The organism is Streptomyces sp. NPDC102462 (assembly GCF_044765425.1).
In the GTDB taxonomy this organism is placed as follows: Bacteria; Actinomycetota; Actinomycetes; order Streptomycetales; family Streptomycetaceae; genus Streptomyces.
The window spans coordinates 1-114,045 of sequence record NZ_JBIWKB010000010.1 but is presented as its reverse complement, the minus strand read 5'-3'; the positions used below and the strand labels follow the sequence as shown (position 1 = coordinate 114,045).

Here is a 114,045-nt window from a genome sequence, read left to right as displayed (position 1 = left end):
GTTTTCCGTGCTCCAGGCGCAGCCGGACGCCCCAGTGCCCCCGGTAACGCAGCGAGAACCCGTACGACGACAGCTGCGGCAGCGGCACCGGATCGAGCCACAGCGCCCCCTGCCGGGTCTCCAGTCCGGTCAGTCCGCGCTGGACGAGGTCCAGGGTGCCGGCCATGGCACCCAGGTGGATGCCCTCACCGGTGGTGCCGCCCTGGAGGTCGGCGATGTCACCGCGCAGGGCTTCCTGGCAGAACATCCAGGCGTCCGCGCGCCTGGCCCGGGCCAGGATCCAGCCGTGGACCAGACCGCTGAGGGTGGAACCGTGGCTGGTGCGGCGCAGGTAGTACTCCACGGTGCGCCGCCATGTCTCCTCGTCCAGCCGATGCCCCAACCGCTCGAACAGGGAGCACAGTTCGGCGGGTGAGAAGAGATAGCCGAGCATCAGCACGTCGGCCTGCTTGGACGCCTTGTAGCGGTTGACGGTGTCGCCCTCGGCCTCCAGGATCCGGTCCAGGCGCCGGATGTCGTCGTAGCTCTTGCGGTAGTAGTCCCAGTCGAGTTCGGCGAGGTCGCCGTACCCCTCGAACTGGCTGATCACCCCGTCGTGGAAGGGCACATGGAGGGTGTGGGACACCTCCTCCCAGCGTTCGGGCTCGTCGTCGGCGAGGCCGATGCCCTCGACCAGTTCGCGGCGCCGCGTCTCGGGCAGGGTGCGCAGCAGGTCCACGGCGCGGGCCAGCACCCAGGCGGCCACCACATTGGTGTACGCGTTGTCGTCCAGGCCCGGGCGCGGCGCGTCGGGATAGGCGTCGTGGTACTCGTCGGGGCCGACCACGCCGAGGATGCGGTGCCCGCCCCGGTGGGCGTCGTGGCGGGCGCAGTCCGCCCAGAAACGGGCGATCTGCAGCACCATCTCGGCGCCCTCGGAGTGCAGGAACTCCGTGTCGCCGGTCGCCTCGCAGTACTGCCACACGTTGTACGCGATCGCCGAGCCGACGTGCCACTGGAGGTGGGAGTGGTCCGGCAGCCAGTGCCCGGAGCGCGGGTTGAGGTGCAGCCGCTGCGTCTCCTCGCGGCCGTCGCTGCCGCTCTGCCACGGGTACAGCGCGCCCCGCAGGCCGATCGCGCGGGCCGCCGCGCGGGCCTGGCCGAGGCGCCGGCGGCGGTAGCGCAGCAGGGCCCGGGAGACCTCCGGGAAATGCAGGTTGAGGTAGGGCAGCACGAACAGTTCGTCCCAGAAGACATGGCCGCGGTACGCCTCCCCGTGCAGCCCGCGGGCCGGCACGCCCACGTCCAGGTCGGCGGTGTGCGGCGAGAGCGTCTGGAGCACATGGAACAGGTGCAGCCGCAGGATGTGACCCGCCCGGCCGGGAACGTCGAGGCCGGTACGGGTCCACAGCCGGTCCCAGGCCGTACGGTGCCCGGCGAGCAGTTCGTCGAAGCCGCCCGCGGCGCCGACCCGGTCGGTGGCGGCGCGCAGCGGGTCGCTGATCGCGAGGTCGCGGGAGGTGTGCAGGGCGACGGTCTTGTCGACGCGGACGGTGCGGCCGGGGGTGAGGCTCAGGCACAGCCGCTGCACGGCCCGCTGGTGTTCGTGCGCGACGGTCACCGGCACGTCCGCGCTCAGACGCGCGGCCAGGCCGATCCGGATGTCCGAGGTGCGGGTGCGGCAGTGCAGCCAGACCGTGCCGGGGGCGGCGGCACCGGTGAGCACATGGGTGAGATGGCGGCCGTCCAGATCGCGGTAGCGGGCCACGCCCGAGTTGCCGACCCGGCCGTCGAGTGCGGCTTCGACGTCGAGTTCGCCGGCGAAGCCCTCGGCGGTGAACTCGGTGCGCAGCGCGGCCAGATGGGGGTCGGCCATGTGGACGAGGCGCAACTGCCGCACGAACAGCACCCGGCCGTCGCCGAGCCCGTAGCGGGTGTGCCGCTCCAGCAGGCCGGAGTCCAGGTGCAGGACCTTGCGGTGGCCGAGCACCGTCGCGGTGTCGGGGGTCAGCCAGTCGTGCCCCGCGGGGCGAAAGCGCAGCGGCAGCCAGTTCGGCAGGTTGACCATGTCCTCGTTCTCGATCTGCCGGCCCTCGACCTCGGAGGTGAGCCGGTCGTAGCAGCCCGCCGCGTACGTGCCGGGGTAGTGCACGTCGTCGGCCACGCACTCGGGCAGCGCGCCACGCGTGGCGAAGTAGCCGTTGCCGAGGGTGCACAGCGACTCCCTGAGGCGTTCGTCAGCGGGGTCGTAGCCGTCGTACTCCCAGGTCCAGCCGGTCACTGCGGCCCCCTTCGTCGCGCCTTGCGGGCCCGTCCGGTCCTTCCTCTCCCCCACTGTCCGGGCAGCGGGCACGGTGCGCCACCGGCGCGGGCGGGCGGAGCGGGGCGGCGGGTCACCGGCGGCATCGGCGGTGCGGTGGATCACCGGCGGTGCGGCACGACCGCCACGGGACAGGCCGCGTGGTGCAGCAGGACGTGCCCCGCGTGGCCGAACCCGCCTGCGAAGGGGCCGGTGGAGCGGCAGGCCCCGATGACCACGAGGTCGGCGGCGGCCGAGCGGTGGAGCAGGACCCTGCGCGCGGAACCCCGTACGGCGGCGCGCCGCACCCGGACCCGCGGGTGCTCGGCGGTGGCGTCCCCGAGCAGCGCGTCCAGGGTGGCGGCGGCCTGCCGCTGGTGCGCACGGGAGGGGTCCTCGGCCGGCGCGGGGAACTCGGCGCTCTCGTACACGGAACAGTGCCAGGCGCGGACCACGTCGAGGGTGCACCGGCGCGCCTCGGCCTCACGGAACGCGAAGCGCACGGCGTCGGCTGCGGTGCCCGGCTCACCGGCGCCGAGCAGGATCCGCGCGTGCGTGCCGGCCAGGCCCGCCCGGTCCCCGCGTACGACGATCACCGGGCCGTCGGCGTGGTCGGCGACGGTGCGGCCCACCGAGCCGAGCAGCGCTCCGGTGAGCGCGCCGTGACCACAGGTGCCCGTCACCACCGCGAAGGCGTGGCCGGCCTCGCGCAGCAGGGCGTCGACCGCCTCCTCGGGGACGACGTCCGTGCCGATCTCCACGCCCGGCGCCCGGCGTCCGGCGCGTTCGGCGGCGGCTGCCACGATGTGCTCCGCCGGCCGGCGCTCGGCCGGCGGCTCGCGCTCGCCGGCGGCGCCGGCCTCGTGGAGCTCCCAGGGGGAGGCGTACACGAGGCGCAGCGGCAGACCGTGCCGGGCGGCCTCGTCCGCCGCCCAGTCGACGGCGCGCAGACTCCCGTCGGAACCGTCCACGCCCACGACCAGGGGCCACGTCATCGTCGCCACCGCCTCTCCTCGGGCCGCCGGTGGTGCGGCGCGGGGACGCCCCTCGTCTCACCCTCGCACCGGTGGGCGGACGGTGCGAGGCGGTTCGTCCGTCACCGGGGGCCGAACGACCCGGGGTGCGGTCCGTGCGGCCCGTGGCGTCCGGCCGGGCGCGCGGACACGCTTGCACAAAGAGCCCCACGGCGCCGGGCGCCGCCCCGCCGCGGCAGCGAACGAAAGGAGCCGGTGCGATGACCTCCACCACCACCCTGAACGCGGCCCTCGCGGCCGAGCACCGCGAACGACTGATGCGGATCGCCCGCGAGGTCTCCTTCGAAGCCGGCACCCGGCTGTTCGAGGAGGGCCGGCGGGCCGACCGGCTGTGGATCGTGCGCACCGGTACCGTCGCCCTCGACCTGCATGTGCCGGGCCGGCGTGCGGCCGTCGTCGAGTCGCTCGGTCCGGGCGAACTGGTGGGCTGGTCCTGGCACTTCCCGCCGTATCTGTGGCAGCTGGGGGCCGAGGCGGCGAGCCCGGTGCGGGCGTACGAGTTCGATGCGGGGACCGTGCGGTCGCTGTGCGCGCAGGATGCGGAGTTCGGGCGGGCCGTTGCGGTGTGGGTGGGGCGGGTGGTTGCGCAGCGGTTGCATGCGTCGCGTATCCGTTTGCTCGATTTGTACGCGCCGTATGGCAGTGGGCTTCGGCCCTGACCCGGGGTGTGGCGGGGCGCCTAGTGGCTCGGGGGGTTACGGGAGTTCGGCGGGTGCGGGGGCGATCTGGTTGGTCGCGCAGTTCCCCGCGCCCCTTTCGGGGCGCCTGACAGCTCGGGGCTATCGGGAGATCAGCGGGTGCGGGCGTGTTGTGGTTGAGCGCGCCGTTCCCCGCGCCCATTTCGGGGCGCCTATCTCTTAGGTGGGGAGGGGGGCTTGCCAGGTCAGGGTGGTGCCGCCTGTGGGGGGTTTGGTGAGGTTCAGGCGGCCGCCCAGTTGTTCGGCCCGTTCCGCCAGGTTTCTCAGGCCGCTGCGCCGGCCCCCGGGCGGGATGCCCACGCCGTCGTCGGCGACCGTGAGCCGCACCTCACGGCCGTCCGTGGTCAGCACCACCTCGGCCCGGTCGGCGTGCGCGTGCCGGGCGACGTTCGTCAGGGCCTCGGAGAGCACGGCCACGACATGGTCGGCGACGTCCCGCGGCACATCGGTGTCGACCAGGCCCTCCATGCGCACACTGGGCGCGAACCCGAGCACCGGCGCGGCCTCCCCGGCCACCCGTACCACGCGGGCCCGCAGCCCCCCGCCGTCGGCCCCGCCCTCGCGGGCGCGCAGCCCGAAGATGGTCGACCTGATGATCTTGATGGTCTCGTCCAGGTCGTCCACGGCCCGCAGCACCCGTTCGGACGCCTCCGCGTGCTCGATGAACCGGCCGGCGCTCTGCAACGTCATCCCGGTGGCGAACAGCCGCTGGATCGCCAGGTCGTGCAGATCGCGGGCGATCCGGTCGCGGTCCTTGAGCACCGCGATCTCCTGGGCGTCCTGGCGGCGCTCGGCCAGTTCCAGGGCGATCGCGGCCTGGGCGGCGAAGCCCTGCAGGGTCTCGGTCTCCTGCGCCGAGAACAGCGCCTGCCCGAGTTCGCGCACCAGCAGGACCACGCCCCGCACGCCGCCGCCCGTGCCGATGGGGACGGCCACGGCGGGCCCGAGCCCGTGGAACCGCGGGGGCTGCTGGGAGACCCGGTCGTCGTCGGAGACGTCCGCGCTGGTGACCGGCGCGGCGGCGGAGAAGGCGAGCCCCATCAGGCTCTCGTCCATGGGCAGCACCAGACCCCGGTGCGCGTCGGAGTCCGTCCCGACGGCGATCTCCACGGTGAGCGACCCGGTGTCCTCCATCGGCAGCGCCACCGCCGCCAGGGCCGAGCCGGTGATCTCCCTGGCCCGGTCGGCGATCAGACCGAGGGCCTGGGCGCGCTCGCTGCCCGCCATCAGACTGTGGGTGATCTGCGCGTTGGCCTCCAGCCACCGCTCGCGCAGCCGGGACTCCTCGTACAGGCGAGCGTTGTCGATCGCCACGCCCGCCGCCACGGCGAGCGTGGACAGCACCGACTCGTCCTCCTCGTCGAACTCGGCCCCGCCGCGTTTCTCGGTCAGGTACAGGTTGCCGAAGACCTGGTCGCGTACCCGGATCGGGACGCCGAGGAAGGTGTTCATCGGCGGGTGGTTCGGCGGGAAGCCGTAGGACGCCGGGTGCTGGGAGATCTTCGCCAGCCGGAGCGGTTCGGGGCGACGGATCAACTCGCCCAGGATGCCGTGCCCTTCGGGGAACGGGCCGATCTCGGCGATCTGCTCCTCGGTGACGCCGACCGTGTGGAAGGCCGACAGCCGCCGCCCGTCCGGTCCGATCACGCCGAGGGCGCCGTACTCGGCGTCGACCAGCACCAAGGCGGCCTCCACGATGGAGTGCAGGGCCTGTTCGAGATCCAGTTCCCGGCCGACCGAGAGCACCGCCTCCAGCAGGCTGTGCACACGGTCACGCGTGCCGCGTGCCGCGTCGATACGGGCCTGCAGTTCCTCCAGCAGCTCGTCCAGCTTCAGCTGCGGCAGCCGGACGCGGGCCTCCTGGAACTCGTCTGAGCTTCCCACCTGCGTTCCTCCAGCTGCCCTCGTGGGCACCGTCCGGCCCGTCATGTGCCACGGTAATGGTCCACGGCCCCGTGCGGTACGGGTACGGGATTCCCGGCGGGGCCGCACGGCGCACCGGGCAGGGCCGGTCGGCCCTGGTGACGGGCGCCCGGCAGCGGCGACAGTGGGGTCAGGAGCGGCACCGATCCCCCGCGGTGTCGCTCCGTCCGTACTCGGTGCCCCGGCGCGGCCCAAGCCCGGTTGCCGCGGCGCCGCCGCTCCCCGCCCGACCGTCCGGGCCGCGGCCGGCCGACGGGGCCCGGACGGTCGGGCGAAGGTCGTTTCCTGGGCCGAAAGACCCTAGCGAAACGGCCCGCGGCGCGGTTCGAATGATCTGTCCGATCCGTTCACGGCCGCTCGCGATGTCACCGCGGCACCGCGCAGCGCGCCGCGCACCCGTACGGAAAGCCGCGATGACCAGCAACGACGACCGACCGCGCCGGAGCGTGGAACTCGACCGGGCCGAGGCCCTGCGGCTGCTCGGCAGCGTGCCGCTGGGCAGGATCGTCTTCACCCGGCACGCGCTGCCCACGATCCGCCCGGTCAATCACGTCCTGGACGGCGGCGACATCGTCATCCGCACCCACGAGGGCGCGGAGCTGACCTCGCACGCCCGGTGGGCCGACGGCTCGGGCGTGGTCGTCGCCTACGAGGCCGACGCCATCGACCCGGACACGCGTCTCGGCTGGAGCGTGGTGGTCACCGGCTACGCCCGGCTGGTCACCGACGCGGAGGAACTGGCCCGCTACCAGCGGCTGCTGCACCCGTGGGTGGCGCGCACCATGGACCACGCGGTCCGTATCCGGCCGGACCTGGTCTCCGGGATCCGTCTCACCGCGGACGGCGCGCCGCCGTCCCGGCCCGTGCCCGGGTGAGGTGGTTCACGGGGCGAGGTCCAGCCCGTAGAGGGTGCGGCCGCCGACCAGTTCCCGCCCGGTGACCAGTTCCGGCGCGATGCGTACGAAGACCTCGTGCGGCGAGGGCGCCCAGGAGCGCGGGCCGGTGCGCACCAGCCGTTCGTGTTCGGCGGCGTCGGTGACCACGGTGGCCGCGCCGGTGACGACGACGCTCCAGCCGGACTGCCGGTCCGGGTCGACCTGGTCGGCCTCGAAGGCGACCACCGATCCGTGGATCGCGCGCACGAGTTCCGAGGCCGCGGAGGTGCGCAGCAGCACGGTGCCGTCGGCGGCCAGGGAGAAGTTCACGGGAAGCACCGCCGGCAGCGCCTGACGCGTGTGCACGATGCGGCCGACGGGCGCCTTCGCCAGCAGCCGCAGGCACTCCTGCCGGTCCAGCTCGCGGAATCCGTCGTTCGCGTACATCTGCGTCCCGCCTCTCACCTGGGTACGGCCGTGGTGGCCCGTCCATCCTGCGCGCAGATCCGCACCGGGCACGAGGGCCGTCGGTCCCGGCGGCCCCGGCGAAGGACCCGGGATCGGACCGGTCCGGACCCTGACCCGGTCCCGGCTCAGACGGTGATCCGGCGCCCGGTCAGGGTGTACGGGTCGATGCGCACCCACAGGTTCCGGCGGCCACCCGCCCACGGCGTGCTGTAGGCCCGGGCCACGAGCCGGCGTTCCTCCTCCGGGTCCGTGACGGCCCGGGCGTGTCCGCGCGCCAGGACGCTCCAGCCCCGGCTGAACGCGTCGTCGATGCGGTCGACCTCGAAGGCGACCTGGCAGCCGGCCGCCAGCGCCGGTGTGGTGCCCTGCGCGGTCCGAAAGACGATCGTGTCGTCGACGACGCTGTAGTTGACGGGCACGATCACCGGGCCGGAGACCGTGGGCACGCCAAGCCTGCCCACGCCGTGCGAGGCCAGCAGGGAGCGGCACTCGTCCGCGCTCAGCTCCGTGAACTCGGGGGCGCGGGCGGCCCGTCCGGGGCCCGGCGGCAGGTTCACCGTGCCGCCCGTGAGGTCGTTCACCGTGGTCTCAAGGACCTCGGCGAGCCGCATGAGGGTACCGCTGCCGGGTGCCGCGCCGGGGTGTTCCTCCAGGTAGCGCAGGTAGCTGGGCGCCATGCCGGCCCGCGCGGCCGTCTGTCGCCGCGACAGGCCGAGCTGGGTGCGCCGGTTCGCCAGCCGCCGGCCCAGGTCGCCCAGGGGCGTGCCCTCCGCCACGTTCGTCAGGGAGTGTTCGGCCATGGCCGTCACATCCTCTCGTCAGGCGTCCCGAACGGCCACGTCGCGCGGTTCCGCACCGAGCGCCGCTTTGAGCGGACGCTCTGGGCGGTCCGCGCCGGCCGGCTGATCCGGAGCCGGGACCACCCCCCGGATTCAGCTTGTGCGCGGTCCGGGGGGCGCGCTTGGGCCGGTCGGGCCCCGTTGCCCGGCCGACGGGGCCCAGCCGTCCGCGGGCCCGCCGGGACCGATGGACCCTGCGGGCCCCTCGTCGGGTACCGACCGGCCCTTCCGCACGGCCGGTGCCACGGGCTTCCCTCATTCCATGACGCAGAACCGGACCGGTTCCGGCCCGTCGCCCACGGCGCGGGTCGTCGACGGGGCGACGGTCGTGACGCTGCACGGTGAGATCGATCTGCTGGTCGCCTCCCACCTGTCCGCACGGCTCGACGCGCTGACCGCCGGGCCCCGCCCCGACCTGGTGCTCGACCTGCGCACGGTGGACTTCATCGACTGCGCCGGGCTCGGCGTGCTGTGCCGGACCCGCAACCGGGTGCACGACCGGGCCGGCCGGCTGCGCCTGGTGACCGACAGCGCCGCCTTCCGGCGGCTGCTGAAGGCCACGGGTCTGATGGACGTCTTCGAGGTGTACCCGCGGCTCCCGGTCTTCGGCGACGACTGACCGACGCGGCCGGGACACGGCAGGCCCGGCCGGGGCGCTCCCCGGGAGCGGGGCGGTGGTCCGCGGGGCGGGCAAGGAGGTGCCGCATGCGATTCGAGGACCGCACCGACGCCGGACGCCGCCTGGCCCGGCGGCTGGAGCCGCTGCGCGGCACGGACGTGATCGTGCTCGGGCTGCCCCGTGGCGGCGTGCCGGTCGCGTACGAGGTGGCCCGGGAACTGGCCGCGCCCCTGGACGTGCTGGTGGTGCGCAAGCTCGGCGTGCCCTGGCAGCCCGAACTGGGATTCGGCGCGATCGGTGAAGGGGACGTGCGGGTGCTCAACGACGACGTCGTCGCGGACACCGGCCTCGGACCGGGCGAGCTGACCGCCGTCGAGGAGTCGGAACGGGCGGAACTGGAACGCCGGCTGCACCGGTACCGGGCCGGCCGCGACCCGGTACCGGTGCCCGGGCGGACGGTGGTGATCGTGGACGACGGCGTGGCCACCGGTGCCACCGCGGAGGCCGCCTGCCGGGTCGTGCGGCACGCGGGCGCGGCCCGGATCGTGCTCGCCGTCCCGGTCGGCGCGCAGCACACGCTCGACCGGCTGCGGGGCGTGGCCGACCAGGTCGTGTGCCTGGAGACGCCGCGCCATCTGGGCGCTGTCGGCGCCTGGTACCACGACTTCACGCAGACCGGTGACGACGAGGTCGCCACGCTGCTCGGGCGGGCCGCCGGGCCCGCACCCGCCGCCGGGCCGCACCCGCCGAACCGGGAGGTCGAGGTGCCGGCCGGGAAGGTGCGGCTGGCCGCCCGGTTCGTGCTGCCCGACCGGGCCCCGGCCGTGGTGGCGTTCGCGCACGGCAGCGGCAGCGGCCGACACAGCCCGCGCAACCGGTATGTGGCCGCCGTCCTCAACCGGGCCGGTCTCGGCACGCTGCTGCTCGACCTGCTCACCGAGGACGAGGAACGCGACCGGCACAACGTGTTCGACATCGTGCTGCTGGCCCGCCGGTTGCAGGGCGCGTCCGCCTGGCTGCGCCGGGAGACCGGGCTGCCGGTCGGCTACTTCGGCGCGAGCACCGGTGCGGGGGCGGCGCTGGAGGCCGCCGCCGACGACCCCGGCGTCGGCGCCGTGGTCTGCCGCGGTGGCCGTCCCGACCTCGCCTCCCCCGCCGCGCTGGCCCGGGTCCGGGCGCCGACGCTGCTGATCGTCGGCAGCCGCGACACCCGGGTGCTGAGCCTGAACCGGCTGGCCGCGGACTGGCTGCGCTGCGAGCACCGGCTGGCGGTCGTGCCGGGCGCGAGCCACCTGTTCGCCGAGCCCGGCACCCTCGCCACGGCCGCGGCCCTGGCCCGCGACTGGTTCAGCACCCACCTCGGCCACCCGGGGGCAACGCGTCCCGGACCAGGGAAGCCCGAGGCGGAGGCGCCGGGAACGGAGCGCAGCTAGGAGCGGAGAGGGCGGGAGCAGAGAGGTCAGGAGCGCAAGGGCCGGGAGCCGAGTCGTCCGGCGTCCACTCCGCCCGCTTCATCCGCCCGGTCCGCTCTATCAGATCTATCCGGTATATCCGGTTTGCCGGGTGGCGCCGGACAATGGACGTACCGCGGGAGTGCTCCGCGGGGCGGCGCCGTCCGGCCCTTTCTGCCGGGCGGGCGGTGGCTCGGGGACCGGGAGCCGGAGGGCGAGGCGAGAGGTTCGTGAAGGAGACGCTGTCCCTCGGCCGGATCGCCGGCGTGCGCGTCGGGCTGCACTGGAGCGTGCTGGTCATCGTCGTACTGGTGACGCTCGTCCTGGCCCGTGGCCGCTTCCCCGCGGCCCATCCGGGCCACTCCGCCACGGTCTACTGGGCGCTGGCGCTGCTGACCGCGGTGGTCTTCCTCGCCTCCCTGCTGGTCCACGAGCTCGCGCACGCGGTGGTCGCGCGGCGCAACGGCGTCCAGGTCGACGGCATCACCCTGTGGATGCTCGGCGGCGCGGCCCGGCTGCGCGGCGAGGCACCGTCGCCGGCCGCGGAGCTGCGTATCGCGGGTGTGGGGCCGCTGACCAGTGCCGTGGCCGGCGGTGTGTTCGTCGGCCTCGCGGAGTGGCTGGCGGCGCTGCGGGTCTCCGGGCTGCTGGTGGAGGCCGTCGCCTGGCTGGCCGCGATCAACCTCGTGCTGGCCGTGTTCAACGCGCTGCCCGCCGCCCCGCTGGACGGCGGACGGCTGCTGCGGGCGTTCCTGTGGCACCGCACCGGCGACCGGCTGCGGGCCACCCGGGGCGCCTCGGCCGCGGGGCGGGGGCTCGGCTGGTTCCTGGTGGCGGCCGGTTTCGCGGCCGTTCTGTTCGCCGGGAACCTCTCGGGCCTGTGGTCGGCGCTGATCGGCTGGTTCCTGATCGCGGCGGCGACCGCGGAGGTGCGGCAGGCCGAGATGCAGGGCGCGCTGAAGGGCGTGCCGGTCGGCCGGGTCATGACCGCGGATCCGGTCACGGTTCCGTCCTGGACGACGATCGCCGGCTTCCTCGCCGAGGGGCCCTTCGGCCCTTATCGGCACTCCGCCTTCCCTGTGGTCGCGCCGGACGGCTCGGTGGCCGGGCTGTTCACCATGACCATGGCCGACCGGACCCCGGAGCGGGCCAGGTACCGGACGACGGTGGGCGACGTGATGCGCCGCCTGCCGGACGTCCTGACCGTCGCCCCCGGCGAGCCGGTCGTGGACCTGCTGCCCCGGTTGCAGGGCAGCGGCGTCCGTCGGGCTCTGGTGCTCGACGGCGACCGGCTGGTCGGCATCGTCACCCTCGCCGACATCACCCGCGCCCTGACCTGGCCCGCCCCGGCACCCCGCCAACCACTCTGACCCAGCCCCGCCACCCCCCGCTCACCGCTCCCGCCGCTTCGTCGGAGCAGGGGGTCCGCGCCGCCGCAGGGCCGTGCTCCGGTCGATGGCGGGTGTGCGGCGGGGCGTCGTCAGGCGGTCCAGCTCCAGTCCGCGACCTCCGGCAGATCCGCACCGTGCTCACGGATCCAGGCGTGATGACGGGTACGCGCGTCCACCATCGCCTGACGCACCCCGGCGGCCCGCACGGCGAGCCCCGGGACCCGGTCGATGACGTCCATGACCAGCCGGAAGCGGTCGAGGTCGTTGCGGACCACCATGTCGAACGGGGTGGTCGTGGTGCCGGACTCCTTGTAGCCCCGTACGTGCAGATGCCCGTGGCCGTGGCGGCGGTAGGCGAGCCGGTGGATCAGCCACGGGTAGCCGTGGTAGGCGAAGATCACCGGCTTGTCGGCGGTGAACAGGCCGTCGTACTCGAAGTCGGTCATGCCGTGCGGGTGCTCCTCGTGGGGCAGCAGCCGGGTCATGTCGACGACGTTGACGACGCGCACGGCGAGCTGGGGCAGATGCCGGCGCAGCAACTGCGCGGCGGCCAGCACCTCCTGGGTGGGCACATCACCCGCGCAGGCGAGCACCACGTCGGGTTCGTCGCCGTTCTCGGTGCCGGCCCACTCCCAGACGCCGGCGCCGCGCGCGCAGTGGACGCGGGCCTGGTCCATGGACAGCCAGTCGTAGCACGGCTGTTTGCCGGCCACGATGACGTTGACGTAGTCGCGGCTGCGCAGGGCGTGGTCCGCGACGGACAGCAGCGTGTTGGCGTCCGGCGGCAGATAGACGCGGACGACCTCGGGGCTCTTGTTGAGTACGTGGTCGACGAAGCCGGGGTCCTGGTGGGAGAAGCCGTTGTGGTCCTGCCGCCACACATGGGAGGTCAGCAGGTAGTTGAGGGAGGCGACCGGCGCCCGCCAGGGCAGTTCGCGGGACGTCTTGAGCCACTTGATGTGCTGGTTGACCATCGAGTCGACGATGTGCACGAACGCCTCGTAGCAGGAGAACAGCCCGTGCCGGCCGGTCAGCAGATAGCCCTCGAGCCAGCCCTGGCACACATGCTCGGAGAGGATCTCCATCACCCGGCCGTGCCGGTCGAGGTGTTCGTCCACCGGAAGGGTCCGTTCCTGCCAGGCCTTTCCGCTGGCCCCGAAGACGGCCTCCAGCCGGTTGGAGGCGGTCTCGTCCGGGCCGACCAGTCGGAAGTCCCGGCGGTCCCGGGTGTCCGCCATGATCTGTTCGAGGAGGCCGCCGAGGACCCGGGTCGGTTCGTGCAGGCCCCCGCCCGGCTTGTCCACGGGTACGGCGAAGTCGTCCAGGGAGCGGATGGGCAGCTCGCGGACGAGCAGTCCGCCGTTGGCGTACGGGGTGGCGCCGAGCCGCGCCCGGCCGGGCGGGACGCAGGCGAGGACGTCGGCGACCGGCCGGCCGTCGGCGTCGAACAACTCCTCGGGCCGGTAGGAGCGCAGCCACGCCTCCAGTTGCCGCAGATGCCCGGGGTTCTCCCGGACGCCGGGCAGCGGAACCTGGTGGGCGCGCCAGGTGCCCTCGACCGGTACGCCGTCGACCTCGGCGGGCCCGGTCCAGCCCTTGGGGGTGCGCAGCACGATCACCGGCCAGTGCACGCGCTCGGTGCTGCCCTGCTCGCGGGCGGCATGCTGGGCCCGTGCGATGCGGTCCAGGGCGTCGTCGAAGGCGGCGGCCAGGGCGCGGTGCACCTGTGCCGGGTCGTCGCCGGACACATGGATCGGTTCGTGTCCGTAGCCGCGCAGCAGCGCGTCCAGTTCGGGCTCGGGCAGCCGGGCGAGCACGGTCGGGTTGGCGATCTTGTAGCCGTTGAGGTGGAGGATCGGCAGGACGGCGCCGTCGTGCACCGGGTCGAGGAACTTGTCGGAGTGCCAGGAGGCGGCCAGCGGGCCGGTCTCCGCCTCGCCGTCACCGATGACGCAGGCGACCAGCAGACCGGGGTGGTCGAACGCGGCCCCGTAGGCGTGGGCGAGGGAGTAGCCCAGTTCGCCGCCCTCGTGGATCGAGCCGGGTGTCTCCGGGGCGACATGGCTCGGCACGCCGCCGGGGAAGGAGAACTGCCGGAACAGCCGCGCCATCCCGGCGGCGTCCCGCGGCACGTCCGGATAGGTCTCGCTGTAGCTGCCCTCGAGCCAGGAGTTGGCCACGACGGACGGCCCGCCGTGCCCGGGGCCCCACACGCACAGGGCGTCGAGACCACGCGCCTTGATCACCCGGTTGAGGTGGGTGTACACGAGGTTGAGGCCGGGTGAGGTGCCCCAGTGGCCGAGCAGCCGCGGTTTGATGTGCTCGGGGCGCAGCGGCTCGGTCAGCAGCGGGTTCGCGAGCAGGTAGATCTGCCCGGCCGCGAGGTAGTTGGCGGCCCTCCAGTGGGCGTCCAGGGTGCGCAGTTCCGCGTCGGAAAGTACGGTGGCGTCCTGGTGTTCGACAGGGGACATGAGGGCTCCGGAAGTCATCGGCACGGGTCATCGGGGTGGAGGCGGCATGGCCGGCAAGCAGGCGGAAAGGCTGCCGCGCAAGACGTACGAGAAGGAACTGCTGCGGCTGCAGACGGAGTTGGTCAAGCTCCAGGAGTGGGTGCGCATGCGGGGCGCGCGCCTCGTCGTCATCTTCGAGGGGCGGGACGCGGCGGGCAAGGGGAGCACCGTCAAGCGGGTCACGGAGCACCTGAACCCGCGGGTGGCGCGGATCGCGGCGCTGCCCAGGCCGACCGAGCGCGAACGCACCCAGTGGTACTTCCAGCGGTACGTGGCGCATCTGCCGGCCGCCGGGGAGATCGTGCTGTTCGACCGGTCCTGGTACAACCGGGCCGGTGTCGAGCAGGTGATGGGTTTTTGCACCCAGGAGGAGTACCGGCTTTTCCTGCGGCAATGCCCGGTCTTCGAGCGGATGCTGGTGGAGGACGGGATCCTGCTGCGCAAGTACTGGTTCTCGGTGAGCGACACGGTGCAGCAGGAGCGGTTCAGGCGGCGGCTCGAGGATCCCGTGCGGCGCTGGAAGCTGTCGCCGATGGACCTGGAGTCGATCATCCGCTGGGAGGCGTACTCCCGGGCGAAGGACGAGATGCTGGTGCACACGGACATCTCCGAGGCGCCGTGGTACGTCGTCGAGAGCAACGACAAGCGCCGGGCGCGGCTGAACATGATCGCCCATCTGCTGGACACGGTGCCGTACCACGAGGTACCACCGCCGGTCCTTGAGCTGCCGCGCCGGCCGCCGTCGACGGGTTACGAACGCCCGCCGCGCGATCTGCAGACCTACGTACCGGACCATGCGGCGAGCCTGTGAGCCGCTCATCCCGGCTGCGGGACGACGGCGACCGGGCAGGCGGCGTGGTGCAGCACTCCGTGGGCGACCCGGCCGAGCCTGAGACCGAAGTGACCGTCGCGCTGTCGGGCCCCGACGACCAGCAGGTCGGCGCCGCCGGAGAACTCGGCCAGCACCCGGCGGGCCGGCCCCTCGACGGTGTGCCGGTGCACCCGCACGTCGGCCGGTGCCTGCCGCAGTGCCTCGTCAAGCGCCTCGGCGGCCAGTTGGGCGTACAGCCGGTCGGGTTCGTCGGCGAACAGCGGGCTGTCGGCGCTCGCGAACGCGGGGGTGCGCCAGGCCCGTACGACGTCCAGCGGCACCCCGCGCAGCCGTGCCTCGTCCAGGGCGAAGCGCACGGCCGCCGAGTCGGCGGGCTTCTCGCCGACGCCCACCACGACCCGGCCGCGCGCTTCGGAGCCGGCTCGGTCGCCGGGGCCGCCGCGCACCACGATCACCGGGCCGTGCGCGCGGCCGGCGACCGTCGTCGCGACCGAGCCGAGCAGGGCCTCGGCCAGGCCGCCGCGCCCGCGGGAGCCCACGACCACCGCGGCGGCCAGGCGGCTCTCCCGGATCAGCGCGTACTCCGCTTCCTCCGGCACCGATTCGGCGGTCACCCGCAGCCCGTCCTGGCGGCGCCGGGCGCGCAGCACAGCGCTCGCGAGGACGTGTTCGCCGGTGACCTGACCGGACGGCCTGCCGAGGTCGTGGGCGAGCGCGGCGCCCTCGTACCGCTCCCACAGGGAGCCGTACACCACTTTGAGCGGCACCCGGCGCAGCGCGGCCTCGTCGGCGGCCAGGTCGACCGCTCGCAGGCTGTGCTCGGAGCCGTCGACGCCGGCGACGATCGGCCGGTCCATCGCGCTCACCGTCCTGCGCTCGAGTAGAGGCCGGTCCCGGCGGGTGCGCCGGGGGTGCGCCGGCCGATGACGCGGGCCATGTTCGTCCACCTCCGCGGTGGGGGGATGGGGGGATGCTGTATGCGGTTCGGTGCCAGCCTGGTGGTCGCGCCCCGCCGCGCGGCAGGGGCCGCTGGTCCCGCGGCGGGTCCGCCCGGCCCGTGCGGCGGCCGGGGCGAGGGGGCCGGTCGGCCCTATCGCCGACGGGCCGGACGGGTGATGATCCTTGTCGTGGGCAGCCGGCCGTCTGCCCTCCATCCGGGAACGAGGGACGCATGACCGAGACACGCACCTTCACGGAGCAGGACCCCATCCGCGTGTTCCTGCTGGACGACCACGAGGTCGTACGACGCGGGCTGGCCGATCTGCTCGACTCCGAGCCCGACATCACGGTGGTCGGCGACGCGGACTCGGCGGAGCACGCGCTCGTCCGCGGTCCTGCGCTGCGCCCGGACGTCGCCGTGCTCGACGTGCGTCTCCCGGACGGCGACGGCATCACGGTCTGCCGCGAACTGCGCGACCGCATGCCGGACCTGGCCTGTCTGATGCTGACGTCGTTCGACGACGAGGACGCGCTGCTCGACGCCATCATGGCCGGTGCCTCGGGCTATGTCCTCAAGCAGATCAGGGGCTCCGACCTGGTCTCGGCGGTGCGGACCGTCGCCTCGGGCCAGTCGATGCTGGACCCGGCGACGACGGCCCGGCTGATGCGTTCCCTGCGCGCCGATCCCGCGGAGACTCCCGCCGTGCCGTCCGAACTGGCGAGTCTTTCGCCGCGCGAGCGGGACATCCTCGCCCTGATCGGCGACGGTCTGACCAACCGGGAGATCGGCAGGAGGCTCTATCTGTCGGAGAAGACCGTCAAGAACCACATCTCGCGGCTGCTGGCCAAGCTGGGTGTGCAGCGGCGGGTGCAGGCCGCGGTGCTCGCCTCCCATCTGGACCAGCCGGAGCCCGGCGGACGCCCGGCCAGGTGACGGCCCCAAACCCGAGGCGTCCCCGCGGGACCGCGGGGGCCCGCGGGGCGGCGGGTCAGGCGCCGTGGTGGATCTCGACGTGCCGGGCCTCGGCCTTCTCGCTGCCCATCCCCACGCTGACGGTGAGGATCCCGTCGGTGTAGTCGGCCCTGACGTCGTCCTCGTCGGCGCCGGGCGGCAGGGTGACGCTGCGGCTCATGGTGCCGTAGCGGATCTCGCTGCGGTTCTTCTCCACGTCCCGTTCGCTGCGTTCGGCCTTGACGGTCAGCATGCCGTCGCCGATGACCACGTCGATGTCCTCCGGGGACAGTCCGGGCAGTTCCGCCCGCAGGACGTAGCGGCCCTGCTCCATGTAGTCCTCGACGCGGACCGTGTACAGGTCGCCCATGGTCGGCATCGCGAACCGCGCGGGGAAGGTCTCGAACCAGTCGGGGATCTCCGGGAAGGAAAACCTCTGCCTGCGTGTCAGTGACGTCATCGCCGTACCTCCTCGGCCGTGGTTGCGGCTGCTGGCACTTCCAGTGCACCGCGCCGCCCGTCGGCCCGCTGAGGCCGAACAGCCCATGCCCGGGGCCCCAAGGTCCCTTTGCGGTCCAAAACGCGAGTCACGGCCGGTCGGGGCGCACGATCACGACGGGACAGCGCGCGTGCTGGGCGATGTGCTGGCTGACGGAGCCCAGCAGGGCGCGGGCGAAGCCGCGCCGCCCGTGGCTGCCGACGACCAGCGCCTGAGCGCCCTCCGCCGCCCGCAGCAGCACGTCCACCGGGTGGCCGCGCACCAGCAGTGCCCTGACCGAGCCCGCCGGCTCGGCGCCCAGGGCCTCGCGCAACTGCTCGGCGAGCCGTCGCCGGGCGTTGTCCTCGTCGAAGTCGCTGTCGACGGGTGGAGCCGACCAGGTCTCGATCCCGGGCATCTCCCATGCGGCCACCGCGTCCACACGGCCGCCGACGAGTCCGGCGTAGCGTACGGCCCAGCGCACCGCCGCGTGCGAGGACGGCGAACCGTCGACGCCCACCACGATCCGGGGCTGCGCGGCCTGAGTGTCCATCCGTCCCACCTCTCCCGCGGCCCGCTGCCCGCGCGTCGCCCTTCCTCCACTTCCTCCACGCTGCGCCGGTCCCGGCCGCACCGCCACGGAAGAGCCGCCGGGAGCGCAGCTTCCGGGTGGCACGGCGCGCGGGGTCAGCCGGCCCGGGCCGCCGGCCGCGACCAGGTGACGGCCAGCCGCTCGCCCTCGTCGACGACGTCGGTGCCCAGTTCGGCGCAGGCGCGCCCGAGCCGATCGGCGATCCAGGCGTACTCCGCCCGGTCGGCGAGCCGGGTGTGGCAGTGGTCCAGGGCGAGGGGTACCGCCTCGGTGCGCAGCGGGCCGTGCCCGTCGAGGGTGACCAGCCAGAGCAGGCCGAGGTCGTTGCGGAGCGCGGGGTGGACGGCGTAGTCGTCGATGAAGTCGCCCAGATCGAACAGGACGTGCCGGGTGAAACCGTGGAAGACGTGGGCCGAGTGCCCGGCGACCAGGCCGGCCCCGGCCCCGGTGAGCACGGGCGCGGCCCGCAGGACGTGCGGGACCGGGCGTGCGGTCATGTTCGGCCCCCAGTGCGCGCTGACCAGCACCAGGTCCGTCTCCTCGGCCAGGGCGCCGATCGTTTCGGTGAGCCAGGCGGGTACGTCCTTGCGCCACAGGTCGGCGTAGGCCACGCCGGGGCGGTCGGTGTCCGCGGCGAACTCGGGGGGATGGTCGGTGACGGCGACGATGCCGATGCGCAGTCCGCCGACGTCCAGGCGCAGCGGTGCGCGGGCCGCGGTGCGGGTCGGGCCGGCGCCGACGCTGCGGATGCCCGCCCGGGCCAGCCGGGTCCGGGTGTCCAGGAGTGCGTCGGGGCCGTAGTCGAGGGCGTGGTTGTTGGCCAGGACGGCTACGTCGACGCCCAGTGCGGCCAGTACGTCGGCGGCCCTCGGCGGGGCCCGGAAGAAGAAGGTCTTTCCGGGCAGGTCCGCCGGGCGCCCGCGGTCGGAGACGCAGCATTCGAGGTTGAGCAGGAACAGGTCGGCGTCCCGTACGGCGTGGTGCACGGCCGGGGTGAACAGGGGGCGGGGCGTCTTGTGGGCGAGGGCCTGGGCGACGTCACGGCCCAGCATGGCGTCGCCCGCCAGGGCGAGGGTGACGGCCATGACACGCACCTCCGCTCGCTCGCCCGGTGCCGCCCGCCCCGCGCGCCGCGGACGGGGCGGCGGTGCCGGTCCACGGGGTCGGGCTCCGTCCGCGTGCCGGGGCGGGAGCCGGGCCCGCGCGGCCGTCCGGGGTTACGCGACGACGGACACCGCCGTCCTCGCGTTCCCGCGCGCGGGCCCGCCCCGCCCGCGATCACCGCCGCTCCGCGCCGTCTCGCTGCACGGGCGGGGCGAGGTGCCGAGGAGGCAAGGGGCACCCGACGGACGGGTGCCCGCACCGCGGATCTCCCGGGCCTGTGGCCAGCCTGGCACCCGGTGCGTCGCCCCCGCAGGGGCCGAACGGCCCCACCCCGGGGCCGATCCGCCCCCTGCGTGCCGCATGCATCCCGCCGGCCCCCGCCGTGGCGTGCCGGTCAGTGTCCGGCAGGTCCCGGGGCGGCGCCCGCTCCGCCCCCGGTGCCGGCTCCCGTGCCTGCGCCGTGTCCTGTCAGCACGAGTTCCTTGGCGCGGCGGAACTCGTCGTCCGAGATGTCGCCGCGGGTGCGCAGCTCGGAGAGCTTGGTGAGTTCGTCGGCGCTGCTGGGCTGCGGCGCGCCCGCGGCGGTACGGCGGACGTAGCTGTCGAACGCCTCCTGCTGCGCATGCGCCTGCGCCAGCTCGCGGCGCCCCATGTCCTTGCCGCGGACGATGAGGTAGACGAAGACGCCGAGGAAGGGCAGCACGATGACGAAGATCAGCCAGCCCGTCTTGGCCCAGCCGTTCAGGGCGTCGTCGCGGAAGAGGTCCAGGACGACCCGGAACAGCAGGACGAACCACATGATCCACAGGAAGAACCAGAGCATCGTCCAGAACGCGCTCAGCAGCGGATAGTCGTACGCGAGGTACGTCTGCGCGGTCATTGCCGTCCTCCGTCCCGGGCAGCCGCCCACCGGGTACCGCTTCGTCGTGTACCGCTTCGTGGCCAGCGTGCACGGGGCGAAGGCGGGACGGCCTCACCCGGGACGGGTGAGCGTACGCGCCGGTAACGGGCGCCCGGAGCCGGATGAGGGCGGGCGTGCGGTGCGGGCGCGGGGCCCGGTCACCACGCGCTCGACTCGACCGCGACCACCGGCACCAGGTCGTTGCGCAGGGTTTCCAGGAAGGTGACGGTCTCGGCCGCCACCGAGCGGTGCTGCACATCGTTCAGGACGTCGTGGTGGGCCCCGCGGACCACGGCGAGGCGGGCGCGGGGAAGGGACTTGGCGAGGTGGGCGACGGCGTCGCGGTCCGCCAGCGGGTCGGCGCCGCCGATCAGGAGCAGGGCCGGGAGGGCGATGCCGGCGCCGTACGCCGCCGTGAGCAGCGCCTGCGGCACCGGGTCGGCGAGCCGGCCGCGCCGCACCAGGGGGTCGTGGGTGAGGGTGTCCCGGTGCACGGGGCAGGAGGTCCGTACGTCCAGCTCGTCCTCCCAGTCGCCGCCCGACGCGGCGGTACGGCCCGGCAGCCCGGCGAGGACTACGGCCCGCGGCAGCCGCGCCGCGGCGAGGTCCGTCCGGCCGAGCAGCGCGGCGACCGCGGCGGCGCCGGTGTCGGCGGCGACCAGGACGACGGGCTGGACCACGCCGTCGCCGGACGCGGTGGCCGCGACGGCGTCGGCGAGCCGGGCGCCGAAGCGGGCCAGCGACCCGGACAGATCGTCCGGGTCGATGTCGGGCGCGCCGACGACGCGGACGCGGTAGGCGTCGGCGGCGAGCCGCCTGCCCAGCCGGGCGTAGGTCGCCGGGCTCTCGCCCCTGCCGGGCACCACGACGACGGTGCCGCGGGTGCGGACGCCGTCGGGGGCGTGGTGGTCGGCGTGGCCGGCGCTGTCGCCCGGCTGCTCGGTGTTCTCGGTCATCTGGCGCTCACTCTCCTGGGTGCTCGGGCTCGGTCGCGGGCCGCCGGGGCGACGCCATGTCGGGCACGCGGCGTTCCGGGACGCGGATCGCGGCGTGGTGGTTGGGGACGGCGGGGGGTGACTGGTCGGGCGACGGCGCGGGCCCGCTCCCGCGGCAGCGGCCTCCTCCCGGCCGCCGTGCGAACAGCGGCGCCTCCGGGACAGGCGCCGCACCGGACCGTGCGGCACACGTCGCGGCCGGGCAGCCGCAACGCCGTGCGCCGGGCCCCGGCCGGAACCACCGAACGGCGGCCGGGCCGGGCCGGGCACGGCGACCACCGGACGGCCGGGGACGCGTCGGTGTCGGAGGCGCCGGCGGTGCCAACCTCGCGGTGCCCGCCTGGAAACACCGCACGGCACGGCCGGGCCCGGGCACGGCGACCACCGGACGGCCGGGTACGCGTCCGCCCACGGGCGCCGCACCTCGTCAGCGGACACGCCGAAGCCGTTCACCGCGCGGCCAGCCCGCGAGTTCAGGCAGCACCCGGAGGCCCCGGCGGCGCCGACCGCGCCTGGAAACACCGCACGCGGCACGGCCGGGCCCGGGCACGGCGACCGCCGGACGGCCGGGTACAGGTCCGCCCACGGGCGCCGTATCTCGTCGGCGGACGCGCCGAACCCGCATGCCGCGCGGCCGGCCACCGGGATCGAGCCGCGCCCGGTGGTGTCGGGCTTGCGGTGTCGGGGCTGGTCTGTGAAGTCGTCGGCGGCTACGCGAGGGTGCCGCGGCTCGGTCGGTGGTGTGGCTCTCATGGCTGGGCGAGGCGGCTGTGGCGGTTGGCGGGGACCGGCAGACCGAGGTTGCCGCGCAGCGTGTCGGCGGTGTACTCGGTGCGGAACAGCCCGCGCTTCTGCAGCAGCGGGACCACTCCGTCCACGAAGAGGGCGAGGTCGTCGTCGGTGCGGAAGGCGAGGTTGATGCCGTCGAAGGTGCCGGCGGCGAACCAGCGCTCGATGGTGTCGGCGACGGTCTCGGGCGCCCCGACGAACGGCGACCGGCGGAACTCGCTCACCGACTCGGCCACCTGACGCAACGTCAGCTTCTCCGACCGGGCCCGCTCGATGAGCTTCGCGGCGCCGGTCCGGCCGCCCTTCTCGGCGAGGTGCGCCACGTCCGGGAACGGCGCGTCCAGGTCATGTGCGCTGAAGTCGTAGGCGCCGAAGGAGCGGCCGAGGAGCGCGAGGTTGCGGTCGAAGTCGTTGTCCTCCTCGAAGATCTCCCGCTCGCGTCGCCGGGCCTCCTCGTCGGTCGGGGCGACGACCGGGCCGCCGTGGATGAAGATCTTGATGTGCTCGGGGTCCCGGCCGTGGGAGGCGGTGCGGCGCTTGATGTCCGCGTAGTACTCCTGGGCCTGCTCCAGCGAACCGCCGGGCGCGTAGATGCCCTCGGCGACCCGCGCGGCGAGGTCACGGCCCTCCTCGGAGACCCCGGCCTGGAAGATCACCGGCTGGCCCTGCGGGGAACGGGAGATGTTGAGCGGCCCGGCGACCTTGAAGTGCTCGCCCTCGTGGTTGAGTTCGTGCAGCTTGGCCGGGTCGAGGAAGACGTTCCGTGCGACGTCGGCGGGGAAGGCGTCGTCCTCGTAGGAGTCCCACAGCCCGCGGGCGACCTCGACGAACTCCAGGGCCCGGCCGTAGCGGGTGGCGTAGTCGGGGTGCTCGTCCAGCCCGAAGTTGCGGGACGCGCCGGTGTCGAAGCTCGTGACGACGTTCCAGCCGGCCCGGCCGCCGCTGATGTGGTCCAGGGAGGCGAAGCGGCGGGCCAGGTTGAACGGCGAGTTGTACGTCGAACTCGCCGTGCCGACCAGCCCGATGTGCCGGGTGTGGGTGGCGACGGCCGACAACAGGGTGAGCGGTTCGAGCCGGTTGAGGTAGTGGGCCGGGTAGGTGGCGTTGATGAACTGGCTGTCGACGATGAACAGCGCGTCGAACAGGGCGTGTTCGGCGGCCTGTGCCTGGCGGATGTAGTAGTTGATGTCGATGCTGGCGTTCTTCGCGACGCGCGGGTCCTTCCACAGGCCGTGCTGTCCGGGGCCGCCGACGCCGTAGGGGTGCAGCGCGAGGTGGATCGTGCGGGACATGGCTGTTCCTCTCCGAGGTGTGATCAGGCGTTCAGCAGCGCGCGCAGCGCGGCACGGCCGGCCCGGTCGGTGGGGGCCGCGCGGAGTGTGGGGGCGGAGCCGACGAGCAGGCGCGTGTACGGGTGCCGGGGGTGGTTGACGACGTCCCGGGCGGCGCCGGACTCGACCAGTTCACCCCGGTACAGCACGGCGATGCGGTCGGAGGTCCCGACGACGGAGCCGAGGTCGTGGGAGATGAGGACGAGGGCGACCCCGGCGGCCCGCAACTCCTTGAGGATTTCCAGGACTTGTACGCGGTTGGCGGAGTCGAGGGCGCTGACCGGCTCATCGAGGATGACCAGTCGTGGCTCGGTGACCAGGGCGCGGGCCACCGCGACGCGCTGCCGCTGCCCGCCGGACAGTTCGCCGGGCAGCCGGTCGAGCAGGTCCGCGGGGAGCCGGACGCGGTCCAGGAAGGCGCGCGCCCGTTCGGTCGCCGCGGCGGCCGGGACGCCCTGGACGAGCAGCGGCTCCGTCAGGGACTGGGCGACGGTGAGGTCGGGGTCGAGGCTGCGCAGCGGGTCCTGGAAGACGTACTGCACGAGACCGCGGCGGCGCAGTCCGCGCCACTGGCGGCGGCCGTATCCGCGGACGTCCTCGCCGGCGATGCGGATCGAACCGGCCGCGGCGGGCACCAGGCCGAGCACGGCACGGGCGAGGGTGGTCTTGCCTGAGCCGGTCTCGCCGATGACGCCGACGGTCTCACCGGCGGCGACGGCGAGCGAGACGCCCTTCAGCGCGGGCCGTGACCGCCGGCGCGGGCCGTAGCGGACGTCGAGGCCGGTGACCTCCAGGACGGGGTCGGTCGTTCGCCGCTGGTCGCCGGTCACGTCGCCTCCGGGGGTGTCAGGAACTTCTCCAGGCCGTACTGCTCGTGTTCGGCGATGAGCAGCCGGGTGTATTCGTGCCGGGGGTCGTGCAGGACCTGCCGGGTCGGACCGTGCTCGACCACCTCGCCTTCGCGCAGGACGACGACCTCGTCGCACAGCTGGGCGACGACGGCCAGGTCGTGCGAGACGACCACCAGGGCGAGGCCGGCCTGGTCGCGCAGGTCGGCGAGCAGGTCCAGGATCTCCGCCTGCACGGTCACGTCGAGGGCGGTCGTGGCCTCGTCGGCGATGAGGATGCGTGGGTCGGCGGCGACGGCCGCGGCGATCAGCACGCGCTGGAGCATGCCGCCGGACAGTTCGTGGGGGTACTGGGTGTAGACCAGTTCCGGGTCGTGCAGCCGTACCGCGGCCAGCAGTTCCACGGCCCGGTGCCGGGCCGCCCGCCGCTTCAGTCCCTTCTTGACCCGGACGACCTCGGCGATCTGGGGGCCCACCCGGATCGACGGGTTGAGGTAGGACGCCGGGTCCTGGAAGACCGCGCTGATCGTGGCGCCACGCAGGGCGGTCCACTGAGCGGGGGTCAGGGTCGCGATGTCGGTGCCGGCGATCTCGATCGAACCGCCGGACACCTCGAAGTGCGGCGGCAGGATGCCGAGCGCTGCGCGGCAGGTGAGGGTCTTGCCACTGCCGGACTCGCCGACGATGCCGACCACCTTGCCGGGGGTCAGCTCGAAGCTCACCCCATGAACGATCTCCCGCCCCCCGGCCCGATCACTGATCCGCACCCCCCGCACACCAAGCACCGGCACCCCACCGCCACCACGGGGGCCGGAGGCCCCGCCGCCGGCAACAGCACCGGCCAACGCACCAGCGGCACCAACCGCAACGGCAACGGCGTCGTCCGGTCCGGCAGCGGCGTCGTCCGGTCCGGCAGCGGCGCCCACCGACGTACCGGCGGCGCCGGCCAACACCCCAGCGCCATCCACCGACGTACCTGCGGCACCGCCCGGACCGCCACCGGCGCCCACCCACTCGGCGGCAGCGCCATGCGCCCCCTCGGCTACCGCCGGTCCGGCAGCGGCGCTGACCGGCCCACCACCGGCACCCACCGACCCACCGGCAGCACCGTCCGCCCCGCCACCGATGCTCACCGACTCGACGGCAGCACCATGCGACCGGCTGGCGGAGGAAGCCGGTCCGGCAGCGGCGTCGGCCGGTCCGGCGGCACCACCCGACCCGCCGCCGGCGCCCGCCCGCTCGGCGGCAGGGCCATGCGGCCCAGCGCCGGCGGTAGCCGGTCCGGTGGCGGTGGGTTGCGGGCTGTCCTGGAGGGCGTCCGTGTTGTTCGGGAGGGTCGTCATCGTGTGCCTCCGGTGGCGACGGAGTCGGTCGCGGCGCGGCGGTTGGCGCGGGCCTTGCGGGAGTTGACGAGTGCGCGCCCCGCCTCGCCGGAGACGTCGCGGATCGCGTCGGCGAGCAGGTTGGCGGCCCAGACGGTCGCCATGATCAACAGCGCGGGCACCACAGGCGCCCACGGCTGGTGGCTGAGATAGCCCAGGTCCGAGGCGAGCAGCCCGCCCCAGGTCGGCTCGGGCGGCTGCACCCCGATGCCGAGGAAGGTCAGGCTGGAGACGATGACGAAGCCGACGCCGATCGTCTGGGCGAACGCCACCGCGAGGGGCGGGAGCACCTTGACCCACACATGCCGGCGCACCACCCAGCCGATGGACGCGCCGGAGATGAGCGCCGCCTCCACGTACTGCGAGCGGGCGACGGAGAGCGTGGCGGCACGGGCGACCCGGTAGAAGAGCGGGGAGACCAGCGCGCCGGTGACGAGCATGGCCTGGGTGATGCCGTTGCCGAGCAGCGCGATCACGGCGACCGCGAAGAGCAGGAACGGCAGGGCGACCAGCGTGTCGGCGAGGCGCAGGGTGACCCACTCGAAGACCCGGCCGAGGTAGACCGACAGGATGCCGGGGACCGCGCCGACGACGAGGGCCATCACGGCGACCTCAAGGGATCCCAGCACGCTGACGCGGGAGCCGTCGAGCAGCCGGCTGAGCACGTCGCGGCCGAGGTAGTCGGTGCCGAGCCAGTGCGCGCCCGACGCGGCGGCGAGCGTGTTGTCGCTGGTGGCCAGGGGGTTCTGAGGGGCGAGCAGCGGACCGAGGAGCGCGAGCAGCGCGATCACGGCGAGGATGCCGACGGCGATCCGGGCGGAGGTCAGGGCGAGGACGCGGCGCACCATGGTCACACCCCCCGCCGGGCGGCCGGCGTCACCCGGGCCAGCACCAGGTTGACGACCAGGTTGAAGGAGACGACCAGGACGATCGACACCACGAGCACCCCTTGTACGGCGGGCACGTCCCCGGCCTGCGCGGAGTCGTTGGCGAACCGGCCGAAGCCCTGCAGGCCGAAGATCCACTCCGTCACGACGGACGCCCCGACGAGCGCGGGGAACTTCAGGCCGAGGGTGGCGAGCACGGGCCCGAGGCCGTTGCGCAGGACGTGCCCGAAAAAGATCCGCCGGGGGCTCAGCCCGCGGACGACTGCTCCGGTCACGTAGTTCTCGCGGTAGGCGGCGATGAGACTCGTACGCAGTTGGCGTGCGACGTCGGCGACGACGTCGAGGCTGAGGGCGAGCGCGGGCAGGGTGATGTGGGCGAGCCAGGGGCCGATCCCCTGCCGCGCCGGGACGTATCCGGCGGACGGGAACAGGTGCAGCCCCACCGCGAGGACGGCCACCAGGACGATGCCGACGACGAACGCCGGCATCACCGAGATCACGGTGACGAATCCGGTGATCGCCCGGTCGATCCACGTGGTGCGGCGCAGCGCCGCGACCGTGCCGAGGGAGAAGCCGATGAGCACGCCGAGGATCAGGGCGAACGTCGCGATCGACAGGCTCACGCCGAGGCCGAGGCCGATGAGCGTGGAGATGTCGGCCCCGTTGACCCAGCTGGCGCCGAGTTGTCCGTGCAGCACTCCGGTGAACCAGTCCCAGTACTGCGTCAGGAACGGCCGGTCCAGCCCCCATTGGGCCTCGACCCGCTGGATCGCCTCGGGGGTGGCGTTCTCGCCGAGCTGGATCCGTGCCGGGCTGAGCCCGCTCAGCGACCGGAGCGCGAACGTCACGAACGTCGCGACCAGGAACACGGGCACGAAGATCCCGACCGACCGGGCGACGGTCGCCAGGACGCGGCCGAGCCCGTGCCGTGCCCGGATCGCGGCGGCTCCCCGGCGGCGGGCCGGTGTCGCCGGTGCCGCGGTGGTCGTCATGGGGATCGCCCCCTTTCTGTTGCTGTCTGTCGTGGGCGGGTTGTCGGTGGTGGAGGGCCGGGTCAGCTGCCGCCGATGGTCACGCCGGTCCAGTCGAGGTGTGCCGGGTTCTTGGGCAGGGCGGAGACCGACTTGCTCTTGGCGAAGAGGTTCGGCGAGGAGTAGGTGAACACCAGCGCCCTGCTCTGCAGACCGGCGCGGGTCGCCGCTTGCAGGACGTTCGGGTAGTCGGGCGCGTCCAGCGGGGTGCGGCGCACCTTGGCGACGGCCGCCTCGAAACCGGCGGGCTCGTACGGCGAGCTGAGGTTCAGCGGGCCGTCGGGGCCGAAGTGGGCGGTGAGCGTCTGCACGGCGGAGTCCCGGCCCGTGGTGCTGTACAGGGAGAACGTCAGGTCCTTGGCGAAGAACGGTGTGGCCCAGTTCTTGTCGATCTTGATGGTGACCTTGATCCCGACCGCGGCGAGCTGTGACTGGACGATCTCGGCCGCGGGGTCCTCGGAGGGTATGACGAGGTCGAGCCGGAGTTCGCCGCTTCGGTAGCCGGCTTCGGCGAGGAGCCGCTTCGCCTTTGCCGGGTCGTAGGGGTAGGCGTCCGCGGACCGCGGGTCGTAGGCCACGTATCCCTTCGGGAACGGCTGGTCGGTGGCCTCGCCGTAGCCGAAGGTCAGTTTGTCGACGAATTCCTTGCGGTTGACGGCGTGCCGCACGGCGTCCACGACCTTGTCGTCGTCGAACGGCGCCTTGTTGACGTTGAGGCTGATGTTGGAGGCGTTGAACCCCGGCTGGATGAAGACGTCCAGGCCGGCCTGTTTCGCCGACCTGGCCTGGCTGGGGTCGATGTCGGCGAAGTTGTAGACGCCGGTCTGCAGGCCGGAGACCACGGTGGCGGCGTCGGGGGCCGAGGTCAGTTCGACGTTGTCGATGTGGATGTTCTTCGCGTCCCAGTAGTCCGGGTTCTTCTTCAGCAGCACCTTGGTGCCCGGCACCAGTTGTTCGACGACGAACGGTCCGGCGCCGACCGGGTTCTGGTCCAGCTTCGACGGGTTCCCCGCGGCCTTGGGGCTGGCGATCTGCAGCACGCGCTCGCCGAGCAGTTGGGGGATCTGGTAGTCGACCTGGGTGAGGTGGACGACGGCGTCGAGCCCCTTGGCGTCGACGGACTTGATGGAGGTCAGGTCGCCGAAGAGCGCCGAGTTCTGCTGCTTCTTGGCCCGCTCGACGGCTGCCTTGACCGCGCTCGCGTCCAGCGGTGTGCCGTCGCTGAACTTCAGGCCGGGGCGCAGGCGGAAGGTGATCTGGTCGCCCCTGGCGTTGTACTTCCAGCTCTCGGCGAGGTCCGGGACGGCCTTGCCGCTCGCGTCGGTGCGGGTCAACGAGGCGTATACGAGGGCGAGTTCACGGAACTGGGCGCCGCTGCCCGAGACCACCGGGTCCCAGTGGGCGGGAAAGTAGGAGGAGGCCCACTTCAGCGTGGCGTCGCCGGACGCGGAGGCGGCGCTTCCGCCGCAGCCGCTCAGGGCCGGGGCGAGCAGGGCGAGGAAGGCGGTGGCGAGGGCGGCGGGCCGCAGCCGGCCGGGCCGCGGTCCGGCGCCGCGGCGGGCGCGGCGGAAGGTGACTCGTGCGGGCATCTCATTCTCTCTGTGACGGTCCCGGGCCGGGGCGGGCGGTCCGGGCGCGCGGGACGGCCCGCCGGGCGGGTGCGGGCGTCGGCACGCACCCGGGCGGGGCCGGGGAGGTTTGGCGGCACACGTCGGACGCCACCGGGGCGGCGGGCAGGGCGAGTTCACCGCAGGGCGGCTACCGGTGGCCCGGCGTGTGCCGTGCGGCGGTGGGCGACAGACAGGGGGAGGACGGACGCGCCCGCCTCGTAGGGCGCGGGCGTGGGCGGCGGCCGGCGGTCGGCGTCCGTGGGCGGAAGTGGACGGCGGTCAGCGACAGAGGGCGCTACAGGTGCGCCGCAGGTCCACATAGCGGCACACCACACCGGGGTGCGTCGTGAGCATGCTGTTCATCCTGGGGGCAGCCGCAAGCCACTGTCAATGGACACCAATTGATGTCTCATTCGGTGGAACGGATCGCGGGGGCGGCACGGAAAGGCCCCCTGACCGTGGATCAGGGGGCCGGTGGGTCCGGACGGACGGGGGCCTGCGCCGCGGGCAGCACCCGCGGGCGGAGCGCGGTCGGACATAGGACACCTCGCGGCATCCTTACCGCCTCACTCCGGCTGCTGCTCCGTGTCCAGCACGTACAGCTCGGGCAGGTTGACGACGATCGCCTCCTGGGTGCTGCGGGCGATGACCACGACCGCCTCGCTGTCGGGGCTGGGGTTCTCCTCGCGGTGCGGCACGAACGGCGGTACGAAGACGTAGTCGCCGGGTGCCGTACGGATCCGGATCTCCTCGGGCGCCCCGGAGGAGTCGTCGAGGAAGACGAACTCCGGGTTGCCCGCGACGACATGGATGGCGGTCTCCGAGGCGCCGTGGTGGTGGTTGGAGGAGGTGGTGCGGGGCGAGACATGGGTCTGGCCCATCCAGATGCGCTCCGAGCCGACGGTGGCGCCGCTGATGGCGGCGAAGCGGCGCATGCCCTCGGTCTGCGCGGTGCCGTCGTCGAGCGCGTCGGCGCGGATGTGGTGCAGCCGCGCCCGCAGCGGCTCGACGGGGCCGGCCGACCGGGTGAGGTCGGGGTGGAACGCGTCGCGCCCGCCTTCCGGGCGGGGCGCGGCGGCGGGGGGTGTCTCGTGCGAGGTCATGGCGGTTCCTGCTCGTCGACGGTGCGGGGGCGGGCCGGGCGGGACGCGCGGCCGGGACGCGGCGGATCAGGCGGCTCGGGCGGCCTCGACGGGTGGGCTGCGGGGACGACCGCGGCGACGCGGATGCCGTCCGGCGCTCGGCGCGTACGCGCACGATCCTGCGGTGACGGTAGAGAGCCCGCCAAATGGATGTCAAGATGTGTCCAATGCCGGCTCGCCCGTTCGGCGGCCGGGACGCGGTCCGGCCCCGCGGCGGGCGACCGACGAGACGGAAGACGGTGCAGATGCATATCTCGGCGAAGGCCGACTACGCGGTGCGGGCCCTGGTGGAGCTGGCCGCGGACAGCACGCGTCCCCTGACCTGTGAGGGGATAGCCGCGGCCCAGGAGATCCCGTTCCGGTTCCTCAAGTCCGTCTTCCGCGATCTGCGGACCGCCGGACTCGTGCGCAGCCAGCGCGGCTGCGAGGGCGGTTACTGGATCGGGCGGGACGCCGGCCTGATCACGGTGGCCGAGGTGATGACGGCCGTGGACGGGACGTTCTTCACGGTGCGCGACGAGGCCCCGGCCGACCTGGTGTATCCCGGTACGGGCCGGGCGGTGCCCGGCGTGTGGCAGGACGTGGAGGCCGTCGCCCTCGCGCTGCTGCGGCGCACCACGATCGCCGAACTCGCCCTGCGGGGCGCGGCGGGCGCGCAGGACGGGGCCGGGGCCGGGGCCCCGCGGCGGGCGGTCGGCGTATGACGGAGGCGCCGCCGGACAGCCAACCCCTGGTCGCGGTCACCGAGTTCACCGATCCCGCCTGCCCGTGGGCCTGGGGCTCCGAGCCCGTCGTACGGCTGCTGCGCACGGCCTTCAGGGACCAGCTGCGGTGGCGGCGGGTGTTCGGCATCCTCTTCGACGACACCGACGACCCGCCGCCCGATCCCGCGGCCGAGGCCCGCTGGTACGAGGGTTTCGTGCGGGACGTCACCGCGCACACCGGCGCCCCGCGCCCGGCGCGGCTGCACTGGCTGACCCGGACCAGCTGGCCGGCCTCCCTCGCCGCCAAGGCCGCGCAGCGGCAGGGCGCGCAGCCGGCCGAACGGGTGCTGCGCCGGCTGCGGGAGAGCACGTTCGTCGCGGGGACGCCGGCCGACACGGCGGCGGGCGTGGCCTGGGCGGTGCGCGGGATTCCCGGGCTCGACCCCGATGTGCTGCGCGCCGACTCGGCCTCGGCCGGGGCACGGGCGGCCGTCGCGGCCGACCACGCGGAAACCCGCAGGCCGTGCCGCGAGGTGCGGCTGCTCGACGCCCCGGGACCGCATCCGGGCCGGGCGAAGGAACTGGCCGACGGCGTGCGCTACGCGCTGCCCACGCTGCTCTTCGACGGCCCCGCGGGACGGGTCTGCGTGCCGGGCTGGCGTCCGGCGCGGACCTATCTGGAGGCCGCCGAGACGGCGGCGGGCACCGCACTGCGTACGGCGGGACCGGTGCGGGCCGAGGCGGCGCTGGAGCGGTGGCGCACCCTCACGCTGCCCGAGCTCGAACTGCTCACGGGCGGGCGCACCCCGCCGGCCGGCGCGGTGGAACTCGCCACCGCGCACGGGGTGTTGTGGCTCCATCCGGAGGAGGCGGCCTGCCATCCGGCGCTGTGCGAGCCGCACCCGGAGGCGCCGGCCGGGCCGGGGGAACGGGCGGCTGGGGCGGTCTCGCCGAATGAGACACCATGAGGTGTCCATTGACAGGGGCGTGACGGCGACGTGAGGATGTCGACCATGCATCCGCTGCACCCCGGCGTCGCCTGTCGTCACGTCGACCACCGCCGCACCTCCAGCGCCCTCTGTCGCTGAGCGACCTCGGCGTCCCGGCGGGAGCCTCCTCTCGTGTCCGGCCGGTCGTCCCCGGCACCCGCCCGACGCGGGCGCCGCGGCCCCGGACCGCCACCCGATGCACGACCGTCCCCGGACACCGCTGCCCACCGCGCCGACCGGCACGACCGCCGCGCGTAGACCGGACCGCACACCCGTGTCCCCCCGCACCGACGGCCCGCCGCCGCGCCGTCGGTGACCCGTGACGTCGACGACCACTCCGTCCTGTCCCGCACCGGCCCGCTCCCCGGGCCGGCCGCCGTACTGCCCGAAGGGAAGCCGCGTGACCGCCTCCGCCAGCCCCCGCCTCCATCCCCGTGCCGCCGGTCCCGGGTCCGCCGAGATCCTGCGCAGCACCCTGCGGCGCCATGCCGCGGGCGTCACAGTGATCACCGTCCCCGGCCCGGCCGGCTTCACCGCGACCTCCTTCACCTCGGTGTCCCTGCGGCCGGCCCTGGTCTCCTTCTGCGTCGGGCTCACGGCGTCGGCAACGCCGGCCGTGCGGAGCGCGGACCGGTTCGCGGTGCACCTGCTCGGCACCGGGGACACCGCCCTCGCCGACCGGTTCGCCACCAGCGGCATCGACCGGTTCGCGGATGTCCCCTGGCGCCGCGGCACCGCCGGAGTGCCCCTGCTCGACGGGGTGAGCGCCTGGCTCACCGCACAGGTCACCTCGCGCCAGACCCTCGGCGACCACCTCTTCGTGGTCGGCCAGGTCGACGACGGCACCGTCATCGACGAGGCCACGCCGCTGGTCCACCACGCGGGTTCCTTCGCCTCGGCGCTGCCGCTCACCTGACCGCCCGCCTGCTCCCCTGCCCGACCACCCGTCCGGCCGTCCGGCCGTCCCCGGGCGGACTGAGTACGCGTGCTCAGGACACGGGCCGCGACGGCTCCTACGGTCGGTCCCGACGGGCGGCCACGGACGTGCGGCCCGCGGGACTTCGGGGGAAGAATGAGCGCCGGCGGCCACCACTACGACCACCACCAGTACGCGTACGCCGTGGCTCCCGCTCGTGGGCGCTGGCCGGCCGCCTACCTCACCGTGGTGGGGCTGCTGGCCGGCTGCGGCGCCCTGATCGACGCGATCGCCTTCTTCGTCTCGATCTTCGCCACGGACGACTGCTCCTCGCAGAACCCGGCGTTCCGGTGCACGACGGCCGGGATCCTGACGATGCTGGGACTGCCCTGGCTCGGCCTCGCCCTCGCGGTGGCCGCCTCGGTGGTGCCCGGCCTCGTCGTGCACCGCGGTGGCGGCTCGCCGTGGTGGTTCCTGCCGCTCGGGGCCGCGCTGTACGTCGCCTCGCTGGGCGGCACCTGGCTGGTGATGACGTCCTGACCGGGCCGGTTCGCGTCCGTGCTCGCGCCCCCGTCCGACGCGGTGCACTGTGGGAGACATGTTCTCCTCGCAGCAGCTGTTCGCGCGGCCCTGGCAACCGTGGCGGCCGAGCCGTCTGCTGCTGTTGGTCCCGGTGGGACTCATCGTCATGATCACCGTGGCCGACACCGTGTCACCGGCGGACATCGTGCTCGGCCCCCTGCTGGTCATCGCGCCCGCGGTCACCGCGTGGTTCGAGGGCCCGGTGCTGACGGGGGTCATCGGGGCCACCGCGGCGGCGGCCCAGGCGTTCATCGGCTGGCGTTCCGGTGTGCTGTGGTCGCGGAACATCATGGTGCAGATCGTCGCCCTGATCGTGCTCTCGCTGCTGATCGTGGTGTTCTGCGCGGTGCGTGAGCGACGCACCCGCGAACTGGCCCAGGTGCGGTCCGTGGCGGAGGCGGCCCAGCGGGTGCTGCTGTGGCCGCTGCCCCAGCGGCTCGGCACCCTGCAGCTCGCCTGTGTCTACATGGCCGCCGAGGAGGAGGCGGAGATCGGCGGCGACCTGTACGCCGCCGCCCGCAACGCGGAGGGCACCCGGGTGGTCATCGGTGACGTACGGGGCAAGGGGCTGTCGGCCGTCGGGGAGGCCGCCCTCCTGCTCGGCGCGTTCCGTGAGGCCGCGCACCACAACGCGGCCCTGCCCGAGCTGGCCGTCTCGCTGGAACAGAGCGTGACCCGGTATCTGGCCGATTTCGAACCCGCGGACGAGGCGGGGGAGCGTTTCGCCACCGTCCTCCTGCTGGAGATCCCCGACCGCGATCCCGTCGCCCGGCTGACCAGCTGCGGTCATCTGGCGCCGCTGCTGCTGTCCGCCGACCGGCCGGTGACCGCCCCCGACCTGGTCCCCTCGCCTCCGCTGGGGGTCGGTCTGACCGGACCCGATGACATCTCGGTGGCCGTGCTGCCGTTCGCCGCGGGGGACACGCTGCTGCTGTACACCGACGGGGTGGTAGAGGCCCGGGACCGCGGCGGCGCCTTCTACCCCCTCGCGGAACGCGTCGCCCAGTGGGCCGGGCACTCCCCGCAGTCGCTGCTCCACCACATCCAGCGCGATCTGCTCGCCCACACCGGCGGCCGGCTCGGCGACGACGCCGCCCTGATCGCCATCCGCCGCGCCCCGGCCCTGGACCACCTCACCGGGCCGGCCCGGCTGCTCCCCCACCCCCGGTGAAACACCGCCCGCCCGCACCCGGGCGGCGTGGATCCTGGCCCTGCACGGTGCCGACGCCGCCTGGCTGGCCAAGAACCTGGACCTCCCGGCGGACGCCGTGCGCTTGATCGTCGATGCGGCCCGGACGCAAGCCGCCAAGGCTTCGCATGATTCGGAGATTCATCGAAAGTTTCGGCATTGAGGGATCATTGAATTGATCTCCCTCACCCTTGCTCGCCGAATAGTTTCGACGTTACCGACCGGAAACAGTGCGTCACCTCGGCATTTCAATCCCGTCACCACTTGATCTCGCCTCGAAGTTTTCGTAATTCCCACCGAAACCGTTGACAGTTGATGTGTGCAGACCAAAACTCCGGGTTCACGGTCCCGCACCCGCCCTTCACCGAGGAGGACGTACGCACATGAACCCGCCAGTCGCACGGAAGAGCCGCCCCCGCGGCCGGCTCGCGCGTCTCGTCACACGTGCCCGCGCCATCGCTCTGGCCGCCGTGGCGGTGCTGCTGCTGCCCGCGACCGCGAGCGCGGACACGGTCATCACCACGAACCAGACCGGCACGAACAACGGCTACTTCTACTCGTTCTGGACCGACGGCGGCGGATCGGTCTCCATGAACCTGGGCTCCGGCGGCGGTTACGGCACCTCCTGGAGCAACAGCGGCAACTTCGTCGCCGGCAAGGGCTGGAGCACCGGCGGACGCAAGAACGTGACCTACTCGGGCAGCTTCAACCCGTCCGGCAACGCCTATCTGGCGCTCTACGGCTGGACGACCAATCCGCTCGTGGAGTACTACGTCGTCGACAACTGGGGCACCTACCGGCCCACGGGCACGTACAAGGGCACCGTCACCAGCGACGGCGGCACATACGACATCTACCAGACCACCCGCGTCAACGCGCCCTCGATCGAGGGGATCCGGACGTTCAACCAGTACTGGAGCGTCCGGCAGTCGAAGCGGACCGGGGGCACCATCACCGCCGGCAACCACTTCGACGCCTGGGCCCGGGCCGGAATGCCCATGGGCGCCTTCAACTACATGATCCTCGCGACCGAGGGCTACCAGAGCAGCGGCAGCTCCAACATCACGGTGAGCGAGTCCAGTTCGGGCGGCGGCGGTGGAGGCGGCGGCGGTGGCGGCTGCACCGCGACGCTCTCCGCCGGGCAGCAGTGGAGCGACCGCTACAACCTCAACGTCTCCGTCACCGGCTCCAGCAACTGGACCGTCACCATGAACGTCCCCTCCCCCGAAAAGATCATCGCCACCTGGAACGTCGACGCCACCTACCCGAGCTCCCAGGTCCTGACCGCCAGGCCCAACGGCAACGGCAACAACTGGGGCGTCACCGTCCAGTCCAACGGCACCTGGACCTGGCCGACCGTCACCTGCAGCGCGAGCTGACCCACGACCGTCCGAGACCACCGCAGAGAGGTCAGCATGCGCATCACACCACGTCCGCCGGCACGCGGCCCGCTCACGGGGCTCGTCGTCGCCGCGCTGGCCGCGACCGCGCTGGTCGCCGCCGGCCCCGCCCCGTCGCACGCCGCCGCCTGCACCGGCTACGTCGGGCTCACCTTCGACGACGGCCCGTCCGCGGACCGCACGCCCGCCCTGCTCGACGCGCTCACACACAACGGGCTGCGGGCCACGATGTTCAACGAGGGCCGGTTCGCGGCCTCCTACCCGGCGCAGGTGAGGGCCGAGGTCGACGCGGGCATGTGGGTCGGCAACCACAGCTACACCCATCCGCACCTGATCCAGCAGAGCCAGGCGCAGATCGACTCGGAGCTCTCCCGCACCCAGCAGGCGATCGCCGGTGCGGGCGGCGGCACACCGAGGCTGTTCCGTCCGCCGTACGGCGAGACCAACGCGACGCTCAGGTCGGTCGAGGCCAAGTACGGCCTGACCGAGGTCATCTGGGACGTCGACTCGCAGGACTGGAACGGCGCGAGCACGGACGCCATCGTGCAGGCGGTCAACCGGCTCGGCAACGGCCAGGTCGTCCTCATGCACGAATGGCCGGCCAACACCCTCGCGGCGATCCCGCGCATCGCGCAGGCACTGGCCGCCCGCGGCCTGTGTTCGGGGATGATCTCCCCGCAGACCGGGCGGGCCGTGGCGCCGGCCGGCGGCGCCGGCCCGAGCTGACCCGCGCGCCCCGGTCGTGGAGAGATGGGTCGCTGGTCATGCTGGTGAGTGCGGCACCGTTCGCAGGCCGCCCGGTCGGGGGGATCGCCTCCCCCTGGCCGCCCCAGTGTCTGGCGTTCCGAAGGAGGCCCCCGCGATGACGGCATGGACGAACGACGAACTGACCAGGATCGGCACGGCCGACGAACTCCAGATGGCCCCGGCCCGCGGCGACGGCACGCTGCGCGCGCCGGTGCCGGTGTGGGTGGTGCGCGACGGCGACGACCTCTACGTCCGCTCCTACCGCGGCGACGACGGCGTGTGGTGGCGCACCGCCCGCGCGAGCCACGAGGGCCACATCCGCTCCGGCGGCGTCGACCGGGACGTCGCCTTCGCCGAGGAGGCCGACTCCGCCGTCAACGACCGCATCGACACGGCGTACCGCACGAAGTACGGCCGCTACGGCGGCGCCTATGTCGACCCGATGGTGGCCGCCCGGAGCACCACGCTGAAGCTCCTGCCCCGGTGACCGGTGCCCGTCCCGAGTGAGCCCGTCTGACCCGCGTGATCCCGCCCGCGATCGTTATGATGCGCGCATCGTTCAAACGAACATGGCTCGCACGGTGGGAGGGGCTCATGCGGGAGCCGGTCGACGTCAGGCGGCAGCGGATCCTGGCCGCGGTCCAGGCCAGGGGCGCCGCTCGGGTGAGTGACCTCGCCGCGGAGCTCCAGGTGTCGGTGGTGACGGTGCGCCGTGACGTGGAGGAGCTGACCCGCGAGGGCCGGCTGCGCCGCGGGCACGGCGTCGTCCGGTCGGTGCTGCCCGAGCCGCTGCCGCCGGGCGAGGTCCCGGACGGGGACGCCGTCGCCGTGGTGGTGCCCGAGCGGCACACATATCTGTACGAGGCGCTGCACGGCGCGCGCACCGTGCTGGAGGAGGCCGGGGTGCGCATCGCGCTGCACATCGCGCCCCAGGCGGCCGGTGCCGAGCGCCCGCTGGTGGAGCGGGCGCTCGCGGACGGCGTGCGGGGCCTGCTGCTGGCGCCCCGCTGGCGGTCCCTCGCGGAGGAGGAGGCCGACTACGCGTGGCTGGCCGCGCTGCGGGTGCCCGCCGTGCTGATGGAGCGCCGGCCCCGGCCCGGCAGCGCGCTGTCCGCCGTGGACTCGGTGTGCTCGGACCACCGGCACGGCGCGCGGCTGGCGGTGGAGCACCTGGTGGCGCTCGGCCACCGGCGGATCGTGTTCGCCACCCGGGACGACAGTCCCACCGCGCGGACGCTGCGGGCGGCGCTCGGGGAGATCGCGAAGGCGCATCCGCTGGTGGAGGACTGGGCGTGGGCGCTGAGTTCGCCGTCGGCCGGCCAGGGCGGCCCGTACACGGACCGGCAGAGCGCGGAGCTGTCCGCGCTGCTGCGCGAGAAGCGGGCGACTGCGGCCGTGCTGCACGGTGACGTCGACGCGCTGATGATGATCCAGCGGCTGGCGGAGAACGCGGTGCGGGTGCCCGAGGACTGCTCGGTGGTGGCGTACGACGACGTGGTGGCCGGTATCGGCACGATTCCGTTGACGGCGGTCGCCCCGCCGAAGGCGGAGGTCGGCCGGGTGGCGGCCGAGCTGCTGCTCCAGCGGTTGGACAAGGCGCGCGGGGCCGCGTGGTCGGTGCGGCGCGTCGAGTTGCTGCCGACGCTGGTCGTGCGGGGCTCGACCGCCGCGCACACCGAAACCGACGACTGAGCGTTTGACCGCTTTATTTTCTTCTGATCGATCTATTGACCGCTTGTGGTGGGCCGATCAGTATTCCCGTGTCCCGAACCGCGTGTCCCCGGACACGCACGAGCCGCGGGAGGCCGCATGCCCGGTCGACACAGTCGTCGATCCGTGCTCGCCGCGCTGGCCGCCGCATCGCTGACAGGAGCCGTGAGCGCCTGCAGCACCGCAGCGGACAGCCGTGCACGCAGCACCGGTGGAACGACCCGGATCACCTTCTGGTCCGCCCTGCGGGGCAGTCAGGAGGTGGTCGACGCGTTCAACCGCACGCACGACCACATCCAGGTGGAGTTCCAGCAGATCCCCTCGGGGCAGCAGGGCGGTTACGCCAAGCTCTCCAACGCCGCCCGGGCGGGAAACGCCCCGGACGTCGCCACGATCGAGTACCCGCAGGTGCCGGGCTTCGCCATCGACGGGGTCGCCCGGGACATCACCGATCTGGTCAGCGACTCCCTGCGGGGCAGGCTGCTGCCCCAGGCACTGGGCCTGACCACCTTCGAGGGCCGGGTGTTCAGCGTGCCACTGGACGTGGAGCCGATGGTCATGCACTACCGGTTCGACCTGTTCCGCCGCCACGGTCTCCAAGTGCCGCGCACCTGGGACGAGTTCGCCGACCTGGCGCGTATCGTGCGGCGCGATCTGCCCGGCCGGCGGCTGGTGCTGTTCCCCACGGACGGGTCGACCCAGTTCGCGGCGTACGCCTGGCAGGCGGGCGCGCGCTGGTTCGACACCTCGAAGGGCGCCTGGAACGTCTCCCTGGCCGACGCGCCGAGCCGGCGGGTCGCCGCGTACTGGCAGCGGCTCATCGACGACGACGTGGTCTTCGTGAACGCCTCGGAGAGCCGGCAGTCCGACGCGCAGATCGGCACCGGGCTGGTCCTCACCCGGCTCAGCGGCGCCTGGGACGCCGGCGCCCAGATGAAGGCGCAGCCCGCGCAGCAGGGGCAGTGGCGGATCGCCCCGCTGCCGCAGTGGGACACGGACCGTCCGGCGGTCGGCACGCACGGCGGCTCGACGTTCGCCGTCACCAAGGACAGCCGGCACCCCGAGGCCGCGATGGAGTTCATCGAGTGGCAGGTCTCCCACCCCGACGCGCTGCGCGCCCGGCTGTCCAGCGGGACGAGCAGCCAGTACCCGGCGGCGAGCGCGCTGGTCGCGGTGGGCCGGGAGGCGTTCGACCGCTCCTACTACGGCGGCCAGGACATCTACCGGCTCTTCCAGCAGGAGGCGGAGCGGATCCGCGACGGCTGGGTGTGGGGTCCCCGGATGACCGCCACCGGGCGTCTCATGCAGGACTCCTTCGCCCGCGTCGGCGCCGGACAGGGCTCACTCGTCGGGTCGTTGCGCGCGGCCCAGGAGGGCACCATGCCCGATCTGCGGGCCCTGGGCCTCGCGACCACCCAGCACAGCACCTGAGCCGCCCGAAAGGCAGGTGAGACCCATGTCCGTGACCGCCCCCGACCCGGCGCCGGCCCTCGTGCCGCCGTCCGCCGCGCCCGTCCGCGCGGGCCGTACCCGCACGGCGACCCGGCGCCGCCGACTCGCCGCGTGCGGCGCGCTGATGACCCCGTTCTTCGCCCTGCTCGTCACGGTGTTCCTGATCCCCGTCGGCACGGCCGTCTACCTCAGCTTCTTCAGCGCCGACGAACCGGGCCTCGGCTTCGGCCCCGAACGCACCGTCTTCGTCGGGCTGCGCGGCTACCTCGCCGTCCTGACCGACCCGACGTTCCTCGGCGGACTGGCCACCGTGGCGCTGTACTGCCTGGTGTACATCCCGCTGATGGTCCTCGGCGCGCTGGCCCTGGCCCTGCTGCTGGACTCCGGAGTGGTACGCCTGCGCGCCTGGGCGCAGTTGGGGCTGTTCCTGCCGCACGCCGTCCCCGGCATCATCGCGGCCCTGATCTGGCTGTACCTCTACACCCCCGGCATCAGCCCGGTCATCGAGCTGTTCGCCCGCGCCGACATCACCCTCGACTTCCTGGGCCTGCACACCGTGCTCCCGTCCATCGTGAACATCGCCCTGTGGAGCAATCTCGGCTACAACATGGTGGTCTTCTACGCCGCCCTGCAGGCCGTGCCCCGCGAGGTGCTGGAGGCGTCGGTGGTCGACGGGGCCGGGCCGGTGCGCACGGCCCTTGAGGTCAAGACCCCGCTGATCCGCGCCTCGATCGTGATGGTCGCCATGTTCACCCTGATCTGGGCGCTCCAGCTGTTCACCGAGCCGGTGCTGCTCAGCCAGTCGTCGCCGATGATCAACTCCCGGTTCTCGCCGAGCATGTACATCTACGACGCCGCGTTCACCCGCAACAACTACGGCCTGGCGGCGGCCGCCTCGGTGATCCTGCTGCTGTGCACCATCGCGCTCTCCTACGCCGTCACCCGCTGGACCAGCCGCACCGACACCCCCGAGGAGGCACGATGAGCGCCGCCGGCAGCACGCTCGAACGGCCCCGGCTGCTGGGCCGGGCCACGGTCAACACCGTCGTGGCGGTCTCCGTCCTCTACACCCTGCTGCCCGTGCTGTGGCTGGTGCTGGCCGCGGGCAAGAACCGGGACGCGCTCTTCAGCAGTTCCCTGCTGTCCGCGCACGACTTCTCGTTCGCGCAGAACCTGCGGGACCTTTTCGCCATGGACGGCGGGCAGTACGGCCGGTGGTACCTCAACAGCCTGGTGTACGCGGTGGTCGGCGCCGCGGTCGGCGCGCTGGTGAGCGTCGCCTGCGGCTACGCGTTCGACAAGTACCGTTTCCGGCACAAGGAGAAGCTGTTCGGTCTGGTGCTCGCGGCGGTCATGGTGCCGCAGACCGTCCTCGCGCTGCCGCTGTACCTGATGGCGTCCGGCGCCGGACTGGTCAACACGTTCTGGTCGGTGTTCATCCCCGTCCTGTTCAACCCGTTCGGCGTCTACCTGGGCCGCATCTTCAGCCAGGGCTATGTGCCCGACGAGATCCTGGAGGCGGCGCGCATCGACGGCGCCGGCGAACTCGCCACGTATGCCAGAGTGGCGCTGCGGATGCTGGGCCCCGGCCTCGTCACCGTCTTCCTCTTCCAACTCACCACGATCTGGAACAACTTCTTCCTGCCCATGGTCATGCTCTCGGACCAGGACCTGTATCCCGTCAGCCTCGGCCTGTACACCTGGAACAGTTCGGCCAGCGTGTCGCCCGAGTACTACCCCGTGGTGATCATGGGTTCGCTGCTCGCGGTGCTCCCGCTGATCCTCGCCTTCGTCCTGCTCCAGCGTTTCTGGCGCAGCGGCCTGACCGCGGGAGCCGTCAAGTGACCTTGCCGGTGCCGGGCCCGCGCCCCCGGGCCGCGCTCGCCATGTCCCGGGACGCCGCCGCGGCCGTCCTCGATCCGGCCGCGCTCGCCGCGCTCGGCGCGATCTGCGACCTCGCCGGGCCGCCCGCGCTGGACGATCTGAGCACACCGCGGGCCCGGTCCGTGCTCGCCGACGTCGATCTGCTGGTCACCGGCTGGGGCTGTCCGCCGCTGGACACGGCGGTGCTGGCCGCGGCGCCACGGCTGCGCGCCGTGGTGCACACCGCGGGCAGCGTGCGCGGCCATGTCACCGAGGCATGCTGGGAGCGCGGCATCGAGGTGTCCTCCGCCGCCACGGCCAACGCCCTGCCGGTGGCCGAGTACACCCTCGGCATGATCCTGCTCAGCGGCAAGCGGGTGCTGGAACGGGCCCGTGACTACCGGGCGTCGCGCGAGCGCGACAACTGGCTGCGGCTGCCCCCCGCCGTCGGCAACCACCGCCGCAGGGTCGGCATCCTTTCGGCGTCGCTGATCGGCCGCCGGGTCATCGAACTGCTGCGCCCGCACGACATCGAGGTGCTGCTGCACGACCCGTACGTGGATGCCGCCCAGGCGGCCGAACTCGGTGTCGAACCGGTCGATCTGGCGGACCTCTTCGCCCGCTGCGACACCGTCAGCGTGCACACCCCGCTGCTGCCCGCGACCCGCGGCCTGGTCGGCCGGAAGCTGATCGATTCCATGCCGCCCGGCGCCGTACTGATCAACACCGCCCGGGGCGCCGTCGTCGACCAGGAGGCGCTGACCGACGCCGTGCTGGCCGGGCGGATCCGGGCCGTCCTGGACGTCACCGATCCCGAAGTGCTGCCCGCGGACCACCCGTTGTGGGACTGCGAGCACGCGCTGCTCACCCCGCACCTCGCCGGCTCCCAGGGCAACGAGCTGCGGCGTCTCGCCGACCTCGCGCTCGCCGAGACCGCCCGCTGGGCCTCCGGCGCCGGCTTCCGGCATCCGGTACGACGCGAAAGGCTGGCCTTCCTCGCATGAGCATCCCCTTCCGACTGCCCGCCCCGGACCTCGACACCAGCCCGTACACCGGCTACACCCGGGCGCACTGGGAGGCGGTGGCGGACGGTCTGCTCGGTGCCGCCTGGCGCTGGGCCACGCCCGGCGGCGCACTGCTCGACCTGCCCGGCCGGCCCTCACGCTCGGGGGTGCGGTCCGACGGGCTCGAGGGCTATGCCCGCACGTTCCTCGCCGCCGCGTTCCGGGTGGCGGGCGCGGGCGGCGACGATCCGCACGGCTGGCTCGACCGCTATGCGCGCGGCCTCGCCGCGGGCACCCGCACGCCCGGCCGTGACGACGCCGAGTCCTGGCCGCTGATCCTCGACCACGACGTACAGGGCCAGCCGATGGTCGAGTCGGCGTCGGTCGCGCTGGGTCTGCGGCTGACCGCGCCGTGGCTGTGGCGGCACCTCGACGAGGACGTCCGGGACGCGACGGAGCGGTGGCTGCGCGGAGCGCTGCGGCATGTGCCCGCGCCGAACAACTGGTACCTCTTCCCGTTCACCGTCGCCGGGTTCCTCGAGTCGGTGGGCCGCGGCGACGCACAGACGGCGGCGGTGCGGCGGCGGGCGCTGGAACTGCTGGAGGGCTGGTACCGCGGCGACGGCTGGTACGCGGACGGCGACGGCCGGGCCTTCGACCACTACAACGGCTGGGCCCTGCACCTGTATCCGGTGCTCGACGCGCACCTCGGCGGCGACGCCGGCCCGCTGCAGCGCTACGGCGCGCGGCTGCGCTCCCACCTTGAGGGTTTCTCCCTGATGTTCGGCGCGGACGGCGCGCCGCTGCACTTCGGACGGTCGCTGACCTACCGGTTCGCCGCCTCGGCGGCGGTGTCGCTGGGCGCCGTCACCGGGCACACCCCGCTGGCGCCCGGCGTCTCCCGGCGGCTGGCCAGCGGCACCCTGCGGCACTTCCTGGAGCGCGGCGCGCCGGGCGCCGACGGTCTGCTCGGCCTCGGCTGGTACGGCCCGCACGAGCCGACGCTGCAGCCCTACTCAGGGCCCGCGTCGCCGTACTGGGCGTCGAAGGCGTTCGTGTCGCTGCTGGCGCCCGGCGACCATCCGCTGTGGACGGCACCGGAGCAGGCCGCGCCGGTGGAGCGGGCCGACCGGGTCCTGGCCCTGCCGGCGCCCGGTCTGCTCGTGCAGGCCACCCGCGCGGACGGCGTCGTACGGCTGCACAACCACGGCAGCGACCACGTCCGGCCGCACGAGGGCGAGACGGCGGCCGGCGACGATCCGCACTACGGCCGGCTGGCCTACTCCACCCGGACCGGCCCCACGTCGCCTACGAACCCGGCGGACAACCATCTGGCGGTTCAGGTGGCGGGACGCGGCAGTGTGCGGCGCCGCGTCCGTCCGCTCGGCGCCGGCCACGGCGAGGGCTGGGGCTGGGCGGCGTCCTGGCACCGGCCCGTGTTCGCGGCCGGAGCGCCGATGGTGCCGGGGCTGCGGGTGGAGAGCGTGACCGTGGCGTACGGGCACTACGAGGTGCGGGCGCACCGGGTGCTCGGGGCGCCGGCCGGGGCGCGGGTCACGCACACCGGCTGGGCGACCGGGCCGGACGAGGGCCTGGTCTCGGCCCTGCACCCGCTGCACGGCTGGGACGGGCCGGCGACGACGCTGCGGGCGCCCCAGGGCACCGCGTACACCCGGTGGGCGCTGGTGCCGCGGCTGACCGGGGCGGCGGGCGGCACCTCCGTGCACGTCTGCCTGGCCGTGCTCGGCGCCGCCGTGGACGTGCCGCCCCTGGCGGAGGCGGTCACCGAAGTCACGGTCCACGGCGACACCGTCGAGATCACCTGGGCCTCCCCCGGCCGGCACACCCGCATCGCCTTCGACCCCGTCCACGTCACCCATGCCGCCGGCTGACCAGGGGCCCGGTGTCCGGGACCGGCCGCCCCGCGGGGGAGGTCAGCCGAAGCGGCCGGCCACGTAGTCCGCCGTTCGCTGGTCCTTCGGGGTATGGAAGACGTCGTCGGTGGCGCCGTGCTCGACGACGGCGCCGGGTGTGCCCTGCTCGGCGAGGAAGAACGCACACTGCTGGGAGACCCGGGCGGCCTGCTGCATGTTGTGGGTGACGATCACGATCGTCACCTGGCCGGCCAGGTCGTGGATGGTCTCCTCCACCCGGCGGGTGGAGGTGGGGTCGAGCGCCGAGCACGGTTCGTCCATCAGCAGCACCCGGGGCCGTACGGCCAGCGCGCGGGCGATGCACAGCCGCTGCTGCTGACCGCCGGACAGGGCCCCGCCGGGCTGGCGGAGCCGGTCGCGGACCTCCTTCCACAGCCCGGCGCGGGTCAGCGACTCCTCCACCAGTTCGTCCTTGGCGTGGCGGCTCACCTTGGCCCCGGTCAGCTTCAGCCCCGCCACCACGTTGTCGTAGATCGACATGGCGGGGAACGGGTTGGGCTTCTGGAAGACCATGCCGATGCGGCGGCGGGCGTCGGTCAGCCGCCACCCGGGGTCGTAGATGTCCTCGCCCTCGAACAGCACCTCGCCGCCGAGGGCCGCGCCGGGGATCAGCTCGTGCATGCGGTTGAGGGTCCGCAGAAAGGTCGACTTGCCGCATCCGGAGGGACCGATCAGGGCGGTCACCTGACCCGCGGGCATGGTCAGCGACACCCGGCTGAGCACCTGGTGGCTGCCGAACCACGCCGAGACGGCCCGCGCCTCAAGGGTGGCGGGAGCGGCGGACGGGGCGTCGGTCACGGGGAGTACGGCGGTGTCGGTCACGGTGGGCTACCTCGGTTCGGGCGGCGGTGCGCCGGGTCAGAGCAGATTGGGAAGCAACTCGGTGGTGCGGGTGGCGACCTGGAGGCCCAGCACGGCGACGACGGGTGCGAAGACGATCCAGGTCTGGTGGCCGCCCCAGCGGTGCCACGCCCACACCGCGGCGACCGCCGTCAGCAGCAGCGCCTGCAGCCACATCACCAGGGGCCAGGGGATGCCGGACAGGCGGGCCAGCGGCTCCTCGCCGGCCGGCAGGGTGCCGGCGCGGATGACCGCGGCCGGGGTCCGGAACGGCGCGGACACCAGGTCGGCGTCGACGCGCAGCACGCCGCCCGGCGCGAACCGCGGGCCGGTGGCGGTCACCAGCACCAGCCGGCCCTTGCCTGCGGCCAGGGTGGGCGGCGCCGGGTCACCGGCCCGGCGTACGTCGCTGACCCGGAACGCGGCCTTGCCCTGGCCGGTGGTCACGGTGAGGGTGTCGCCCGCGGCGAGGTCGGCCAGCCGGCCGAACGGACCGCCGTACGCGGCGGCCCGGCCCATCAGGACGCTGGTGCCCGCCTGCCCGGGCAGCGGGGTGTCCCGGCGGTGGCCGGGCCCGTCGGTGAGCACACCGGAGTCGGTGCCCTCCAGCACCACCTGGCTCAGGCCCAGTTTCGGTATGTCGATCAGGGCGAGCGGTGTGCCGGGTGCCAGCAGGTCGCCCCGCAGGTCGGTCTGGGACACCGGCGCGGTGCCCAGGGCGAGTTCGCCCCGCAGCTCGTCGAAGGCCGCGTGCTGCGCGCTGTGCTGCTGGATCCCGCTGACCAGCAGGAGCTGGGCGGTGATGCCGAGCAGCAGCGCGGCGAGGCTGAGCAGGGCGCCGCGGGCCAGATGGCGGACGGCGGTGACACCGCGGACACGGGTGCGCGGCGCGGCCGGGGCGAGCGTGGTCGGTGCGGCGACGGTCACGGCGGCCCGCCTCCTTCGCTGGTCGTCGGGTGGAGCCGGCGGGGGGACCACGGGGGCGCGTGGTCCCCCCGCCGGCGCGGGTGGGTCAGGTGGACTTGATGGTGAAGTCGGCGCCGGCCTTGTGGCCGACCGTCGAGGAGCCCGCGTAGGAGGCGTGCAGCACGTGCTTGCCGCGGCTCAGCTTCGGCAGGGTGATGGTCACCTTGCCGCCGCTCAGCGTGCCGGTGGCGCGCAGCTTGGTGCCCTCGTAGATGCGGACGGTGCCGGTCGGGGTGGTGCCGGTCGCGGTGACCTTGACCGAGACCTTGGCCCGGGCCGTGTGGCTGACGGTGGCGGGCGCGGAGGAGGTGACGGTCGGCGTCGCCTTGGTGATCTTCAGGGTGGCGGTCGTCGAGGACGCGTTGAGCTTGGTGTTGCCCGCGTAGGAGACGGACAGCGTGTGCGTGGCGACCTTGAGGTGGTTGGACAGGGAGACGGTGACCTTGCCGCCGCTGAGGGTGCCGCTGCCGAGGACGGTGCTGCCCTCCTTGACGGTGACCTTCCCGGTGGGGGCGACACCGTGCGAGCCGGTGACGATGACGGCGACCTTCGGCGTCCTGCCGTAGGCGGTCGTCGCGGCGGTCGCCTTGGTGGTGCTCACGTACTTGACGGAGCCCTTCCACGTGGCGGCGGGGCCCGTGCCGTTGAGGTTGGCGGCGGCGACGGTCGCGGTGTAGTCGCCGACGGCCAGTCCGGAGAAGGCGTACGAGGTGGTGCCTGCCGGGACGTCCTTGGTGGCCACGAGGGCGCCGTCCGAGCCGGTCAGTGTGACCCGGTAGTCGGTGAGCGGCAGTGCGGTGGCGGCCGGGGCGGTCCAGGACAGCTTCAGGCTCGCGTCGCCGGGGGTGGCCTTGAGCGCGGGCGCGGCGGGCGTCTTCGTGTCGAGGCCGGACTGCTCCAGGCCGCCCAGCTTGGCGTGCCGGGTCAGGTTGACGGAGCCGTTGTACGACTCGTTCACGAAGCCGAAGTCGGCGATGACCTTCTCGGCGGCGTCGGAGGCCATGGCGGCGGTGTGGCTGCCGCTGGTGACGAAGACGTCGTAGAGGTCCTTGTCGAAGAAGATGCCGGTCGGGTCGATCGCCCGGCTCGGCACGACGTTGTAGACGTCACGGCCGAAGGTGGCGTTCTCGTAGTAGGCGTTGACCGGGGCGAGCTTGCCGTTGACGGTCGTCACCGGGGAGGTGGCGCCGTTGTCGCCGGGCAGCTTCACGGCGGCCAGCTGACCGCCGGCGGCGGCAGCGGACTTGCTGTAGTCCGGGGAGACGCCGTTGATCTGGGCGATCCAGCTGCCCACGGAGAACGGCACCAGCGCGCCGTCCCGGGTGAGCGCGGCGTCGGCCTGGTTCTCCTGGACGGCCGCGACGGTCGGGGAGAGCGTGGCCTCACTGAGGCCGATCGCCGACAGGAAGAACTTGCGGGTGCCGGAGCCGCTTTGCGGGATCTTCGGGTACACGGTCTGGCCGTTCACCGTGGTGAGCTGGCCGGAGTAGATCTCGTGCAGCTGCTCCACCGTCAGGGTGCCGAGCGCCGAGCCCCGCACCGCGACGCCGACCGCGTCCCGGGCGAACGGGATGTAGGTGAGCGCGGTGCCGGAGGCGCTGGGGCCGCTGGAGGAGCGGGCGAAGTCGACCTGCCCCTTGATGGCCACACCGGCGGAGTCCGGGTACTTGTCGCCGGTCAGGGACTCGGTCAGGGCCAGCCGGCCGGCACCGGATCCGTTCGGGCGCAGGAAGGAGGGGCCGCCGGAGCGGGTGGTGATCTTGGAGGTGGTGGAGCCGGTGCCGGGCGCGATCGCGTCGTAGGAGGCGATCCTGGCGCCGCTTTCCGCCTTTACGGCGGTGCCGGTGTAGCTCTTGCCGTTCACGGTGTCGCCGGCCAGCGCGTTGAGCACGTCCTGGGTGGTGTCGGAGCCCACGCCGACGAGCTGGCGGAAGGTCCCCGCGGGGGTGGGGTCGGCGTACGCCGGGCTGGTCAGAGCCAGGCCGCCGGCCACCACGGCGGCGGCGACGAGCGCCGCCGTAGAGCGCGTTGTGCGCATCGAGTGTCTCCTGACGGTAGTGCGTAGCTGGAGAAGAGAGGTGAAGAGGGATCTGGCAGGGTGGTACCGGCCGTCCGCCCCGACTGCCTTTCGGGGCGGACGGCCGTCTGGGGAGCGCCGTGCGGGCGCTGGGCCTCAGGGCAGCAGGCGCCTGAGCCGTTCGGGCAGCGTGACGGCCGGTACGACGGTCACGGTCCGGCCGCCGGGCAGCGGCACCCGCAGCGGGAGCCGTGGCCTGGCGCCGCCGGCGAAGGGCGCGCCCACTCCGGCGACGGCGCCGAGCGCGGCGCCGACCGGGACGGCGTAACGCAGCGGGTTGCCGGGGTCGTCGGGCGTGCTGCCGGTGGCGGTGGTCTGCACGGCCTTGCCGCCGTCGAAGGAGGCCGCGGCGCTGGGCCGGGCGCTCGCGGCGCCGGCCGCGGCGCCGTCCGCGCCCGCCGCGCCGCCGGTGCCGGTGCCGGAACTTCCGCCGCTGCCGCCGGGGATGGTCTCGAAGCCGCCGGTGGCCGAGCCGCTGGCGCCGGCCCCGGTGCCGTCGCCGGGCGTGGCCGAGGAGGTGGGCCCGGTGTAGTGGAGCAGCGCGTCGGCGGCGCGGGCGGTGCGCTCGCGCAGGTCGGCGGGGAGCGGTGCGTAGCCGTCGGGCAGCCGGCCCGGGTCGGCGCCGCTGATCTGGCCGCTGCCCGCCGCGTACGTCAGCAGGGCCGCGTAGTCCTTGCGTGCGGCCGCGTCCAGCGTGCCGGGCCGTACCGCCGCGTACACCAGCTGGGCCAACGGGTAGGCGCCCGGTGCCTTGGCACCGGCCGGGGAGATCTCGGCGAGGCCCTTTCCGGAGGCGCTGCGTGCCGCCGCGGTCAGGGACGCGGCGCTCGGGTCGACGAAGCGGCCCGCGGCGTTGCGCAGTTTGGCGGTCTGCAATCCGTAACGGGCTGCGGAGGCCGCGTCGGTGACGGTGATCACGAACCGGGAGCCGACCGTCTGCGGGCCGGTGTTCTTGAAGGCGGGCGGATTGGCCAGCGCGTCCCAGTTGGACTTCCACAGCGTGTCGGCGCGCCGGGCGTGCAGGGCGCCGGAGTGCATGCTCTCGACGTAGGGGTGGAAGTCGGTCATGCACTGCTGGACGGTGGCGTCGGTGCCCGGCGGGACCGTGCACCACGGGTCGCTCTTCGGGTAGCTGTCCACATGGGACGGGTCGAAGCCGAAGCCGTTCGGGTTCAGGTCCGCGTTGGTGCTGTAGTACGGGTTGACGCGCATGCCCCAGTCGTCGGACACCCCGGCCAGAAACCGCCGGGCGTCCTGGTCGGACATGATCCACTGCCATAGCGCGCGTGCGGTGTCGGTGTGCCCGAGCGAGGTGATCAGATCGGTGTCGGTGGCGGGGGTCTCGGCGACCGAGAGGTGGGCGAACTCCGGGTTGAGGGCGACGAATTCGGGGTCGCTCGCGAGGCCCGCCGGGTTGCCCTTCGCCCAGCCGTAGCCCTTGGCCGCCTTGTCGCCGAGCACGGCGCCCCAGGGCGAGTTGCGGTAGGACTCGGTGAGCAGCTTGGCGACCAGGCGCGGGGTGAGGTCGATCGAGTCCACCTTCGTGCCGGCCAGTCGGCGGATGGCGTCGGGTGCGTCGGACTTGGGTCTGCGTTCGATGGTGAAGCCGATGACGGCGCCGGAGAGCGCGACCGGCGCGTAGGTCGTGGTGCCGGGCGGGGCCGTGGCGCCGTCGTCGGCACCCAGCGCGCGGGTGGTGAAGGCCAGCCCCAGCGAGCCGTCGGCGCCGAGGCGGGCGCGGGTGTCCGGCTCACCGAGCTGGGTGAAGCCGTAGACCCGTCCGGCCGGGCACAGGGCCGACTGCCAGCTGGTCATCGCGTCGGCGGCCAACTCGCTGCCCGTGGTGGGTCGTTCATGGGCGCCGAGGGCGCAGTTGGTGCCGACCGCGTTGAAGCCGAGCGGGATCGCGATGCGGTTCTTCCAGTTGCTGGAGGACACCGGGGAGCCCGCGTTGACCTGGCTGTGGTCGGCGTAGGGGCGGCCGTCGAGGTCCAGGTGGCCCTGGGGGACGATCACCAGCCAGCAGGGGCGCGGCCGGGTGGTGCCGCCGCTGGTGACCGGCGCGCCGCAGCCCAGGTGCGGCGCCTCGTTGGCGGTCTGCACCTCGACGTACTCGCGGCCGGTGCCGTCGGCTCCGGTGCGGGCGAAGTCGACCTCGTTCGTGGTGTTGCGGTTGAAGAAGGCGTTGTTCTGGGTGCCGGTGGTGATGACCGTGCCGTCCACCGACTTGAACGGCACCTCGGCCGGGGCGTTGGGGTTGGCCGCCCCGAACCGGTCGTCCTGGCCGTAGTTGGTGGGGTCGGCGCTGTAGAAGACCTGACGGGTGTCGTCCTGCCCGTTGCCGGGCCAGTTGCCGCGGTCGGTGGTCGGGGACGCGCCGTACTGGCACTGGGTGCGCGGCGGTCCCGGGTTGCCCGGGACGGTGCCGTCGTCGTCGCCCCAGCACTGCATGATCTGCACGAAGTCCGTGTTGAACAGCGTGCCCGCGAAGGTGGTCGGGGTGCCGCCGGTCCAGGAGACCGTGATGGCCTGGCTGGTGAGGTGGGTGGTCTGGTCGACGGTGAACTTCATGTCCTTGAACTCGCCGCGGCCCGAGACGGTGACGGCGGAGTCGGCGGCGCCGGCCGCGGCCGAGGAGGGGGCGGCTGCCTGGGTCACGGCGAGCCCGGCGAGGGCGCCGACCGCGGCGCCGGCGACCAGGCGGACGAGGGCGCGGCGCAGCCGCGTCCGGATCGGCTTCACCGGGAACCCTCCTTCGTGCCGGCGCCGCCCCGGTGTTCACCGGCGTCGGCCCGGGAGCGCGCCCCGACCAGCCGGGACACCGTCGACGGCAACAGCAGCAGGGCGAGGACGAGGAACGCGGCCAGCAGCATCAGGGTCTGGGTGCCGCTCCAGCCGTGCCGGCCGGCGATGGCGACGGGCTGGGCGAGGGCCACGGTGCCGTCCGCGGCGGTGCCGCTGCCTGTGGAGGCCGAGCCGCCGGGCGCCAGGGTCTGTCCGGTGTCGGGGTCGATGGAGGGCCGGGCGCCGCCGGAGCCGCCCGCGGCGCTCGCGCCGGTCGCGGCGCCGCCGCCCGTCGATCCGCCGGTGGCCGTGCCGCCGGTGGCACCGCCGTTCGCCGAGCCGCCGGCCGAACCGCCCGACGTGCCGCCCGACGTGCCGCCGGAACCGCCGGATCCGCCACCGGACTTGGCGCCGCCGCTGCCCGAGGTGCAGGGCGCCGCGCCCTTCTTGTCGCAGTCCGCCGGGTAGGGCGCGGTCTGGGCGAGCTTGTTCTGCCCGGTGGTGGTGAAGGTCGGGTTGTTGCAGCCCTTGATGTTGATGTTCTGCGCCTGGACGCCGGGGATCCGGCGGATCTGGTCGAAGCCCGCCTTCACCAGGTTGATGGGCAGGGGCGAATAGCCGAGCTGGGGCGCCTGTTGCTGGCCCTGGCACATGAAGTAGTAGGAGAACGCGCCGAGCGTCTTGCCCTTGGCCTTGGTGAAGGTGCCCTGCACCGTCAGCGGCAGGATCATGTACGAGTAGCTGGAGAGCGGGTAGTTGCGCCGGTCGGTGTCGTTGTAGACGCCGTCGAGCTGCTGGGTGAGGTAGTCCGGGCTGCTCCTGTTGGTGTTGATCTTCGCCTTGAGCAGGGAGACCGCGACGTTCTGCGGGGTGGGTTCGGTGTAGTAGCCGGAGTGGTTGAGGACCTTGGCGACCGGGTAGTGCGCGTTGAGCGCGTAGGAGTAGTTGACGTAACCGATGGCGCCCTCGCCGTAGTTCTGGGCTACGTAGCCGGCCACGCCGAGGTCGCCGGACTGGGCGATCATCCCGGGGACGGTCGGGAAGTAGGAGGTCTGCCCGCAGGCGCCGGAGCGTCCGACGCGCCCGCAGTACGCCTGCCACAGCGCCTTGTGCTGATTGGCCATCCACAGCGTGAACTGGGCGGTGGAGCCGGAGCCGTCGGAACGGACGACGGGGACGACGGGGCGGCGCGGCAGTTGGAGTCCGGGGTTGTCGGCCTTGATGGCCGGGTCGTCCCAGGTCTTGATGACACCGGTGAAGATCTTGGTGACCACGTCGCCGGACAGGCGCAGGTTGGTGACCCGCTTGCCGTTGACGGTCAGGTGGTACATGAAGACGGTGCCGCCGGCCACGATCGGCATGTAGGCGTACGAGCCGGTGGCCGGCCGTTCCGCCGCCGATCCGTCGGTGGGGTGCGTCTGGAAGGGGATGTCCGAGACCGCGAAGTCGACGGTGCCGCTGAGGAACTGGCGGCGGCCGTCGGAGGAGCCGGTACCGGCGTAGCTGATCCGCATGCCGTACTGGTTGACGGCACGGCGCCACTCGTCGACGGCGTTCTCCGCCCAGGTGGAACCGGCGCCCGCGATGGGCGTGTAGCTCTCGGCGGCGGCCGGTGCGGCCAGGGGTCCGGCCAGCAGTCCGGCGAGCATGCCGAACAGCGCGCCGAGGATCCCGAGCGCCCGCAGGCGGCGCGGGCGGGTGAGGTGGCTGAGCATCAGTCGTCTTCTCCGGTGGTCTCGCCGGCGGTCTCTACGGGATCGGGGTCGGGGGCGGGGGCATCGCCGTGCGGCCCGCGCACGGCCGCGGATTCACCGGCGGTCGGGGACCCGGCAGACCGGTCATCCACCTGCCCCCGACCGCCTACCGGACCATCCCCGGCCTGGGCGCCGCCGGCTTGGGCGCCTGCGGCATCGACGGACTCGGTGTGCGCGGGCTCCGTCCCGACGGGCTGGGCACCGACGGACCGGGCGGCCCCGGCCCCGACGGGCTCCGTGGCCGCGGGGTGGGCTTCCCCGGCCGCGACGGGGTCGGGGTCGGGGGGCGGGGGCGAGGAGGGGCCGGGTGGGTGCGGGTGGGTGAAGCGGTCGGTGTCGCGGCGCGAGGCGCGGGCGGTGCGCCGGATCTGACGGCGGCTCAGCTGGCCGGGGCCGCGTCCGCCGATGACGCGGGCGATCGCGAACAGCACCAGTACCAGCGCCATCAGCACCGCCGCCGCGCCGAAGCCGCGGGCGATCATCGCCGGCTCGGGCGACTTGACGAAGTTGAACACGGCGAGCGGCAGGGACACCATGGGCCCGTCGGTGGGATTGGCGTTGACCGCCGCCGTGAAGCCCGCGGTCAGCAGGACGGGCGAGGTCTCGCCGATGCCGCGCGCGGTGCCGAGGATGACGGCCGTGGCGAGTCCGGAGCGCGCGGTCGGCAGGACCACGTGCCACACGGTGCGCCGACGCGACGCGCCCAGCGCCTCCGCCGCCTCGGTCAGCGTCCCGGGCACCAGCCGCAGCACCACGTCCGCCGCGCGGATCACGATCGGCAGCATCATCACGCTGATCGCGAAGCCCGCCGCGAGCCCGGACTTCTGCATGCCGAGACCGAGGATCCACACGGCGTACACCATGAGACCGGCGACGATCGAGGGCAGCGCGGTCATCGCCTCGACGATGGTCCGCACGAACCGGGAGAACCGCCCGGGGACCTGGTTGAGGTACACGGCGCAGGCGAGCCCCAGCGGCACGGTGATGGCGAGCGCGATGGCGATCATCATCAGCGTGCCGAGCATGGCGTGCGCGATGCCGCCGTGGGTGAGCGGGTCGAGCGGCCCCGAGGACTGCATGTCCTGGGTGAAGAAGTTGCCGTGCGGCAGCGCCTGGCGGCCGCGCCACGCGGTGAAGCCGACGACCAGGGCGAGTGCCGAGAACAGCAGCCCGGCCGCCGTCCACAGCACGACGGTCATCACCCGGTCCCGTACGGTCTGGCCGTCCTCCTCCAGGCCGGTGAGCACCGCGTAGAGGGCGAGGAAGAGCAGATACGCGGTGACGGCGAAGCCCAGCGTCCCGGAGAACGGGGCGAGTTGGCCGAACAGCAGCACGGTGACGCACAGCGCGGAGAGCGCGGCGCCGGTCGGTGCGAGCACGCCGGAGCGGCTGAGGCCGCCGATCCGCCGGGGTTCGTCGGGCCGTTCGGCCGGCGCCGTGAGCGGTGCCGCGGCGACGCTCTGTTCCAGGGTGTCGTTCAGGACGGTCATGTCATGCCTCGCTCTGCGCGCCGGAGCGGGAGCGGGCCACGATGGACGAGGCGGTGAAGTTGACCGCCAGCGTGAGCAGGAACAGCGCCAGGCCCGCCGCCATCAGCGCCGACATTCCGAAGGTGGAGGCGTCGCCGTAGTGCAGGGCGATCAGCGAGGAGACGGAGTTCGAACCGGTCTGCAGGACGTGCGGCTGGATGACGAACACCGGCGAGATGATGAGGTAGACGGCGATGGTCTCGCCGAGGGCCCGCCCCAGCCCGAGCATGGTGCCGCCGATGATGCCGCCCTTGCCGTACGGCAGGACGACCGCGCGGATCATCCCCCACCGGGTGGCGCCGAGGGCGTACGCCCCTTCCCGCTCGCCCGCCGGGGCCTGCGCGAACACCTCGCGCATCACCGAGCACTGGATGGGGGCCACCATCAGCGCCACGACGAGTCCGGCGACGAACGTGGAGGCGGTGTACACGCTGTCGGAGGCCAGCGGCTCACCGGACTGGGTGCCGTCGACCGCCAGGAACGGAATCCAGCCGAACCAGTCCGACAGCCACCGGGACGCCCCGATGACGTGCTGCTGGAGGAAGAACAGCCCCCACAGTCCGTACACCACCGAGGGCACGGCGGCCATCAGGTCGACCAGGGTGACGAGGGTGCGGCGCAGCCGGCGCGGTGCGACGTCCGAGATGAACAGGGCGGTTCCGACGGCCAGCGGCACGGAGATGGTGACCGCGACGGCGGCGATCAGCAGGGTTCCGGTGAGCACGGCCGCGATGCCGAACCGGTGCACGTCCGGCTGCCATTCGGCCGTGGTGAGGAACGAGAATCCGGTGGCGCGCAGCGCCTGTCCCGCCCTGAGCAGCAGGAACAGCCCGACGGCCGCCATGATGGCCAGCACCGCTACTCCGGTGGCCGTCAACTGGTACCGGAAGATGCGGTCACCGAGCCCCCCGGCCGCGTGCGGCCGACGAGGTACGGGTCTTTCGGACTCCAGGCTGCCGGAGCCTTCGTACGCGGACACGACGTGCGTCCCCCCAATGTGGATGCAACTCTCCCCGCACGGCACCGAGGAGGTGCCGTGCGGGGAGAGTCAATGGCCGAATACTTTCGGTCCACCCCGTCCCATGTGGAGGATCAGTGAACGACTCATGTCGTTTCAGTGGGCGAATTGTGTGGCCCCGCCACACGGTTGCCCGGAGCTACCGGACACCCCACCACGCCCCACATGCCGCGCCCGGCCCCGGCAACGGCCCCGCGCCCACCGGTCCGCACAACTCCCGCACAGACGGGCGCCGAGCGCGCAAGGTAAGAGAAAAGTAAGAGGACCCCGCTCCGCGCCGGCCGCTTCACCTGCGCGGACGCACGGAGGGTCACTGCCCCTGACGGCCGTGCCGGCCGGATCGGGATGCCGCCCCCGGCGACCCGGTTCACCCTGATGGAGGCACGGCATGGCTCATGGCACATGCCCGGCCCAGGGGGGCATCCGCGACCCGACGGGAGTCACCATGATCTTCACCTTCCGCAGCCGCACCGTCCGCACGGCCGCCGCCGGCGCCCTGACCGTGGCACTGGTGTCCGCCGGCTCGGTGGCGGCCCAGGCCGCCACCGACCCGACCCCGAAGCCCAGCACGACGCACAGGTCCCTGCCCGGGCGCGCCTCGCTCACGGCCGAGGTCAGTCCCGCGAGCGTGAGGCCCGGCGAGGAGATCCGGATCACCGGTCGCAGCACCGGTCTGCGCGCCGGCGACGCGGTGTCGCTGCAGCAGGAGAAGAGCGGCGAGTGGACCACACTCCCCATGGACTCCGCGGTCCAGGAGGGCGAGTCGTACACGCTCACCACCCGGCCCACCGCCGCGGGCATCCAGCACTACCGTGTGGTGTCCGGCACCACCCACTCCCCGACCGTCTCCGTGACGGTGAGGTAGGGCCCGGCCGGGCGCGTCAGCGCCGCGCCGGAACCGAACACACCCACCGGCCGCCGCCACTGCCCGTGGCGGCGGCCGGTCCACGGGGACCACCCCGTGTGGCCGCGGCCGGCCGACGGTGCCGCGCACCGGCAATGCCACGGTGAGCCCATGACCGGTTGTCACACGGGGAAAATCCGGTTCATCACTCCGCAAATCGCTCACTAGATCGGTGTAACCGGCACGGATGCCGGGCCGCGAAGGGATCTAACGTCCGGAATGTACGCGGGCCGCACCGCACTCGGACCAGAAAGGTCTCCAGGCACCCATGCCCATTCCGGATACCGGCGTCCTGCCGGAAGCAGATGCAGACACCCTCGTCGTCTCCCCCCACGTCCTCCCCCAGCCCGCCGGCACGCTGCTCGTGCCGGTCGAGGAACTGCCCGCGGCGGAATCGTCCCCGGACGCCGTCCACCGCCGTGTGCGCGACGAGCTGATGCTCGACGGCAACCCCCGGCTCAACCTCGCCACCTTCGTCACGACATGGATGGAACCGCAGGCCCGGCACCTGATGGCCGAGGCCGCGGAGAAGAACCTCGCGGACCGCGCCGAGTACCCGCAGATCACCGCCATGGAGGAGCGCTGCGTCCAGATGCTCGCCCGGCTGTGGCACGCGCCGCACCCGGAGCGGGTGCGCGGCTGCTCCACCACCGGCTCCAGCGAGGCCGCCATGCTCGGCGGCCTCGCGCTCAAGCGCCGCTGGCAGGCCCGCCGCCGCGCCCAGGGCAAGGACGTGGCCCGCCCGAACCTGGTGATGGGCGCGAACGTCCAGGTGTGCTGGAAGAAGTTCGCCAACTACTTCGAGGTGGAGCCGCGTTACGTCCCGATGGAGCCGGGCCGCCACCACCTCACCCCCGACACCCTGACCACCTACTGCGATGACAACACCATCGGGGTGGTGACCGTCCTCGGCTCCACCTTCGACGGCTCCTACGAACCCGTCGCGGACATCTGCATGGCCCTCGACGGCTACCAGGCCGCCACCGGCACCGACATCCCCGTGCACGTCGACGGCGCCTCCGGAGCGCTGGTGGCGCCGTTCCTCGACCCCGGCCTCATGTGGGACTTCCAACTCGAACGCGTCGCCTCCGTCAACGCCTCGGGGCACAAGTACGGCCATGTCTTCCCCGGGCTCGGCTGGGCCCTGTGGCGGGACGCCGACGCCCTCCCGGACGACCTCGTCTTCGAGGTGGACTACCTCGGCGGCACCTCCCCGACCTTCACCCTCGCCTTCTCCCGCCCCGGCGCCCATGTCGTCGCCCAGTACTACAACTTCCTGCGGTACGGCTTCGAAGGACTGCGTAACCTGGCCGCCCAGTGCCGCACCACGGCCCGCGCGCTGGCCGCGCAGATCGCCGACATGCCGCCGTACGAACTGGTCACGGACGGCTCCGAACTCCCCGCCTTCGCCTTCCGACTGGCGCCCGGCACCCAGGACTTCACGGTCTTCGACGTGTCCCAGGCGATGCGCGCCCGCGGCTGGCACCTGCCCGCCTACACCTTCCCCGCCCCCTGCCAGGACGTCTCCGTGCTGCGCCTGGTGGTGCGCACCGGCTTCACCGACGAACTGGCCCGGCTGTTCGTCTCCGACCTGTCCCAGGTGACCGCGCAACTGCGGGTCCCCGATCCGCGCCGGCGCACCGCGGTGCTCCACCCCGCCGCCGCGACCTGACCCCCGCTCCCCGCCTCCGGTTACGGAACCCGACGCACGGACGCGGACGGTTCCGGTCTGCCGCGGCCCGCACCACCGGCCGCGGCAGCCGGCCGCACGGACACTCGTCGTGGTGGCTGCGCACACACATCAGCTCATGCCTATAAATCCCCAGCACATATCCGCCGGACCTGCTTCTTCCTACGGTGTGCCGACACCCACCCGTCCCCACCGCACACGAGGAAGTGGCGCACATGGCCCCCGCAGCATCCGCTCCACCGACCCCAGCCAAGCTCCCCCGCATCGTCGCCGCCAGCCTCATCGGCACCACCATCGAGTGGTACGACTTCTTCCTGTACGGCTCGGCCGCCGCGCTCGTGTTCAACAAGCTGTTCTTCCCGGACTCCGACCCGCTCGTCGGCACCCTGCTGTCGTTCCTCACCTATGCGGTCGGGTTCGCGGCGCGACCGCTGGGCGCCCTGGTGTTCGGGCACTACGGGGACCGGCTGGGGCGCAAGCGGCTGCTGGTGCTCAGCCTGCTGATGATGGGCGCCGCGACCTTTGCCATCGGTCTGCTGCCGACGCACGCGAGCATCGGAACCGCGGCGCCCGTGCTGCTGACCGTGCTGCGCCTCGTCCAGGGCTTCGCGCTGGGCGGCGAATGGGGCGGAGCCGTACTCCTGGTGTCCGAGCACGGGGACGCCCGGCGGCGCGGGTTCTGGGCCTCGTGGCCGCAGACCGGGGCGCCCGCAGGACAGTTGCTCGCGACCGGTGTGCTGTCCCTGCTCACCACGCTGCTGTCGGACTCCGCGTTCGGCAGCTGGGGCTGGCGCATCCCGTTCCTGCTGTCGGGGGTGCTGGTCGCCGTCGGCCTGTGGATCCGCCTGTCCGTCGACGAATCACCCGTGTTCCAGGAGGCGTTGGCGCGGGCCGAGGCCCGCAGGGCGACCGCGGCGGCCGACCCGGAGAAGCTGCCGCTCGTCTCCGTGCTGCGGCACCACTGGCGCGACGTCCTGGTGGCGATGGGCGCGCGCATGGCGGAGAACATCAGCTACTACGTGATCACCGCGTTCATCCTCGTCTACGCCACCACCTCGGCCGGTGTCTCCAAGCAGACGGCCCTGAACGCCGTGCTCATCGGGTCGGCCGTGCACTTCGCGGTCATCCCCGCCTGGGGCGCGCTGTCGGACCGGGTCGGACGCAGGCCGGTCTACCTGCTGGGCGCGGCCGGGATCGGCCTGTGGATGTTCCCGTTCTTCTCCCTCATCGACACCGGCTCGTTCGGCAGTCTGATCCTGGCCGTCACCGTGGGCCTGGTCCTGCACGGCGCGATGTACGCGCCGCAGGCCGCCTTCTTCTCCGAGATGTTCGCGACCCGGATGCGCTATTCCGGCGCGTCCATCGGCGCCCAGTTCGCCTCCGTCGCGGCCGGTGCGCCGGCACCGCTCATCGCCACCGCGCTGCTGTCCGAGTACGACAGCTCCACCCCGATCGCGCTGTACGTGATCGCGGCGGCCGTGCTGACGCTGGTGGCCGTCGGCGTGGCCCGGGAGACCCGGCACCGCGACCTCGCCGACGTCGACTCCGAGGCCGTGGCCGGCCGAGAGAAGACCGCCGACCGGTCGGCGGGCGCCCGCACCGCCTGACCCGCACCCCGGCCCGCGCTCCGGCCCACGCCGCAGTCCTCGCCCCGGCCCGCGTTCCGGTCCGCACCGGCCCCGTACAGGGTCAGTGCCGTGCCGGCCCGGCCAGCCGGTGCAGCCGCAGGGCGAGTTGGACCTCCAGGGCGCGGGCCGGTTCCTGCCAGTCGTCGCCGAGGAGCCGTGCGACCCGGTCGAGCCGCTGGGCGACCGTGTTCACATGGACGTGGAGTTCGTCCTTGGTGCGGGCCGGGCTCATGCCGCAGGCGAAGTACGCGTCGAGCGTGCGCAGCAGCTGCGTACCGCGCCGCTCGTCGTAGGCCACCACGGGGCCGATGGTGCGCCGGACGAAGCCGGTGACGTCCCGCTCGCCGGCGAGGAGCAGCCCGAGGAAGCCGAAGTCCTCGGCGGCGGCGCCGTCCTCGAAGCGGCCGAGCAGGCGCAGCGCGTCGAGGCAGCGACGTCCCTCGGCGTAGGCGGCGGCCACCGCCTCGGGGCGGGCGAGGAGGTCGGCGACCGGCGCGGACGCCCCCACCGTGACCGGCTCGTGGACGGCCGTGCCGAGGTGGCGGGCGGTGCGGCGGGCCACGTCGGTCGCGGTGTCGCCGGGGCCCAGCGGCAGCAGCAGGACGGTGCCGCCGTCGCGGGCGGCGGCCAGGCCGTGCCGGGTCGCGGCGAGGTGGGCGGCGGCGGCGCCCAGGCGGCGGCGGGCGGCGGCCTCGTGTTCGGCGTCGGGCGCGGCCCCGCCGAGCCGGGCGGCCAGGACGATATGCACGGCGTCGAGGTCGGCGTGCAGCCGGGAGGCGCGGTCGCGCAGCAGGCGCGGGTCGCGGTCGCGGGCGTCGAGGAGGTCGTCGAGGAGTTCGCCGCGGACCCGTTGCTCGGCGTCGGCGGCCGAGCGGCGGGCGAGCAGGAGCAGCGAGGTGACCGACGCGGCGCGCTCCAGGGTGCTCTGGTCGACGGGGTCGAGGCCGGGGTGGCCGCGCAGCACCAGCGCGCCGAGGAGTTCGCCGCCCGCGGCGACCGCGGCGATCCAGTCCGCGCCGTGCTGCACCGCGTGGCCCTCCGCCCGTGATGCCTCAAGCGCCGTGGCAGGTGCGTCGCCGGTCTCGGTGAACTCGACGGTGGCGGCGAGGACCTGGGAGACCGCGGCGGCCACGTCATGGACCCCGCCGCCACGCAGGACGAGTTCGGCGAGCCGGTCGTGGACCTTGGAGGCCCGCTCGATCACCGCGCTGCGGTCCTGGATGATCTCGTTGGCCCGCTCCAGGTCGGCCAGCGCGGACCGGGTCTCGGTGAGCAGGTTCGCGGTGTCGATCGCGGCGGCGGCGAGCGCGGCGAAGGAGCCGAGGAGCGCGATCTGTTCCCGTTCGAAGACCCGGGCGCGGCGGTCCGCCGCGAACAGGACGCCGATGACATGCGGGCCGAGCATGAGCGGAACACCGAGGATGGCGACCAGGCCCTCGTCGCGCACGCCCGTGTCGATGGTGAGCGTGTGCCGGAAGCGGTCGTCCTTGAAGTAGTCGTCGGTGACGTACGGGCGGGCGGTCTGGGCGACGAGCCCGCCGAGCCCCTCCCCCATGCCCAGGCGCAGTTGCTGGAAGCGGGCGGCGACCGAGCCCTCGGTGACCCGCATATAGGTGTCGCCGCGGGCCGGGTCGTTGAGGCTGAGGTAGGCGACGTCCGTGCCGAGCAGCGAGCGGGCGCGCTGCACGATCGCCTGCAGGACCGCGTCCACGTCCCGCAGTCCCGCGAGGTCGTGGGCGGTCTCGAAGAGCGCGGACAGCTCCGCCTCGCGCCGCCGCCGGCCCTCCAGTTCCGCGCGGACCCTGAGCGCGAGCAGCTTGGCCCGCTCCAGCGCGGCGATCCGGTCGGCGGGCAGGCCCTCGGCGCGGGCGAGCAGCACCGGCTGCTCGTAGGCATCGGCCGGGGCGCCGCGGGCCAGCAGGTCGAGGAACACGGTCCCGGCGTCGCCGTCCGGTGTGCCGGCGGCACCGGCCGAAAGCCCCTCGGCGGTGGCGGGGCGCCCGGTGGAGTGCAGGTGATCGCGAGACATGCTCACAGGATTCCGCATCGCCCGCCGGTCGCGTCCGGCCTGTGGAAAACTACCCGGTCCGCGGTCGCCGGGCCGGTCGGTGTGCCGGTCGCCGGGCCGGTCAGTGCGCCGTCCAGCCGCCGTCGAGGACCAGCGAGGTGCCGGTGACGAAGGCGGCGTGCGGGCCGCAGAGGTAGGCGACCGCCTCGGCCACCTCCTCCGGTTCGATGAGCCGCTTGACGGCGCTGTCCTGCAGCAGCACCTCGGACAGCACGCGCTCCTCGGGAATGCCGTGGGCCCGCGCCTGATCGGCGATCTGCTGCTCCACCAGGGGGGTGCGCACATAGCCGGGATTCACACAGTTCGAGGTGACACCGTGGGCGGCGCCCTCCAGGGCGGCCGTCTTGGACAGTCCCTCCAGCCCATGTTTGGCGGCCACATAGGCCGACTTGTAGGCGGAGGCGCGCAGACCGTGGACGGAGGAGATGTTCACGATACGGCCCCAGCCCTGGCCGTACATGTGCGGCAGCGCGCCCCGGATGAGCCGGAACGGGGCCTCCAGCATCACGGTCAGCACGGTGTGGAACACCTCGGGCGGGAACTCCTCAATGGGGCGGACCAGCTGCAGCCCCGCGTTGTTGACCAGGATGTCGGTGCCGGCGGCGGCGTGTTCGGCGGCGTCGAGGTCGGTCAGGTCCAGGACCTGCGGTTCGACCGTGCCCGCCGACGCACGGGCCCGCTCGGCCAGCGCGTCCAGACCGGTCGCGTCCCGGTCGACGGCACGCACCTTGGCGCCGGCGGCGGCCAGTCGCAGCGCGCAGGCGCCGCCGATGCCGCCCGCCGCCCCGGTGACGAGGGCGGTGCGGCCGGACAGGTCGAGCGAGGGGGTGTGCGGGCCGGGCAGGGCGCTGGGCGAGGTCATGTCCCGACCCTAAGCAGCACCCCGACCCGACCACATGTGGTCACACCCCATACTTCACTGAAGACTCGTAGGGACAAACCATGTGGGTTCATCGGACAGGGCCTGCTTGATCCGGAACAGCTGGCGTTCGTGCATAGTCGGCATGGCGTCCACCTCGAACCATCCGACCTCCAGGGACTCGTCGTCGTTGACGCGTGCCTCGCCGCCGACGGCCCGGCAGCGGAAGGTGATGTCCATGAACTGGCAGATGTCGCCGTTGCCGTAGGTGACCACTTCGCCCGAGTTCACCATCACGATCCGTTCCGGGACGCACCGCACGGCCGTCTCCTCGTACACCTCCCGCGCGGCGCAGTCGGCCGGCTGCTCGCCGGGGTCCGGGATACCGGAGGGCACCGCCCACTTGTGGTTGTCCGCGCGCCGGCCGAGCAGCACCCGGCCGCGGTCGTCGAGGACGACGGCGCTGACGCCCGGAAGCCACAGCAGTTGGTGGCCCGCCGAGGTCCGGATGGTACGGATGAAGTCAGGAGTACCCATGGACCCGACCCTAACGGGCCCGCAGGCGTTCCTCCCGCGCGCGCGAGGGGCGCGCACCGGCCCCGATCGCCCAGCCGAGACCGCCCGCGGCGACCAGCACCAGGGCCATCTCAGGCAGGATGCCCAGCCGGGTGGCGGGGGTCTGCGAGGAGCGCAGCGGGATCTTCTGGACCAGGTGGCCGGGCACGAACATGCCGGTCCTCTGGGTGATCTTCCCGTCCGGCATGATGATCGCGCTGACGCCGCTGGTCACCGGCACGGTCACGGTCCGGCTGTGTTCCACCGCGCGTACCCGGGACATAGCGAGCTGCTGGTAGGTCATCTCGCTGCGGTCGAAGGTCGCGTTGTTGCTCGGCACGGAGATCATCTGCGCGCCGTGGGTGACCGTGTCCCGCACGGCCCAGTCGAAGGCCGCCTCGTAGCAGGTCGCGAGGCCGACCCGGGTGCCGCCGATGTCGAAGACGCCCGGCCTGGTGCCCCGGCTGAAGTCCTGGCTGACCATGGTCGTCCAGCTGTCGTTGACGGCGCCGAGCAGCGAGCGCAGCGGCAGGTACTCGCCGAACGGCTGGATCTGCCGCTTGTCGTACGTCTGGGTGGGCCCCTTGACCGGGTCCCACAGGATCTGTTCGTTGAACACCTTGCCGTCGCGCGCGACGACCCCGCCGACCGAGATGGGCACGCCGATCGCCTTGACCGCGTCCTCGATGACGAGGGCCGCGTCGGGGTTGCCGAAGGGGTCGATGTCGGAGGAGTTCTCCGGCCAGAGCACGAAGTCGGGCCGGGCGACCTTGCCCGCCTTGACGTCGGCGGCCAGCTTCCTGGTCTCGCGCGCGTGGTAGTCGAGCACGGCGCGCCGCTGGGCGTTGAACTCCAGGCCGGAGCGCGGCACGTTGCCCTGGACGACCGCGACGGTCACCGTGCCGTCCTCGGCCTTGTCGCTGACCAGTGTCCGGGCGGCCAGCGCCCCCGCCACCGGTACGGCCACGCTCAGCAGGGCCGCGGCGGCGGTCCCCTTGCGCACGGCGCGGGTGCGCCGCCCCTCGGCCGCCACGCGCGCGGCCTCGTACAGACCGAATCCGCACAGGACGACGGCGAAGCCGAGCACGGGGGTGCCGCCGACGGCGGCGAGCGGCAGGAAGACGCCGTCCGCCTGGCCGAACGCGATCTTGCCCCAGGGGAAGCCGTGGAACGGTGCGCGCGCGCGTACCGCCTCGCCCATCACCCAGACGGCCGCCGCCCACACCGGCCAGGCGGGCAGCTTCGAGACCGCCGCGACACCGAGCCCGACCAGTGCGATGAAGACCGCCTCCACGGCGGCCAGGGCGAGCCAGGGCCCGGGACCGACCTCGACGCCGGTCCACACCAGCAGCGGCAGCAGGAAGCCGAGGCCGAAGAGGTAGCCGAGGCCGAGGGCCGCCTTCCAGCCCCTGCCGCGCAGCACCCAGCCGAACCCGGCGAAGGCGGGCAGGGCGAGCCACCACAGGGTGCGCGGCGGGAAGCTGACGTAGAGCAGCACGCCGCAGAGCGCCGAGACGGCGGCCGGGGCCAGTCGCAGCAGTCGGGCGCCGCGCGTGGGCCAGGGGCGCGTCCGGACCCGGTCCGGCTGGTCCACGGATGGTGCGGTGACGGTCATTCCGGGAGTGTACGGCGGGTGACCTTGCGGTCGACAGCGCGGTCCATGAGGCGGCCCACGGCACCAGGGGTCATCTTGTGACGAGGGCGGCCCCCGGGGTCACGGCGGTTCGCTCGCCCCTGGGCGCGGCGGCGGTCTCAGTGGGCGGTACCGGGTGTGATGGTGCGCAGCCGGGCCTTGATCACCCGGACCGCCGACTCCGCGTTGTCCACGGTGATCGTGAATGTGTGGCCGTCCCACAGCCGGAGCACCACGCCCTCGCCGCGGCGCACCACGACCGCGGTCCCCTTCTCGGGCCGCCAGCGGTACCCCCAGCCGCCCCAGTGGCGCGGGGTGACGTGCGGGGCGAACTCGGCGCCGGCGACATGGCTGAGCGGGATGCGGCGGCGCGGCAGCCCGATGTGGCCGCAGCGCACTTCCAGGGACTCCTGGTCGAGCTTCAGGTCGACGTGCACGAACGCGAGGGTGCCGAAGAGGACCAGCAGCCCGGCGGCGATGCAGCCGACCACGGACATCACGAGCGGGGCGGTACCCGAGGTCCAGGCGGAGTCCACGGCGAGTTCGATGCCGAGCGCCATGCAGGCCGCGCCGACGAGCGCGAGCAGCCACTGGACCCGGTTGGTGGCGCGGCCAGTCCACACCTCGGGGTGCGAGGCGTCGGCGGTGTCCTCGTCGTGGGGGTGGTCCTGCATGCCTAAGAGGTTACTCAGGATTCGCTGCGCGGGTAGCGCGTTGCGCACAGTGACCGCGCCGGGTTGCGGGGAGCGGCCCGCTGTGCGGCCCGGCCGCCGGGTGGTCAGCGGGCGGGGCTCGCGGCCATGAGCAGGCGGCCCTCGGCGTAGTGCAGCGCGGGTGCCGGCAGCCCGCCCGCACGGCCGCTCAGCAGCACCGTCACGGTGCCGTCGGCCGGCGCGTCGGGTGCGGGCCGCTCGCCGATGCGGCGCAGCGTCTGGGCGGCGACCGCGCCGGCGCTGCCGTGCAGCACCAGCGGCGGGGCGCCGGGGCGCCGCACGGCCGCGCGGATGCGTTCGGCGACCAGTTCGTAGTGGGTGCAGCCGAGGACGACGGTCGTCACGTCGTGCGGGGTCAGCCCGGCGGCCTCGGCGACGGCGGCGTCGATGGCGGCCTCGTCGGCGTGTTCGACCGCTTCGGCCAGTCCCCAGCACGGCACTTCGGCGACCGGTACGCCGTCGGCGAACTCCTCGATGAGTCCCCGCTGGTAGGGGCTGCCGGTGGTGGCGGGCGTGGCCCAGATCGCGACGGGGCCGCCACCGGCCGCGGCCGGCTTGATCGCCGGTACGGTGCCGATCACCGGGATGCCGGGCTCCAGCCGGGCGCGCAGGGTGTCCAGCGCGTGCACGGTCGCCGTGTTGCAGCCGACGACGAGGGCGTCGGGGCGGTGCGCGGCGGCGGCCTCGGCCACGGCCAGGGCGCGCTCGGTGAGGTCCTCAGGGGTGCGCGGGCCCCACGGCATGCCGTCGGGGTCGAGGGAGAGGACGAGATCCGCGTCGGGCCGCAGACGCCGCACCGCGGCGGTGGCCGCCAGCAGGCCGATCCCGGAGTCCATGAGCGCGATCTTCACCCGGCCACGATAGACGATGGGTCCCGGCGGGCCCGTCCGGTGGGGCAGACTGCGCGGGTGAGTGCCCTCCTGTGGATCGCCGCCGTATCGCTCGCCGCCTGGCTGTGGCTGTTGCTGTGTCAGGGCGGCTTCTGGCGGACCGACGTCCGTCTGCCGGCGCGCCGGGACCCCGACGACTGGCCGTCGGTGTGCGTGGTCGTGCCGGCCCGCGACGAGGCGGCGGTGCTGCCGTCGAGCCTGCCGTCCCTGCTGGCGCAGGACTATCCGGGGCGTGCCGAGGTCTTCCTGGTCGACGACGGCAGCACGGACGGCACCGGAGAGCTGGCCCGGGAACTGGCCCGGCGGCACGGCGGGCTGCCGCTGACGGTGGACTCGCCCGGCGAGCCGCCGGCGGGCTGGACGGGCAAGCTGTGGGCGGTGCGCCACGGCATCTCGCTGGCACGCGCGCGTGAGCCCGAGTATCTGCTCCTGACGGACGCGGACATCGCGCACGCTCCGGACAGCCTGCGGCACCTGGTGGCGGCGGCGCGCACCGGCGGCTTCGACGTCGTCTCGCAGATGGCCCGGCTGCGTGTGGAGAGCCTGTGGGAGCGCCTGGTGGTGCCCGCCTTCGTGTACTTCTTCGCGCAGTTGTACCCGTTCCGCCGGATCGGGCGGCGCGGGGCGCGCACGGCGGCCGCGGCGGGCGGCTGTGTGCTGCTGCGTACGCAGACGGCACAGCGGGCGCGCATCCCCGATTCGATCCGGCACGCCGTCATCGACGACGTGGCGCTCGCGCGGGCCGTGAAGGGCGGCGGGGGCCACATCTGGCTGGGGCTCGCCGAGCGGGTGGACAGCGTGCGCCCCTATCCGCGGCTGCACGACCTGTGGCGGATGGTCTCGCGCAGCGCGTACGCGCAGCTGCGGCACAACCCGCTGCTGCTCCTCGGCACGGTCGCCGGGCTCGCGCTGGTGTATCTCGTGCCGCCCGTGGCGCTGGTCGTGGGCGCGGTAACGGGGAGTGCGGCCGTCGCGCTGACCGGTGCCCTGGCGTGGCTGGTGATGACGGGGACGTACGTCCCGATGCTCCGCTACTACCGGCTGCCGCCGTGGCTCGCCGTGTCGCTGCCGTTCACCGCTTTCCTGTACCTGCTCATGACGGTCGACTCGGCGGTGCAGCACTACCGGGGGCGCGGAGCGGCCTGGAAGGGCCGTACGTACGCGCGTCCCGGCGCCGTGCCCGACGAGGGCTGAGGGAGTGTCACTTGCGGCCGGGTGTCCAGTTCATGCCCCATCCGTAGGCGCGGTCGACGGTCCGCTGCGGGCTCACGCCGCGCTCCGGCACCAGGTACCGGGCCTCGCGCCGGACCACGAGGTCGGCGCCGGTGTTGGTGATCAGGGCGAGCGCGCAGACCGTCGAGGGCACCGTGCACTCGTCGAGCGAGAACTCGACGGGCGCGCCGTGCTGGGGCCGCAGGGTGACGGTGGCGTGCAGGTCGGCGAAGGAGTCGGCGCCCTCGTAGATGGTCACGAAGACGAGGATGCGGCGGAAGTCCCGGGTGTGGTCGAGGTTGACGGTGAGGTTCTCGCCGCTCGCCGAGGCGCCGGTGCGGTCGTCGCCGTCGAGGTGGATGTAGGGGGGCCGGTGCAGCGATCCGAAGGCGTTGCCGAGGGCCTGGACGACTCCTTTGCTGCCGTCGGCGAGTTCGTACAGGGCGCACAGGTCGAGATCGAGGTCGCTGTGCGCGGCGCCGCGCCGGCGGCCCCATCCGGAGAATTGCTTGTGCACCTGCCAGTTGAGGTTGACCCGCAGGGCGCCGGACGTGCCGCCCTGTTTGGCCAGCGAGACGGAGGGTGCCGCCTTGGTGAGCGTGACCTTGCTGAGGCGTACGGGCGCGGCGGCCGGCGGCGGGGGCAGCGGGACCGGCGGGCCCACGGGCGGCGGTGCGGTCACCGGGGGCGGCGGGGTCTGCGGACGCGGCGCGGCGGCGGGTGGTGCGGCGTGCTGCGGCTCGTCCACGGTGATCCCGAAGTCCGTGGCCAGGCCCTCGAGTCCGCTGCTGTAGCCCTGGCCGACGGCGCGGAACTTCCAGCCGCCCTGGCGGCGGTAGAACTCGCCGAGCACGAAGGCGGTCTCGACGGTGGCGCCCGTGCTGTCGAAGCGGGCGATCGTGTCGCCCCGGGCGGCGTCCGTCACCGCGATGTACAGGTCGGGCACCCGGCCGAAGGGCCCGCCGTCCGCCGAGGCGGCGAGTACCACGCGCTCGACGGCGGGCTCCGCGCGCGCGAGGTCCACGAGAAGGGTGTCGGTCACCCGCTCCGCGGCATTGCGTTTGCCTTCGTGGCGGACCGCCCCGGAGGCGTGCGCGGGCTGGTTGTAGAAGACGAAGTCGCCGTCCGAGCGGACCTTTCCCGCCACCAGCAGCAGGGCCGAGGCGTCCACGTCCGGGACCCCGGGTCCGGGCCGCCAGCCCAATTCGACCCGCAGCGCCGTCGTGGGCACCGGCGCATTCGACCCTTTCGGCATTGACATGTCCGCCCCCATCACCTGGTCGCCGCCGGGTCGCGTCCCGGCCGTCGCTTGCCGTACTTTGCCGTCTTCGGCCATCCCTACCCCGCCAACCTATTGCGGGGGGCGGCGAACTCCCAGGAGCGGCGCGGAATCACCGCCGTCCAACCGCCGGTAACCTGCCGGGAACTCGGCCTTTACACGATTCAAACGCGGACCGACGCCCCTTTTTGCCAAGTTCGCTCGGATTGGGGATCCCGGGTCACCGCCGACACGGAAAACAACCCTCTTATCGGTCTCCCCAACCAGCACATCGTGGGCTTAACTTATGTGCCATGACCTCCCCCCGCTCCACTTATGGCGGCGGCTACTACTCCGCCTCCTTCCCGGACACCCCGATCTACGACTCGCTCGTGGCCGAGCGGGGCACCCCGCAGATCGCCCCGATCCGGGTTCCCGCGGCCTACGACACGCCGGGCAGCAACCTGCCCGCGCTGCCGTCGGCCCTGCCCGCGCTCCCGGCGGGACCCTCCCAGCCGGCACCCCACTACGGCTACCAGCAGGCGCCGCAGCCCGCTCCGTTGCAGCAGGCGCCCACGGCGTACATCCCGCAGCAGGCCACCGCCCCGCGCGGCTACCCCGGCCAGCAGCCCCCGCAGCCGCGGCCGACGGCACAGGGCACCGGCTACGAGGCGATGCGCCCCGCGGCCCCACGGCCCGCTCCGGCTCCCTACCAGGACCCGTACAACAACCAGCAGCAGTACCGCGGCTACTGACCGGTCTTCCCCGGCCGCCGGTGCCCGCTGGCACGATGACGGCATGGGGAACGCCACACTGCACTCGATCCACGTCCATCCGGTCAAGGCGTTCCGGGGCGTCGCGCCCCGGGAGGCCGCCGTGGAGCCCTGGGGGCTGGCCGGAGACCGGCGCTGGGCGCTGATCGACGACGGGGGAAAGGTCGTCACACAACGCGAGGAGCCGCGCCTCGCGCTGGCCGCCGCCGAGCCCGTGGCCGGCGGCGGCGTCCGGCTGTCCGCGGCCGGGAGGGAACCGCTGACGGTGCCGGTCCCGGCGCCGGGGGCCACGGTGACGGTGACCGTCTTCGGCACCAAGGTGGAGGCCGTCCCCGCGGACGGTGCCGCGCACGCGTGGTGCGCCGGATTCCTGGGCGCGGACGTCCGCCTGGTCCACCTGGACGACCCGGCCACGCGCCGCCCGATCGACCCGGACCACGCACTGCCCGGCGAGACGGTCAGCCTCGCCGACGGCTATCCGCTGCTCGTGACCACGCTCGCCTCCCTCGACGCCCTCAACTCGCTGGTGGCCCAGGGCGACCACGCACACGAGGGCCCGCTGCCCATGAACCGCTTCCGGCCGAGCGTGGTCGTGGCCGGCACGCGGCCCTGGGCCGAGGACGACTGGTCGCGCATCGCCATCGGCGAGGTGGTCTTCCGGGTCGCCAAGCCCTGCGGGCGGTGCGTCGTGACGACGACCGACCAGGGCACCGCCGCGCGCGGCGCGGAACCCCTGCGCACGCTGGCGCGCCACCGCCGCATCGGCCGCTCGCTGGTCTTCGGCCAGAACCTGGTGCCCCGCTCGACCGGCACCATCCGGGTCGGCGACCCGGTGCGCATCCTCGCCTGAGCGCTGCGCGGGAAGGGCCGTGCCGCGCCGTCGGCCGACCGCGGCGGCGTGGCCGGCGGCCGGGCCACACGCTGATACAGCCCCGCGTTCCTTCCGGGCGCTCGGCCGCGCGATTCCAGGATCTTCAGGCCACTTACGGGGCGTGGTGCGAGACGGGGACGCCGGGACGCCGCGCGCCGGAACGGACGCCGAAAACCCGGTGCCGGGGCCCCCGGCAGTCGCGCCGCCGCCGGGCCGGGCCGCCTCCCGACGGGCGGTCCGCGTTGGCTCGATCCCGTCCTGCCGGGGAACCGGGCGCCGTCACCCGGTCGTTGCGATGGTGTGAGAAGTTCATGAGAGGTCTCGGTCGACGATGAGCAGGAGCTGAGGTGATTTCGCTCTCTCTTCGGCCGGGCCCGCGGATGAACGGCTCCGCGAGGGGTTATCACGGAGCGGGAAGGGGGTGCGGAAGGTTGCGGGCAATCAGCGGTCTCTGGCGCTGGCGGCACAACCCACTGCGCCGCGCGACCGATCTGGCCGAGGCTTGGCTGGCCCTCGGAGCGCTGCTGCTGATCGCGGTGGCCGCGCCCGTGGCCGGCTCGTTCGCCGGCACCGCGGCGCAGGACACCCTCCAGCGGTCGGTGCGGGCCCAGCAGCAGTCCCGGCATCTGATCACGGCGACCGTGGTGCGCAAGCTGGGCGACGCCCTGCCGGAGCCCGACCCGGACACCCCCATGGGCCATGACCCGCGCAGCCGCGTCCTGGCCGAGTGGACCGCCCCGGACGGCACCAGGGTGCACGGCCCGACCCTGTCACGCCTGACCTCCCCGCACCCGGGCGACCACTTCACGCTGTGGACGGACGCGCACGGCCGCACGGTCGCCCGACCGCTGGACTCCGCGACGGCGACGACCCACGCGGTGCTGGCCGGGTTCGGCGCGGCGCTGCTGACGGCGGGCGTGGTCGAGGGCGTCAGACGGACGGTCGTCTGGCGCATGGTCCGCCGCCGGTACGCGCGCTGGGACCAGGCATGGGATCGGGCGGGCCCGGACTGGGGCAAGGCAGGCACCGGCAGTTGACGGCCTGCCACCTCTGGTCATCCCACCGCCCGCGCGCACGCTACGGTGGACCGGCCGAGACACTCGGCGACGACCCGCGCGCGACGCGCCGCAGGGACCCGCGGCACCGGCCGTGCGTCCCGAGGCGAACGAGCCACGTACCACGAGGTGGGGGCACAGCAACGCCATGGCACAGGGCACGGTCCAGGTGACGCACACCGGCACATCGCGGTGGCGGCGCCGCACGGGTGAGTACGCTTCGCTCGCCGCCGCCCTGGAGGCCGCCGCCGACGGCGATGTCCTCACCGTCGCTCCCGGCACCTACCGGGAGAACCTGGTGATCCAGCGGGCGGTGACGCTGCGCGGCCCCGAGGGCTCGCCCGGCTCGGTGCGGATCGCCCCCGTCGACGGGGTGCCGCTGACGGTGCGCGCCTCGGCCGTGGTGCACGACCTGCTCGTGGAGGGCCAGGACGCCGCCGCGCCCGCGCTGCTCGTCGAGGAGGGCACACCCGAGCTGCGGGACGTGCGGGTCGTCACCCGGTCCGCGTCGGGCCTGGAGGTGCGCGGCGCCGCCCGGCCGACCGTGCGGCGCTGCACCGTGGACAATCCCGCGGGCATCGGCATCGCCGTACTCGACGGCGGGGCCGGGGTGTTCGAGGACTGCGAGGTGGTGGCGGCCGGTCAGGCGGGCGTCGCGGTGCGCGGCGGCGCGCACCCCCGGCTGGAGCGCTGCCGGGTGCACCACGCCTCGGGCGTGGGCCTGACCGTGACGGGCGAGAACTCCGCGCTGGAAGCGGTGGGCTGCGAGGTCTACGAGGTGCGCGGGGCCGGTGCCCAGGTCACCGCGCGGGCCACGGCACACCTCACCGACTGCGATGTGCACCGCACGGCCGCGGACGGGGTCACGCTCGACACGGACGCCGTGCTGACCCTCGCCGACTGCCGCATCCATGACATCCCGGAGAACGCGGTCGACCTGCGCTCCCGTTCGGTGCTCACGCTGACCCGGACGACGGTGCGGCAGTTCGGGCGCAACGGCCTGTCGGTATGGGACCCGGGCACCCGCGTGGACGCCAACCAGTGCGAGATCTTCGACAGCACGGGCGACTACCCCGCGGTGTGGGTGAGCGACGGCGCGACCGCGGTGCTGGACTCCTGCCGGGTGCACGACGTGCCGGACGCCCTGTTCGTCCTGGACCGCGGCTCCCGAGCGGACGTGGTGGACAGCGACCTGTCCCAGGTGCGCAACACCGCCGTGTCGGTGAGCGACGGGGCGACCGCGCAGCTCGACGACTGCCGCATCCGGGAGGCCGCCACCGGCGCCTGGTTCCGCGACCACGGCAGCGGCGGCACCCTCAACAACTGCACCCTGGACGGCACCCAGACCGGTGTGATCGTCACCAAGGGCGCGGATCCCACGATCGAGCGGTGCACGGTGGACGGCCCCGCGGAGGCCGGCTTCTATGTGTCGGCCGGGGGCCGCGGCAGCTTCCTGGACTGCCGGGTGACGGGCAGCGGCGGCTACGGCTTCCATGTGATAGACGGCTGCCGTACGACGCTGAGGAAGTGCCGCACGGAGCGCTGCGCGCGCGGCGGCTACGAGTTCGCGGAGGCCGGCCCCGACGCGGCCGCCGGCACGGGCCCGGTCGTGGAGGACTGCACCAGCGACGAGAGCGGCGGCGGGCTCAGGCCGCCCGTGGCCCGGGAGACCGCCGTGCAGGCGACCGGTGCCTCCGCCGGGCTGCTGGGCTCGATCCCCGGGCAGCGCAGCAGCGAGCAGGAACCGCTGGTCGCCGCAGCGGAGCCGGAGCGGCCGGCGCGGACCTCCCAGGACGTGCTCGGTGAACTCGACGCCCTCGTCGGCCTGGACAGCGTCAAGCGCGAGGTCCGGGCGCTCACCGACATGATCGAGGTGGGCAGGCGCCGCCGTGAGGCGGGTCTGAAGGCGGCCTCGGTCAAGCGCCATCTGGTGTTCACCGGCTCCCCCGGCACCGGCAAGACCACGGTGGCCCGGCTCTACGGCGAGATCCTCGCCTCCCTCGGCGTGCTGGAGAAGGGACACCTCGTCGAGGTGTCCCGGGTCGACCTGGTGGGCGAGCACATCGGGTCCACCGCGATCCGCACCCAGGATGCCTTCGAACGGGCCCGTGGCGGTGTGCTGTTCATCGACGAGGCGTACGCGCTCTCGCCGCAGGACGCCGGCCGGGACTTCGGCAAGGAGGCCATCGACACCCTGGTCAAGCTGATGGAGGACCACCGGGACGCGGTGGTGGTGATCGTCGCGGGCTACACGGCGGAGATGGAACGGTTCCTGACCGTCAACCCGGGTGTGGCCTCCCGCTTCTCCCGGACCATCACCTTCGGTGACTACGGTCCCGAGGAGTTGCTGCGGATCGTGGAGCAGCAGGCCGACGAGCACGAGTACCGGCTGGCGCAGGGCGCCTCGGAAGCGCTGCTGAAGTACTTCACGGTGCTTCCCAAAGGTGCCGCGTTCGGCAACGGCCGCACCGCCCGGCAGACGTTCGAGGCGATGGTGGAGCGGCACGCGAGCCGGGTCGCCCAGCTCACCGAGCCGAGCACCGACGATCTGACGCTGCTGTATCCGGAGGACCTGCCGGATCTGCCCTGAACGGCGACGGCCCCGGTCAGGCCGCCGGTTCCGGGCGCTGGCCGGGTACGTCCGGGCGCAACCGGGCCAGCAGCCGCTCCCGTTCCTCCGCGAACGCCGGGTCGGCCTGGTAGTCGGAGTGGCCGAGGATGGGCGCGGGCAGCGGATGGCGGGGGGTGCGGCCGTAGGCGAGGGGGTCCTTCAGCGGCCCGCGGTCCACGTCCGGGCCGCGGTCGCCGGGCAGCCGCACCGGGCCGCCGATGGGGTCGGTGAGCCGGTACAGGTTGCGCCAGCAGGCCACCTCGCGGTGCAGGGAGCCGAGTTCGGCGGGGCCGAAGTAGGCGGGGAACCAGCGGCCGTACAGGCGCTCCAGCGGGGAGCCGTAGGTGAGCAGGGCGACCCGCTTGCGCACGGACGGCGTCAACTGCCAGGCCGCGGCTGCCGCGAGGACGCTGCCCTGGGAGTGTCCGGAGATCACCAGGCGTCCCCCGGTGTGCTGCGTCCAGGTCGCCATCCGCCAGGTCAGGTCGGGCACCGCGCGCTCCGCGTAGCAGGGCGGTGCGAAGGGGTGGGCGGCGCGTGGCCAGAAGGTGCCGACGTCCCACAGGATGCCGATGGTGCGCCGTGCGGAGGGGTCCTTGTAGGCGCGGCGCCCCCAGGTGACGAACAGGACGAAGCCGAACCCGATCAGCCAGGAGCCCAGGGCCTGCGCGGTCTCGGCGGCGCCCCGCACGACGGCGTAGGTGTGCGCGGCGGCCTCCCCGGGGGTCTTCCCGGTGTCCAGGCCGCCCACCAGCGCTGCGGCGCCGAGCAGCAGCGTGGTGGCGGAGACCACGGCGACGAGCAGCGGCGCCCGGTCGGTGAGCGCGGCCATCGCCCGGGTGCGCGCGATACGGCGGGTGGTGGCCGGGTCGGCCGGCTCCTTCGGGTAGTCGAGCCGCACGGCGGCGCGTTCCGCGCCCCTGAGCCGCCAGGTGCGCCAGGACAGCCAGACGACCAGCGCCAGCAGCGCCACCAGGAGCGGCGGGATGACGGACGCCTGCCAGGTCAGCAGCACGGGCGGGCCGTCGATGGAGGAGCCGGTGCCGTCCAGCCAGTCGGCGACGCGCTGGGCGACGCCGCCCGTCATCACGCCGCCCAGCGCGCAGGCCAGCAGTGCGACGGCGGGCCCGCCCAGTCCGCGCATGGCGGCCCGCCGGCCGGCGGGTCCGGGGCCGGCGGGCGGGGTGCGGTGCAGCAGATGGGCGACCACGGCGATGACGACCACCAGCAGGCCCTGTGCCAGCGCGATGACGCCGAAGGCGGTGTCCTGCGACAGCCGTCCGGCCGACTGCCAGCCCGGCCGGGACCAGCCCGCGTAGGGCAGGGCGAGGCCGAGCAGGACGAGGGCGGCCAGCGGCAGCCGGCGTACCAGGTGTTCGTCGAGTTCCTGGTCCAGGCGGTTCTCGCTGCGGCCGCGGCGGCACACCACCCAGAGCACGGCCGCCGCCGTGCCGCACAGCGCGGCGATCAGCAGCAGGCCGAGCGTGTCGAGGACGTCGGAGCCGCCCGGCCCGCGGTCGACGCGGGCGGCGGGGGCCACGACCGCCGCCGCCACCGTCAGCAGGCCCGCGGCGGTGTGGGCGGCGCGCAGCCGGGCCACCAGCCGGCGCCCGTACCAGAAGCCGGGGCTGCCGAGCGCGGTGGGTTCCGTCTGTTCGTCAGGCTCGGGACGGTGCGGCAGCGGCGGCTGGGACTCGTAGGCGCTCCAGGTGCGCCGTGACAGGTACCAGAGCAGAAAGGTCAGGGCGGCCGGCACCAGGGCGGCCAGCGCGAGCCGGCGGCCGGGTAGGCTCCACCAGCCGTCGCCGGAGGCGGCGGGCGAGAGGAAACCCAGCCAGGAGTGGCGCGCGGCGCACGCCTCGACGCCGGCGCACTGCCAGGCCACGAGGTCCAGGGCGACCTCGCAGGCCGCCGCCACCAGCAGCACCGTGAGGGTGAGGCCGGCGAGCCGCACCAGCAGCCCGTACAGCCGTACCGTCCGCCGGTGGCCGCGGGTGGCGGGCCGCATCCAGTGGGCGAGGTTGACGACCATGAAGGGCAGCAGCAGGAGCCACAGGGCACGGGCGCTGTTGCCCGAGGTGAGATTGCACCAGACGTACGCCTCGGGGACCGGTTTGTCCCGGTAGTCCTCGGGCCGGTGCTCCGCGTCCACGTCCGCGGCGCGGCGGAAGACGGCGGCCGTGTCGTCACCGGTGATCCGCACCGTGCACGGATCGTCGAGCATCTCCTCGGGTGTGGTGCCGCCCACTCCGTGGACCAGGAGTTCCAGGTCGACCGGGGCCGTCCCGGGCCGCGTAGCGGGGCCGTCCGTACCGACCGCCCCGTCCGCCGCGGTCTGCTGCTGCGCACGCTCCACTGTTCTGCTCTTCCCCCATGACGCGCCGACGGCTTGTGTCCGTGCGGCGTTCAGGATCTCTCCGCCGCGGGTGCCGCGTACACCTCTCGTCACCGAATCTCCCCGATCCGGGTGCCCACCGGTGGAACGGACGGTGTCCGAAGGGTGGGTACGCGTCGGTGCGGGCGGTGGCGCAACGGGAAGCGACCCGTGGCAGGATGGGACGTCCGCGCACCGAAGGCGCGAGGGAACATCCTGGTCGGAGCGGGTGCGACGGGCGTGTCGGACGGCTGAGGCGAAAGGACCGGAGCGTACGTGAGCGAGAATCAGAACCTCCTCGCGGAGCAGCGCCGCGCCCTGATCCTGGACGAGGTCCGGCGCCGCGGCGGCGTCCGGGTCAACGAACTGACGCGCAGGCTCGGTGTGTCGGACATGACCGTGCGCCGCGACCTGGACGCGCTGGCCCGCCAGGGGGTCCTGGAGAAGGTGCACGGCGGTGCGGTGCCGGTCATCGAGGCGAGCACGCACGAGCCGGGTTTCGAAGCCAAGTCGGGGCTGGAGCTGAGCGCCAAGGAGGACATCGCGCGGGCCGCCGCCGAGCTGGTCGGGCCGGGCACCGCGATCGCCCTGTCGGGCGGCACGACGACCTATGCGCTGGCGCACCAGCTCCTCGAAGTGCCGGATCTGACGGTGGTGACCAACTCGGTGCGGGTCGCGGACGTCTTCCACGCGGCGCAGCGCACCTCGGGGCAGCGGGTGGGCGCGGCGACGGTCGTGCTGACCGGTGGGGTGCGTACCCCGTCCGACTCGCTGGTGGGGCCGGTGGCCGACCAGGCGATCGCGACGCTCCACTTCGACCTGCTGTTCCTCGGTGTGCACGGGATATCGGTCGAGGCCGGCCTGTCGACACCGAACCTCGCGGAGGCCGAGACCAACCGGCGGCTGGTGCAGTCGGCGCGGCGGGTGGTGGTGGTCGCGGACCACACCAAGTGGGGGACGGTGGGCCTGAGTTCGTTCGCGGCCCTGGAGCAGGTCGACACACTGGTCACCGACGCGGGGCTGCCGGCGGCGGCGCGTGCGGAGATCTCCGAGCACTTGCGCCGGCTGGTGGTGGCGGGTGCCCCGGCCGAGGACGCCGCAGACAACTGACGTACTGTCAGCTAGGCTGGGTCGGGTCAGTACCGCCAACCGCCTGTTCGCCCAAGGGATTTCGCGAGGTGATTCGCGGCCATGGCTCACGGTCTGCGCCCGGTGGGGATCGGCTTCGTCGAAACGGCCCCGGTACGCCTGGTGTTCACGCACGAGATGGCCGCGGCGCCGGACGCCGTGTTCCGTGCGCTCGCCGAGGACGTGTCCGGCTGGCCGCAGTGGTTCTCGGCGGTGACGTCCGCCCGGGCGACCGAGGGCGGGCGGGAGATCCGGCTGCGGGGCGGCACGCGGTTCCAGGAGTCGGTGATCGCGGCGCGGGCTTTCGAGGTGTACGCGTACCGCGTCGACGTGACGAACACGCCGGGCGCCCGCGCCTGGGTCGAGGAGTGGCGGCTCGCCCCGGTGGGCACCGGCACCCTCGTGCGGATGACGTTCGCCCTCGACGGGACGGGACTCTTCCGCGCCGCCGCCCGGCTGGCCCGCCCCGGCGCCGGCCGCGCGCTCCGCACCGCGGTCACCGCGCTGGACCACCGCCTGACCCACCGAAGCCCACCGGACCCCGCCCCCGCGTAGCCACCCCTCCGGGCCCGAACTCCGCCAAGCGCTCCGCTGGAAACGGCGCGATATGCCGTCGGTCGCCCGCGGCACCGTTGTGGCCGGTCGCGCAGTTCCCCGCGCCCCTTCGGGGCGCTGCCGAACCGCGGCGGTGCTCCGCCGCCTGCGCCGGCCTCAGCGCGGCCATGCCCCCGTCGTCAGCAGGGTGTCGATCGCGGACGTGTACGGCCCGATGTCCAGGCCCTGTTCCCGCAGCCAGGTGTCCGAGTAGTACTTGTCGAGGTAGCGATCCCCCGGGTCGCACAGCAGGGTGACCACGCTTCCGGTGCTCCCCTCGGCGACCATCTCGGAGACGATCTTGAGCGCGCTCCACAGGCCGGTGCCCGTCGATCCGCCCGCCTTGCGGCCGATGACCCGGTCCAGGGCCCGTACGGCGGCGACACTGGCCGCGTCCGGGACCTTCATCATGCGGTCGATGGCGCCGGGCACGAAGCTCGGCTCCATGCGCGGCCGGCCGATGCCCTCGATGCGCGAGCCGCAGTCGCAGGTGACGTCCGGATCGCCGGTGGTCCAGCCCTCGAAGAAGCACGAGTTCTCCGGGTCGGCGACGCAGACGCGGGTGTCGTACTGCATGTAGTGCACATAGCGCGCGATCGTCGCGGAGGTGCCGCCCGTGCCCGCGGTGGCCACGATCCACGCCGGCTCCGGGAACCGCTCCAGCTCCAGCTGACGGAAGATCGATTCGGCGATGTTGTTGTTGCCGCGCCAGTCCGTGGCCCGCTCGGCGTAGGTGAACTGGTCCATGTAGTGACCGCCGGTCTCCACCGCGAGCCGGGCCGACTCCTCGTACATCTTCCGTGAGTCGTCCACGAAGTGGCACTGCCCGCCGTGGAACTCGATGAGGCGGCATTTCTCGGCGCTGGTCGTGCGGGGCATGACCGCGATGAAGGGCACACCGATCAGCTTGGCGAAGTACGCCTCGGACACGGCCGTCGAACCGCTGGACGCCTCGATCACCGGCCGGCCGGGCCGGATCCAGCCGTTGCACAGGCCGTACAGGAACAGCGAGCGCGCCAGCCGGTGCTTGAGACTGCCGGTGGGGTGGGTCGACTCGTCCTTCAGATAGAGGTCGATGCCCCAGCCCTCGGGCAGCGGGAAGCGCAGCAGATGGGTGTCGGCGGAGCGGTTGGCGTCGGCCTGGACCTTGCGGACGGCCTCCTTCAGCCAGGCGCGGTAGGCGGCGTCGCTGCGGTCGGCGTCCAGGGTCTCGCCGGTCCGGGTCTGTGGGGTGGTGCTCACGACGTGGCTCCTTACACTGCGTGCCGCCGACGCCCACGGCGTCCGGACCCTCGCATCATAAGCAGCCGGCGCACCGCTTCCCACCTGCATAAACAGCCCTTTGGGCAGCTCAAAGGCGGCTGGAGGCGTGGTGCGGCCATCTCGCTGGGGGCGCAGTGCGCCCCGTGCTCCGTGCGCGACCCCCGTGGGGACTTCGCGCACTGGTGCTCGGCGCCGGGTGCGGGCAGACTGCTCGGGGTGCGGGGGCCGCACCCCGCGCGAAGGCGCACAATGGATCACGGAACGGACGGACGGCGGCGGTCCCGCCCGGGGCGGGGTCCCGGTCCGGCGGGCGAGAGACGCGAGGGGGCGGGGAAGGATGGCGGAGCCGGAGTTCACGGCCACGGGCGTCCGGATAGACAAGCGGCTGCGGTCGCTCACCCGGGCCGGGCAGGTGCGGATCAGCGACGGCAGGGTGGAACTGCTCACCAGCTACGGCAGCGAGATCGACAGCGCGCCGGTCCAGGCGGTGCGCGCCTCCAAGCCCTGGTTCGCCCCGGACGACCGGGCGCTGGCCGACCTCAACGGCCACCGGTACCTGCTGACGCTGGGCGACGAGGACCCCGCGCCCGGCCGCTCCGGGCCGCCCGCAGCGCGCCGGTTCATCGAGGCGGTGCGCCGGGCCGCGGGCCGCGGGGACTGAGTCACGGCGAGTTGCGCACTTCTGTGTCCTGGGTCACTCTGGTCTCACGTCACTCTGGGTTTACCGGCGATAACGCTGTGAACCAGCCCGCCGGACATGACAGCAGGCGACCGTGGACACCGGCCGCTCGCTGGATCCGTACTCCGTGTTCTTCCGGACCTCATGTCGGGGAGTCGCAGCCGTGATCAGTCACCCAAGCAGGCACTGCACGGTGGAGCTGCAAGCCCTGCCGTCGCGGATCGGCCAGATCCGCAGAATCGTATCTGCGCAGTTGCGCTACTGGCATATGGACCCGTTGATCGACCGGGCGGCGCTCGGTGTCACGGAGTTGTTGACCAACGTCCACCAGCACGCCCGGCCCGACAAGTCGTGCACCGTGGAGATCGAGCTGCTGCCGGACCGGCTGACGGTCTCCGTACGCGACCACGATCCGCGGCTGCCCGTGGCGGCCGACCTCAAGGACGTCGCACCGCTGGACACCTGCGGGCGCGGGCTCGCCATGGTGGCCGCGCTGAGCGAGAGCTGGGGCGCACGACCGGACGGCGACGAAGGGAAGGTCGTGTGGTTCACGCTCCCGGCGCGCGCGGAGGCGAAACCGCAGCGGGCGGGCGCTCCGCGCGGTACGGCCCGGGAACGGCCCGCCCCCCGTCTCCCGGAGGTCGAACCCATCGGCTGCGCGCCCGCCGCCGCGCCACGTGCTCCCGCCCGGTCGGCCGTTGCCGGCTGACCGGGCGGTGACCTCCCCCTAGGTCCTGTCCTCAAACCCCCGCCTGCCGCACGATGTTTGACGACAGGACCTGGCCCGTCACTCGGCGGCGATGGCCCGCAGCACGTCCAGGCGGGCCGCCCGCCGGGCCGGACGCAGTCCCGCGAGCCCTCCTGCGGCCAGGCCCACCAGGGCCACCACACCGAGCCGCCCCGGCGCGAGCGCGAAGGCGAAGGCACTGTCGCTCGCGCCGTCCGCCGCCCGCACCAACACCCAGCCGAGGAACGCGCCGAGACCGATCCCGCCGGCCGTGCCGAAGGCGGCGACCAGGACCGACTCCCAGCGGACCATGGACCGCAGTTGCGGCCGGGTCTGGCCCACGGCCCTGAGCAGGCCCAGCTCGCGGGTGCGTTCGTGGACGGCGAGCGTCAGGGTGTTGGCGATGCCGAGCACGGCGATGAACACCGCGAGAGCGAGCAGCGCGTAGACGAGCGTCAGCATCATGTCGATGCCGCCGGCCGACGACTGCGCGTACTCCTCGCGGGTCTGCACCTGGGGATCGCCGTACCGCGCGGCGGCCTTCACCACCGCGGCCCTCCCGGTGTCCGCGCTCACGCCGTCCTTGAAGGACACCGCCACCAGGCGGTCGGAGTCCTGGGTGCGGTGCGGCGCCCACGCCGCCCGGGTGATCACATAGTCGCCGGCGAGTTCCGAACGGCCGTAGAGCGCGCGCACGGTGAAGTCCGCCCGGGTGCCGTCGGCGAAGGCGAGCCGGGCGATGCCGCCCAGGGCCAGACCCTGCCGGTCGGCCTCCTTCCGGGTGACCGCGATGCCGTCGGCGCCGAGGCCGCGCAGCGATCCGCTGACCGTGCCGAGGTCGAAGGTGCGGGCCAGCGCGGCCGGGTCGGTGACGGTCAGCGCCCGTCCGCTGCCGTTCACTTCCGCCACGCCGCGGCCGAGCCCGACGGCGGTGCCGACCTCGGGCAGCCGTTGCAGCGCCGGGGCCAGCGCCGGGCTCAGCCCGCTGCCGCCCGCCCCGAACGACGGGGTGCTGACGGCGACATCGCCCGCGAAGGACCGGGCCACGGTCTCGTCCATGGTGGCCTTCAGGGAGGCACCGAACACGGTGAACAGCGAGACCACGGCCACGCCGATCATCAGCGCGCTCGCGGTGGCGGCCGTCCGCCGCGGACTGCGCAGCGCATTGCGCCGGGCGAGCGAGCCGGTGACGCCGCGCAGCCGGTGAAGGGGCCCGCCGAGGACGCGTACGGCGGCGGTGGAGGCGACCGGGCCGAGCACCACAAACGACACCAGCGCCGCCGTCGCACCGAGTACGGCCGGCCACACCGACGGGATGACCAGGACGCCGACGAGCGTCGTCGCGAGCGCCGACGCCGCGAGAAGAGCGCCGACGACCGCGCGCGGCCGGGAGGCCCCCGACGCGTCGACGGCACTCTCGCGCAGCGCGGCCAGCGGAGCGGTGCGCCCGGCCCGTACGGCGGGCAGCAGCGCGGAGCCGAGACAGACCACCACACCGACCGCGAGCGGCAGCGCCAGCGACATGGTCCTGACGACCAAGTCGCCCTCCGGGAAGGGGAATCCGATGGCCGGGAACAGAGCCTGCAGACCGGCGGCCGTCCCGAGGCCGCCGGCGAGTCCGGCGAGGGAGGCCGACACGGCGACGGCGCCCGCCTCCACCAGGGTGGCCGCCGTGACCTGGCCGCGTGCGGCACCCAGGGCACGCAACAGGGCGTTCTCACGGGTGCGTTGGGCGACGACGATGGCGAAGGTGTTGTGGATGGAGAAGGTCGCCACGAGCAGGGCGACTCCGGAGAACACCAGCAGGAAGGTGGTGAACACACCGAGGAACTGACCGGAGATCATGTCGGTGTTCTCCTGCGCCGACGCCTGACCGGTGATGGCCTCGACTCCCCTGGGCAGGACGGGAGTCAGCCGGTCGACGAGTTCCCGCTGGCTCACCCCGGGCCCGGCCCGCACCTGGATGCTCGCCGCCTTGCCCGGCTGTGCGGTGAGGTACTTCTCGGCGTCCGCCTGTGTCATGCCGGTGAACGTCACCTGCGCCATGCCGTCCGCGCCGCCGAAGGTGGCGAGCCCGACGATCGTCACCCGGACCGGACCTGGGGTGCGCAGCGTCGTGGTGTCACCGATCTTCAGGCCGCCCTTCGCGGCGGCGCCCCGGTTGACGACCACCTCACCGTGTTTCGCCGGGAGCCGGCCCTCGGCGAGCCGGTAGGGGTTGAGCCGCGGGTCGGTGATCCAGTTGCCGGCGAGGGTGGGCGGGCCCTGGCCGCCGACCGGTCGGCCGTCGGCGCCGAGCAGTTGGCCCGCGCCCTGGATGCTGGGCGCGGCCGCCGCGACGCCGGGGACCCGTTCCAGGGTCTTGACCAGGGCCGTGTCGACGGGGCTGCGCACACCCTGGGCCTCGCCGGGCGTGGTGATGGCGTCGGCGCCCCGCACGACGGCGTCCGTGCCCGCGGTCGCGTCGCCGAACATCGAGCCGAAACTGGCGCGCAGCGTGTCGCCCATGACCAGGGTGCCGGCGAGGAAGGCGACGCCGAGGAACACCGCGAGGAACGTGCCCGCGAAGCGGCGCCGGTGGGCGCGCAGCGAGGCGAGGCTCAGGCGTGCGGAGGTGTTCACGACCGCACCTCGAAGGCTTTCATACGGTCCAGGACCGCATCGGCGGTCGGCGAGGGCAGGCGGTCGACGAGGCGGCCGTCCGCGAGGAAGACGACCTCGTCGGCGTGGGCCGCGGCGACCGGGTCATGGGTGACCATGACGACCGTGCGGTCCATCTGCCGTACCGCGCGGCCGAGGAGGCCAAGGACTTCCGCGCCGGAGCGGGAGTCGAGGTTGCCGGTCGGCTCGTCGGCGAAGACGACGTCGGGGCGGCCGGCGAACGCCCGGGCGACAGCCACGCGTTGCTGCTGGCCGCCGGAGAGTTCGGCGGGGCGGTGGCGCAGCCGGTCGCGCAGCCCGACGACATCGATGAGCGCGTCGATCCACTCCGGGTCGCCCCCGCCGCCCGCCAGGTCCAGCGGCAGGGTGATGTTCTCCGCGACGTTCAGTGTCGGCACCAGGTTGAACGCCTGGAAGACGAACCCGACCCGGTCGCGGCGGAGCAGGGTGAGGCGGCGGTCGTCCAGGGCGCCGAGTTCGGTGCCGCCGATGAAGGCGGCGCCCGAAGTCAGCGTGTCGAGTCCGGCGGCGCAGTGCATCAGGGTGGATTTGCCGGAGCCCGACGGTCCCATGATCGCGGTGAAGCGGCCGGCCGGGAAATCGACGTCCACGCCGTCCAGGGCGCGTACGGCGGTGTCGCCACGGCCGTACACCTTGACGCCGCCCGCGACCCGCGCGGCGGTGCGAGCGGTGGTCGTGGCGGTCACGCGGCACCGTCCTTGCCCGCGCGGCCGAACCGCTCGTCCAGGACGGAGAGCCGGCGCCAGTACTCGTCCTCGTCGATCTCGCCGGTGGCGAAGCGCCGGCCGAGGACCGTGATCGGCGAGTCGGCCGCCGGGCGTCCGGCGTCCGCGGGCCACCACGGCGCGCCGCGCCCGCGTCGCACGGTGCGGCGCAGCACGGTCGCGGCGCCGATCACGACGGCCGCCCAGAACAGGGGGAAGAACAGGATCCACGGGCCGGGACCGCCGTCCCAGTTCGCCAGGGTCTGCATCTCGGGTCATCTCCTTCGCGCAAGCGGGTCGGGGGGTGCTTCACAGACTCGCTCCGGGGAGGGGCCCCGGTCGTCGTACGACCAGCGGCAGTACGGCTACCTCCCGGGGAGTACGCGGGGCCGGAGCGAATGCTCCCCGGGGTACGGCCGCAGGGACCCGGCCCCGCCCGTGGACACCTGCGGCAACCACAACACCGCGGCCCCCGCACACCCACCGGACGACGACCGCCGCGGCCCGTGTCCGGCACACCACCGGCCGACGCGCGCCGGGGACCGCACGGACGCTCCCCGAGGCCGGGCGCGAGGCGGCCGACGGCGACAGCCCGCGCGAAGCGGTCGAGCGGTCCGTGGCGGACATCAGGGGCGGGCTCTCGCCGTCGACCGGCGGGCAGAACCGCAGGACACGCACCCCGCGTCGGGGGCATCTGCGGGACACAGATCCCAGCCGGCGGCGCCGACTGCGAGGGAAACCGCCCGCGCCGGGAGCACCTGCGGGAGCGACACCCGAAGGCGGGTCCTCGCCATCCAGCGACGGGCAGGGCCCGAGGACGCCCGCCCGCGTCGGGAGGCGTCTGCGGGGCGCGGGTGCCGAACGGTGGCACCCGGTGCGCGGGAAGGGTGTCGCGCCTCGGTCAGGCCGGTTCGGGGAGGGCTGTCAGGGGGTCGTCCAGGACCGGTTGCCAGGCCAGTTCCGCCGCGCCGACCAGGCTGTTGTGGTCGAGGGTGCAGGGCAGGATCGGGACGCCGCCGCTCTGCCCCCACAGGCTGCGGTCGGCGACCACGGCGCGCAGCCGGTCCGGGTCGGCGTCCAGCAGGGTGCGGTGCAGGCCGCCGAGGATGATCCGGTCCGGGTTGAGGATGTTCACCAGACCGGCGAGGCCGAGCCCCAGGCGGTCGATCAGCGCCTCGGCCGCGGCGCGGACGGCCGGGTCGGCGTAGTGGTTGCGGACGAGGTCGTCGGCCTGCTGGAGCAGGGACACCTCGGGGCCGGGGGTGCGGCCCGCCTCGACGAGCAGCGCCAGCGGATCCGCCTCCACATCGAGGCAGCCGCGGCTGCCGCAGTGGCAGGGGCGGCCCTCGGGGTTCACCGTGAGGTGGCCGACCTCCAGCGCCAGGCCCGAACTGCCCGTGTGCAGACGTCCGTCGAGGACCAGCGCACCCCCCACGCCGCGGTGGCCGGTGGCCACGCACAGCAGGTCGCGCGCGCCGCGGCCCGCGCCGTGCCGGTGCTCGGCGAGCGCGGCGAGGTTGACGTCGTTGGCCGCGAACGCCGGGCCGGTGATCCCGGCGGCCCGCACACACTGGGCGAAGATGCGGCGCACCGGCGCGCCCACCGGCCAGGCGAGGTGCAGCGGATTGAGGGCGAGTCCCTCCGGTTCGGCCACCGCGGACGGCACGGCGAGCCCGGCGCCGACACAGCGGCGGCCCGTGGCCCGGAGCAGTTCGGCGCCCGTCTCGACCACCGAGCGAAGCACCTTCGCCGGGTCGGCGGCGACGGTCCCGCAGCCCGGAGCGGTGGCCACGATCCGGCCGCCGAGGCCGACCAGCGCGGCCCGGAACCCGTCGGCGTGCACCTGCGCGGCGAGCGCCACGGGCCCGCCCTCGGCGACCTCCAGCCGGTGCGAGGGACGGCCCTGGGAGCCGGCCGCCGCGGCCGGCCTCGGGTCGACCCGGATCAGGCCCAGCGCCTCCAGTTCGGCGGCCACCGCGCCGGCGGTCGCCCGGGTCACACCCAGTTCGGCGGTGAGCACGGCCCGGGTCGGCGCCCGTCCGGTGTGCACGAGTTCCAACGCGGGTCCGAGCGCCCCGCGCCCGCGGTCCAGCCGCGTCCTTGAGGTGGTCCCTTCCCCCGCCGCCCGGGGGTCCGCCTTGCCACTCATGGGGCCGAGTCTCCCATGATCCCGATCAGCCGCGGCCGGTAACGCAGCCTAGAAGCCGCTCACCCGCAGCGTGACGTTCAGCCGCCCGGTCAGGCCCAGCGCGGGCGGTGCCGTGCCCGGGTGCACCCGGGGCACCCCGTGGTAGGCGAGGCGGGACGCGCCGCCGAAGACGAACAGGTCGCCGCTGCGCAACTCGACGTCCGTGTACGGCTTCGTCCGTGTCGCGGTGTTGCCGAAGCGGAAGACGCAGCTGTCGCCGAGGCTCAGCGACACCACCGGCGCGTCGGAGTCCTCGTCGGCGTCGCGGTGCATGCCCATGCGGGCGTCGCCGTCATAGAAGTTGATCAGCGCGATGTCGTACGGCGCCGGCGCGACGGCGGCCGGGCCGAGCGCGTCGGCCACCGCGCGGCGGCCCAGCTCGTCCAGCCAGGCGGGGAAGGGCTTCACCGGTGCCCCGTCGCCGTCGACGGCGGTGCGCGCGTAGCCGTACGGATACCAGTGCCGGCCCAGGCACACCTGGCGCGCGGTCATGGTGCCGCCGCCGGGTGTGCGGACGGTGCGCAGTCCGGCCGGCGGGCGCGCCCACTCGCGGCACGCGGTCAGCAGCTCGTCCTGGCGGCCGGTGTCCAGCCAGTCCGGCACGTGCACGGCGCCCGGCGCGATCTCAAGCCTCGCTCTGGGAAACAGTTCCGCCTCCATGGGTTCCATCCTGCCCGACCGGCCCCGGTGCCCGAAGGGGCGCGGGGAACGGCACGACCGGCCACGATGCCGCGGCGGCTTGGCCGACGGCGCGGCACGGCCCGTCCCGCGGAGCGCTTAGATTGGACGCACGATGAACGACCGTATGACCACCCCATGGGGCGCGTTCGCGCTGTCCCGTTTCCCCGAGGATCCGCGTGACCGGCTGCGTGCCTGGGACGCTTCCGACGCCTATCTGCTGCGCCATCTGGCCGGGCTGCAGGACCCGCTGTCCGGCACGGTCGTGGTCGTCGGCGACCGCTGGGGCGCGCTGGTGACGGCGTTGGCGGAACACCGGCCGGTGCAGATCACCGACTCCTTCCTCGCCCAGGAGGCGACCCGCGCGAACCTCGCGCGGGCCGGGGTGCGGCCGGGTGCCGTACGTCTGCTGACCACCCAGGATCCGCCGCCCGACCGCGTCGACGTGCTGCTGGTCCGGGTGCCGAAGAGCCTTGCCCTGCTGGAGGACCAGTTGCTGCGGCTCGCGCCCGCCGTGCACGCGGGCACGGTCGTCGTGGGCGCCGGCATGGTCAAGGAGATCCACACCTCGACGCTCCGGTTGTTCGAGCGGATCCTCGGCCCGACCCGCACCACGCCGGCCGAGCAGAAGGCACGGCTGATCCTGTGCGCTCCGGACCCTTCCCTGGCGCGCCCCGCCGGGCCGTGGCCGTACCGCTACACGCTGCCCGACGGCATCGGACCGGCCTCCGGGCGCCCCGTCGTCAACCACGCGGGCGTGTTCTGCGCCGACCGGCTCGACATCGGCACCCGGTTCTTCCTGCGGCATCTCCCGGACGGCCGGGGCGCCCGCAGGGTCGTGGACCTGGGCTGCGGCAACGGCGTCGTCGGCACGGCGGTGGCGCTCGGCAATCCGGAGGCCGACGTGCTCTTCGTGGACGAGTCGTTCCAGGCGGTGGCGTCGGCGGAGGCGACCTACCGCGCCAACGGCCTGTCCGGGCACGCCGAGTTCCGGGTCGGGGACGGGCTGTCCGGGGTGCCGGCCGACAGTGTGGACGTCGTGCTCACCAATCCGCCGTTCCACTCCCATCAGGCGATCACGGACGCGACCGCATGGCGGATGTTCACCGGGGCGCGGCGCGCGCTGCGGCCCGGCGGCGAGCTGTGGGTGGTCGGCAACCGGCACCTCGGCTACCACGTGAAGCTGCGGCGCCTGTTCGGCAACAGCCGACTCGTGGCCGGTGACCCGAAGTTCGTGGTACTGAAGGCCGTCAAACACTAGCCGCAGCACGCAACGCCCCGAATACGGCGTCGAGTTCGCGTCGCCCGGCCTACCAAGGGCACACGCCCCGAAGCCGCACGCCGGACACGCCACAGACCGGGGCGGGGTCCGGGGTGGACCGGGGCAAGGCCCCAACGGGCCGTGGCCACGGCCGAGTCCGGGCGGTGGACGCGGTCGGCGAACAGGCGGGTCTCCAGCCGCGGGTCGGTGCGGATCTGTCTGTCGGGCTGATCGCGCTGTGGCCCGGTTCTTGGACCCGGCTGTCGGGTCAGGTCGGAGCGGGCGTACGCGCGAGGCGTGCGGCCGTCAGGTGCCCGGGCGGCCGAGGACGCGCACGATCCGTGTCACCTCGCGGGCCATGGCCTCCCGGCCGGGGCGGACCGGGGCGAGGCCCCAACGGGCCGTGGCCGCGGCCGAGTCCGGGCTGTGGCCGAGGCCGGATCCGGACGGTGGCGGGGGCGAGTCCCGGCCGTAGCCGCAGCGGACGAAGGTGTTGCAGGGGGTGACGCCGCGCGGCCCGGCGGGCGCCACGAGGGGCGGCTCGCCGGGGCGCGTGGCACGGGCGCGCGACGCCCGCACCATCGGAGCCGGCGAACAGGCGGGGCAGGTCGGTGCGGGCGTGCGCCTGATGTCCGCGCCCTTGGGCGCCGGTGGACAGGCGGGGCAGATCGATGCCGGTGCGGGCGCGCGACGCCTGCGCCCTCGCAGGTCCGGTCGGTGCGGACGTGTGCGCGCCAGGAGCGGGGCCGTCAGGCGCCGGGGCGGCCCAGGACGCGCACGATTCGTGTCACCTCGCGGGCCATGGCGTCCCGGCCGGCGGCGAGGTACTTGCGTGGGTCGACGGCCTCGGGGTGGGCGGCGAGGAAGTCGCGGATCGCGCCGGTCATCGCCACGTTCAGGGCGGTGCCGACGTTGACCTTGGCGATGCCGCCCGCGACGGCCGCGACGAGTTCGTCGTCCGGCACCCCGGAGGAGCCGTGCAGGACGAGCGGGACGGGCACGGCCGCGGCGAGCCGCCCGAGCAGTTCATGGTCGAGGGCGGCGGTGCGGCTGGTCATGGCGTGCACGCTGCCGACGGCGACGGCGAGGGCGTCGACGCCGGTGTCGGCGACGAAGGCGCGGGCCTCGTCGGGATCGGTGCGGGCGCCGGGCGCATGGGCGTCCAGCGGCGCCCCGCCGCCCTGCCCCTCCTTGCCGCCCACCTCGCCCAACTCGGCCTCGATCCACAGCCCTTCGCCGTGCGCCCAGTCCGCGGCGGCCCGGGTGGCGGCCAGGTTCTCGGCGTACGGCAGGCGGGCCGCGTCGTACATCACGGAGCCGAACCGGGCCCCGGACGTCTGGCGCAGCAGGTCGTCGCTCTGCACATGGTCGAGGTGCAGGGCGACCGGTATGCCGGCCGCTTCCGCGGCGGCGACGGCCGCGCGGGCCAGCGGCAGCAGCCGGCCGTGCCGGAACTTGACCGCGTTCTCGCTGACTTGGAGGATCACGGGCGCGCCGGCCGCCTCGGCCCCCGCCACGACGGCTTCGATGTGCTCCAGGGTGATGACGTTGAACGCGGCGACGGCGGAACGTGTTCCGGCGGCGCGGGCGACCAGGTCGCCGGTGGCTGCGAGGGGCACGGCTACTCCTTACGGCGCGCGGGTCAGGGGGCGAGGATCACGGAGCGGGTGAGATGGCGCGGCTGGTCCGGGTCGAGGCCCCGGCGGGCGGCGACGGCCACCGCGAGCCGCTGGGCGCGGACGAGTTCGGCCAGCGGGTCGAGCGTGCCCTCGATCCACCGGCCGCCCGTGCCGCGCACCTGTTCGGCGAGGCCGTCGGGCGCCTCGCCGAACATCCAGGTCGCCGTGGTGCTCGTGGTGATGCTGATGGGGCCGTGCCGGTACTCCATCGCCGGGTACGCCTCCGTCCAGGCCAGTGCGGCCTCGCGCATCTTCAGCCCGGCCTCGTTCGCGAGGCCGACGGTCCAGCCGCGGCCGAGGTAGGTGAACTGCGTGCAGTCGACCAGCCCTTCGGGCAGCGGGGCGGACAGCGCGGCACGGGCGTCGGCGACGGCGGCGTCGGTGTGCAGGCCCAGGTGGGCGCGGAGCAGGGTGAGCGCGGTGGTGGCGAACCGGGTCTGCACGACGGAGCGTTCGTCGGCGAAGTCCAGCACCACGACCTCGTCGGCGGCCGTCCGCACGGGGGTGTCCGGGTCGGCGGTGACGGCGGTGGTGCGGGTGCGGCCGCGTAGCCGTGCCAGCAGGTCCAGCACCTCGGTGGTGGTGCCGGAGCGGGTGAGCGCGACGACCCGGTCGTACGCGCGGCCGTAGGGGAACTCGGACGCGGCGAAGGCGTCCGTCTCGCCCTGGCCGGCGCCCTCGCGCAGGGCGGCGGCGGCCTGCGCCATGAAGTACGAGGTGCCGCAGCCGACGATCGCGACCCGCTCCCCCGCCGCGGGCAGCGCCCCGCCGTGCCCCGGCGCCGCCTGCGCCGCGCGCGTCCAGCACTCGGGCTGGCTGTTCAGCTCGTCCTCGACATGGGTCATGCCGTACCCTCCATCGTTCTGCGTGTTCCTGCAAGATATAGCGAACTTTCGAGCACAATCAAGCATCCGATGGCGGGATCGGTGCGCTAGGGTCACCGCAGGACGGACAACGGGACGGGATGACGGAGGCTGCGGATGTCGCGCGACGCCCGCTGGAAGGCGCTGCTGGAACTGCTCGTCGAGCGTGGCCGGCTGGACGTCGAGGAGGCGGCGGCCGAGCTGGAGGTCTCGGCGGCGACGATCCGGCGCGACTTCGACCAGCTCGCCGAGCAGCAGATGCTGGTGCGCACCCGCGGCGGTGCGGTGGTGCACGGCGTCTCCTACGAGCTGCCGCTGCGCTACAAGACCGCCCGCCGGGCCTCGGAGAAGCAGCGCATCGCACGGGCGGTGGCCGCGCTCGTCGCGCCCGGCGAGGCGGTGGGCCTGACCGGCGGCACCACCACGACGGAGGTGGCCCGCGCCCTGGCCGTGCGCGCCGACCTGGCCGCCGGTTCGCCGGCGCTGACGGTCGTCACCAACGCGCTCAACATCGCCAACGAGCTGGCCGTGCGGCCCCAGTTCAAGATCGTGGTGACCGGCGGGGTCGCACGACCGCAGTCGTACGAGCTGATCGGCCCGCTCGCGGACGGGGTGCTCGGCCAGATCACGCTGGACATGGCGGTGCTCGGGGTGGTCGCCTTCGATGTCGCGCACGGCGCCGCGGCGCACGACGAGGCGGAGGCGGCCACCAACCGGCTGCTGTGCGAGCGTGCCGAGCGTGTGGTGGTCGCGGCCGACTCCAGCAAGCTGGGGCAGCGGGCGTTCGCCCGGATCTGCGCGGCCGAGGACGTGGACACACTCGTCACGGACGCGGCGGTGGCACCGCAGACGGTGCGCCTGTTCGAGGAGGCGGGGATTCAGGTCCTCGCCGTGTGAACGGCGCACCGGGGGACCCCGGGCGGCGGACGAAGAGGCGGCGCCGGAAGCCGTGCACGCACGGCCCGGCGGGTGGCGTCGGCCGCCTCAGATGCCGCCGGGATCGGCCCGTACGAACCCGGCGCCCCGCTGGTCGTTGCAGCCGAGCAGGGGCCGGCCGACGGGGTCGGCCCAGACCAGCTGGGCCTGGAGGGCGACGCTGGCCAGGGTCAGCACCAGGTCGACGTCGCTCGCGGCGTCGAGACGTATCGTCACCCACTGCGAGCCGGGCACGATGCGGATCGCTCCGGTGTCCCTGAGGTCCTTGGCGAACCGCCGGATGGCACGGTCCGTCAGCAGCAGGTCGACATCCCGCTCCGAGTGGAAGTGGGCGATCTCGCCCTGTGCGGAGCGGAGTGCCTGGCCCAGGCCGCAACTCGGCGCCGCCCGCCTCAGATCGGGCCAGGTCGCCAGTTGCGCGAGAGCGCGCGAGGCCAACGTCATGGGCCCATCATGGACTGCTCACCGTTCCGCAACCAGCACGTGCGCAAGCATTAACCGACCTGTATCCCATATTCCGAACACACGGACCGGCGACGAGCACGCATACGGCGAGCGGCGGTCCCCGCCGTGCCCCACGCCGTCGGCCGGAAACGACCCACGACCAGCGCCCAGGCCGTTCCCCGAGCGGCCCCCGAACGGCAAGGAAAGGCCCCGTGACGGACCAGCCGGAACCGGCCGCGGAGTCGGGTGCTCGTCGTGGCCCCGGGACATCGGGAGCCGGGTGCGGGTGCGGCTGGGTGCGCAGTTCCCCGCGCCCCCGTGGGGCGCTGCACAGCCCCGGGCCATCCCGCCGCCGCCCTTGCCCCGTTTCCGCGGCGCCCCTAGCCTGACTTTGTGCCGCTGATAAACAAAACCCGTCCGCACAGCGCCGTGCCGGGTGACACGCTGACCCGCCTGCGCGTGGCGATCACCGTGTTCTTCGCCCTCGACGGCTTCGTCTTCGCGGGCTGGGTCGTCCGCATCCCCGCCATCAAGCAGCAGACCGACGCCTCCGCGAGCACGCTGGGACTCGCCCTGCTCGGCGTCTCGGCGGGTGCCGTCGTCACGATGACCCTCACCGGACGCCTGTGCCGCCGCTTCGGCGCCCATCCGGTCACCGTCGTCTGCGCCGTCCTGCTCTCGCTCAGCGTCGCCCTTCCCCCGCTGACCCACTCGGCGCTCGCGCTGGGCGGCGTCCTGCTGGTGTTCGGCGCCGCCTACGGCGGGATCAACGTCGCCTTCAACAGCGCCGCCGTCGACCTGATCGCCGCGCTGCGGCGGCCGGTCATGCCGAGCTTCCATGCGGCCTTCAGCCTCGGCGGCATGATCGGCGCCGGCCTCGGCGGCCTGGTCGCCGGGTCCCTGTCCCCCACGCGGCATCTGCTGGGCCTGACCGTCGTGGGGCTGCTGGTGACCGCCGCCGCGGGCCCCACGCTGCTGCGGCACGAGCCACCGCGCCCGCCCGAGCGCGCCCAGGGCGAGGCGGACAAGGCGCCGCGGCGCCTGGACGGCCGGACCCGCGGGCTGGTGGTCGTCTTCGGCCTGATCGCGCTGTGCACGGCCTACGGCGAGGGCGCCATGGCCGACTGGGGCGCCCTCCACCTCGAACAGGACCTGGACACCTCGCCGGGCGTCGCGGCGGCCGGTTACTCGTGCTTCGCGCTCGCCATGACCGTGGGGCGCCTGACGGGTACGACCCTGCTGGAGCGCCTGGGCCGCACCCGGACCGTGGTCGCGGGCGGCACCGTCGCGGCGGCCGGCATGCTGGTGGGCTCGCTCGCCCCCGCCGCGTGGGCGGCCCTGACCGGCTTCGCCATCGCCGGTCTTGGCCTCGCCAATCTCTTCCCGGTCGCCGTGCAGGGGGCCGGGACGCTCGCCGGTCCGAGCGGCGTCGCGATCGCCTCCACCCTGGGCTACGGCGGCATGCTTCTCGGGCCGCCCGCGATCGGCTTCATGGCGGACTGGTTCTCGCTGCCGGCCGCGCTCACCAGCGTCGCGGTGCTGGCGGCCGTGGCGGCGCTCATCGGCGCGACGACCCGACGCACCGTGACCGGCTGACCCCCCGTCCACGGCGATCCCCAGACCGGGACGCCCGGGGCCGTACAGCGCCCTGCGGGGGCGCGGGGAACTGCGCGCCCAGCCGCATCCCACCCGCACCCGACCACCGACGTCCGGGACCACGACGAGCACCCGACCTGCCCAAGAACACACGGCGCCAACCCCGAAGAACGCCGCCACAACGCCGTAGGCACGCCGCACTGGGGTGTGCCGTGCCGCGCCGTCCGGCACACTCGCCCCATGGAGACTGCGGAGTTCGTCCGGATGCTGGACCGGGAGGGCCGGCTGCTGGCCGATGCGGCGGAGACGGCGGGCACCGACGCCGAGGTGCCGACCTGCCCGAAGTGGCGCGTGCGTGATCTGCTCCGGCACACGGGGGCTGTGCACCGATGGGCGGCGGGATTCGTCGCCGACGCACACACCGGCCCGCGCCCGCTCGGGGACCCGCCCGACCTGGACGGGGACGCCCTGGTGAGCTGGTACCGCGACAGCCACCGCCGGCTCGTGGACACGCTGACCGCCGCACCGCCCGATGTGGCGTGCTGGACCTTCCTCCCCCTGCCGTCCCCGTCACCGGCGGCCTTCTGGGCGCGCCGGCAGGCCCATGAGACGACCGTGCACCGCTACGACGCCGAGGCGGCGCGCGGCGGTCCCGCCTCCCCGGTCGACCCCGAGTTCGCGGTCGACGGAATCGACGAGTTGCTGTGCGGCTTCCACGCCCGCGCGAGGAGCCGGGTGCGCACCGACGAGCCACGTCTGCTGCGGGTGCGGGCCGAGACGGCGGACGCCACCGGCGGCGCGGTGTGGAGCGTGCGGCTGTCGGACCGGCCACCGGTGACCGTGCGGACCGCGTCGGGGCGGGCGGATGCCGAACTGGCCGGTCCCGCCGACCGGTTGTACTTCGCGCTGTGGAACCGGGGTACGGTGCCGAGCGTCAGCGGGGACGCGGCGCTGGCCGCGCTGTGGCGGGAGAAGTCGGCGATCTGACGGCGGCCGGTCAGCCCGCCAGCATCCGGGTCAGCACCGCGCGTTGCACCGGCAGCACCTGTCCGTGCAGCGCGCGCCCCTTCGACGTGAGGGCCACGCGCACGCCCCGGCGGTCCTCCGCGCACATGGCGCGTTCGACGAGGCCGTCCCGTTCCAGGCGGGCGATCAGCCGGGACAGCGCGCTCTGGCTGAGGTGGATCCGCTCGGAGATCTCCTGGACGCGCAGCGAGCAGCCGCGGTCCGCACCGACGGCCTGGGACAGCTGGTCCAGCACCTCGAAGTCGCTGGCGCACAGGCCGTGTCCGTGCAGCGCGCGGTCGAGTTCGCACTGGGTGCGCGCGTGCAGTGCCAGGATGTCCCGCCAACGGTCCACGAGCGCCTGCTCGGCCTTCTTCCCCGCCATGAACGCACGGTAGCAGAGAAGCGACTTTGTTTCGTCGACATTAAATGCGCTTGCATTGAATGCATGTGCATGTAGCCTCGCGGCATGACCTCTCCGCTCACCGCCGCGTCCGAGGGACGCTGGACCCCCCGGCTGTGGGGCACGCTGCTCGTGCTCTGCGCCGCCATGTTCCTCGACGCGCTCGATGTGTCGATGGTCGGCGTCGCGCTGCCGTCCATCGGCTCCGATCTCCACCTGTCCACGTCGACGCTGCAATGGATCGTCAGCGGCTACATCCTGGGGTACGGCGGGCTGCTGCTGCTCGGCGGACGCACCGCCGATCTGCTCGGCCGACGCCAGGTGTTCCTGGTGGCCCTGGCCGTGTTCGCGCTCGCCTCACTGCTCGGCGGCCTGGTCGACTCGGGACCGCTGCTGATCGCCAGCCGCTTCATCAAGGGCCTCAGCGCGGCGTTCACGGCACCCGCGGGCCTGTCGATCATCACCACCACGTTCCCCGAGGGCCCGCTGCGCAACCGCGCCCTGGCCATCTACACCACGTGCGCGGCCACCGGGTTCTCCATGGGCCTGGTGCTGTCCGGGCTGCTCACCGAGGCCAGTTGGCGGCTGACGATGCTGCTGCCCGCGCCCATCGCGCTGGCCGCGCTGCTGGCCGGCCTGCGGCTGCTGCCGCGCAGCGCCCGCGAGCGCGACCACGACGGCTACGACCTGCCCGGCGCCGTCCTCGGCACCGCGTCGATGCTGCTGCTCGTGTTCACCGTCGTCCAGGCGCCCGAGGCCGGCTGGACCTCGGGCCGCACCCTGCTGTCCTTCCTCGCGGTCGCCGCGCTGCTGACCGTGTTCGTCCTGGTGGAGCGGCGCTCGGCGGGTCCGCTGATCCGGCTCGGCGTGCTGCGCTCGGGCAGCCAGGTCCGCGCCCAGCTCGGCGCGGTGGCCTTCTTCGGGTCGTACGTCGGCTTCCAGTTCCTGACCACCCTCTACATGCAGTCGCTGCTCGGCTGGTCGGCGCTGCACACCGCACTCGCCTTCCTGCCGGCGGGCGCGCTGGTGGCGGTGTCCTCGACGAAGGTCGGCTCGATCGTCGACCGGTTCGGCACCCCGCGGCTGATCGCGACGGGCTTCGCGCTGATGGTCGTCGGCTACGCGCTGTTCCTGCGCGTCGACCTCGATCCGGTGTACGCGGCCGTCGTGCTGCCGTCGATGCTGCTGATCGGCGCGGCCTGCGCACTGGTCTTCCCCTCGCTCAACATCCAGGCCACCAACGGCGTCGCGGACCATGAGCAGGGCATGGTCTCGGGGCTGCTGAACACCTCGGTCCAGGTGGGCGGCGCGATCTTCCTGGCGATCGTGACCGCGGCGGTCACCGCGGGCGCGCCCGCCGAACCGACGCCGCAGGCGGTGCTCGACAGCTACCGGCCCGGGTTCATGGTCGTCACCGGCGTCGCCCTGGCCGGCCTGCTGATCGCCCTCACGGGTGTGCGCGGCCGGGGCACCAGGGGGTCGCTGGTGGTCGCGAGGTCCGCGGCCAACGAGGCCGGCGGGGCGGGCAAGTCGGACGACGGGGCCGCGGCGGACGAGGCGGACGCCGCCCGCGTGCCGGTCCGCGACTGAACGCTGCGCCGGGGTCCGGCCGCGGCACACCGTGGACCCGCCGGGCCGCGGCGCGGCCGTTCGCTCCGTCGGCTACGCCCGCCGGCGGCCCGGGGCTCAGCCCAGCCAGCCAGGCCGCACCAGCCCCGACTCATAGGCCAGCACGACCAGTTGGGCGCGGTCGCGGGCGCCCAGCTTGACCATGGTGCGGCTCACGTGGGTCTTCGCGGTGAGCGGGCTGACCACCAGGCGGCGGGCGATCTCCTCGTTCGACAGGCCGATGCCGACCAGGGCCATCACCTCCCGTTCCCGCTCGGTGAGCCGGGCCAGTCGGTCGGCGTCCGCGGGTTGCTTGGACCGGGCGGCGAACTCGGCGATGAGGCGGCGGGTCACCCCCGGCGACAGCAGTGCGTCGCCCTGGACCACCGCCCGCACGGCGCGCACCAGTTCGTCCGGCTCGGTGTCCTTGACCAGGAAACCGGAGGCACCGGAGCGGATCGCCTCGAAGACGTACTCGTCGAGTTCGAAGGTGGTGAGCATGACCACCTTGACGTCCCGCAGCTCCGGCTCCGCGGTGATGCGGCGGGTGGCGGCAAGCCCGTCGAGCAGCGGCATGCGGATGTCCATCAGGACGACGTCCGGGCGCAGTTCGCGCACCTTCGCCAGCGCCTGAGCGCCGTCGGCGGCCTCGCCGGCCACCTCGATGTCCGGCTGCGCGTCGAGCAGCGCCCGGAACCCGGCCCGCACCAGGACCTGGTCGTCGGCGAGCAGTACACGGATCACCGGCCGCCCCCTTCGGACTCGGCCTGCAACGGCAGTACGGCGAGCACCCGGAAGCCGCCGTCGGGGCGTGGGCCCGCCTCGATCGTGCCACCCAGGGCGGCGGCCCGCTCGCGCATTCCGGCCAGCCCGTTGCCGCTGCCACCGGCGTCGGCGCCGGTCGCGGGGCCGTCGTCGTCGACGCGCAGCCGCAGGCAGCCGGCGCCGTGGTCGAACCGCACGCGCGCGTGCCGCGAACCCGAGTGCCGCACCACGTTGGTCAGGGCCTCCTGGACGATGCGGAACGCGGCCAGATCGGCGCCCGGCGCGAGCCGCGGCGCCGCGCCCTCGATCTCGACGGCGAGCCCCGCGCCTGCCGCCTGCTCCACCAGTTCCGGCAGCCGGTCGAGGCCCGGCGCGGGGGCGCGCGGGGCGGCGCCCGGGGCGCGCAGTGTGTCCAGGACCTGCCGCACCTCCCCGAGCGCTTCCCTGCTGGCGGACTTGATGGTGGTGAGTGCCGCGCGGGTCTGCTCGGGATCGCTGTCCAGGAGCGCGAGCCCCATGCCCGCCTGGACGTTGATGACGGAGATGCTGTGCGCGAGGACGTCGTGCAGTTCCCGGGCGATCCGCAGCCGCTCCTCGTCCGCGCGCCGCCGGGCGGCCTGGGCGCGGTCGGCCCGCTCCCGCACCCACTGTTCGCGCCGCACCCGGGCCAGTTCGGACAGCGCGCCGATGGCCAGGATCCAGGTGGCGATCACGATCTCCTGGTCGATGCCCCCGCCCGTGTCGCCCGGCGGCGGGAGCCGGCGGTAGAGCCAGAGCGCGATCAGCACGTGCCCGGCCCACAGCAGACCCACGGACGTCCAGGCGGCCCGGCGGTGACCGGCGACGACGGCGGTCACGCAGCTCGCGGCGACGGTCAGGAAGACCGGCCCGTACGGGTAGCCGGCGCCCAGGTAGACCAGGGTGGCCGCGGCCGTGCCGACGACGACGGCCACCGGGTGGCGGTGGCGCCACAGCAGCAGACCCGAGGCGATCAGGAGCAGGACGCGCGCGTAGACGTCCAGCGGCTCCCGGTCGAGCTGGCCGTGCGCCGCGAAGTTCGAGCCGACCAGGACGACGGCGGTGAGCAGCGCGGTGGAGCGCCACGGCAGGCGGACGGGCGGCGGCTCGGCGCCGTCCGTCCGCTGCCACCACGGCGGTCCGTACCGCCACCACTGCGCCGGACCGTGCCCGCGCACCCGCTGCTCCTCCATGACGGCCACGCTAGACGCAGCGGGCGGCGGCGGACGTCAGCCGAGCGAGGTGACCCCACGTACTCCCGCAGAAGTACGCCCCCGCCGCCCGGCACCGTCGTGGCTGTCCGGCCAGCGCGGCGGAGCCAGATATCGATACAGCCCCGCGCCCCTTCGCGCTGCCGAACCGCATCCGCTCGCTGCGCCCTACCGCAGCCCCACCGCGTGTGCCAGTCCTGTCGCGGCGTGGTCGAAGAACCGCTCGCGGTCCTCCACGAGCCGGTTGAACTGGCCGAACACTTCGAAGCTCACCAGCCCGAAGAGCTGTGCCCAGCCCGCGACGAGCGCCGTCGCCGCCTCGGGCGGCAGCTCGGGCGCGAGGTCGGCGACCAGGTGCTCGGCCTCGGGGTGCAGTACGCCGGGCAGGCCGGGGCCGACGAGTCCGTGGCCCCGGTGGGCGTCGAGGATGATGCCGATGAGGACGGCGCCGATCCGGGAGGCGGGCGGGAGGGTCGTCCGGGGAGCCGTGTAGCCCGGCACCGGCGAGCCGTAGATCAGCGCGTACTCGTGCGGATGGGCGAGCGCCCAGCCGCGCACGGCCGTGCACACCGCGACCCAGCGGGACACGGGCCCGGCGTCGGCTGCCGCGTCGTCGCGGGCCTGCTCCGCGCACGCGCCGATGGAGTCGTACGCGTCGATGATGAGCGCGGTCAGCAGGTCGTCGCGGCTCGGGAAATAGCGGTACACCGCGGAGGAGACCATGCCGAGTTCGCGGGCCACGGCCCGCAGCGAGAGCTTGCCGGCCCCCTCGGCGGCGAGCTGTCTGCGGGCCTCGTCCTTGATGGCCGCGGTGACTTCCATCCTGGCCCGCGCACGGGCGCCCTGTGCGGTCCTCATACGCAGCAGTGTGCCACGAACTCAGAGCACTGCACACAAAAGAGAGCGTCGAACCGAAAAGAGAGCACTGCTCTTGCAAGAGGGTGCCGGTCTGCAGCACACTGATGCCGGGCGAGAGCACTGCTCACATCACGTCGCTCCCCCCATCCCGCCGCGAGAACGTCGCTTCCAGGAGGAAGTAGCCATGACCACACACGTCCAGAAGCCCGGCTGGTTCACCGTCAACGTCATGAACCGAGCGGTGTCCTGGCTGACCCGCCGCGGCATCAGTGTGTGGGGCTCCCGGGTCCTCGCGGTCCGCGGCCGCAAGAGCGGCGCGTGGCGCACCACCCCGGTGAACCTGCTGACCGTGGACGGACAGCAGTATCTGCTCGCCCCGCGCGGTCACGTCCAGTGGACCCACAACATGCGCGCGGCCGGCGGGGGCGAGCTGCGCCTCGGCCGGACGGTGGACGCCTTCACCGCGACCGAGGTCGCCGACGACGAGAAGGTTCCGCTGCTGCGCGCCTACCTCAAGCGCTGGAAGGCCGAGGTCGGCGTCTTCTTCGGCGGCGTCGGCCCCGACTCGCCCGAGGCCGAGCTGCGCCGCATCGCGCCGAACCACCCGGTCTTCAGGATCACCGTCACGAAGTGACCTCGTCGTCCGCCGTCGCCTCGGCCACCGGGGCGGGCCGCCGGTCCAGCGCGGTCAGGGCGCGCTGGGCCATGGGGTGGTTGCGGACCAGCTCGCCCAGGGACGTGGAACCCCGGGTGATGTCCCGGAAGGCGTTCCAGGCGGGACGGAAGCCGGTGAGGGCCGCATGGAACAGGCCGGGCCTGCGCTCGAAAACGGCGAGCATCCGCCGGCCGACGCTCATCTCCACGCCGAGCCCGGCCTTGATGGCGAACGCGTAGTTCAGGGCCTGGCGGCGGGTGTCCACCGCGTCGTGCGCCTCGGCGATCCGCACCGCCCACTCCCCCGCCAGCCGTCCCGAGCGCAGCGCGAACGAGATGCCCTCGCGGGTCCACGGCTCCAGCAGCCCGGCGGCGTCACCGCAGACGAGGACCCGGCCGCGGGACAGCGGGGAGTCCTCGGCGCGGCAGCGGGTCAAGTGCCCCGAGGAGACGGCGGGTTCGAAGCCGGCCAGTCCGAGCCGGGCGACGAAGTCCTCCAAGTACCGCTTGGTGGCGGCTCCTTCGCCGCGCGCCGAGATCACGCCGACGGTGAGCGTGTCACCCTTGGGGAACACCCAGCCGTAACTGCCGGGCATCGGCCCCCAGTCGATGAGGACCCGCCCCTTCCAGTCCTCCGCGACCGTCGCCGGTACCGGGATCTCCGCCTCCAGGCCGAGGTCGACCTGCTCCATCTTCACGCCGACATGTGCCCCTATGCGGCTGGCGCTGCCGTCGGCGCCCACCACGGCGCGGGCGAGGACGGTCTCGCCGCCCTGGAGCACCACGGCGACCGTGCGCCGGTCCGGCACCGCGGAGCCGTGCTGCTCCACCCGGGTGACCGTGGCGCCCGTGCGCAGCTCGGCGCCCGCCTTCTGGGCGTGCTCGACCAGCTGCTGGTCGAACTCCGGCCGGTTGATCAGACCGAACAGCATCTGCTTGGAGCGGCGGGTACGCGTGAAGCGCCCGTTGTTGGAGAAGGTGACGGCGTGCACCCGGTCCTTGAAGGGGAGTTCGAAGCCGGGCGGGAGCGCGTCGCGCGAGGGGCCGATGATGCCGCCGCCGCAGGTCTTGTAGCGGGGCAACTCGGCCTTCTCCAGCAACAGCACGCGCCGTCCCGCGACCGCCGCCGCGTAGGCGGCGGAGGCCCCCGCGGGTCCCGCGCCCACCACGACGACGTCCCACACCCGCTGTACGTCGTCCGCCGAAGAGTTCTCGCCGCTCACGATGGTCTACTGCTCCGATCAAGCCGCTGCCGCTGCCGCTCCCCCGGCCGCGCGACCGCGCCCGACCAGGAGGGACCTCATGTCCCCCCGCATCCTACGGCGGACGTCGCCGCAGGCCACTGTGGGAGGATCGGTGTACTTCACCGCTACAACGTCGCACCCACGAGGAGCGTGCCCATGTCGTCGCATCCGGTCGCCGAGACCGTCGCCTCGCTGCTGCCGAGAGCACGGGCAGAACTCGCCGAGCTGGTGGCCTTCAGGTCGGTGGCGGACTTCGACCAGTTCCCCAAGAGCGAGAGCGAGGGCGCGGCGGCCTGGATCGCCGACGCGCTGCGCGCGGAGGGCTTCCAGGACGTGGCCCTGCTCGACACCCCGGACGGCACCCAGTCGGTGTACGGCTGCCTGCCAGGACCCGAGGGTGCGAAAACGGTTCTGCTGTATGCGCACTACGACGTGCAGCCGCCGCTCGACGAGGCAGCCTGGACCTCTGCGCCGTTCGAGCTGACCGAGCGCGACGGACGCTGGTACGGGCGCGGCGCGGCCGACTGCAAGGGCGGCGTGATCATGCACCTGCTGGCCCTGCGCGCGCTGCGGGCCGACGGCGGGGTCCCGGTGACCGTCAAGGTCATAGCCGAGGGCTCCGAGGAGCAGGGCACCGGCGGCCTGGAGCGGTACGCCGAGCAGCACCCCGAGCTGCTGGCGGCGGACGCCGTCGTCATCGGCGACACCGGTAACTTCCGGGTCGGCCTGCCGACCGTCACGAGCACGCTGCGCGGCATGACCCTGGTGCGGGTACAGATCGACACGCTGGAGGGCAATCTGCACTCCGGGCAGTTCGGCGGCGCCGCCCCCGACGCGCTGGCCGCGCTGATCCGGGTCCTGGACTCGCTGCGCGCCGAGGACGGCTCCACCACGGTCGACGGGCTGGGCGCCGAGGGCCGCTGGGACGGCATCGAGTACGCCGAGGAGCAGTTCCGCGCGGACGCCAAGGTGCTGGACGGCGTCGGGCTGATCGGCGAGGGCAGCATCGCCGACCGCATCTGGGCCCGCCCGGCCGTCACGGTCCTCGGCATCGACTGCCCGCCGGTCGTGGGCGCCACGCCGTCCGTGCAGCCGAGCGCCCGCGCTCTGGTCAGCCTGCGGGTGCCGCCGGGCGTGGACGCGGACGAGGCGAGCAAGCTGCTCCAGGCCCATCTGGAGGCGCGCACGCCGTGGGGTGCCCGGGTGCGCACGGAGCAGATCGGGCAGGGCCAGCCGTTCCGCGCCGACACCACCAGCCCGGCCTACCGGGCGATGGCCGACGCCCTGGCGGTGGCCTACCCGGGCGAGAGCATGCAGTACGCGGGGCAGGGCGGCTCCATCCCGCTGTGCAACACCCTCGCCCACCTGTACCCCGAGGCCGAGATCCTGCTCATCGGGCTGAGCGAGCCGGAGGCGCAGATCCACGCCGTGAACGAAAGCGTCTCGCCCGAGGAGTTGGAGCGCCTGTCGGTGGCGGAGGCGCTGTTCCTGCGCAACTACGCCGCGGGCTGAACCGTTCTGCCCGCGGCACAGGGCCCTCGCTCCGGGCGGGGGCCCTGCCTACGGTCGGCGGATGAACGTCATCGAACTGCTCCCCCGCCTGCACCTGCTGCGCTTCCCGGTCGGCCAGGCATACCTCTGGTCCGACGACGACACGGCCACGCTCATCGACGCGGGGACGATCGGCTCCGGCCGGAGGATCGCCGACGCGCTCACGGCACTCGGGCGGGCCCCGTCGTCCGTACGACGGATCGTGCTGACCCACTTCCACGAGGACCACGCGGGCGGTGCGGGCGAGTTCGCCGCGCTGAGCGGCGCCGAGGTGCTGGCGCACCACCTGGAGGCGCCGGTGGTCCGGGGCACGGCCCCGGGGCCCGAGCCGTGCTTCGAGGACTGGGAACGGCCGCTGCACGCCCGGGCCGCGAAGCTGCTGCCGCCGGGCGATCCGGTACGCCCCGGCCGGGTCACCGAGTTGACGGACGGCGATGTCCTCGACTTCGGCGGCGGCGCCCGGGTCGTGCATGTCCCCGGGCACACCCACGGCAGCATCGCCGTCCATCTCCCCGAGCACGGTGTGCTGTTCACGGGCGACGCGGTGGCCGCCGCGCCCGGCACCGGCGAGGTGATCCCGGGTGTGTTCAACCTCGACCGCGCCCGCATGCTCGCCTCCTTCGCCCGCCTCGCCAGCCTCGACGCGGAGGTGGCCTGCTTCGGCCACGGCGATCCGGTCACGGCACGCGCCACGACGGCCCTTCGCGAAGCGGCACACAGACACGGCGGATGCGCGCCAGTCGGGCCCGATGCGGCTGACCAACGGGCGCAGGCCCACGTCGTGTGCCGGCCGACCGGACCGGGCCGTACGGGCGACCCGCCGGGTGGTGCCCCCGCCGCGCGGACCACTGGCGTAAGCGCTCCGCCCACGCGGCCGTGACGCACCATCGGTCGGCTGCACCGCCGCTGCATCCAATCGCGCCCGCGCCTCGGAGAAGAACAGCGACCGTCGAAGCACACCGACATCGCCGGCGCGCCACACCTATACGGCTTCGCCCGGCCTCCCGAGCCGGTGAGACGACCCACCGCTCAACACACAGCCGCCCTCGCGCCCCCGGCTGACCGACGGGCGCAGGCCCGCATCGTGGGCCGGCCGACCGGACCGGGCCGTACGGGCGACCCGCCGGGTGGTGCCCCCGCCACGCGGACCACTGATGTGAGCGCTCCGCCGGGGGCCGCGTCGGCGGGGCCATGACGCCCCGTCGTCCGGCTGCGGCGCCGCTGTGGCTGGTCGCACCCGCGCGGCGGAGGAGGACGGTGACCGGCGCACCACGCCGACTGAGCGCGCCTGCCGGCCCACACCGACATCGCCGGCGCGCCGGACCGGTACGGCTTCGGCCGGCGTCGCGAGCAGGGGAGGCGGCCCATCCCCCAGCCCTACCGCGGCCCACCGCTCACCACACAGCGGCCCTCGCTCCCCGGCTGGCCGCCAAGTGGCCCGGAGCGCATCGGCGGTGGCGGCGGAAAGCCGAAGCCGTGGCCGTGTCAGCCGAGTGGGACGCCGGCCTCCAGGTACAGCGCGGCGCCCCGCTCGCGCGCCCGCAGCGCCCACCGCAGCCGCTCGTAGCGCACGGGCGGCAGCAGCGCGGCGGCCTCCTGCTCGGTGACGAAGCGCCAGTCGCGCAGTTCGGGTCCGGGCAGCAGCAGGGAGCCGGCCTCGGCGGACGCGAGACGGCCGCCGTCGAACAGGAGCCGCAGCCCGCCGTAGCCGGGCGGCGCGGGCGGTTCCCAGTCCACGACAAGCAGCCGCGGCACGTCCGCCAGCCGTATCCCGGTCTCCTCGGCGACCTCGCGCATGCCGGCCCTGGCGGGGGCCTCGCCGGGCTCGACGACCCCTCCGGGGAACTCCCAGCCGGGCTTGTAGGTGGGGTCGACCAGCAGGACGCGGTCCCGCTCGTCGAAGAGCAGCACACCGGCCGCAAGGGTCTCCGCCGTGGGTTCCGGGGTCTGCACGATGTCACAGGGGGCGACGGTGCCCTCGGCGACGGCCTCGGCGATGCGGACCGCCGTCTCGTACGGGGTGAGCGCGCTGGTGTCGACGGGGTGGGCGTCGGCGGCGAGCCAGGAGCCGAGGGCCGCGCGGTACGGCTCGATGTGGTCGTACGCCCACTGGCGCATCCGCATCTCGCCGTCGGGCAGTTCGGGCGGGACGTCCCGCCCGGCTATGCGCGCGCGCAGGATCGTTTCGGCCGGGGCGAGCAGCAGATGGCGCACGGCGATGCGGCGGGCAGCGAGACCGCCGAAGATCTCGTCGCGGTACTCCTGGCGCAGCAGGGTCATGGGGACCACGAGGGTCCCGCCGAGTTCGGCCAGCATGGCGGCCGCCGTGTCGATCACGAGCCGGCGCCAGATCGGCAGATCCTGGAAGTCGCCGACCTCGGCGAGGCGTTTGGGCGGCAGCAGGTGTGTGAGCGCTCCGCCGATGACCTCGGGGTCGAAGAGCGCGCTGTTCGGGATCAGGTCGATCAGTTCCCGTGCGGTGGTCGTCTTCCCCGCACCGAACGCACCGTTGATCCAGACGATCACGGTTCCCCCTCTTCTGTTGGCCCCCAGAGGCTTGCCCGCTCCACACTGCCACGGAAACCAGCCGCAGCTGAGGGGCCGCGCCACGGGGGCCGTGGCGGGGCTACTCCTGCGCCGGGAGGTGGTCGGCGGGGGCGAGGCTGTCCTGGCTGACGAGGTGGTCGACGGTGCCGAGCGTGTCCGGGACGTGCAGATCGCCGAGGGCGTCCTTGTCGACCCCGTGCGACGGGCTGATCGCGGCCACGACGAACCCGGTGGCGAGGGAGGCGATGGCGAGCATGCTGCGCTTCTTCATGCCCGGTTCAACTGTCAGGGCGCCCAGGGGTCACGCGGATCACCGCGGTTCCTCCGTCGGGGCGCCGCACCGGAGCGGGCCCCGCCCGACACAACCGAACGCACGGCACCGCTCCCTGCTGCGAAATGCCCCACGAAGCAAGGGAAATGACGAGATGCCGTGCGTCCGTACCGCACCCCTTCCGACACAGTCGGACACGTCCTACCGTGAACGCCCATCGATGACACGTACATGACGTCATTGCCGCCTTTCGCGAGGAGGAGGAACGTAACGATGCGTCACCCTCACACCCGCACCATCCGCCGCAGAGCGTTCGGAGCGCTCACCGCCGGCCTGCTGTGCGCGGCGGGCCTCGCCGTCCCTGCCGCCGCGGCGGCCCCCGCCGAGGCGCCCGCCGCGCCCGCCCCCGCCGACGGTCTGGCCCTCACCCCGCCGATGGGCTTCAACAACTGGAACTCCACGCACTGCCGCGCCGACTTCGACGAGGAGATGGTCAAGGGCATCGCCGACCTGTTCGTGACGAAGGGCCTCAAGGACGCCGGGTACCAGTACGTCAACCTCGACGACTGCTGGGCCCTGCCCAGCCGTGACGCGAACGGCAAACTGGTCCCCGACCCGGTCCGCTTCCCCGGCGGGATCGAGGCCGTCGCCGACTACGTCCACGCCAAGGGGCTCAAGCTCGGCATCTACACCAGCGCCGGCACGAAGACGTGCAACAGCGCGGGCTTCCCCGGCGCGCTCGGCCACGAGTACAGCGACGCCCAGCAGTTCGCCGACTGGGGCGTGGACTACCTCAAGTACGACAACTGCAACAACCAGGGCGTGGACGCCAGGCTCCGCTACACGACCATGCGGGACGCCCTGAGGGCGACCGGGCGGCCCATCGTGTACAGCATCTGCGAATGGGGCGAGAACAGGCCCTGGGAGTGGGCCGGGGACCTCGGCCAGCTGTGGCGGACGACCGGGGACATCAGCGACAGCTGGGGCTCGATGCTGTCGATCCTCAAGCAGAACCTGCCCCTCGCGCAGTACGCCGGTCCCGGCTGCTGGAACGACCCCGACATGCTGGAGGTCGGCAACGGCGGCATGACCGACACCGAGTACCGCTCGCACTTCTCGATGTGGTCGATCATGGCGGCGCCGCTCCTCATCGGCACCGACCTGCGCACGGCGTCCCAGGCGACCTTCGACATCCTGGGCAACAAGGAGGTCATCGCCGTCGACCAGGACCCGCTGGGCAGGCAGGGCACGGTCGTCTCGTCCGAGGGCGGGCGCTGGGTCGTAGCCAAGGAGCTGCGGGACGGCAGCCGCGCGGTGGCCCTGTTCAACGAGTCCGGCACCGCACAGCGCATCTCGACGACCGCGCGGGCCGCGGGTCTCCCGGACGCCCCCGGCTACACCCTGCGCGACCTGTGGCAGCACCGCAGCTACCAGACCGCCGGCACCGTCTCGGCGACCGTCCCGGCCCACGGCACAGTCCTCGTCCGGGTCCAGGTGGACCCCCGCTGGGCCGCGCATCCGCCGGCGGTCGAACTCGGCCTGGACGGCGGCCCATACGTCGAGGCGGGCGCCCCTGCCGCGCTGACCAGCTCGGTCACCGACCTCGGCCGCGCCCCGGCCCGGCAGGTGTCGGTGGCGCTGACCGGCCCCGCGGACTGGACCGTCACCCCGACATCGGCCACCGAGGCGGCGACGCTCGCGACGGGCCGTTCGCTGCGCACCGGCTGGCGGGTCACCGCGCCGCCCGGCACACCGGCGGGGTCCTACGCCCTGACGCTGACGGCCCGGTACCGCGCGCCGTCGGGAACCCGTGTCGAGACCGCGCTGCCGCTGACGGCGTCCGTCGTGGTGCCGCCCCCGTCCGGGACGTCGTACCTCGGCGATCTGCCGTGGCTTTCGGCCACCAACGGCTGGGGTCCGGTGGAGCGCGACACCAGCAACGGCGAGAGCGCGGCCGGTGACGGCAATCCCCTCACGCTGGGCGGCGTGGTCTACGCCAAGGGCCTCGGCGTGCACGCGGAGAGTTCCGTCGAGTACTACACGGGCGGGGCCTGCGAGACGGTCACCGCGGAGGTCGGCGTGGACGACGAGAAGGGCGCGAACGGCACCGTCGCCTTCGAGGTCTGGGCCGACGGCACGAAGGTCGCCGCCACCGGGGTGCTGACCAACGCGATGCCGGCCCGGCCGCTGACCGCCGACGTGAGCGGCGCCCAGGTGGTCCGGCTGGTCGTCACCGACGGCGGCGACGGCATCGACTCGGACCACGCGGACTGGGCCGACGCGCGGATCGGCTGCTGAACCGGGCGACCCGCGCGTGACCCTTCGCCCCGGCACCGGGGAGTGGTGTCAGACCCCCGCCGCGGTCGCGTCCGGCCGCCTCGCCAGTCCGGCCGCGGCGGCACCCACCAGACCGGCGTCCGTGCCCATCTGCGCGGGCGTCACCGTCAGCCGCCGTACGAAGGAGAGGGTCGCGTAGTCACCGAGGGCCTTGCGCAACGGCGCGAAGAGGATGTCGCCCGCCTTGCCGACGCCGCCGCCGATCACCGCGATGTCGATCTCCACCAGGGTCGCGGTGGCCGCGATGGCGGCGGCCAGCGCCTGCGCGGCACGCTCGAAGGAGGCCACCGCGACGGGGTCGCCGGCGCGGGCGGCCGCCGCGACCGCGGCCGCCGAAGCGTCCCCGTCGGCGCCGGGCCGCCAGCCGCCCTCCAGGGCGCGCCGGGCGATGTTGGGGCCGCTGGCGATCCGCTCGACGCAGCCACGGGAGCCGCACGGGCAGGGATCGCCGTCGAGGTCGACGCTGATGTGGCCGATGTGGCCCGCGTTGCCGGTGGGTCCGGGGTGCAGCTGGCCGCCCAGGACGAGGCCGCCGCCGACGCCGGTCGAGACCACCATGCACAGCGCGTTGTCATGGCCGCGGGCGGCCCCCTGCCAGTGCTCGGCGGCCGTGATCGCCACACCGTCGCCGATCAGTTCGACGGGCAGCCCGCCGGTCGCCGCCCGCACCCGCTCGACCAACGGGAAGCCGCGCCAGCCCGGCACGTTCACCGGGCTCACGGTGCCCGCGGAGGCGTCCACGGGCCCGGCGCTGCCGATGCCGACGGAGCTTGCGCGGCGCCACAGGGGGGATCTGGCGAGCTCGCCCAGCACCTCCGCCACCGCCCGCATGACGGTCTCGCCGTCCTGCTGGGCGGGCGTCGAGCGCTGAGCGCGGACCTGGATCCGTCCGTGGCCGTCCACCAGCGCGCCGGCGATCTTGGTGCCGCCGATGTCGAGCGCAGCCACGAGGTCGGTGTGCATCAGAGTCGAATCTCCCCGTCAACCATGAGAAAGCAGTGCGAGACGCAGCCCGGTCTCGCGGTGGGGGCGCAGGCCGGTGATTGCGATGGACAGTGTCTCCCGCATCTGACAACGTTGTCCAGGCTCTATGCTCGACGCCACATCCTCATACCAGCCCATTGACCTACGCACCCCCCGTGAACGACAGGACAGGACGCAGCATCGTGCCAGAGACCACCCGCCGCGCCGACCGATTCTCCGGATCCCGCTACGGCAACCGTCCCACGATGAAGGACGTGGCGGCGCGGGCCGGTGTCGGGCTCAAGACGGTCTCCCGCGTGGTCAACGGCGAGCCGGGAGTCACCCCGGACACCGAGCGCCGCGTGCAGGAAGCCATCGACGCGCTCGGCTTCCGCCGCAACGACAGTGCGCGGGTGCTGCGCAAGGGCCGGACCGCGAGCATCGGCCTGGTCCTGGAGGACCTCGCCGACCCGTTCTACGGACCGCTCAGCCGCGCCGTCGAGGAGGTGGCCCGCGCCCACGGCGCCCTGCTGATCAACGGCTCCAGCGCGGAGGACCCGGACCGCGAGCAGGAACTGGCGCTGGCCCTGTGCGCACGGCGGGTGGACGGGCTGGTGATCATTCCCGCCGGGGACGACCACCGCTATCTGGAGCCGGAGATCAGGGCGGGCGTCGCGACCGTGTTCGTGGACCGCCCGGCCGGGAAGATCGACGCCGATGTGGTCCTGTCCGACAACTTCGGCGGCGCCCGCGACGGGGTGGCCCATCTGATCGCCCACGGGCACCGCCGGATCGGCTTCATCGGCGACATGCCCGGCATCCACACCGCGGCGGAGCGGCTGCGCGGCTACCGGGCGGCCATGGACGACGCCGGGATACCCGTCCAGGACGGCTGGATGTCCCTGGGGGCGACCGACCCGGAGCGGGTGCGCCGCGCGGCCGAGGAGATGCTTGCCGCGTCCTCCCCCGTCACCGCGATCTTCACGGGCAACAACCGGGTGACGGTGACCGTGATCCGGGTGCTCGCCCAGCACACCCGGCCCGTCGCCCTGGTCGGTTTCGACGACATCGAACTCGCCGATCTGCTCCGCCCCGGCGTCACGGTCGTCGCCCAGGACTCCGCGGCCCTCGGCCGCACCGCCGCCGAGCGCCTGTTCCGGCAGCTGGACGGCAGCCTCGTCGCCCCGGAGCGCATCGAGCTGCCGACCCGCCTGATCACCCGCGGTTCGGGCGAGCTGCCCCCGGCCACCTGAGCACCCTCGACCGACGCCGACCGGCAACTCGACGGTACCGAAGACAAGGGCCCACGGCACGGCCAGGCCGACGGCGGCGAGGCCCGGCGGCGAGGGAGCCGACGGCAGGGGGCCCCGGCGGCGAGTGATCCGGCCGCCGAGGCCGGGCGTGCGGGAGCCACGGAGGTGCCGGAGCCGGAAGCGGGGGACTTCGTCCGCCCGTCATCGTCGCCGGCCAAAGCTGTGACCGACGCATCGTCAGACCGGCCGCGCGCTGTCCTCGCCGTCGGCTGCCGCACAAGACGGGGCACTTGCCGCCCGCCTCCGGCGTCCCCGTGCTCAAGACACGGGTGACAGGGCCGGGCATCGGCGCCCACGCGCCGCCCCGGGGTAGGCCGTACCGCGCTCCCGGGACGGTACGGGAGCCGTCAGGACGTGGCCGGACGCGCGGCAGCCCGCGGTGGTCGACGCCGACGAGCACACGCCGCTGCCCACCGGGAACCACGACCCGGCCCAGCTGCCCGCACCGGACCCGCGGATCGAACCGGCCGACGGAACAGCCCCCGGGTGACTACGCGCACGTCAACGGGAACAGCGTCCGCGCGACAGCGACTACGCGCCGCGCAGCCAGCGCCGCTACCCACCGGGAACCATGACCCGGCCCAGATGCCCGGCACCGGACCCGCGGGTCGAACCGACCGACGGAACAGCCCCCGGGTGACTACGCGCACGTCAACCGGCGCGGCGTCCGCGCGGCAGCGGCTACGCGCCGCGCAACCCACCAGGAACCACGAACCGGCCCAGACTGGACCACCCCTGGCTGCTACGCGTGCCTCGTCCTGTGGGGCGGCGACGGTGCGTCTCGCAGCCGTCCGGGGGCGGAGGGCGCTGTTCTCCCGGTCTAGGTGGCCGGGGCCGTGCGGTCGGTGTGGTGCGGGGCGGCGAAGTGCTCCAGGTCCGGACGGGTCAGACCGGTGAGCCGGTGCACCTCGTCGGGGTCGAGGGCACCGCAGTCCAGGCCGCGCAGCAGGTGTCCGCCGAGCGCCCTGGCGGTGGCGGGCTCGTCCGCGATCTCGCCGACGCCGCCGGCCCGGTCCGCGTACCGGGCCAGTCGCGCCGCCGCCTGCGCGAAGCCCTCGCGGTAGAAGGCGAACACGGCGGCGTAGCGGGTGGGGAGGTGGCCGGGGTGCATGTCCCAGCCCTGGTAGTAGGCGCGGGCCAGGGCCCGCCGGGTGAGGCCGTAGTGCAGCCGCCAGGCGGCGTGGACCTGCTCGGCCGGGCCGACCGGAAGCACGTTGGTGGAGCCGTCGGACACGCGGACGCCGGTGCCCGCGGCGGCGACCTGCATGACCGCTTTGGCGTGGTCGGCGGCCGGATGGTCGCCGGCCTGGTGGGCGGCGGAGACACCGAGGCCGGCGCTGTAGTCGAAGGTGCCGTAGTGCAGCCCCGTGGCCCTGCCCTCGGCGGCCCGGATCATCCGCGCGACCGTCGCCGTGCCGTCGGCGGCGAGGATGGCCTGGCTGGTCTCGATCTGGATCTCGAAGCCGAGCCGGCCGGGCGTGAGGCCGCACGCCTTCTCGAAGGCCTCCAGGAGCCGCACCATGGCGCTGACCTGCTCGGCGTAGGTCACCTTGGGCAGGGTGACGACCAGGCCACGCGGCGGCCCCCCAGCCGCCGTGAGGCCCGTCAGGAAGATGTCGAGGGTGCGGATGGCCCGCTCGCGCACCGCCGCCTCCAGGCACTTGATGCGGATCCCCATGTACGGCGCCGCCGTGCCATTCTCGTACGCCCCGGCGATCAGCCGGGCGGCACGGGCGGCCGCCTGGTCCTCCTCGGCGTCCGGGCGCGGTCCGTAGCCGTCCTCGAAGTCGACCCGCAGGTCCTCCACGGGCTCGCGTGCCAGCTTGGCGCGCACCCGCTCGTGGACGGGTCCGGCGAGTTCGTCGTCGAGGCCGAGGACGGCGGCGAAGGAGGCAGCGTCGGGGGCGTGTTCGTCGAGCGCCGCGAGGGCCTGGTCGCCCCAGGAGCGGATGGTGTCGGCGGCGAACGCGTCGCCGGGGACGTAGACCGTGTGGACGGGCTGCCGGGTGCCGGGGTCTCCCGGGTAGCGGCGGGCCAGCTCGGCGTCGACCGGGGCGAGGGATGCGCCGATCTCCTCGCTGACGGCGCGCGCGAGGCTCGTCGCCGGCTGCTCCTGCTGGCCCTGCCCCATCCCACAGCCTCCATCTTCCGCACTGCGGAATCAACAATCCGTTGAACGAAGTTATCCGGGCGCCTTCCTGATGGTCAACACCCTGCCCGCGCGCGGCCACACGGCCATATCGCCATGTTCACGCCCACCCCGTAGGGCGGTATCACGCGTCCGTACCACCGACTCGCCCGGCCCGTTCCCACCGAAGGAGCCCCCGTGCCGAACCACAGCCGAGTCACGCGCCGTCTGGGTCTCAAGGCCGCCCTGTCCGCGGCGGTGACCGTGCCCCTGTCCAGTACAGCACTGTCCGTCCCCGCCGCCTCGGCGGAGCCGGAGCCGGACCGCCGACTGGAGGTCATGTCCTTCAACCTGCGCTTCGCGAGCACCACCGAGCCGAACAGCTGGACCGCCCGCAGGCCGGTCATGCGCCGCCTGCTGCGCCGCGAGGCCCCGCACGTCATCGGCACACAAGAAGGTCTCTTCCCGCAACTGCTGGACATCGACGCCGATCTCGGGCCGCGCTACGACTGGATCGGCACCGGCCGACTGCACGGCAGCCGAGACGAGTCCATGGCGGTCTTCTACGACACCCAGCGCCTCACCCCGGTCGAGTACGACCACTTCTGGCTCTCCGACACCCCGGACGTGATCGGCTCGAACACCTGGGGTGCGGCCTTCGCCCGGATGGTCACCTGGGTCCGCTTCCGGGACCAGCGCTCCGGGGGCCGGGAGTTCTACGTCCTCAACACGCACTTCGACCACGCGAGTCAGTACGCGCGCGAGCGGTCCGCCGCCCTGATCGCCGGTCGCGTCCACGGGCTCGACCGCTCGCTGCCGCTCGTGGTGACCGGCGACTTCAATGTCGCCGCCCACAAGAACACGGTCTACGACACGCTGCTGGGCGCGGGTCTGGTGGACACGTGGGACACGGCGGGCGAGCGCGGCCCGCTGTACGCCACCTTCCACGGCTACCGGCCGCTGACGCCGGACGGCGACCGCATCGACTGGATCCTGGCCACACCGGGGGTCACCACCCGGCGGGCGTCGATCAACACCTTCTCGGCGGGCGGCCAGTTCCCGAGCGACCATCTGCCGGTGCAGGCGTCCCTGACCCTGGGCTGACGGCCCGGGGACGAACCGAGGCCCCCGCGACCGGTGTTGAGTTCCAGCGGTCGCGGGGGCCTCGTCGGGCCCGGCGGGGATCAGCCCTTGCGGGTGTTGATCTCCTCGGTGAGTTGCGGGACGACGTCGAAGAGGTCGCCGACGACGCCGTAGTCGACCAGGTCGAAGATCGGGGCCTCCGGGTCCTTGTTG

95 protein-coding genes and 3 pseudogenes (1 of these 98 only partly in view) are annotated in these 114,045 nt (G+C 73.7%); 44 read left to right on the top strand and 54 right to left on the bottom strand.

Translation table 11 applies throughout. The features are described 5' to 3' along the window. Both ACIRFL_RS11830 and ACIRFL_RS11825 read right to left on the bottom strand, forming a co-directional pair. Positions 1–2,260, bottom strand: the 5' portion of a protein-coding gene (locus tag ACIRFL_RS11830) for a glycoside hydrolase family 65 protein (protein WP_404026798.1). It extends 110 nt beyond the left edge of the window; only the first 2,260 of its 2,370 coding nucleotides appear in the window; its start codon is at positions 2,258–2,260; its stop codon lies beyond the left edge, outside the window. A gap of 140 nt (positions 2,261–2,400) precedes the next feature. Then, positions 2,401–3,273, bottom strand: coding sequence for a universal stress protein (locus tag ACIRFL_RS11825; protein WP_404026983.1), 873 nt, complete (start codon positions 3,271–3,273; stop codon positions 2,401–2,403). 239 nt (positions 3,274–3,512) lie between these two features. Here ACIRFL_RS11825 and ACIRFL_RS11820 point away from each other — a divergent pair, with 239 nt between their 5' ends. After that, positions 3,513–3,971, top strand: a complete 459-nt coding sequence (locus ACIRFL_RS11820; RefSeq protein WP_404026796.1) for a Crp/Fnr family transcriptional regulator — start codon at positions 3,513–3,515, stop codon at positions 3,969–3,971. Between the two features lie 198 nt (positions 3,972–4,169). Here ACIRFL_RS11820 and ACIRFL_RS11815 read toward each other — a convergent pair whose 3' ends face one another. Further along, on the bottom strand, positions 4,170–5,894 hold the full coding sequence (locus ACIRFL_RS11815) for a GAF domain-containing protein (protein ID WP_404026794.1): 1,725 nt from the start codon (positions 5,892–5,894) through the stop codon (positions 4,170–4,172). Positions 5,895–6,346: 452 nt separating this feature from the next. Here ACIRFL_RS11815 and ACIRFL_RS11810 point away from each other — a divergent pair, with 452 nt between their 5' ends. Beyond that, positions 6,347–6,808: a pyridoxamine 5'-phosphate oxidase family protein gene (locus ACIRFL_RS11810; RefSeq protein WP_404026793.1), complete on the top strand. Its 462-nt coding sequence runs from the start codon at positions 6,347–6,349 to the stop codon at positions 6,806–6,808. A gap of 6 nt (positions 6,809–6,814) precedes the next feature. Here ACIRFL_RS11810 and ACIRFL_RS11805 read toward each other — a convergent pair whose 3' ends face one another. Together ACIRFL_RS11805 and ACIRFL_RS11800 are read right to left on the bottom strand one after the other, a co-directional pair. Next, the gene (locus tag ACIRFL_RS11805) at positions 6,815–7,255 is read right to left on the bottom strand and encodes a pyridoxamine 5'-phosphate oxidase family protein (RefSeq protein WP_404026791.1); all 441 of its coding nucleotides are present in this window, start codon (positions 7,253–7,255) and stop codon (positions 6,815–6,817) included. A 146-nt stretch (positions 7,256–7,401) separates the two neighbouring features. Beyond that, a complete protein-coding gene (locus tag ACIRFL_RS11800) occupies positions 7,402–8,076 on the bottom strand; it encodes a helix-turn-helix domain-containing protein (protein WP_404026789.1) in 675 nt (224 codons plus the stop codon). A 301-nt stretch (positions 8,077–8,377) separates the two neighbouring features. On the opposite strand from ACIRFL_RS11800, the gene ACIRFL_RS11795 reads away from it, so the two are divergent. From ACIRFL_RS11795 to ACIRFL_RS11785, 3 genes are all read left to right on the top strand, one after another. Beyond that, on the top strand, positions 8,378–8,734 hold the full coding sequence (locus ACIRFL_RS11795; RefSeq protein ID WP_404026786.1) for an STAS domain-containing protein: 357 nt from the start codon (positions 8,378–8,380) through the stop codon (positions 8,732–8,734). 86 nt (positions 8,735–8,820) lie between these two features. Further along, positions 8,821–10,167 (top strand): phosphoribosyltransferase family protein, encoded by a 1,347-nt coding sequence (locus tag ACIRFL_RS11790; RefSeq protein WP_404026783.1) that lies wholly within the window; start codon positions 8,821–8,823, stop codon positions 10,165–10,167. A 248-nt stretch (positions 10,168–10,415) separates the two neighbouring features. Continuing rightward, entirely contained in the window at positions 10,416–11,555 is a 1,140-nt protein-coding gene (locus ACIRFL_RS11785) for a site-2 protease family protein (protein ID WP_404026781.1), read from the top strand. A gap of 110 nt (positions 11,556–11,665) precedes the next feature. Here the strand turns inward: ACIRFL_RS11785 and ACIRFL_RS11780 are convergent, their stop codons facing one another. Then, on the bottom strand, positions 11,666–14,047 hold the full coding sequence (locus ACIRFL_RS11780) for a phosphoketolase (protein ID WP_404026779.1): 2,382 nt from the start codon (positions 14,045–14,047) through the stop codon (positions 11,666–11,668). Between the two features lie 46 nt (positions 14,048–14,093). On the opposite strand from ACIRFL_RS11780, the gene ppk2 reads away from it, so the two are divergent. Beyond that, the gene (gene ppk2 / locus ACIRFL_RS11775) at positions 14,094–14,897 is read left to right on the top strand and encodes a polyphosphate kinase 2 (RefSeq protein WP_404026776.1); all 804 of its coding nucleotides are present in this window, start codon (positions 14,094–14,096) and stop codon (positions 14,895–14,897) included. A 5-nt stretch (positions 14,898–14,902) separates the two neighbouring features. Here ppk2 and ACIRFL_RS11770 read toward each other — a convergent pair whose 3' ends face one another. Beyond that, the gene (locus ACIRFL_RS11770; RefSeq protein ID WP_404026775.1) at positions 14,903–15,775 is read right to left on the bottom strand and encodes a universal stress protein; all 873 of its coding nucleotides are present in this window, start codon (positions 15,773–15,775) and stop codon (positions 14,903–14,905) included. Positions 15,776–16,089: 314 nt separating this feature from the next. Here ACIRFL_RS11770 and ACIRFL_RS11765 point away from each other — a divergent pair, with 314 nt between their 5' ends. Further along, positions 16,090–16,791, top strand: coding sequence for a response regulator (locus ACIRFL_RS11765; protein WP_404026773.1), 702 nt, complete (start codon positions 16,090–16,092; stop codon positions 16,789–16,791). A 55-nt stretch (positions 16,792–16,846) separates the two neighbouring features. Here ACIRFL_RS11765 and ACIRFL_RS11760 read toward each other — a convergent pair whose 3' ends face one another. From ACIRFL_RS11760 to ACIRFL_RS11705, 12 genes are all read right to left on the bottom strand, one after another. Continuing rightward, positions 16,847–17,269 (bottom strand): Hsp20/alpha crystallin family protein, encoded by a 423-nt coding sequence (locus ACIRFL_RS11760; RefSeq protein WP_404026770.1) that lies wholly within the window; start codon positions 17,267–17,269, stop codon positions 16,847–16,849. A 127-nt stretch (positions 17,270–17,396) separates the two neighbouring features. After that, a complete protein-coding gene (locus tag ACIRFL_RS11755) occupies positions 17,397–17,840 on the bottom strand; it encodes a universal stress protein (RefSeq protein WP_404026768.1) in 444 nt (147 codons plus the stop codon). A 134-nt stretch (positions 17,841–17,974) separates the two neighbouring features. Further along, complete coding sequence (locus ACIRFL_RS11750; protein WP_404026766.1) at positions 17,975–18,964, bottom strand: CapA family protein; 990 nt, start codon at positions 18,962–18,964, stop codon at positions 17,975–17,977. A 413-nt stretch (positions 18,965–19,377) separates the two neighbouring features. Then, positions 19,378–19,863, bottom strand: coding sequence for an SHOCT domain-containing protein (locus ACIRFL_RS11745; protein WP_404026763.1), 486 nt, complete (start codon positions 19,861–19,863; stop codon positions 19,378–19,380). Between the two features lie 179 nt (positions 19,864–20,042). After that, complete coding sequence (locus ACIRFL_RS11740) at positions 20,043–20,840, bottom strand: alpha/beta hydrolase (RefSeq protein WP_404026761.1); 798 nt, start codon at positions 20,838–20,840, stop codon at positions 20,043–20,045. A 788-nt stretch (positions 20,841–21,628) separates the two neighbouring features. Beyond that, positions 21,629–22,960 carry an LLM class flavin-dependent oxidoreductase gene (locus ACIRFL_RS11735; protein ID WP_404026758.1) on the bottom strand — a complete coding sequence of 444 codons (1,332 nt, stop codon included), beginning with the start codon at positions 22,958–22,960 and terminating at the stop codon, positions 21,629–21,631. A gap of 23 nt (positions 22,961–22,983) precedes the next feature. Then, entirely contained in the window at positions 22,984–23,829 is an 846-nt protein-coding gene (locus ACIRFL_RS11730) for an ABC transporter ATP-binding protein (RefSeq protein ID WP_404026755.1), read from the bottom strand. Beyond that, positions 23,826–24,692 (bottom strand): ABC transporter ATP-binding protein, encoded by an 867-nt coding sequence (locus ACIRFL_RS11725; protein WP_404026753.1) that lies wholly within the window; start codon positions 24,690–24,692, stop codon positions 23,826–23,828. The genes ACIRFL_RS11730 and ACIRFL_RS11725 overlap by 4 nt, the downstream gene beginning before the upstream one ends. Before the next feature lie 494 nt (positions 24,693–25,186). Continuing rightward, on the bottom strand, positions 25,187–26,077 hold the full coding sequence (locus tag ACIRFL_RS11720) for an ABC transporter permease (RefSeq protein ID WP_404026750.1): 891 nt from the start codon (positions 26,075–26,077) through the stop codon (positions 25,187–25,189). A gap of 2 nt (positions 26,078–26,079) precedes the next feature. Further along, entirely contained in the window at positions 26,080–27,108 is a 1,029-nt protein-coding gene (locus ACIRFL_RS11715) for an ABC transporter permease (RefSeq protein WP_404026748.1), read from the bottom strand. Positions 27,109–27,170: 62 nt separating this feature from the next. Continuing rightward, complete coding sequence (locus tag ACIRFL_RS11710; RefSeq protein ID WP_404026746.1) at positions 27,171–28,736, bottom strand: ABC transporter substrate-binding protein; 1,566 nt, start codon at positions 28,734–28,736, stop codon at positions 27,171–27,173. A 587-nt stretch (positions 28,737–29,323) separates the two neighbouring features. Continuing rightward, positions 29,324–29,860, bottom strand: coding sequence for a cupin domain-containing protein (locus ACIRFL_RS11705; protein ID WP_404026743.1), 537 nt, complete (start codon positions 29,858–29,860; stop codon positions 29,324–29,326). Between the two features lie 284 nt (positions 29,861–30,144). On the opposite strand from ACIRFL_RS11705, the gene ACIRFL_RS11700 reads away from it, so the two are divergent. From ACIRFL_RS11700 to ACIRFL_RS11635, 14 genes and pseudogenes are all read left to right on the top strand, one after another. Continuing rightward, positions 30,145–30,603, top strand: coding sequence for an RrF2 family transcriptional regulator (locus ACIRFL_RS11700; protein ID WP_404026741.1), 459 nt, complete (start codon positions 30,145–30,147; stop codon positions 30,601–30,603). Next, positions 30,600–31,571 carry a DsbA family protein gene (locus ACIRFL_RS11695; protein WP_404026738.1) on the top strand — a complete coding sequence of 324 codons (972 nt, stop codon included), beginning with the start codon at positions 30,600–30,602 and terminating at the stop codon, positions 31,569–31,571. The genes ACIRFL_RS11700 and ACIRFL_RS11695 overlap by 4 nt, the downstream gene beginning before the upstream one ends. Positions 31,572–31,992: 421 nt before the next feature. After that, entirely contained in the window at positions 31,993–32,508 is a 516-nt protein-coding gene (locus ACIRFL_RS11690; RefSeq protein ID WP_404026736.1) for a flavin reductase family protein, read from the top strand. A 156-nt stretch (positions 32,509–32,664) separates the two neighbouring features. Continuing rightward, complete coding sequence (locus ACIRFL_RS11685) at positions 32,665–33,048, top strand: hypothetical protein (RefSeq protein WP_404026734.1); 384 nt, start codon at positions 32,665–32,667, stop codon at positions 33,046–33,048. Positions 33,049–33,106: 58 nt separating this feature from the next. After that, the gene (locus ACIRFL_RS11680) at positions 33,107–34,261 is read left to right on the top strand and encodes a PP2C family protein-serine/threonine phosphatase (RefSeq protein ID WP_404026731.1); all 1,155 of its coding nucleotides are present in this window, start codon (positions 33,107–33,109) and stop codon (positions 34,259–34,261) included. Positions 34,262–34,662: 401 nt separating this feature from the next. Continuing rightward, positions 34,663–35,658, top strand: a complete 996-nt coding sequence (locus ACIRFL_RS11675; protein ID WP_404026729.1) for a glycoside hydrolase family 11 protein — start codon at positions 34,663–34,665, stop codon at positions 35,656–35,658. Between the two features lie 36 nt (positions 35,659–35,694). After that, a pseudogene (locus ACIRFL_RS11670) lies at positions 35,695–36,396 on the top strand (polysaccharide deacetylase family protein); the annotation flags it as partial. 145 nt (positions 36,397–36,541) lie between these two features. Next, a complete protein-coding gene (locus ACIRFL_RS11665) occupies positions 36,542–36,913 on the top strand; it encodes a DUF2255 family protein (RefSeq protein ID WP_404026727.1) in 372 nt (123 codons plus the stop codon). Between the two features lie 107 nt (positions 36,914–37,020). Beyond that, positions 37,021–38,118, top strand: coding sequence for a substrate-binding domain-containing protein (locus ACIRFL_RS11660; protein WP_404026726.1), 1,098 nt, complete (start codon positions 37,021–37,023; stop codon positions 38,116–38,118). 117 nt (positions 38,119–38,235) lie between these two features. After that, positions 38,236–39,567: an ABC transporter substrate-binding protein gene (locus ACIRFL_RS11655; RefSeq protein ID WP_404026723.1), complete on the top strand. Its 1,332-nt coding sequence runs from the start codon at positions 38,236–38,238 to the stop codon at positions 39,565–39,567. Positions 39,568–39,592: 25 nt separating this feature from the next. Next, positions 39,593–40,573 (top strand): carbohydrate ABC transporter permease, encoded by a 981-nt coding sequence (locus tag ACIRFL_RS11650; RefSeq protein ID WP_404026721.1) that lies wholly within the window; start codon positions 39,593–39,595, stop codon positions 40,571–40,573. Next, the gene (locus tag ACIRFL_RS11645) at positions 40,570–41,433 is read left to right on the top strand and encodes a carbohydrate ABC transporter permease (protein ID WP_404026718.1); all 864 of its coding nucleotides are present in this window, start codon (positions 40,570–40,572) and stop codon (positions 41,431–41,433) included. The genes ACIRFL_RS11650 and ACIRFL_RS11645 overlap by 4 nt, the downstream gene beginning before the upstream one ends. Further along, positions 41,430–42,455 carry a hydroxyacid dehydrogenase gene (locus ACIRFL_RS11640; RefSeq protein ID WP_404026716.1) on the top strand — a complete coding sequence of 342 codons (1,026 nt, stop codon included), beginning with the start codon at positions 41,430–41,432 and terminating at the stop codon, positions 42,453–42,455. The genes ACIRFL_RS11645 and ACIRFL_RS11640 overlap by 4 nt, the downstream gene beginning before the upstream one ends. Then, positions 42,452–44,347: a DUF2264 domain-containing protein gene (locus ACIRFL_RS11635; protein ID WP_404026715.1), complete on the top strand. Its 1,896-nt coding sequence runs from the start codon at positions 42,452–42,454 to the stop codon at positions 44,345–44,347. The genes ACIRFL_RS11640 and ACIRFL_RS11635 overlap by 4 nt, the downstream gene beginning before the upstream one ends. Positions 44,348–44,389: 42 nt before the next feature. On the opposite strand, the gene pstB is transcribed toward ACIRFL_RS11635, so the two are convergent. The 7 genes from pstB to pstC form a co-directional block, all read right to left on the bottom strand. After that, positions 44,390–45,187: a phosphate ABC transporter ATP-binding protein PstB gene (pstB, locus tag ACIRFL_RS11630; protein ID WP_404026981.1), complete on the bottom strand. Its 798-nt coding sequence runs from the start codon at positions 45,185–45,187 to the stop codon at positions 44,390–44,392. A gap of 60 nt (positions 45,188–45,247) precedes the next feature. After that, the gene (locus ACIRFL_RS11625; RefSeq protein ID WP_404026713.1) at positions 45,248–46,156 is read right to left on the bottom strand and encodes a sortase; all 909 of its coding nucleotides are present in this window, start codon (positions 46,154–46,156) and stop codon (positions 45,248–45,250) included. An 85-nt stretch (positions 46,157–46,241) separates the two neighbouring features. Continuing rightward, positions 46,242–48,233, bottom strand: a complete 1,992-nt coding sequence (locus tag ACIRFL_RS11620; protein ID WP_404026711.1) for an Ig-like domain repeat protein — start codon at positions 48,231–48,233, stop codon at positions 46,242–46,244. Between the two features lie 135 nt (positions 48,234–48,368). After that, positions 48,369–51,014: a hypothetical protein gene (locus ACIRFL_RS11615; RefSeq protein WP_404026710.1), complete on the bottom strand. Its 2,646-nt coding sequence runs from the start codon at positions 51,012–51,014 to the stop codon at positions 48,369–48,371. Next, positions 51,011–52,771 carry a substrate-binding domain-containing protein gene (locus tag ACIRFL_RS11610; protein ID WP_404026709.1) on the bottom strand — a complete coding sequence of 587 codons (1,761 nt, stop codon included), beginning with the start codon at positions 52,769–52,771 and terminating at the stop codon, positions 51,011–51,013. The genes ACIRFL_RS11615 and ACIRFL_RS11610 overlap by 4 nt, the downstream gene beginning before the upstream one ends. Next, positions 52,771–54,300 carry a phosphate ABC transporter permease PstA gene (gene pstA / locus ACIRFL_RS11605; protein WP_404026708.1) on the bottom strand — a complete coding sequence of 510 codons (1,530 nt, stop codon included), beginning with the start codon at positions 54,298–54,300 and terminating at the stop codon, positions 52,771–52,773. The genes ACIRFL_RS11610 and pstA overlap by 1 nt, the downstream gene beginning before the upstream one ends. Position 54,301: 1 nt before the next feature. After that, positions 54,302–55,318 carry a phosphate ABC transporter permease subunit PstC gene (gene pstC / locus ACIRFL_RS11600; RefSeq protein ID WP_404026706.1) on the bottom strand — a complete coding sequence of 339 codons (1,017 nt, stop codon included), beginning with the start codon at positions 55,316–55,318 and terminating at the stop codon, positions 54,302–54,304. Positions 55,319–55,745: 427 nt separating this feature from the next. Here pstC and ACIRFL_RS11595 point away from each other — a divergent pair, with 427 nt between their 5' ends. The 3 genes from ACIRFL_RS11595 to ACIRFL_RS11585 all read left to right on the top strand — a co-directional run bounded on the left by ACIRFL_RS11595 (position 55,746) and on the right by ACIRFL_RS11585 (position 59,558). Continuing rightward, positions 55,746–56,222 carry a hypothetical protein gene (locus ACIRFL_RS11595; protein WP_404026704.1) on the top strand — a complete coding sequence of 159 codons (477 nt, stop codon included), beginning with the start codon at positions 55,746–55,748 and terminating at the stop codon, positions 56,220–56,222. Between the two features lie 307 nt (positions 56,223–56,529). Then, the gene (locus tag ACIRFL_RS11590) at positions 56,530–57,933 is read left to right on the top strand and encodes a glutamate decarboxylase (protein WP_404026702.1); all 1,404 of its coding nucleotides are present in this window, start codon (positions 56,530–56,532) and stop codon (positions 57,931–57,933) included. 233 nt (positions 57,934–58,166) lie between these two features. Then, entirely contained in the window at positions 58,167–59,558 is a 1,392-nt protein-coding gene (locus ACIRFL_RS11585; RefSeq protein ID WP_404026699.1) for an MFS transporter, read from the top strand. 82 nt (positions 59,559–59,640) lie between these two features. Here the strand turns inward: ACIRFL_RS11585 and ACIRFL_RS11580 are convergent, their stop codons facing one another. From ACIRFL_RS11580 to ACIRFL_RS11555, 6 genes are all read right to left on the bottom strand, one after another. Further along, positions 59,641–61,608 (bottom strand): helix-turn-helix domain-containing protein, encoded by a 1,968-nt coding sequence (locus ACIRFL_RS11580; protein WP_404026697.1) that lies wholly within the window; start codon positions 61,606–61,608, stop codon positions 59,641–59,643. A gap of 100 nt (positions 61,609–61,708) precedes the next feature. Continuing rightward, a complete protein-coding gene (locus ACIRFL_RS11575) occupies positions 61,709–62,509 on the bottom strand; it encodes a 3-hydroxybutyrate dehydrogenase (RefSeq protein ID WP_404026694.1) in 801 nt (266 codons plus the stop codon). A gap of 54 nt (positions 62,510–62,563) precedes the next feature. Next, on the bottom strand, positions 62,564–63,043 hold the full coding sequence (locus tag ACIRFL_RS11570; protein ID WP_404026692.1) for an NUDIX hydrolase: 480 nt from the start codon (positions 63,041–63,043) through the stop codon (positions 62,564–62,566). 10 nt (positions 63,044–63,053) lie between these two features. Beyond that, positions 63,054–64,676 carry an apolipoprotein N-acyltransferase gene (gene lnt / locus ACIRFL_RS11565; protein WP_404026690.1) on the bottom strand — a complete coding sequence of 541 codons (1,623 nt, stop codon included), beginning with the start codon at positions 64,674–64,676 and terminating at the stop codon, positions 63,054–63,056. Positions 64,677–64,813: 137 nt separating this feature from the next. Further along, positions 64,814–65,368, bottom strand: a complete 555-nt coding sequence (locus ACIRFL_RS11560; protein WP_404026688.1) for a hypothetical protein — start codon at positions 65,366–65,368, stop codon at positions 64,814–64,816. A gap of 104 nt (positions 65,369–65,472) precedes the next feature. Continuing rightward, positions 65,473–66,258: a glutamate racemase gene (locus ACIRFL_RS11555; protein ID WP_404026686.1), complete on the bottom strand. Its 786-nt coding sequence runs from the start codon at positions 66,256–66,258 to the stop codon at positions 65,473–65,475. A 39-nt stretch (positions 66,259–66,297) separates the two neighbouring features. Between ACIRFL_RS11555 and ACIRFL_RS11550 the strand changes: the two genes are divergently transcribed. Further along, positions 66,298–67,491, top strand: a complete 1,194-nt coding sequence (locus ACIRFL_RS11550; RefSeq protein WP_404026684.1) for a glycosyltransferase — start codon at positions 66,298–66,300, stop codon at positions 67,489–67,491. 7 nt (positions 67,492–67,498) lie between these two features. Here ACIRFL_RS11550 and ACIRFL_RS11545 read toward each other — a convergent pair whose 3' ends face one another. Further along, on the bottom strand, positions 67,499–68,782 hold the full coding sequence (locus ACIRFL_RS11545; RefSeq protein ID WP_404026980.1) for a TerD family protein: 1,284 nt from the start codon (positions 68,780–68,782) through the stop codon (positions 67,499–67,501). 299 nt (positions 68,783–69,081) lie between these two features. On the opposite strand from ACIRFL_RS11545, the gene ACIRFL_RS11540 reads away from it, so the two are divergent. The 4 genes from ACIRFL_RS11540 to ACIRFL_RS11525 all read left to right on the top strand — a co-directional run bounded on the left by ACIRFL_RS11540 (position 69,082) and on the right by ACIRFL_RS11525 (position 74,056). Continuing rightward, a complete protein-coding gene (locus ACIRFL_RS11540) occupies positions 69,082–69,522 on the top strand; it encodes a DUF6643 family protein (RefSeq protein WP_404026682.1) in 441 nt (146 codons plus the stop codon). 43 nt (positions 69,523–69,565) lie between these two features. Further along, positions 69,566–70,390 (top strand): MOSC domain-containing protein, encoded by an 825-nt coding sequence (locus tag ACIRFL_RS11535; protein WP_404026681.1) that lies wholly within the window; start codon positions 69,566–69,568, stop codon positions 70,388–70,390. Positions 70,391–70,842: 452 nt separating this feature from the next. Next, positions 70,843–71,448 carry a hypothetical protein gene (locus tag ACIRFL_RS11530; RefSeq protein ID WP_404026679.1) on the top strand — a complete coding sequence of 202 codons (606 nt, stop codon included), beginning with the start codon at positions 70,843–70,845 and terminating at the stop codon, positions 71,446–71,448. A 166-nt stretch (positions 71,449–71,614) separates the two neighbouring features. Further along, entirely contained in the window at positions 71,615–74,056 is a 2,442-nt protein-coding gene (locus ACIRFL_RS11525; RefSeq protein ID WP_404026677.1) for a right-handed parallel beta-helix repeat-containing protein, read from the top strand. Between the two features lie 16 nt (positions 74,057–74,072). Here ACIRFL_RS11525 and ACIRFL_RS11520 read toward each other — a convergent pair whose 3' ends face one another. After that, complete coding sequence (locus ACIRFL_RS11520) at positions 74,073–76,433, bottom strand: hypothetical protein (protein ID WP_404026977.1); 2,361 nt, start codon at positions 76,431–76,433, stop codon at positions 74,073–74,075. A 294-nt stretch (positions 76,434–76,727) separates the two neighbouring features. Here ACIRFL_RS11520 and ACIRFL_RS11515 point away from each other — a divergent pair, with 294 nt between their 5' ends. Next, entirely contained in the window at positions 76,728–77,561 is an 834-nt protein-coding gene (locus ACIRFL_RS11515) for a DeoR/GlpR family DNA-binding transcription regulator (protein WP_404026675.1), read from the top strand. Positions 77,562–77,642: 81 nt separating this feature from the next. Continuing rightward, positions 77,643–78,134: an SRPBCC family protein gene (locus ACIRFL_RS11510; RefSeq protein WP_404026672.1), complete on the top strand. Its 492-nt coding sequence runs from the start codon at positions 77,643–77,645 to the stop codon at positions 78,132–78,134. Positions 78,135–78,290: 156 nt separating this feature from the next. On the opposite strand, the gene ACIRFL_RS11505 is transcribed toward ACIRFL_RS11510, so the two are convergent. Next, entirely contained in the window at positions 78,291–79,415 is a 1,125-nt protein-coding gene (locus ACIRFL_RS11505; protein ID WP_404026670.1) for a PLP-dependent cysteine synthase family protein, read from the bottom strand. A 358-nt stretch (positions 79,416–79,773) separates the two neighbouring features. Between ACIRFL_RS11505 and ACIRFL_RS11500 the strand changes: the two genes are divergently transcribed. Together ACIRFL_RS11500 and ACIRFL_RS11495 are read left to right on the top strand one after the other, a co-directional pair. After that, positions 79,774–80,097, top strand: a complete 324-nt coding sequence (locus tag ACIRFL_RS11500; RefSeq protein ID WP_404026669.1) for a hypothetical protein — start codon at positions 79,774–79,776, stop codon at positions 80,095–80,097. Positions 80,098–80,278: 181 nt separating this feature from the next. Continuing rightward, a complete protein-coding gene (locus tag ACIRFL_RS11495; RefSeq protein ID WP_404026666.1) occupies positions 80,279–80,824 on the top strand; it encodes an ATP-binding protein in 546 nt (181 codons plus the stop codon). Between the two features lie 78 nt (positions 80,825–80,902). Here ACIRFL_RS11495 and ACIRFL_RS11490 read toward each other — a convergent pair whose 3' ends face one another. The 5 genes from ACIRFL_RS11490 to ACIRFL_RS11470 all read right to left on the bottom strand — a co-directional run bounded on the left by ACIRFL_RS11490 (position 80,903) and on the right by ACIRFL_RS11470 (position 87,076). Continuing rightward, positions 80,903–83,464 (bottom strand): ABC transporter permease, encoded by a 2,562-nt coding sequence (locus tag ACIRFL_RS11490; protein WP_404026664.1) that lies wholly within the window; start codon positions 83,462–83,464, stop codon positions 80,903–80,905. Then, positions 83,461–84,210, bottom strand: a complete 750-nt coding sequence (locus ACIRFL_RS11485; protein ID WP_404026661.1) for an ABC transporter ATP-binding protein — start codon at positions 84,208–84,210, stop codon at positions 83,461–83,463. Before ACIRFL_RS11485 ends, ACIRFL_RS11490 begins: the two co-directional genes overlap by 4 nt. Continuing rightward, positions 84,207–84,497 carry an SHOCT domain-containing protein gene (locus ACIRFL_RS11480; RefSeq protein WP_404026659.1) on the bottom strand — a complete coding sequence of 97 codons (291 nt, stop codon included), beginning with the start codon at positions 84,495–84,497 and terminating at the stop codon, positions 84,207–84,209. The genes ACIRFL_RS11485 and ACIRFL_RS11480 overlap by 4 nt, the downstream gene beginning before the upstream one ends. 632 nt (positions 84,498–85,129) lie before the next feature. After that, on the bottom strand, positions 85,130–86,377 hold the full coding sequence (locus tag ACIRFL_RS11475) for an ROK family protein (RefSeq protein WP_404026657.1): 1,248 nt from the start codon (positions 86,375–86,377) through the stop codon (positions 85,130–85,132). Positions 86,378–86,425: 48 nt separating this feature from the next. Next, positions 86,426–87,076: an alpha-ketoglutarate-dependent dioxygenase AlkB family protein gene (locus tag ACIRFL_RS11470; protein ID WP_404026655.1), complete on the bottom strand. Its 651-nt coding sequence runs from the start codon at positions 87,074–87,076 to the stop codon at positions 86,426–86,428. Between the two features lie 145 nt (positions 87,077–87,221). Between ACIRFL_RS11470 and ACIRFL_RS11465 the strand changes: the two genes are divergently transcribed. Continuing rightward, complete coding sequence (locus ACIRFL_RS11465) at positions 87,222–88,355, top strand: methyltransferase (protein ID WP_404026974.1); 1,134 nt, start codon at positions 87,222–87,224, stop codon at positions 88,353–88,355. 306 nt (positions 88,356–88,661) lie between these two features. Here ACIRFL_RS11465 and ACIRFL_RS11460 read toward each other — a convergent pair whose 3' ends face one another. The 3 genes from ACIRFL_RS11460 to ACIRFL_RS11450 all read right to left on the bottom strand — a co-directional run bounded on the left by ACIRFL_RS11460 (position 88,662) and on the right by ACIRFL_RS11450 (position 90,879). After that, positions 88,662–88,937: a hypothetical protein gene (locus ACIRFL_RS11460; RefSeq protein WP_404026653.1), complete on the bottom strand. Its 276-nt coding sequence runs from the start codon at positions 88,935–88,937 to the stop codon at positions 88,662–88,664. A 167-nt stretch (positions 88,938–89,104) separates the two neighbouring features. Beyond that, positions 89,105–89,974 carry a ketose-bisphosphate aldolase gene (locus tag ACIRFL_RS11455; protein ID WP_404026650.1) on the bottom strand — a complete coding sequence of 290 codons (870 nt, stop codon included), beginning with the start codon at positions 89,972–89,974 and terminating at the stop codon, positions 89,105–89,107. Positions 89,975–89,997: 23 nt separating this feature from the next. Next, the gene (locus ACIRFL_RS11450; protein WP_404026648.1) at positions 89,998–90,879 is read right to left on the bottom strand and encodes an SIS domain-containing protein; all 882 of its coding nucleotides are present in this window, start codon (positions 90,877–90,879) and stop codon (positions 89,998–90,000) included. Between the two features lie 135 nt (positions 90,880–91,014). Between ACIRFL_RS11450 and ACIRFL_RS11445 the strand changes: the two genes are divergently transcribed. Then, positions 91,015–91,794, top strand: a complete 780-nt coding sequence (locus tag ACIRFL_RS11445) for a DeoR/GlpR family DNA-binding transcription regulator (RefSeq protein WP_404026645.1) — start codon at positions 91,015–91,017, stop codon at positions 91,792–91,794. Between the two features lie 87 nt (positions 91,795–91,881). Here ACIRFL_RS11445 and ACIRFL_RS11440 read toward each other — a convergent pair whose 3' ends face one another. Then, positions 91,882–92,277, bottom strand: coding sequence for a luciferase family protein (locus ACIRFL_RS11440; protein WP_404026642.1), 396 nt, complete (start codon positions 92,275–92,277; stop codon positions 91,882–91,884). Positions 92,278–92,706: 429 nt separating this feature from the next. On the opposite strand from ACIRFL_RS11440, the gene ACIRFL_RS11435 reads away from it, so the two are divergent. After that, on the top strand, positions 92,707–93,873 hold the full coding sequence (locus ACIRFL_RS11435; RefSeq protein ID WP_404026972.1) for an MFS transporter: 1,167 nt from the start codon (positions 92,707–92,709) through the stop codon (positions 93,871–93,873). A gap of 240 nt (positions 93,874–94,113) precedes the next feature. After that, positions 94,114–94,860 carry a maleylpyruvate isomerase family mycothiol-dependent enzyme gene (locus ACIRFL_RS11430; protein ID WP_404026640.1) on the top strand — a complete coding sequence of 249 codons (747 nt, stop codon included), beginning with the start codon at positions 94,114–94,116 and terminating at the stop codon, positions 94,858–94,860. 10 nt (positions 94,861–94,870) lie between these two features. Here ACIRFL_RS11430 and ACIRFL_RS11425 read toward each other — a convergent pair whose 3' ends face one another. Beyond that, positions 94,871–95,263 (bottom strand): MarR family winged helix-turn-helix transcriptional regulator, encoded by a 393-nt coding sequence (locus ACIRFL_RS11425; RefSeq protein WP_404026638.1) that lies wholly within the window; start codon positions 95,261–95,263, stop codon positions 94,871–94,873. A gap of 84 nt (positions 95,264–95,347) precedes the next feature. Between ACIRFL_RS11425 and ACIRFL_RS11420 the strand changes: the two genes are divergently transcribed. Continuing rightward, a complete protein-coding gene (locus ACIRFL_RS11420) occupies positions 95,348–96,871 on the top strand; it encodes an MFS transporter (protein WP_404026636.1) in 1,524 nt (507 codons plus the stop codon). Positions 96,872–96,967: 96 nt separating this feature from the next. Here the strand turns inward: ACIRFL_RS11420 and ACIRFL_RS11415 are convergent, their stop codons facing one another. The 3 genes from ACIRFL_RS11415 to ACIRFL_RS11405 all read right to left on the bottom strand — a co-directional run bounded on the left by ACIRFL_RS11415 (position 96,968) and on the right by ACIRFL_RS11405 (position 99,741). Further along, a complete protein-coding gene (locus ACIRFL_RS11415) occupies positions 96,968–97,633 on the bottom strand; it encodes a response regulator (protein ID WP_404026634.1) in 666 nt (221 codons plus the stop codon). Continuing rightward, complete coding sequence (locus tag ACIRFL_RS11410) at positions 97,630–98,865, bottom strand: sensor histidine kinase (protein ID WP_404026631.1); 1,236 nt, start codon at positions 98,863–98,865, stop codon at positions 97,630–97,632. The genes ACIRFL_RS11415 and ACIRFL_RS11410 overlap by 4 nt, the downstream gene beginning before the upstream one ends. Before the next feature lie 186 nt (positions 98,866–99,051). Beyond that, on the bottom strand, positions 99,052–99,741 hold the full coding sequence (locus ACIRFL_RS11405; RefSeq protein ID WP_404026628.1) for a TetR/AcrR family transcriptional regulator: 690 nt from the start codon (positions 99,739–99,741) through the stop codon (positions 99,052–99,054). A 184-nt stretch (positions 99,742–99,925) separates the two neighbouring features. Between ACIRFL_RS11405 and ACIRFL_RS11400 the strand changes: the two genes are divergently transcribed. Beyond that, positions 99,926–100,375: a nitroreductase family deazaflavin-dependent oxidoreductase gene (locus ACIRFL_RS11400; protein WP_404026625.1), complete on the top strand. Its 450-nt coding sequence runs from the start codon at positions 99,926–99,928 to the stop codon at positions 100,373–100,375. Here ACIRFL_RS11400 and ACIRFL_RS11395 read toward each other — a convergent pair. Beyond that, complete coding sequence (locus ACIRFL_RS11395) at positions 100,365–101,618, bottom strand: geranylgeranyl reductase family protein (protein WP_404026622.1); 1,254 nt, start codon at positions 101,616–101,618, stop codon at positions 100,365–100,367. The genes ACIRFL_RS11400 and ACIRFL_RS11395 overlap by 11 nt on opposite strands. Before the next feature lie 177 nt (positions 101,619–101,795). On the opposite strand from ACIRFL_RS11395, the gene ACIRFL_RS11390 reads away from it, so the two are divergent. Together ACIRFL_RS11390 and ACIRFL_RS11385 are read left to right on the top strand one after the other, a co-directional pair. Continuing rightward, on the top strand, positions 101,796–103,151 hold the full coding sequence (locus tag ACIRFL_RS11390; RefSeq protein WP_404026620.1) for a dipeptidase: 1,356 nt from the start codon (positions 101,796–101,798) through the stop codon (positions 103,149–103,151). A 61-nt stretch (positions 103,152–103,212) separates the two neighbouring features. Then, positions 103,213–103,914 (top strand): annotated as a pseudogene (locus ACIRFL_RS11385) (MBL fold metallo-hydrolase); the annotation flags it as partial. Positions 103,915–104,675: 761 nt separating this feature from the next. Here ACIRFL_RS11385 and ACIRFL_RS11380 read toward each other — a convergent pair. Together ACIRFL_RS11380 and ACIRFL_RS11375 are read right to left on the bottom strand one after the other, a co-directional pair. Further along, positions 104,676–105,716, bottom strand: a complete 1,041-nt coding sequence (locus tag ACIRFL_RS11380; RefSeq protein WP_404026617.1) for an NUDIX domain-containing protein — start codon at positions 105,714–105,716, stop codon at positions 104,676–104,678. 100 nt (positions 105,717–105,816) lie between these two features. Beyond that, positions 105,817–106,008, bottom strand: a complete 192-nt coding sequence (locus ACIRFL_RS11375) for a hypothetical protein (RefSeq protein ID WP_404026615.1) — start codon at positions 106,006–106,008, stop codon at positions 105,817–105,819. Between the two features lie 273 nt (positions 106,009–106,281). On the opposite strand from ACIRFL_RS11375, the gene ACIRFL_RS11370 reads away from it, so the two are divergent. After that, positions 106,282–108,306, top strand: coding sequence for an NPCBM/NEW2 domain-containing protein (locus ACIRFL_RS11370; protein ID WP_404026612.1), 2,025 nt, complete (start codon positions 106,282–106,284; stop codon positions 108,304–108,306). A 48-nt stretch (positions 108,307–108,354) separates the two neighbouring features. Here the strand turns inward: ACIRFL_RS11370 and ACIRFL_RS11365 are convergent, their stop codons facing one another. After that, on the bottom strand, positions 108,355–109,308 hold the full coding sequence (locus ACIRFL_RS11365) for an ROK family protein (RefSeq protein WP_404026611.1): 954 nt from the start codon (positions 109,306–109,308) through the stop codon (positions 108,355–108,357). A 203-nt stretch (positions 109,309–109,511) separates the two neighbouring features. Here ACIRFL_RS11365 and ACIRFL_RS11360 point away from each other — a divergent pair, with 203 nt between their 5' ends. Continuing rightward, positions 109,512–110,561, top strand: a complete 1,050-nt coding sequence (locus tag ACIRFL_RS11360; RefSeq protein WP_404026608.1) for a LacI family DNA-binding transcriptional regulator — start codon at positions 109,512–109,514, stop codon at positions 110,559–110,561. Positions 110,562–111,441: 880 nt separating this feature from the next. Here the strand turns inward: ACIRFL_RS11360 and ACIRFL_RS11355 are convergent. Further along, positions 111,442–112,752, bottom strand: coding sequence for a DUF6986 family protein (locus ACIRFL_RS11355; protein ID WP_404026605.1), 1,311 nt, complete (start codon positions 112,750–112,752; stop codon positions 111,442–111,444). A gap of 195 nt (positions 112,753–112,947) precedes the next feature. On the opposite strand from ACIRFL_RS11355, the gene ACIRFL_RS11350 reads away from it, so the two are divergent. Continuing rightward, on the top strand, positions 112,948–113,853 hold the full coding sequence (locus ACIRFL_RS11350; protein WP_404026602.1) for an endonuclease/exonuclease/phosphatase family protein: 906 nt from the start codon (positions 112,948–112,950) through the stop codon (positions 113,851–113,853). An 80-nt stretch (positions 113,854–113,933) separates the two neighbouring features. Here ACIRFL_RS11350 and ACIRFL_RS11345 read toward each other — a convergent pair. Continuing rightward, positions 113,934–114,045 (bottom strand): annotated as a pseudogene (locus ACIRFL_RS11345) (electron transfer flavoprotein subunit alpha/FixB family protein); the annotation flags it as partial.

What these genes read in the sequence shown, in the direction of transcription:
- ACIRFL_RS11470 (WP_404026655.1), bottom strand. Translation starts at nt 87,076, where the DNA reads ATGGAGGCGGAACTGTTTCCCAGAGCGAGGCTTGAGATCGCGCCGGGC.
- ACIRFL_RS11655 (WP_404026723.1), top strand. Translation starts at nt 38,236, where the DNA reads ATGCCCGGTCGACACAGTCGTCGATCCGTGCTCGCCGCGCTGGCCGCC.
- ACIRFL_RS11810 (WP_404026793.1), top strand. Translation starts at nt 6,347, where the DNA reads ATGACCAGCAACGACGACCGACCGCGCCGGAGCGTGGAACTCGACCGG.
- ACIRFL_RS11800 (WP_404026789.1), bottom strand. Translation starts at nt 8,076, where the DNA reads ATGGCCGAACACTCCCTGACGAACGTGGCGGAGGGCACGCCCCTGGGC.
- ACIRFL_RS11620 (WP_404026711.1), bottom strand. Translation starts at nt 48,233, where the DNA reads ATGCGCACAACGCGCTCTACGGCGGCGCTCGTCGCCGCCGCCGTGGTG.
- lnt (WP_404026690.1), bottom strand. Translation starts at nt 64,676, where the DNA reads ATGACCGTCACCGCACCATCCGTGGACCAGCCGGACCGGGTCCGGACG.
- pstA (WP_404026708.1), bottom strand. Translation starts at nt 54,300, where the DNA reads ATGACCGTCCTGAACGACACCCTGGAACAGAGCGTCGCCGCGGCACCG.
- ACIRFL_RS11610 (WP_404026709.1), bottom strand. Translation starts at nt 52,771, where the DNA reads ATGCTCAGCCACCTCACCCGCCCGCGCCGCCTGCGGGCGCTCGGGATC.
- ACIRFL_RS11820 (WP_404026796.1), top strand. Translation starts at nt 3,513, where the DNA reads ATGACCTCCACCACCACCCTGAACGCGGCCCTCGCGGCCGAGCACCGC.
- ACIRFL_RS11720 (WP_404026750.1), bottom strand. Translation starts at nt 26,077, where the DNA reads ATGGTGCGCCGCGTCCTCGCCCTGACCTCCGCCCGGATCGCCGTCGGC.
- ACIRFL_RS11540 (WP_404026682.1), top strand. Translation starts at nt 69,082, where the DNA reads ATGACCTCCCCCCGCTCCACTTATGGCGGCGGCTACTACTCCGCCTCC.
- ACIRFL_RS11425 (WP_404026638.1), bottom strand. Translation starts at nt 95,263, where the DNA reads ATGGCGGGGAAGAAGGCCGAGCAGGCGCTCGTGGACCGTTGGCGGGAC.
- ACIRFL_RS11750 (WP_404026766.1), bottom strand. Translation starts at nt 18,964, where the DNA reads ATGGCCGTCACCCTCGCCCTGGCGGGCGACGCCATGCTGGGCCGTGAC.
- ACIRFL_RS11805 (WP_404026791.1), bottom strand. Translation starts at nt 7,255, where the DNA reads ATGTACGCGAACGACGGATTCCGCGAGCTGGACCGGCAGGAGTGCCTG.
- ACIRFL_RS11760 (WP_404026770.1), bottom strand. Translation starts at nt 17,269, where the DNA reads ATGACGTCACTGACACGCAGGCAGAGGTTTTCCTTCCCGGAGATCCCC.
- ACIRFL_RS11465 (WP_404026974.1), top strand. Translation starts at nt 87,222, where the DNA reads ATGACCACCCCATGGGGCGCGTTCGCGCTGTCCCGTTTCCCCGAGGAT.
- ACIRFL_RS11755 (WP_404026768.1), bottom strand. Translation starts at nt 17,840, where the DNA reads ATGGACACTCAGGCCGCGCAGCCCCGGATCGTGGTGGGCGTCGACGGT.
- ACIRFL_RS11685 (WP_404026734.1), top strand. Translation starts at nt 32,665, where the DNA reads ATGAGCGCCGGCGGCCACCACTACGACCACCACCAGTACGCGTACGCC.
- ACIRFL_RS11365 (WP_404026611.1), bottom strand. Translation starts at nt 109,308, where the DNA reads ATGCACACCGACCTCGTGGCTGCGCTCGACATCGGCGGCACCAAGATC.
- ACIRFL_RS11580 (WP_404026697.1), bottom strand. Translation starts at nt 61,608, where the DNA reads ATGTCTCGCGATCACCTGCACTCCACCGGGCGCCCCGCCACCGCCGAG.
- ACIRFL_RS11675 (WP_404026729.1), top strand. Translation starts at nt 34,663, where the DNA reads ATGAACCCGCCAGTCGCACGGAAGAGCCGCCCCCGCGGCCGGCTCGCG.
- ACIRFL_RS11825 (WP_404026983.1), bottom strand. Translation starts at nt 3,273, where the DNA reads ATGACGTGGCCCCTGGTCGTGGGCGTGGACGGTTCCGACGGGAGTCTG.
- ACIRFL_RS11635 (WP_404026715.1), top strand. Translation starts at nt 42,452, where the DNA reads ATGAGCATCCCCTTCCGACTGCCCGCCCCGGACCTCGACACCAGCCCG.
- ACIRFL_RS11375 (WP_404026615.1), bottom strand. Translation starts at nt 106,008, where the DNA reads ATGAAGAAGCGCAGCATGCTCGCCATCGCCTCCCTCGCCACCGGGTTC.
- ACIRFL_RS11660 (WP_404026726.1), top strand. Translation starts at nt 37,021, where the DNA reads ATGCGGGAGCCGGTCGACGTCAGGCGGCAGCGGATCCTGGCCGCGGTC.
- ACIRFL_RS11480 (WP_404026659.1), bottom strand. Translation starts at nt 84,497, where the DNA reads ATGCAGACCCTGGCGAACTGGGACGGCGGTCCCGGCCCGTGGATCCTG.
- ACIRFL_RS11500 (WP_404026669.1), top strand. Translation starts at nt 79,774, where the DNA reads ATGGCGGAGCCGGAGTTCACGGCCACGGGCGTCCGGATAGACAAGCGG.
- ACIRFL_RS11405 (WP_404026628.1), bottom strand. Translation starts at nt 99,741, where the DNA reads ATGAGGACCGCACAGGGCGCCCGTGCGCGGGCCAGGATGGAAGTCACC.
- ACIRFL_RS11645 (WP_404026718.1), top strand. Translation starts at nt 40,570, where the DNA reads ATGAGCGCCGCCGGCAGCACGCTCGAACGGCCCCGGCTGCTGGGCCGG.
- ACIRFL_RS11795 (WP_404026786.1), top strand. Translation starts at nt 8,378, where the DNA reads ATGACGCAGAACCGGACCGGTTCCGGCCCGTCGCCCACGGCGCGGGTC.
- ACIRFL_RS11650 (WP_404026721.1), top strand. Translation starts at nt 39,593, where the DNA reads ATGTCCGTGACCGCCCCCGACCCGGCGCCGGCCCTCGTGCCGCCGTCC.
- ACIRFL_RS11355 (WP_404026605.1), bottom strand. Translation starts at nt 112,752, where the DNA reads ATGGGGCAGGGCCAGCAGGAGCAGCCGGCGACGAGCCTCGCGCGCGCC.
- ACIRFL_RS11745 (WP_404026763.1), bottom strand. Translation starts at nt 19,863, where the DNA reads ATGACCGCGCAGACGTACCTCGCGTACGACTATCCGCTGCTGAGCGCG.
- ACIRFL_RS11735 (WP_404026758.1), bottom strand. Translation starts at nt 22,960, where the DNA reads ATGTCCCGCACGATCCACCTCGCGCTGCACCCCTACGGCGTCGGCGGC.
- ppk2 (WP_404026776.1), top strand. Translation starts at nt 14,094, where the DNA reads ATGGCCGGCAAGCAGGCGGAAAGGCTGCCGCGCAAGACGTACGAGAAG.
- ACIRFL_RS11780 (WP_404026779.1), bottom strand. Translation starts at nt 14,047, where the DNA reads ATGTCCCCTGTCGAACACCAGGACGCCACCGTACTTTCCGACGCGGAA.
- ACIRFL_RS11420 (WP_404026636.1), top strand. Translation starts at nt 95,348, where the DNA reads ATGACCTCTCCGCTCACCGCCGCGTCCGAGGGACGCTGGACCCCCCGG.
- ACIRFL_RS11705 (WP_404026743.1), bottom strand. Translation starts at nt 29,860, where the DNA reads ATGACCTCGCACGAGACACCCCCCGCCGCCGCGCCCCGCCCGGAAGGC.
- ACIRFL_RS11545 (WP_404026980.1), bottom strand. Translation starts at nt 68,782, where the DNA reads ATGGGGGCGGACATGTCAATGCCGAAAGGGTCGAATGCGCCGGTGCCC.
- ACIRFL_RS11680 (WP_404026731.1), top strand. Translation starts at nt 33,107, where the DNA reads ATGTTCTCCTCGCAGCAGCTGTTCGCGCGGCCCTGGCAACCGTGGCGG.
- ACIRFL_RS11710 (WP_404026746.1), bottom strand. Translation starts at nt 28,736, where the DNA reads ATGCCCGCACGAGTCACCTTCCGCCGCGCCCGCCGCGGCGCCGGACCG.
- ACIRFL_RS11770 (WP_404026775.1), bottom strand. Translation starts at nt 15,775, where the DNA reads ATGGACCGGCCGATCGTCGCCGGCGTCGACGGCTCCGAGCACAGCCTG.
- ACIRFL_RS11790 (WP_404026783.1), top strand. Translation starts at nt 8,821, where the DNA reads ATGCGATTCGAGGACCGCACCGACGCCGGACGCCGCCTGGCCCGGCGG.
- ACIRFL_RS11430 (WP_404026640.1), top strand. Translation starts at nt 94,114, where the DNA reads ATGGAGACTGCGGAGTTCGTCCGGATGCTGGACCGGGAGGGCCGGCTG.
- ACIRFL_RS11575 (WP_404026694.1), bottom strand. Translation starts at nt 62,509, where the DNA reads ATGACCTCGCCCAGCGCCCTGCCCGGCCCGCACACCCCCTCGCTCGAC.
- ACIRFL_RS11700 (WP_404026741.1), top strand. Translation starts at nt 30,145, where the DNA reads ATGCATATCTCGGCGAAGGCCGACTACGCGGTGCGGGCCCTGGTGGAG.
- ACIRFL_RS11765 (WP_404026773.1), top strand. Translation starts at nt 16,090, where the DNA reads ATGACCGAGACACGCACCTTCACGGAGCAGGACCCCATCCGCGTGTTC.
- ACIRFL_RS11715 (WP_404026748.1), bottom strand. Translation starts at nt 27,108, where the DNA reads ATGACGACCACCGCGGCACCGGCGACACCGGCCCGCCGCCGGGGAGCC.
- ACIRFL_RS11665 (WP_404026727.1), top strand. Translation starts at nt 36,542, where the DNA reads ATGACGGCATGGACGAACGACGAACTGACCAGGATCGGCACGGCCGAC.
- ACIRFL_RS11585 (WP_404026699.1), top strand. Translation starts at nt 58,167, where the DNA reads ATGGCCCCCGCAGCATCCGCTCCACCGACCCCAGCCAAGCTCCCCCGC.
- ACIRFL_RS11410 (WP_404026631.1), bottom strand. Translation starts at nt 98,865, where the DNA reads ATGGAGGAGCAGCGGGTGCGCGGGCACGGTCCGGCGCAGTGGTGGCGG.
- ACIRFL_RS11440 (WP_404026642.1), bottom strand. Translation starts at nt 92,277, where the DNA reads ATGACGTTGGCCTCGCGCGCTCTCGCGCAACTGGCGACCTGGCCCGAT.
- ACIRFL_RS11740 (WP_404026761.1), bottom strand. Translation starts at nt 20,840, where the DNA reads ATGACCGAGAACACCGAGCAGCCGGGCGACAGCGCCGGCCACGCCGAC.
- ACIRFL_RS11510 (WP_404026672.1), top strand. Translation starts at nt 77,643, where the DNA reads ATGGCTCACGGTCTGCGCCCGGTGGGGATCGGCTTCGTCGAAACGGCC.
- ACIRFL_RS11695 (WP_404026738.1), top strand. Translation starts at nt 30,600, where the DNA reads ATGACGGAGGCGCCGCCGGACAGCCAACCCCTGGTCGCGGTCACCGAG.
- ACIRFL_RS11460 (WP_404026653.1), bottom strand. Translation starts at nt 88,937, where the DNA reads ATGGTGCGGGCGTCGCGCGCCCGTGCCACGCGCCCCGGCGAGCCGCCC.
- ACIRFL_RS11445 (WP_404026645.1), top strand. Translation starts at nt 91,015, where the DNA reads ATGTCGCGCGACGCCCGCTGGAAGGCGCTGCTGGAACTGCTCGTCGAG.
- ACIRFL_RS11450 (WP_404026648.1), bottom strand. Translation starts at nt 90,879, where the DNA reads ATGACCCATGTCGAGGACGAGCTGAACAGCCAGCCCGAGTGCTGGACG.
- ACIRFL_RS11590 (WP_404026702.1), top strand. Translation starts at nt 56,530, where the DNA reads ATGCCCATTCCGGATACCGGCGTCCTGCCGGAAGCAGATGCAGACACC.
- ACIRFL_RS11570 (WP_404026692.1), bottom strand. Translation starts at nt 63,043, where the DNA reads ATGGGTACTCCTGACTTCATCCGTACCATCCGGACCTCGGCGGGCCAC.
- ACIRFL_RS11370 (WP_404026612.1), top strand. Translation starts at nt 106,282, where the DNA reads ATGCGTCACCCTCACACCCGCACCATCCGCCGCAGAGCGTTCGGAGCG.
- ACIRFL_RS11525 (WP_404026677.1), top strand. Translation starts at nt 71,615, where the DNA reads ATGGCACAGGGCACGGTCCAGGTGACGCACACCGGCACATCGCGGTGG.
- ACIRFL_RS11390 (WP_404026620.1), top strand. Translation starts at nt 101,796, where the DNA reads ATGTCGTCGCATCCGGTCGCCGAGACCGTCGCCTCGCTGCTGCCGAGA.
- ACIRFL_RS11475 (WP_404026657.1), bottom strand. Translation starts at nt 86,377, where the DNA reads ATGAGTGGCAAGGCGGACCCCCGGGCGGCGGGGGAAGGGACCACCTCA.
- ACIRFL_RS11535 (WP_404026681.1), top strand. Translation starts at nt 69,566, where the DNA reads ATGGGGAACGCCACACTGCACTCGATCCACGTCCATCCGGTCAAGGCG.
- ACIRFL_RS11400 (WP_404026625.1), top strand. Translation starts at nt 99,926, where the DNA reads ATGACCACACACGTCCAGAAGCCCGGCTGGTTCACCGTCAACGTCATG.
- ACIRFL_RS11560 (WP_404026688.1), bottom strand. Translation starts at nt 65,368, where the DNA reads ATGCAGGACCACCCCCACGACGAGGACACCGCCGACGCCTCGCACCCC.
- ACIRFL_RS11595 (WP_404026704.1), top strand. Translation starts at nt 55,746, where the DNA reads ATGGCTCATGGCACATGCCCGGCCCAGGGGGGCATCCGCGACCCGACG.